We start from the raw sequence: 113,028 nt of genomic DNA, 5'->3' as shown, positions 1-113,028 counted from the left end.
GCGGTTTGTTCAATTGCATCAAACAACGAGCGTATCTCTTCTTTCAGCGTGTTGTTGTGAGGAGCGTCCAACGTGCCACGACTAAACGAGCGAAAGTTAAGGATGGCAGGGTGCTTTTCAAGTGTGTAGCGACATTGAGATTCGCGCGTCCATTGCGAAAGACCCTGCATGTCTTTGGGGAAGTAGTCTAGTTGCAACTCGTCGTTTTCATCGCAGACGCAACGCCCTTCATCGTTTCTAACCCACGGAATGCCGGTCTCAATCCACAATCTCAGGATGACGAGCTTCGCTTCGATGGCTTCACGGGCCTGCAGTGCAAGCGGTGACTTCGTGTCGTTGCGCTCGCTCATTTTGCGAACTCCTCTCTAATCGTGGTCCAACCGTCGGCGAAACGTTGGAACCGGACACGAGTGCCTTCGGCCATGACCTTCTCAGATTTAATCACGTCCTTGAGTATTTCGATAAGCGCTTGCGCCTGCTTGCGAAGCGCAGCTGGTAGGCGCTTGTCGTTAGCAGTTTTGAGGGCAGATTCCATTTCCTCTGCGAAAATTGAGAGTGATACTTCGGTCGAGATGGCGTGAACGCACCCACTGCACATGCTTGGGCAAGCCAGTTCGATTCTCGGACGCTCGCCGTCAAAACAGTTCGATTGCTCCTTGGTTTTACCGGCGTCTCCCGCCATGCAGATGGTGTTCCCTTCGACTAATCGATAGCCGCGCTGCTCAAGCTCGTCTGCAATCGACTCAGCCTTCTCGGAGAGGGGAGCGTCCTTGAAGTTTTCCGGCAGAGAGAACCTCTTCAGTAGCGCGTTTACCACTCGAGCGAACCCTCCTCCGAAGCGGCGTTGCCCGGCGAGCAGGTCGGTGAGGATTTCGATTAGATAAACCTTCCGTTCCTCTTTCAACATACTTGCGATGTTGCGGGCCTCCGACTCATATTCGGCATAGTGTGCCTTGATACTGTCCTCTGGAAGGCCATTCGCCTTGTCTCGATAGTACGCGAGCAGACTTTCTATCGAAAGGTCCTTCATGTATTGCTGCAACGCAAGTAGTTCTGGGGAGTCGAACCTGTGCACGTAGAGCGTCATAAATGTCCGTCTGAACGGCATCTGCTTACCGAAGAAAATCTGAGGGTCGATGCCTGCCAGCCGAAAGAAAATCGTCGACGCTTGGCGAGCGTCAAAAGTGGGGGGAGCCGAGTTGAACCCTATCTTGGTGAAGAGTGGAAACTGAAAGAGCTTTTCGGTTCGAGCGACTTCTACATCGGTTTTGACAGCTACTGGAGGGGTGAATAGCGGTCGAGCAATCTGAAAAATCTCCTCGAGAAAATCTACTGCGTCAGCAACTAGCTGGTTGCACCAAGAGGTGGCGTATGCCTTGATAGATTTTTGAATGTACGTCTCTATGCGATGAAATGGAATTGTGTCTGAGACTCTGACGCAGCACCCGTGATAGAGTCCGTAGGACTTTTTAGATTTGCCTGCCCCGTGGATTTCTCCAGGCCGACGACCAAGATTCGTCGCAATGTTGAAGAAAAGAGCGAACAGTGTGGTGTTGACAAGTGCAGAAGCAGAGTTGCCGCCGTAAGGGTCATCGCCGAATTTGCTCGCCTTGCTAACCCGAAGAGGAACGCCAGCCGAAGCGAGAATGCTGTTGGATTTATCGACGACCTCCGCCGTAAAGGGGCGCGCAACAGCCCGCTGCTCAGTGATTTTCGACTCCAGCGAATCTCTGAGCAGTCTGAGTACCTCTAAGATTGCATCCTTGTAATCATATTGCCAGCGCAACGCTTCCGTGAAGCCGGCAACGGCAACGTAAAGTGGCATATTGGGTGTCGCATGCTTACTAGATTGCTGCTCATCCTGTTGTGCACTTTCCTTCGCACATGCATCAATTTCATGTGCCAAAGCGTCCAGCGACGCATTTGGAGCGTCGCCCTGATGCATGGGGGTATCGATGTGCTGTTCAGAAGCGCTCTGAACGTCGTCTCCAGTTGCCCCCGTTGGGTGGTCGGAGGAACCCCTTAGAAGCGTCTTCGTTGGGCGCGCGCGGCGCTTTTCACCAGCGGCGACTTCACGCATCGGTCTAAGAAATGGATGGAATCGAATGCTGTCGAATTCGTCGCCCAACAACGCTAGTCTGTTGATAGTAACCAGCGTACGAAAATGCTCTGCCTTGGTAGGCCCGGCGCGGGTCGGCTTGTCGAAGGTTTCAAAAGCGGGTATTTGCTTGGTGACCGTGGCTGCTCGGAACCAACGCGGAATATCGTTACGGTTGATTGGCAGTCCTATCGTGAAAGAAAGGGCCTCGGGAGAAAACGTCCATGTTTCTTTACTACGCTGTGTAGCGATGGAAAAAAGACGGTCTGGATTTTGAAGGATGTTTGCCGCTTCGTTAAGGAGCGCCTGCTGATACTGTAACAATTTCCACCATCCTTGTTCGGAGACTTCGGCGGACAACAGTTGAACGTCTTCACGGCTGAGGTCAGCCAGTCGGGTGAAACCGCGCCGAAACATCCAGCAGTACGTGAGAGTTGTGAGCCTTATGGTGTCGGTGAAAGCTTGTGTGGGGCTGCCTTCATTGTCTTTGAGTGCGGAGTTGGCTGCATTCAGCATGGGTGGAAACAAGTGAGGAAAATCCTCTAACCTGTGGATACCCGTGTGAATGCCTACGCCGCCGGTTGCGTTCACTAGGAATGCGCGCGTATCAAATTCGCGGACCTTGGAGCCTCGAAACTTGATGCTCTCAGACAAGTCAATCCGTAGGATTTCGTCGTCGAAGTCACTGAGGAATCTCCAGCTTTTTTCTTCGGCCGGCAACGTGGTCAGCGAGGTTGTCGCGATGTGTCTAGCTTGATTTCGCATATCCTGCCTCGAAGCGCTTAAGTTCTTGAGAGAGGGGGCCGACGGAAACGAAATGATAAAGGGCGCAGCAGAAGACAATGCGCGGCAGGTGCCTCGCGACAAACCTCTCGTGTCCTGCCTGCACCAGGGCGGGCAAGTTCCTTGTATAGAGTTGATACTGCAATGCGATATGTGCCACTTCCGCCTTGCCGATTCGGAAAGGCATCTTCCCGAAGGAATCGACCCAGCGGTCTGCGATACAGTCGACTCCCTTGTCCTCGAGAGTGCTCGGTGGAAACAGGAGGAGATTATTTTTCTTCACTCTTGCCAGTTGTTTGACATCGAGTTTGTCCTTGCGTCCCGTCGCATAGAAAACACAATCGGATAGCAAAGTCACATACTTCAGCATGTTAGCCTCGCCGAGTAGGCGAATGATTGTGCTGTTCAAGTACACGGTAGTAACGTCTGCCGCGGCATGCCCTAAGAAGAGTTGCGTCTGGATAATATCTCTGCCAGACGCCAAATATCGAATGTGCGCGGCCCGATGTCTCAAGTCTGAAAACGAGAACTCTTCAAGCCCCGTCAATCGACAAAATACTTTCAAATATGTCGGTAGCTTGCCAACATCAAAAACGAAGGTCGAGGAATCGCGCGAGACGAATCGCATTGACACAAAAATCGATTTAGACTCTGGTTTGAAGTGCTTGTCGATGTTTCGTCGGTGCTGCATCAAAAGCTCAAGGGCATGCGTACAGAGGGGCGCGGTTACCCTCTTTGAGGGCAGTATAGAGAATCCATCTTCCGGTTTGTCCTCGTCTTCATCGTCTCCATCGTCAGAATCTGGCAAATTTATATCATCGGCTTCTGGTAAGTCCGTTAGTTCCGCCTTTTGATTCTGGCCGGTTTTATGTTTCACGCCTTGAATCGTGTAACCTGAGTCATCCTCAATAATATTTTCGAGACTGACGGTCTTCAAGGTGGCCCAATTCCAGCCAATATTATCTAAGAGAAGAATGACGCAAGCGGTTACCACTGTTCTCGGTAAGTAGTGCCTAGAGAGCAGCATCGGAAAGGTCTCGCGCGGAAGGCAGTTCGGCAACGACCAAAACTGGTTGAGCTTTTTAGGAAAAATCGCTGAGATTCGATTTCCTTTATGGGATTCCACCTTATCAATGATAGCTGTGTGAAGATGCAGTAAATCTTCTGGGGAAAGTTTCCTCCAGAAGCGTCTCCTTGGCAGACTCCCTCGCGCTACGGCATCTCGGATGCGACTGGAAATCGATTTGGGCAATTTTTTATTACTAAGCCCCTCGAGGTGTTTGACCAGTTCATCGTGCCGCGCGATTATCTTTTCGCATACAGTTGTTGTTTCTGAAGCCGATTTATGAAGAATCGCCTTTGCCTTCTCATCGCGCTCAGCTAGGTCTTTGAAGTCAATTGAACTTAATTCCTTTGCGAGGAAGTTCTCGTCGAAAATGTCGTTAACATAGACATTATGTTCGGGGGTTTGGGTTTTGTGGTCTGCTTTATGTCTGCTCGTAAGCTTAATGTTTTTTATCAGCTCTCCGTCTGCTAGTCGAGCCCGGCACTGCACGAGGAAGTGCTTGATATTAGCGCTGTAGGGTGAAAAAGATACGCCACCAAAGCCGTCTATAACATCGTCAAGATGGGAAATGAGCTTTGAAAGGTCACGCGGGAATAACTTGGCTAGAGCTGTGTTGAAAATATGGGGTCTTCGCGGAAAAGTGTGATGGTTTTTCACGATGAAAACGTCGGAGAGCCAATCTGGGCAAGGGTTTGCGCGTCTTGATGGCCTCGCGAAATCGGGCATGATTTTGCGATGGCTACTTCACGCAAACTCAAGCGTCTTTCCGACGCATACCGGTTCGACGGATTCCGTCCTTGCGAAGCGCTGCGCGGTGTCTTCGGCGATCGCATGGCACGCGTCATCACGCTGGTTCGGCGCTCAAAAAAACGGCCTGCAAGGGATGTGGTCGACGGTGCTCGATCCACGATCGCAGGGTGCGTCGCGTTCGAGATCTGCCGAACGGCGATATACGGATTTACCTGGAACTCGAGGCTCGTCGGGTCCGCTGTCGATGCGATGGCAGCGTGAAAGGCGAACGACTGAGCTTTCTGGCGGACAACCCTCACTACACGAAGCGCTTCGCGTGGTACGTCGGTCGTCGCTGTCGCGACAGCACGATCAAGGACGTGGCTGACGAACTGAAATTGCACTGGCATACGGTCAAGGACCTCGAGATGCAGTACATGCGGGCACAAGTGGAGCGGTTCGGCACGCCCGGGCCGAAGGTCATCGGCATCCACGAGATTTCGATTGGCAAGGGACAGACGTACCGCATTGTTGTGAGCGACCTGATACGGGGCCGTGCGATCTGGTTCGGTGGCAAAGATCGAAAGGAGGCCAGCATGCATCAGTTCTATGACTGGCTGGGCGAGAAAAAGGCCCGCGGCATCCGGCTTGTCGTGATGGACATGTGGCGGCCGTTTTACAACGTCGCGCAGGAACGCGTGCCGCATGCGGCCATCCTGTACGACAAATTCCACGTCATAAAGCAGCTCAACGAAGCCCTGGATGAAGTGCGCAAGAGCGAATACGCTCGCCTGCAAGGCGAGCAGCGGCGCTACATCAAAGGGCAGAAGTACGTTCTGCTCAGTCATCGCGAGAACCTGTCGCTGGAAGGCAGAGACTCCTTGAAGACGCTTCTCGCAGCGAACCGACGTCTGAATACCGCGTACCTGCTCAAGGAGTCGTTCGGGCAGTTGTGGGACTACGAGCGCGAAGGCTGGGCGCGTCGCTTCTTCGAGAACTGGAAATCCAGCCTGAAATGGCAGCGATTGAAGCCCTACGAGAAGTTTGCGGCGATGGTCGAGCGTCATTGGGACGGGATTGCTTCCTATTGCAAGCCAGAAAACAAGGTGCCGCTCGGCTTCGTTGAGGGCCTCAACAACAAGATTCGGGTCATCCACCGACGCGGATACGGATTGCGAGATGAGGAGTATCTGCGCCTGAAGATCCTCACTTGTATGCTGCCTCGAATCTGAAAAATGGCGATTTTTCATCACACTTTTCCGCGAAGACCCAAAATATGTTTGACGTCTGGGTCGTGCGCAGATGCTTTCAGTAGTCGGATGAGCTTATAACCTCGTTGGTCCGACATCGGACACTCCGAACTCGCGACCATCTCTTCAAGGAGTCCGCCTCGTCGATAGCCCGTGTCAACCAAATCTAATGTTTTGATTACTGGGGTTTCGACGTCGCCGCGGGTCCGGATGCACGACAGCTTGAGCGTGCCTTTGGACCATACATGTTTGGCTTGTTCGACGGCTTCCACGACGCTACCCTCCACCGGTTTGGGGCGTGGCGGGCATGAGAGGAGGCTGTACACGCGACGGACAGGTGCCTGTCGTGTGTTACCCGCTATAAGTAGCGTAGGAGATTGAAAATGCTTATAAAATAAGGGTTTACCGTTGGTCGGTCAGTCAGTCGGACGCCGGGCGCCACATAACTTCGGGTACTCGCCGTACGAGTGTCCCTTCAGATAGACGGGCGCCGCCGCTGCGAGCATGCCCGTGCGCGCGTCGGTCAGCGTGACGAATTGCGGCGCCCAACCGGTGTCGGGAACCGCGCATTGCGTCGCGTTGAGCGCGCTCAGAAACTCGTGCCGCAAAAACGGCGTGGGCTGCGCCTGCGCGGCGAGGAGGGCGTTCCACTCGGCGGCGTCCACCTCGGAGGGCGAGGCCAGAATGCCCGTGCGATAATCGATACGTTGCTGGTTCAATCTGAGTGACTGTATGCAATGACCGGCGCGGCGCTGTGAAACTGACGCTGCCACGTCGTTCGTTGAGTTCGTTTATCCGGTTTGTTCAATCCCGTCGAGCCATCGAGCCGCGGTACCGCGAGCCGTGAAGGCTTGCCTGTCGATCCTGCCATGAAGACCCGAATCGCTCTTGCTCAAATCAATGTCACCGTCGGCGACTTCGCCGGCAACGTCGCGAAGATCGTCGCCGCCGCGCGCGCCGCGCACAGCGATGGTGCGAAGCTGCTGGTCGCGCCTGAACTCGCGCTGTCGGGTTATCCGCCCGAAGACCTGCTGCTGCGCCCCGCGTTCTACACCGCGAGCGCGGCCGCGTTGGCCGATCTCGCCGCACAGTTGAAGCCGTTCACCGGTCTGCATGTGATCGTCGGCCATCCGCTGCGCGACGGGTCGGACAACCTCGCGCACCGCCCGGCGAACGGCCATGGTAATGCAAACGCGCCGATCGAGCGCGGCGTGCCGCCAGTCGATACGTTCAATGCGGCATCGCTGATCGTCGACGGCGAAGTGAAGGGCACCTATCGCAAGCAGGATCTGCCGAACACCGAAGTGTTCGACGAGAAACGCTACTTCGCCTCCGACCCGCAGCCGTTCGTGTTCGAACTCGACGGCGTCAAGTACGGTGTCGTGATCTGCGAGGACGCGTGGCATGCGTCGGCCGCGCAGATGGCAAAGGCCGCGGGCGCGCAGGTGCTGCTGATTCCGAACGGCTCGCCGTACCACCTGAACAAGGAAGCGGTGCGCTTCGACATCCTGCGCGCGCGCATTCGCGAGACCGGTATTCCGATGGTCTACGTGAACATGGTCGGCGGCCAGGACGAACTCGTGTTCGATGGCGGTTCGTTCGTGCTCGACGCGCGGGGCGAACTCGTCGCGAAGCTCGCGCAGTTCGAGGAAGCCACGGCTGTCGTGGAGTTCGACGCTGGCACGCCGCTGCCGGCCGCGATCGCGCCGGAGCAGTCGATCGAAGCGCAGGTCTACGCGGCGCTCGTGATGGGCGTGCGCGACTACATCGGCAAGAACGGTTTTCCTGGTGCTTTGATCGGTCTGTCGGGCGGCGTCGATTCGGCGCTCGTGCTGGCCGTTGCATGCGATGCGCTCGGCGCCGACAAGGTACGCGCGGTGATGATGCCGTCGCGCTACACGGCCGATATCTCGACCAGCGACGCCGCCGAGATGGCGCGCCGCGTCGGCGTGCGCTACGACGAGATCGCGATCGCGCCGATGTTCGACGCGTTCCGCGGCTCGCTCGCCGAGGAGTTCGCGGGCCGCGCCGAAGATGCGACCGAAGAGAACATTCAGGCGCGCATTCGCGGCACGCTGCTGATGGCGCTGTCGAACAAGTTCGGCTCGATCGTGCTGACCACCGGCAACAAGAGCGAGATGGCGGTCGGCTATTGCACGCTGTACGGCGACATGGCCGGCGGCTTCGCGGTGATCAAGGACATCGCGAAGACGCTCGTGTACCGGCTGTGCCGCTATCGGAACGCGGCCACCACGTTTGCGACGCGCGACGTGATTCCCGAGCGGATTCTGACGCGCGCGCCGTCCGCTGAGCTGCGCGAGAACCAGACCGACCAGGACAGCCTGCCCGAATACGAAGTACTCGACGCGATCATGCGCATGTATATGGAGGAGGACCGTTCGCTCGCGGAGATCATCGCGGTGGGTTATCAGGTCGACGACGTGAAGCGCGTCACGCGCCTGATCAAGATCAACGAGTACAAGCGCCGTCAGGCGCCGATCGGCATTCGCGTCACGCATCGCGCGTTCGGCCGCGACTGGCGTTATCCGATCACGTCGCGCTACACCGAACCGGTGGAGTGAAAGACGACACCCGCGCGCGGATGCCGCAATGCATCCGGCGCGGCGTAGAATAAAAATCATCCTTTTCCTTTCCACTCTTCCCATCAAGAGACGAGGTTCGCCATGAAGCGCATCACCGCAGTCATCAAACCGTTCAAACTCGACGAAGTGCGCGAGGCCCTCGCGGAAGTCGGCCTCACCGGCCTGACCGTTACCGAGGTCAAGGGGTTCGGCCGCCAGAAAGGGCATACCGAGCTCTATCGTGGTGCGGAATACGTGGTCGACTTTCTGCCGAAAGTGAAGATCGAAGTCGTGGTCGCGGACAGCCAGTGCGATCAGGTCATCGACGCGATCATCGGCGCGGCGCGTACCGGCAAGATCGGCGACGGCAAGATCTTCGTCGCGGACGTCGAGCGCGTCATCCGTATCCGTACCGGCGAAGAGAACGAAGCAGCGGTATAAGCCGACGCAATCACGCACCGGCCCGGTGCGCGCAACGGCAAAAACCGTGCGCCGAATAAAAAACGGTGCAATACCCTTGCGGATATCGCACCGATACGCGCCTCTCGCAGCAGCGTGAAAAAGATTCTCTCGAAGAAACCTGTATTGCACCCCGAGGGATGACCCTCGGGGCGTACCGTTCGATCAGAACGAGTGCTGGATACCTGCGTACACGCCGCTTTGCTGGCGGCCTTGCAGCGGGTTGTCCGTTGCAGCGGCGAAGCCCGCATTGTTCGCGTTCAGACCGAAGTTAGCATTGCGGCTGTTGCGCACCGTCGCTGCCTGCAGGTCGAGCAGCGTGCGCTTCGACAGGTTGTACGAACCGCCGATCGTGTAGATCGTCGCATTGCCCGCGCCGTTGTTGCCGTTCACGTGGTAGACCGCCGCGATCAGTGCTGCAGCCGGCGTTGCCTGCCACGTCACACCGCCCCATTCGTGATCGAGCGTGGTCGGCTGACCGGGCAGAACCCCCGTTGCGCCTGCCGAACGGACTGCCTGGTAAGCAGCCTGAATCTTGAACTGGCCGAGGAACACGTTCAGCAGAGCGGAGTACTCGCGCGATGCAGCGAATACGCCGTTGGCCGTGTTAGCCGTATTGATACCGTTGTTGGCGACCGGGCCACCCCACAACCCACCGGTCGTCGGGTTGCGGATTTCGTCGTACAGACCGCGGACCTGAAAGAGCGAGGTCGTGTAGGTGACCTGCGCGCCAGCTTCGCGACCTTGCGGCGTCGTGCCGTTACCGTTCCAGCTCGTCGCGTTCGACAGCGCGTACTGACCGTAGAAGTCAAAGCCTGCGATCTTCGGCGACTGGTACGCGAAGTTGTTGCTCGACTGCGGCCAGTTGCGGCCACGCACCAGCGATGCCGACGACCAGTCCGACTGACCGAACGGGTCGAAGTCCCACACGCCGTTCGAGATGAAGAGCATGCGGCCCATCGTGAACGTACCGTACTGGTTGTTCGAAATACCGACCGTTGCCCAGCGATTGAAGAGACCGCCGCCGCCGGGACCTGCGCCCGTCATCGTGTTGAACGAGCCTTCCAACTGGAACAGGATCTTGTTGCCGGCGCCGATGTCCTCGACACCCTTCATGCCCCACAGGCTGGTGCCCCAGTCGCCGCTTTCCGCCTTGAAGCGGTTCGAGCTGGTGTTGGCCGCGCCGTTGGCGTTAGCGCCGGTCGGGACGCCCGACATGTACTCGAGACCAGCATCCAAACGGCCATACAGCGTGACGCTACTCTGAGCGTGTGCAACAACGCCGGCCGACATCAGCGCAGCGACGAGCAAAGCTTTCTTCATCTTCTCCTCCATACCCTGTCAAAAAAGAAACCCAGTACTGCGAGTGGTGTTCGGACGCGATAAGCACCGAACAGAAAGCGGTACCAGGGAGAGTGGCGGGTGGATAGGGATTCTCCTGTCATGACATGTAGCGTCGAGCTATCTTTGCGTCATGCCGATCCCACGCCGACCGGTTCTCCTCTGTGTTTTGAAGTGAAACTACTTTTAATCAACTTTGTTTTGCTACTTTGGTTACCAATTTATCAAAAATAACTTTAACTGGAAGAAGAAATTAGTACCGTCCACAAGGGGTGTCGCCAAATTGCAATACGAATGTGGGCCGGCGCCCGAAGCAGTTTCTCGGGAAAAGGCGCAAAGCCTTGTCCGGCAAGGGAATCGCGGCCTGGAAGCGGTCGGATTAAGGATTGCCACTATTGACGAGTCAAAAGTGGCAGTGTAGAGCGAAAACTCGGCCTGAACGGCCCGTTTTGTGGGATTTTCGGCGCTTTTTCGTCGTTCGAATGGCCGGGCGGAAGGGCAGGGTAGAAACGAAAAAGGCGCTCGTAAGCGCCTTGTAAAACTACATGGACTACATTTTCCATGCTATTCGCATCATAAGTCGCGGGTAATTTTATTACTTGAGACTGCCCGACAGGAATTGCTTCAGACGTTCGCTCTTCGTGTTCCTGAACACTTCGTCGGGATGGCCTTCTTCCTCGACGCGGCCCTGGTGCAGAAACATCACGTGGTTCGACACGTTGCGCGCGAAGCCCATTTCGTGCGTGACGACGATCATCGTGCGACCTTCCTCGGCGAGCTTCTGCATTACCTTCAGCACTTCGCCGACGAGCTCCGGGTCGAGCGCGGAGGTCGGCTCGTCGAACAGCATCACATCGGGGTGCATTGCCAGCGCCCGCGCGATCGCGACACGCTGCTGCTGGCCGCCCGACAGATGCGACGGATACTGCTTCTCGAGACGCGGCGCGAGACCGACCTTCTCCAGATATTCGCGCGCGCGGTCCTCGGCTTCCTTGCGCTTCAGACCGAGCACATGCACCGGCGCCTCGATGATGTTCTCGAGCACGTTCATGTGCGACCACAGGTTGAAGTGCTGGAACACCATCGAAAGCTTGGTGCGCACACGCTGCAACTGCTTCGGGTCCGACACACGCAACGCGCCGTCCCTGGCGGTCTGCGTGCGCACTTCCTCGCCGTCGACGAAAATGCGCCCCGCGTTCGGCTGTTCGAGAAAGTTGATGCAGCGGAGCATCGTGCTCTTGCCCGAACCGGACGAACCGATCACGCTGATCACGTCGCCGGCATTGGCTTTCAGCGACACGCCCTTGAGGACTTCGTTGTCGCCGTACTTTTTGTGAAGCTCGTCGACGAAGAGCTTCTGCTTCTTGGAGTTCATCAGGATCCTTAACGAGCTTGCTTGTCCAGGGACGCGCAGTTACTTGCCTTGCGGCCGCAGGTAAGCGAGCCAGCGACGCTCGGCGCGGCGGAACAGCCACACGAGCGCGAAAGAGATACACAGATACAGCAGCGCGGCGATGCCGAACGCATTGAACGACTGATACGTCGCGGAGTTCACGTCGCGCGCGATCTTCAGGATATCCGGCACCGTGGCCGTGAACGCGACGGTGGTCGCGTGCAGCATCAGGATCACTTCGTTGCTGTAGTAGGGCAGTGCGCGGCGCAGCGCCGACGGCAGAATCACGCGCCGGTACAGCGTGAACGACGACATGCCGTACGCGCGCGCTGCTTCGATCTCGCCGTAGGGCGTCGCCTTGATCGCGCCCGCGAAGATTTCGGTCGTGTACGCGCAGGTATTCAGCGTGAACGCGAGCAGCGTGCAGTGCATGCCGTCGCGAAAGAACGCGTTGGTCAGCTCGTTGTTGCGGATGATCTCGAGGCTGTAGAGACCCGTGTAGCACAGCAGCAGCTGCACGTAGAGCGGCGTGCCGCGGAAGATATACGTATAGAGCCACACGAGGCCCGCGAGCCATTTCTTCTTCGACACGCGCGCGACCGCGAGCGGCACCGACAGGCAGAAGCCGAGGCCGATCGACACGACCAGCAGCCATAACGTGATCGCGACGCCGGTGAAGCGATAGCCGTCGGTGAACAGATAGTTGCGCCAGTATTGCTGAATGATCTCGATCATAGATCCGCCTTTCGCACGCCGGTCGAGTAACGCTTTTCGAGGTACATCAGCACGAAGTTCGACACGGTGGTGATGACGAGATAGATCGCCCCCGCGAGCAGGGTAAAGAAGAAGAACCGCAAGGTGCCCTTGCCGGCGTCCTGCGAGGCCTTGACGACGTCGGCGAGACCGATGATCGACACGAGCGCGGTCGCCTTGACCATCACCTGCCAGTTATTGCCGATGCCCGGAAGCGCGAAGCGCATCATTTGCGGGAACATCACGCGCGAGAACACCTGCCAGCTCGTCATGCCGTAGGCGGCGCCCGCTTCGAGCTGGCCGCGCGGCACCGCGATAAACGCTCCGCGGAACGTCTCGGTGAAGTACGCGCCGTAGATGAAGCCGAGCACCGCGACGCCGGCCACGAACGGGTCGATGTCGATCTGCTCCCAGCCGAGCGCGTCGGTCAGGTTGTTCAGCCAGATCTGGATGCTATAGAACAGCAGCAGCATCAGCACTAGATCGGGCACGCCGCGCACGAGCGTCGTATACACCGTGCCGATGCCGTTCGACAGACGGTTCTTCGACAATTTCGCCGCCGCGCCGAGCAGGCCGAGCACGAACGCGAGCGCGAGCGAGAACACCGCCAGCTTGACGGTTTGCCAGGTGCCGCTGAGAAGCAGCGGGCCGTAGCCTTGAAGGAACATAGGTAGTCCACGACGATGCGCTTCTCGCGCACCGCGAAAGACGCGGCCCGCGTAGCGCCGCGTCGGGGACGAGCGCCTGGCTCGCCGTGATCCGCGGCGCACAGCGTGCCGCTGTGCAAATCATGCTGCAGAAACGTTGGTGCTCCTGCAGCGCGCTTGTGGGACTTTCGTCTCGGATTGTTTTGAATCTACTGCCTGGTGTCGCCACCTTCGTTGCCGCTTTCACCGCCACCGGCACGGGCCGGCTTACCACGCAGTATCCTGCCTGTTTCGCTCAACGGCCAGGATAAATGTCGAAATCGAAGTACTGCTTTTCGAGCTTCTTGAACGTGCCGTCCTGATGAACCTCGGCGAGCGCCTGATTGAACTTCGCCTTCAGCTCGGCATCGCCCTTGCGCAGACCGATCGCGGTGCCTTCGCCGATCGTCTGCGGATCCTTCACTTCCGGACCGGCCCAGGCGAACCCTTTGCCGCGCGGCGTCTTCAGAAAGCCGGCGTCGGCCTGCACTTCGTCCTGCAGCGCGGCGTCGAGGCGGCCCGACGCGAGATCCGCGTACACCTGGTCCTGATTCTGGTACGACACGACGAGCACGCCCTTCGGCTCCCACCAGGTCTTCGCGTACTGTTCCTGCGTCGAACCCTGCTCGACGCCGACGTGCTTGCCTTTCAGCGATTCAGGGGTGGGCAGAAGCGGCGAACCGGTTTTCGCAATCATGCGGGCGGGCGCGTCGAACATCCTGTCGGAGAAGTCGATCTGCTCGCGGCGCTTGTCGGTGACGCTCAGCGAGGAAATGATCGCGTCGAACTTGCGAGCTTTCAGCGCCGGGATGATGCCATCGAGATCCTGCGCGACCCACACGCACTTCACGTTCATCTTCGCGCACAGCGCGCGGGTCAGATCGGCATCGAAACCGACGATGTCGCCATCAGGCGACTTCGATTCGAATGGCGGATAACTTGCGTCGACCCCGATGCGCACCGTTTTCCATTCTTTCGCCATCGCGCCGGTGGCCGTGACTGCCAGAGCCACGCACAGTGCGAACTTCTTCATGTTTCTCCTGAATCAAACTGATCGTCGTAATGACACGACTCGACGAGCACCGGCCGAGGGCCGACGGTCGGTATTCTAGGCGGTCAAAATTGACGTGCCGCAGGGATCGTCGCCGCGCTCTGGTCGTCCTTGCGCGGGCGGGTTCGTCCGACGTGGCGCGCCGGTGCGGCGCGTTCGGTGCTTATCGGGCGTGGCTCGCACGGTTTGGTGCCGAGTCGAAGCCCGTCGCGCACCGGTTGCGGCCCGCCCGCCGAGGCTTGCCGGCGCGGCCTGCGCGTCCCGCGGGACGTCCACGCGGCTTGAAAAGCGCGGTATTTTACCCGAAGAGCGGCAAGCTGCCAGCGCAGCGCGGCATCGAGCGGCAAGACGCCGTGCAACGCGTTGTGCGTGCGCGACGCCGGCGCGGTTTTGCGGGCGCCGGGCTGCCGGGCGCCGGGCTGCCGGGCGCGAGGCATCCGGGCGCGGGGCATCCGGGCGCCGGGCTTTCCGCGCGATGGGCTCGCCGGTCGCGCGATTGCATGCAGCGATGGAACGCTGCGGTGCGGTTGCGCACGATTGTTATGGGGGGGCGCAACCCCTACATTCGCAACATCGCTCTGATTGACTACTTACCGGGAGACTTTCCATGATCGAGATTCGCCGCTCCGCAGAACGCGGTCACGCCAACCACGGCTGGCTCGACTCGTATCACAGCTTCTCGTTTGCCGATTACCGCGACCCCGAGCACGTGCACTTCGGGCCGCTGCGCGTGATCAACGAAGACCGCATCGCCGGCGGTCAGGGTTTCGGCGCGCACGGGCATCGCGACATGGAGATCGTCACGTATGTGCTCGAAGGCGCGCTCGCGCATCGCGACAGCATGGGCAATGGCTCGACGATCCGTCCCGGCGACGTGCAGCGCATGAGCGCGGGCACCGGCGTGCAGCATAGCGAGTTCAACGCGTCGCGCGACGAACTCGCGCACTTGCTGCAGATCTGGATCATCCCGCGCCGCGCGGGCGACCAGCCCGGCTACGAGGAAAAGCGCTTCGACGCCGACAGCAAGCGCGGCCGCCTGCGCGTGATCGCGTCGCCCGACGGCCGTGACGGCTCGGTGACGATCCATGCGGACGCGTCGATCTACGCGGGACTGTTCGACGGCGCCGAACACGCGACGTTCGCGCTGCCGGCGGGGCGCCTCGGCTATCTGCACGTCGCGCGCGGCACGCTGAGCGTGAACGGCACGGTGCTCGAGGCGGGCGATGCCGCGAAGCTCAGCGACGTCGACACGGTGACGCTGGAAAAGGGCGGCGACGCGGAAGTGCTGCTGTTCGATCTGGGTCAGTTGAACGGCTGATTCAAGCGGTTGATTCGCGCGGGCCGCCGATCGAGCGGCGAGCAGCGCCAAACAGCAACGCCACGGAAAACCTCTTCCGTGGCGTTTTTCTATTAGCGCGGCGCCCTCCCTGGCCCGCCTCGCGAATGCGCCGCTTATTGATTGGCGGCCGGCGCCGACGCCGCGCCCTTGTGATGCTCCCAGCGCTCGCGCATCTTCTCGTGACGCTGCTCCATCCGCGCGAAGCGCTGCTTCAGCGCCGTGCTGACGGTGGTCTTCTGCTGGTCGTTCAGGCCGTTATAGAACTTCAGCCACGCGTCGGTGGTTTGCTGACGCAGTTGCGCGTCCTTCTGCTCGATCTGCTGATGCGTCGCGGCCATCGCGTTCAGATCCAGGATCGGCTGTTGCTGTGCGGCCTTGAACTGATCTTGAACCTGCTTGTGGTTGGCGCGCATCGCTTCGCGGTTCTGCTTCATCGTATCGAGCGCGTTTTGCCACAGCTTTTCCTGATCCGCGTTCAGCTTCAGCCGGTCGTGGAGTTGGGTCAGTTCCTTCATGAAGTGGCCATGCCAGCCGCCGGGCCCGCCGTGCGCCTGCTCGGCGGGTTGGGCGGCGTAAGCGGCGCCAGCGCCGATGGCGAGAGCGGTGGCAGCAACGGCGAGAACGCGCGACATCTTTTTGGTGGACATATGAGGCTCCTTGTAATGGAATAGCCGACGAAGCAACCGGTCTTTGGACTGCCTGCACTCGGTAAGGCACAGCGTAGAGAACCGCGTGCGCCGCTGTGTTACGCGCCCGGACGCCGCTATTACCAGCAATTACGTGTGGCTTTCACCGTAACACCCGGTAACCCTTCAGACCGTTTGGAAAACGAAATCCCTTTTAGCTGCGCGTTAAACTTCATTCCATGGCTACTCAAATCCTGGTCGTCGACGACGACGTCGAACTGCGCGATCTGTTGCGCGACTATCTCGCCCGTCAGGGCATCGAAGTTTCGGTGCTGCACGACGCGGGCTCGCTCGAACGGCGCCTCGAGCGCGAGCGCCCCGACCTCATCGTGCTGGACCTGATGATGCCCGGCGTGGACGGCCTCACCGCGCTGCGCAAGTTGCGTGCGTCGGGCGACGATATCCCCGTCATCATGCTGACCGCGCGTGCGGACGACGTCGATCGTATCGTCGGGCTCGAACTCGGCGCGGACGATTACCTCGGCAAACCATTCAATCCGCGCGAACTGCTCGCGCGCGTGCAGGCGGTGCTGCGGCGGCGCCGCACGCTGCCGTCGGCGGCCGCGCCCGAGCAGCGCGAGCCGTTCAGCTTCGGCCGCTTCACGCTGGATTTCCAGTCGCGTACGCTGCATCTCGAAGACAAGCCGCTCGCGCTGTCGGGCAGCGAGTTCGCGCTGCTGAAGATTTTCGTCAATCACCCCATGCGCACGCTCACGCGCGAGCGCCTGCTGGAACTGCTGCACGGTCCCGAGTACGACGGCACCGACCGCGGCATCGACGTGCAGGTGTGGCGCCTGCGTCGCATTCTCGAAACCGATCCATCCACGCCGCGCTTCATCCAGACCGTGCGCGGCCGCGGTTACGTGTTCGTGCCGGACGGCGAGCAGCATGCGTCGGCCCATTGATTCGCTGTTCGGGCGGCTCGCGCTGCTCGTCGTCGCGGTGCTGTTGCTGTCGCATTTCGCGTGGTATGCGCTGATGCGACTCGAACGTTCGCAACTGCAAACGCGCTACGCGGTCGAGGAAGCGACCTTCCTCGTCGACGCGGTGCGTCAGCACGTCGCCCGCACACCGGATCAACCGCTGCCGTCGCGTGTGAAGCTGGTCGACCCGGCGAGCCCGGACGTGCCGGCGGCCAGCGCTAACATGCCGCCGCCGCTCGCGCGTTTCGTCGAGGACGTGCGCGACCGCATGCCGGCCGACACCCAGGTGCGCGTCGGTCCGCCCGGCGCTCCGCCCATGCTATGGGTGCGCGCCGTGACCGATCAGAACTGGATCGTCGTGCCGGTGCAGCCGCTGCGCATGCCGCGCTCGCTCGACCGCACGGTCTTGTGGCTCGTTATCATTTTCTCGTTTGCGGTGATGGCGGCGCTGTTCGCTGCGTGGGCGCTGCAGCGGCCGCTGCGCTTGCTCGCGCAGGCGGTGGCGCGCTTCGGTCGCGGGCTGCCGGTGCCGCCGGTGCCCGAGCGCGGGCCGCGCGAGTTGCGGCAACTCACCCATGGCTTCAATCAGATGGTGCAGGAAGTCGCGCGCACCGAGAACGATCGCGCGGTGATGCTTGCCGGTGTCGCGCATGACCTGAAGACGCCGCTCGCGCGTCTGCGACTGCGCGCCGAAATGATGGACGACGCGAAGACGCGCGACGGCGTCGTGCGCGACGTCGATTCGATGACGCATATCGTCGAGCAGTTCCTGCTGTTCGCGCACGACGGCGCGGACCGCAGCGAACCCGTGGAAGTGGATGCGCAGTGCGAGCGTGTCGTGCGCAGCTATCGGGCGGTGGCCAGCAGTGCGTCGACCGTGCACACGGAACTGAACGCCGGGCCGTCATTTCTGCTGCCGGCGGCCACGCTGGACCGGATTCTGTCGAATCTGATCGACAACGCGCATGCGTATGGCGCGCCGCCGGTGGTCGTCGCGACCGCGCGCACACCGCAGAGCTTTACGCTATCAATTAGCGACAGCGGCACGGGCATCGCCGCCCAGGACCTGATCAACGCGAGCCGGCCGTTCGTGCGGCTCGATCCGGCGCGAGGCGGCAACGGCCATAGCGGGCTGGGCCTTGCGATCGTCGAGCGGCTCGTGCGGCGCGCGGGCGGTGAATGGGAAATCGGCAATCATGGCGGCCGCGGTTTGCGGGTGTTGATGAGTTTTCCGTTCGACGTGCTGCCGCGGGTCGCGACCGCCTCGGAAAACGCCTGGTAGAAGCAGGGGTGTTGGCGTCGCGATGCGCGCGCGAGGCGTCGGCATCGCGAGCGGCGAGAGCTCAGTCCGAAAACAGCGTATTCAACGCGTTCGCCGTTTCGCTATCGACGGTATTCCACGTCACCGATTCCGCCTCGAAGATATAGTGCGTCGTATATTTGCCGAGGCGCGCGAGTATTTCCTCCTGAATCAGTTCCGGCGCGACCTCCAGTTTCAGATACCACGCGGTCGACGACAGACGCGTCTGGAACGCGCCGTATTCGGCGAGCAGATGGTCGAAAGCATCAGCGTCGTGATCGCGACAGACGATCACCAGATTTCCCTTCATGCGAATCTCCCGTTAGTGCGGTAGTGACAATCCGATATCAGGATTGATGATACCTGCTTCGTTGCGGGAGGCTCGGCGTCGTTTTCAGCGCGGGGCAGGGTGTCGGCGTGGGTTGGCTGAGCGGAGAGGGCGATACCGTCGCGCGCTGAATCTTTCGGCGAGCGTCAGGCATTCACCTGGCATTCACCAGGCATTCACCGCGGTGCGCGTAGGCGGCGCCGTATCGTCGGGCGGCAGTGCTTCGGTGCGGTCGCGCCCGCCGGTCTTCGCCGCATACAGCGCGGTATCGGCGCGGCTCATGAGACGCTCGGGCAGATCGTCGGGCGACAGTTCGGTGATGCCGATGCTCACGCTCAGCCCCGCCGAGGCCGGCAGCTTCGGCGAGGGCACCGCTTTCAACCGCAGCCGCAGACGCTCGACGACTTCGCGCCCGCCCGTCAGATCGGTGGCCGGCAGCAGCAGGCCGAACTCTTCGCCGCCGAGCCGGCCGACCGCGTCGGAGCCACGCAGCTCGGCGCGACACGTATCGACGAAATGTTCGAGCGCGCGGTCGCCGGCGGCGTGGCCGAAGCGGTCGTTGATCTGCTTGAAGTGGTCGAGATCGGCGATCGCCATGCACAGCGGCTCGCGCCCCGCGTGCGCGCGATCGATCTCGTGGCGTAGCAGGTCGAGGAAATAGCGCCGCGACAGCGCGCCGGTCAACGCATCGTGCCGCGCCTCCGCCGACAGCAGCGTATTGGCCGACTGCAACTGCTCGGCGAGATCGCGTGTCGCGCGATGGTGGCGCCGCTCGCGCACGTAGGACACGGTGATCACCCACGCGAGCGCGACGGTGCCGGCCAGCGTCAGGAACACCAGCAGGTGGTCGCGCTTGTGGTTGCGCAGCAGCTCCGGCCACGCGGCGAGCGGATCGACCAGGTGCGCGGAGAGCCCCGAGTTCAGGCCGCCGCGGTTCTGATAGAGCGCCGGGGCCGGCTGTTCGATCATGCCGAACAGCTGCGCGGCGACCGACGCCGGCACCCACGGCGCCTGCTCACGCACTTGCGTGTCTTCGCGGATCAGCATGTCGGGGAACGTCTCCCGGCGGTAGATGATGCGCCGCTCGGCGGGGCTCATCAGCGTGACGCGCGAGTTCGGCAACGCGTGGCCTTCGAGCGCGCTGTTGTGCGCCATGATGATGACGCCGTTGTCGTCGGACACGAAGGTGCCCGCGTGCGCGACCCAGTGGCGCAACCGCGCGATGCCGACCTTCGCGACCACCGCGCCGACCAGCAGCCCGTCCGCGTACACCGGCGCGGCGATGAAGATGCCCGGCTCGCCGCTCGCGCGACCCACGCCATAGGCTTCGGAGAATGCGCCGAGCAGCGCGTTGGTCAGATAGCCGCGCGCGCGCATGTCCACGCCGACGAACGATTGCTGCGCACCCTCGGGGTTCGACATCGTGCCGCTCGACGCAACACAGATGCCGTTCGCGTTGACGATCCATACCTGATCGAGCCCGGAGAAGCCCTGCGCTTCGTGCAGGAACCTGCTGACCCCGGCCATCTTCGGATCCTTGAGCAAGGCGGCTCGCAAGGCGGGTTCCGCCGCCTCGCTGTTCACGGCATAATTCTGCGATTGCACGAGGGCACGCTGGACCACGTCCATTTCGGCCATGGTTGCGGGGATGGCGCGGGACATCGCGAGGTCGCTGGCAATCACTTCAGCCATGTTGTCGACGATCGACGTGGACATTTGCCGCTGCGTGTGCAACGCCGCGTCCAGCTCTTGCTGTACCATCCGGTCCGCGACCATGCCAGCCACGAACCAGCAGACGAGTACGATCAGCACGAAGCTGACCGGCCCGGCTACCTGGCGCAAGGTTGTCCTGTTCATCGACCCTCTGATCCGTCTGGCTGTGACATGCAACTTGCTCGTTCGTGGGCAGCGCGCTCTCAACGCTGTGTCGTTATCTGCATCAGCTGCGGTTTCGTCCCGTCGCGAGCGAGGTGCGCTGCGCCGTCGCCATGCCCGGGATGATCCGCTGATAAACAGGTACGTCGTTTCCCGATTTTAACCGTCGCGGGGCACGATGCCACCGTTATTGCTGGGATGCCGCCTGCATATGCCGCGCCGATCCGATTCTTAACGGCAGCCGCGCCGCTTTCTTGATAGCTGTGCGGGCCAATGAAGCGATCGAGCGACGACGGCCGGGGCGACGCGCCGATGTGGCTTGCGCGCCACGCCGCGAGACGGCCCCGCGACGTGTCACGCTGAAGCACGCGGCAGCAGAGTACAGTGCGGCGCGGCGACGCGTGCCGGGGCTTGCTGAAGCCTTACGCCACGGCCTCGCGAGGCCGTCTCGCAATTTGCGGCGAAAGGTTGTGCCTGAAACATAGGATGGTGTAGTGTCGTGCCGTCCAAAACGAGGAAAGCCCGCCAGCCCTCGGGCGGCGCCCGCGGCGACAGGAGTTCGGCGTGATGGTTGTGGTCGTGGGCGACGCGTTCACGAACCTGCCCATTGCCGGCCCATGTGTCTCCAACGCTAACGATTTACCACGCACGCGCGTTTTGCCATGCCTGATTTCCGCTTTCCGGACCGACCCATAGACCGCCGCGGAGCAGCCGCGGCCTCCTTCGAGCGTTCGAATGCCTGTTTGAAGAGGGAGGGCATCTGATGGATTTCAGCTTCAACCTGAACCGCACCGCCAATGCGTCGGCATGGCGCGTGTTGCCCAACCGCTGGGACTTCGTCGCGTTCCCGCTGATCATCTGCCTGATTGCGATGGCGTCGATCGGCTTTCACGAGACGCTCGCGCCGATGTCGACGCTAAAGACGCAGGCGATCTCGCTCGATCCGGCCAACCTGCCCGAGTACGCGATGCGCACCACGCTGCGCATGCTCGCGGCGATGGTCGCGTCGCTGATCTTCACGCTGGTCTACGGGACGCTGGCCGCCAAGAGCCGCCGCGCCGGTCTCGTGCTGGTGCCGATTCTCGACATCCTGCAGTCGGTGCCGGTGCTCGGCTACATCTCGTTCACGGTGACGTTCTTCCTCGCGATGTTCCCGGGCCGCGTGCTCGGCGCCGAACTCGCCGCGATTTTCGCGATCTTCACGAGCCAGGCGTGGAACATGACGTTCAGCTTCTATCAGTCGCTGCGCACGGTGCCGCGCGATCTCGACGAAGTCTCGCGCGGCTTTCATCTGACTTCATGGCAGCGCTTCTGGAAACTCGAAGTGCCGTTCTCGATGCCCGGCCTGATCTGGAACATGATGATGTCGATGTCGGGCGGCTGGTTCTTCGTCGTGGCTTCCGAAGCGATCACGGTCGGCAATCATACGGTTACGCTGCCGGGCATCGGCGCCTACCTGGCGCAGGCGATCAGCGACAAGAACCTGCACGCGATCGGCTGGGTCATCCTCGCGATGACGGTCGTGATTCTCGCCTACGACCAGTTGCTGTTCCGTCCGCTCGTCGCGTGGGCCGACAAGTTCCGCATGGAGTTCACGAGTTCGGGCGATGCGCCGGAATCGTGGCTGCTCGACCTGATCCGCCGCACGCGGCTGATTCACCGGTTGCTCGTGCCGCTCGGCTGGATGTTCGCGCGCGCGGCTCGGGTGCGCTTCCAACTGCCGGCGTTCAGCGCGCCGCGCTTTCACATCCCGCAGCGCGAGAAGAACTCGAAGCTCGGCGACTTCATCTGGGCGGCGATCGTGCTGCTCGCCACGGTGTATGTGGTGTACCGCGTGTTCCTGTATGTGCGGACCGGCGTGACGCTCGACGAGATCGGCCACGTGTTGGTGCTGGGCCTGATCACGCTCCTGCGTGTGGTCGTGCTGATCGCGATCGCTTCCGTGATCTGGGTGCCCGTCGGCGTGCTGATTGGCCTGCGCCCCGCGCTCGCGGAAAAGATGCAGCCACTCGCGCAGTTCCTCGCGGCGTTCCCGGCGAATTTGCTGTTCCCGGTGTTCGTGATCGCGATCGTGCGCTTTCACCTGAATCCGGACATCTGGCTGTCGCCGCTGATCGTGCTCGGCACGCAGTGGTATATCCTGTTCAACGTGATTGCAGGTGCAAGCTCGTATCCGAACGACTACCGCGAGGCGGCCAAGAATTTCCACATTCGCGGCTGGCAGTGGTGGCGTCAGGCGATGCTGCCGGGCATTTTTCCGTACTACGTGACCGGTGCGATCACCGCGTCGGGCGGCGCGTGGAACGCGAGCATCGTTGCCGAGTTCGTGCAGTGGGGCGATACCAAGGTCGCCGCGCATGGCCTCGGCGCCTATATCGCGCAGACTACCGCGGCGGGCGACTATCCGAAGATCATCGTGGGCATCGCCGTGATGTCCCTATTCGTGACCCTGTTCAACCGTCTGCTGTGGCGTCCGATGTACGCCTACGCCGAAGGCAAGCTCCGTCTAGATTGAGAAATGAAGGCTTAACGCGATGCAAAATCCTAAAGCTGCTATGACCGCCGCGCCGATCCAGACGCCGCCGAAGCCCCCGCGCCTCGGCGAGGAAATCCTGCGCGTGAAGGACGTGTGCCGCGGCTTCAACAAGACGCAGGGCGAACTGCTCGTCCTCGACGACGCGAATCTGTCGCTGCGCGAGGGCGAGATCGTCGGCTTGCTTGGCCGTTCGGGCTCGGGCAAGTCGACGCTGTTGCGCATCATCGCCGGTCTGATCGAGCCGACCGACGGCGAAGTCACGTACATGGGCAAGCCGCTCGCAGGCCCGGCCAAGGGTGTCGCGATGGTGTTCCAGACCTTCGCGCTGTTTCCGTGGCTGACCGTGCTGCAGAACGTGGAAGCGGGTCTCGAGGCGCAAGGCGTCGGTGCGTCGGAGCGGCGCACGCGCGCGCTCGCCGCGATCGACCTGATCGGCCTCGACGGCTTCGAAAACGCGTATCCGCGCGAGTTGTCGGGTGGCATGCGCCAGCGCGTCGGCTTTGCGCGCGCGCTCGTCGTCGATCCGACGCTGCTGCTGATGGACGAGCCGTTCTCCGCACTCGACGTGCTGACCGCCGAAACGCTGCGTACCGACCTGCTCGATCTGTGGACGCAGGGGCGCATGCCGATCAAGGCGGTGCTGATCGTGACGCACAACATCGAGGAAGCGGTGTTCATGTGTGACCGCATTCTGGTGCTGTCGTCGAACCCGGGCCGCGTGATCGCCGAGATCAAGGTGCCGTTCAAGCATCCGCGCAACCGTCTGGACCCGGCATTCCGCCGCCTCGTCGACGAGATCTACGCGAAGATGACCGCGCGTCAGACCGACGAAAAGACCAAGAAGGGGCTGGAGCTCGGTAGCTGGCTGCCGCACGTGTCGACCAACCTGATGGCCGGTCTGATCGAAACGCTCGCCGCCGCGCCGTATCACGGCCGCGCGGACATGCCGGAAATCGCGCGCTCGCTGCATCTGGAGGTCGACGATCTATTCCCGATCGCTGAAGTGCTGCAGCACCTCGGTTTCGCCGACGTGCGCGAGGGCGACATTTTCCTGACGCCGCCGGCGCGCGTGTTCTCCGAGTTCGGCACGCAGGAACGGAAGATGATGTTCGCCGAGCATCTGCTGCGGCACGTGCCGCTCGCGGCGCGGATCAAGAAGGTGTTGAACGAGCGGCCCGGACATCGCGCGCCGCGCGTGCGTTTCGAGCAGGAGCTCGAGGACTTCCTGTCGGACAGCGCGGCGGAAGAGACGCTCGACGCGGTCATCAACTGGGGCCGTTACGGCGAGATCTTTTCGTATAACGACCAGACCGAAATCTTCAGTCTGGAAGACGTGGAGTCTTAAGCCTGGGTTGCCGCGGAAACGACTGCGGTTCAGACAAAAAAGCGGCGAGGAAAACCTCGCCGCTTTTTTATTGCAGATTGCCCCAGCGTGCAACTGCCGGCTCGGCCGTCGCCCACTTCCAACCCTTGTCCTGCTGGCACGCGCTCGCCGTGAACCACCTCTCGGGCGCGTTCGGGCCGTCACCGTCCTGCACCGAGAACACGAAATCCTTGCACAGCGCGAGCGCCGAGCTGAACGCGCGGGTCACGCGCACCTCGCCATGGCCGTTTTCGATCGGCAAGGTGTGCTTGACCGACCACGGTTTCGTTTCGCCGACCGGCATCGTGCCGACCAGCGCCGCCATCAGATCCTGCTGATCCTTGTGCATGCTGCGCATGTAGCGCGCGACCGCTTCGTCGGTCGCGGCCTGCACGGCCACGCCGACGCCGAGCGCGACGGCCGGATTGCTGGTCACGAGGCCCGATGCGATACCCGCCGCCGCGCCGCTCGCCGCGCCGATCGACGCGCAGCCGCTCGCCAGCAGGCTCGCGCCGACGCATAGCGCGCCGGCCGCGATGAGCCGCATCCGATCACCCATCGGAACGCCAAGCGAACGCAATTTCATTGCAGCGCACCCCAGCGCTCGGTGGCGGGTTCGGCCGACGCCCAACGCCAGTCCTTACCATCACGGCAAACCGATGCGATGTAGAACGCGCTGCTCGCGGGCTTGTCGCGCGTTGCGTTTTGATCGACGGAAAAGACGATTTCCTTGCAGTCGAGCTGGCCGGTGCTGATCAGACGGCTGACGGTCACGCGGCCGTGTTCGTCGTCTTCGATTGGGAAAGAGTGGGTGATGCTCCACGGGGCGACCGCGCCGACCTCGAGCGGACCGGCCGCCTGCGCGATGCTGTTCTGCGTATTCGTGTGAACTACGCGCTCCGAGTACTGCACACCGGCGCGCGCGGCGGCGACCGCGCCAAGACCGATACCGGTCGCGACCGCCGCATTGCTGGTGACCTTGTTGGCGACCGCGGCGCCCGCGACACCGGCGCCCGCGACCGCGCCTTCCGTGTACAACGAACTGCAGCCGCTCAATGCCGACGAAACCGCCAGCGCCAGCGCGATCAGCGCCGTTACGTGGGGGCGTTTGCCAGCGACAACGGACTTCGCGTTGACAGCCCACACCATGTTCTTTTGCATTTCTCCCGTCCCTGCCCGTACAGGTGCCTGCGTTCACGCTTCGCGCGTGTAAACGAAGGACACGTCGTTCATTATGCAGCCGCATTGTGCAGGATGCGTTTTGTAATTGGCAGCGAAAAAATGCAAGAAATTGCAAAACATCGTGCGCTGCGATGTTTTCTGTCGCATGGGCGGGCTTACCTGGCTCTGCCAGGTATTGGGGACATCAGGTGAATTTGCCGTCGGCGTGAGACGTTGAGCAGGTGAATTCGGTGCCGCGAAACGCGCGGCGAAAGGATCATGACGAACAGCGCAACAGCTGGCCGCCGCCATCGGCGGACGGCTCGCGTTGCACCGTGCCTATGAGTCGGCTTCGTCTTCCCCGCTTTCGTCGCCGTATGCGCTCAGCCGGTTGTACAGCGTTTTGAGGCTCACGCCGAGCGCTTTGGCCGCGCGTCGCTTGTCGCCGCCGCAGTACTTGAGGGTGCCGAGAATGATCTGCTTCTGCGCGTCGGCGAGCGGCGTGCCGATCCACACGCTCATCGTGTCGCCTTGAGTGACCGCTTTCTTGACTCGCGACGCAAGATGCGGATGCGGCAATTCAACCGTCTTTTCCGCGAGAATGAACGCGCGATAGACGGCGTTCTTCAACTCGCGCACGTTGCCCGGCCACGACCATGAACGCAGCGTTTCGATCGAGCGTTTGCTGAAGCTCTTGTTGGTGCCTTCCTGCTGATTCAATTGCGCGAGGAAGTGTTGCGCGAGCAGTTCGCGATCGTTTTCGCGCTCGCGCAGCGGCGGCGCGCGCAGCGGAAACACCGCGAGCCGGTACATCAGATCCTCGCGCAAGCCGTTTTCCTTGACGGCTACCGCGGGGTCGCGATTGGTCGCGGCGATCACGCGCACGTTGCCGCTGATCAACTCGTTGCCGCCGACGCGATAGAACGTGCCGGTTTCGAGCGCGCGCAGCAGCTTGACCTGGCGCACCGGCGCCATTTCGGTGATTTCGTCCAGAAACAGCGTGCCGCCGTTCGCATGTTCGAAGTAGCCGACGCGGCCCTGGACCGCGCCGGTGAAGCTGCCTTTTTCGTGGCCGAACAGTTCGGCTTCGATCAGCTCATCGGGAATCGCGCCGCAGTTCACGGCGACGAACGCGCCGTCCTTGCGGCCGCTGCGCTCGTGGATGGTGCGGGCGATCAGCTCCTTGCCGGTGCCCGATTCGCCGATGATCAGCGCGGTCGCGTCGGTATCCGCGACGCGTTCGATCTGTTCGTACAGATCGAGCATTACCGGCGACGAGCCGTACAGCAGCCCGTACGATTTCAGTCCCGCGACGGCGTCCGCGACGCGCTGCTTCGCTTGTGGCGAAGCATTGCCACCGGCGGACACGGTGGGCGAGTCCAGATCGATTGACGCCATAAAAAGGGAAGTCCTGTGCAAATGGAGTTCGTGTTGCGGCGCGCAGGCCTTGAATGCGATAGACCGTACAGCCACTATCTCATAAAAGACGATTTAACCACTTCGACACTGATTCCGGCAATCGAACTGGCAGCCGCTGAAATAGTCGTGCGCGCGATCGGTCGAAAGTGCGCGAAATTGGCTTTATCAGCGCCCTGGAGCGGTAAATATACCGGGCACATGCATTGCATCATTGACCGTTTGATCGAGTCGTGCGAGGTTTGACGGCTACGTCGCAGCGCCGCCGGCCAGCGCAAACCGGCAACCCGCATCGTGCGCCCGAAGCCCGAACTGTTGCACCGGTCGACGCACCGATTCCGCGGCAACGCACGAACGCCGAATCAGACGAGGAGTGAACGATGACTGACACCACACAACAACTTGCACTCGGCGGACAGAAGATCGTCGAGGATCTTCGGGTGCTGCTGAGGGACTCGGAGGAAATGCTGCGGCTCGCCGCCAACGTGCCGGGCGAAGGCGTCGGCGCCTTGCGCGACCGGCTCGGCACGCACGTGGAAACGCTGCAATCGACGCTCGGCGATGCGCAACGCAACGTGCATCGCCGATATCGCGGGGCGGCGGTCAGCGCCGAGCACTATGTGCGCCATAACCCGTGGCGCTCGCTCGCGCTCGCGGCGGGCACCGGTTTTCTGCTCGGCGTGCTGGTCGCGCGTTAGGCGCGGCGCACGCTTGGCACGGCTGCATCCATCCGCATCACGATCCAAGGAGTTCATGATGACACGACCCACAATTGGTTTTTTTGGCGCATTGATGGCAATCGGCGGCTTCCTGGCGGTTCGCTACGTGCAACACAAGCGCATGGGCCAGGTCTCACCGGCGCGCGAGCTGAGCCGCTGGGAAAACGAGGGCGGCGCGGTGGCGGCGCCGGCGACTTTGTCGACCGAGCTGGCGCCTGCCTCGCACAGCGCCAACGGCTCGGGGCAGGTCAACGGCGAACCTCGCGCATGGCCCTTTCCGCGCGGCTGACGCGGTTCGCTCGAATGCAACGCGGCCTGCCGCCGGCGCCTGGAACGGGATTGTTAAATGAATCTTATAAAGCCGTATAATAGGTAAATAGACAACAATGACGCGGAAGTTGGCGCGAATCTGGCCGTTATTGTTGCAATTTTTCATCAAATGGTCGGCGGAACGGAACGCAATCGAGTCCGCGTCATGCAGCCGACCGGACCCAGCCGCATGCCCATTGGCATGTTCCGCATATTTTCTGACCCACGCTTGCAGGCTTTCGAAACGCGATGCCACATGTACTCATTGTCGATGACGACGCAGGTACCCGCGAGGCACTTTCCGCCGTCATCGGGGAAGACGGGCTGACCACCGCCACCGCGGGCGATCTGCGCGAAGCGCGTATTCAACTGATCCGGCAGATGCCGGACGTCGTTTTCACCGACCTGAAGCTGCCCGACGGCAGCGGGGTCGATCTGTTCGAAGATCTCGATCCGCGCTCCGGCGTCGAAGTGATCGTGATCACTGGCCACGCGACGGTCGAGTCGGCGGTCAGCGCACTGAAAATGGGCGCGGCCGACTACCTCGTGAAGCCGATCAACATGCAGCGCGTGAAGTCGATCCTGTCGCGCCTGCCGCGCGCCGGCGACCTGAAGGCGGAAATCGGCACGCTGCGCGGCGAGTTGCGCCGCATGGGCCGCTTCGGTCTGATGCTCGGCAATTCGCCGGCGATGCAGGAGGTCTACGACCAGATCAGCCGCGTCGCGCCGACGGCGGCCTCGGTGATGCTCGTCGGCGAATCGGGCACCGGCAAGGAAGTTGCCGCGCAGACGCTGCACGAGCTGAGCCTGCGCCGCAAGCACGCGTTCCTCGCGGTCAACTGCGGCGCGATTTCGCCGAATCTGATCGAATCGGAAATGTTCGGCCACGAGCGCGGTTCCTTCACCGGCGCGGACCGGCAGCACAAGGGCTATTTCGAGCGCGCGAACGGCGGCACGCTGTTCCTCGACGAAATCACCGAGATGCCGATCGAGCTGCAGGTAAAGCTGCTGCGCGTGCTTGAGACCGGCATGTTCATGCGCGTCGGCACGACCAAGGAAATCGAAACCGACGTGCGTCTGATCGCGGCCACCAATCGCGATCCCGAGCAGGCGGTGCTCGAAGGCAAGCTGCGGCTCGATCTGTACCACCGGCTGAACGTGTTTCCGATCAGCCTGCCGCCGCTGCGCGAGCGCGGCAAGGACGTCGAGCTGCTCGCGCAATCGTTCCTCGATGAGCTCAACGAGCGTCACGGCACGAAGAAGCATTTCCCTGTCGCGGTGAAGGACATGCTGCTGTCGTATCCGTGGCCGGGCAATGTGCGCGAACTGAAGAACTACGTGCAGCGCGCGCACATCATGTCGAGCGGGGATTCGGATAGCACGGCAACGGTGCCGTTGCAAATCACGCTGTCGAAGCCCGCGGCCGGCACCGCGATCACGATCCCATTCGGCACCTCGCTCGCGGAAGCCGACCGTCAGCTGATTCTTGCGACGCTCGAGCAATGCGGCGGCGTGAAGACGCGCGCCGCGGAAATTCTCGGCATCAGCCTGAAGACGCTGTACAACCGGCTCGTCGAGTACGGCAACGATGCGCGCGACGACGGCGATCCCACCGACGAATCACGCGCACTCGGCGGCGCGGACGCCTGATCCGCGCCTCGTTCGCACGTCATCCGGGTTCCCCAGTACCCGCCCGCCCGGGCTTCCGGGCGGGCACCCGAACGGCACAAGCCTTGCTGCGCTCCGGTGGAACGCAAAACGAGGTCACCGACATGCCGCACCTGCCGCCGCACCTGTCGCATTACGCTGCCGTTTCCGCGCCGTCCAGGCCGTTGCACGCTCATCGGCCCGAACCGGTCGAGCCGCCCACTGCACCTCCCATCGCGCCGCCGGACCCGGCCGAACCCGACACGATCCCCGGCCCGACACCCGATCCGATCGAACCCGTCGAACCGGTCACGCCGCCGATCGGCGATCCGCCGCCGCAGCCAACGCAAACGCCTCAGGCCGCCGACCGTCCGTCGCGACCCGCGGCAATGTTGATACGACCGTCGATTGTCGGCGCCCTGTCGCGCACTCGATGGAACCACATCCCGCACTGCAAGGCGTCATGCCCTGGGTCGGTGCAGAGCATTGCTGTACTTGTTACAAAGCCGGCGCATGTTTTACCGGCAATTTACGGTTTCGCCCCCTAGACTGTAGGGATGCCGCGACAAGCGGCAGGCTTCCCCCGGAGGCACGATCATGAGACATCCCGCATTGCGACGTTCCGCGCGGCACCCCAAGCGCGGGCCACGGCCGGCCGAGGTCGAGACTGGGCCGGTGGTGTCGCCGGACCCGGCCGCGCAGAATCGGATCGCCCCGCATACGCCGCCGGACGGCGAGCACAACCAGGGCGGGGTGCGTCAGGAAGGCCTCGAATACCAGCGCGATCTGGGCTCGGAGCAGGATGCCTGAGGCAGCGTAGCACCCGGGCGGGGATATCCCGGCGACCCGGGATACCGGTAAGAAAGACCTCCGCATTCGTCGGATTTAACAGAAAAATTTTCTTCGCCATCCGTGATGATTGCGGGCATTTGCTCGTTTGTCACATTTTCATACAACTTTGTTTCCGATATCTCATATATCGGCACGATGATTGCGTGCACCGTTTTGGCGCAATTCCGCATACAACGAAACAATGGAGCACTAATGAGCAGATTGATCGTGGTATCGAATCGTGTCGCACCGATTCAGGAAGCGCGTCCGGCAGCGGGCGGGCTCGCGATCGGCGTGCTGGACGCACTGAAGGAGACCGGCGGCGTCTGGTTCGGTTGGAGCGGCGAAACGGTCAGCGAGCCATCCGCGCCCGTGATCGAGAAGCAGGGCAACGTCACCTACGCGACTGTGGGCCTCACCAAGCGCGATTACGACGAGTACTACCGCGGTTTTTCGAACACCACGTTGTGGCCGACCTTCCACTATCGCAACGACCTGTCCCGCTACGACCGCGAGGACTACGCGGGCTACCAGCGCGTCAACGCGACGCTCGCGAAGCAGCTCAAGGAACTGCTCAAGCCCAGCGACATCATCTGGGTGCACGACTACCATCTGCTGCCGTTCGCGCGCTGCCTGCGTGAGCTCGGCGTGAAGAACCCGATCGGCTTCTTCCTGCACATTCCGTTTCCGGTGCCCGAAGTGTTGCGCACGATTCCGCCGCATGAAGAACTCGTCAAGGCGATGTGCAGCTACGACGTGATCGGCTTTCAGACCGAAGCGGATCGCCAGTCGTTCGTCGACTATATCGAGCGCGGTCACCATGGCACGTCGAGCGAAGACGGCATGGTGCACGCGTACAACCGCTTCCTGAAGGTTGGCGCGTACCCGATCGGCATCTATCCCGACGCGATCGCGAAGACCGCCGAGCAGTTCACCGACCGCAAGGCGGTGCGCAGCCTGCGCGACGGCATGCGCGGGCGCAAGCTGATCATGAGCGTCGACCGGCTCGATTATTCGAAGGGGCTGGTCGAGCGCTTCCAGGCATTCGAGCGGCTGTTGCAGAACGCGCCCGGCTGGCACGGCCGCGTGTCGCTCGTGCAGATCGCGCCGCCGACCCGCGCCGACGTGCAGACCTATCAGCGCATCCGGCAAACGCTCGAGGGCGAGGCGGGCCGCATCAACGGCCGGTTCGCGCAGCTCGACTGGACGCCGATCCAGTATCTGAACCGCAAGTACGAGCGCAATCTGCTGATGGCGCTCTTCCGCCAGTCGCAGGTCGGCTATGTGACGCCGCTGCGCGACGGCATGAACCTGGTGGCCAAGGAGTACGTCGCGTCGCAGGATCCGGCCGATCCGGGCGTACTCGTGCTGTCGCAATTCGCGGGCGCGGCCGAGCAGTTGCCGGGCGCGCTCGTCGTCAATCCGTTCGATCTGTCGCAGATGGCTGAAGCGCTCGAGCGCGCATTAGCGATGCCGCTCGCCGAACGTCAGGCGCGTCATGCGGACATGATGGAGCCGATGCGCGAGAGCAACCTGTCGGTGTGGCGCGATACGTTGCTCGATGATCTGCGCCACGTCGCGACCGCGTCTTCGGTGACGGCCAAAGCGGTAAAGCTCGCTGACGTGACGGCATCGCCCTGAGCCGACAGGCGCGGCCCGCGCGGGCGGGCGGCGCGTGTGTGCCGCTCACGTCGTGCATGGAGTGACAGGGAAGATCAAAGCAAAAAGGCGTGCATCGCCTCGTGCGATGCGCGCCTTTTTATCGTGCATGTCTTGCACGCATAACGGCCACAGCCCTCAGGCCGGCTGCGCCGCCTTCTGCATGACCCGCATCGTGCTGACGACCGCCGCGACCGCGGAGAACCCCGCGGCCACGTACAGCGCGATGATCGTCCCGCTCTGCGGCGCGACGCCGAAGATCAGCGCGACCAGCGCCGCGCCGAGCGTTTGCCCGGTCAGGCGCGCGGTGCCGAGCATGCCGCTCGCGCCGCCGCTGCGTTCGCGCGGCGCGGACGACAGCATCGTGCGATTGTTCGGCGACTGGAAGATGCCGAAGCCCGCGCCGCACAGCGCCATGCGCCACGAAATCTGCAGCGCGTCCGGGTGAGGCCCGAGCGTCGCGAGCAGCAGCAGGCCGACGGTCATCGCGGCGAGCCCGACGCCGCCGAGCCAGCCGGCCGATATCCTGTCCGACAGCACGCCGGCAATGGGCGCCGCGATGATGATGATCGCGGGCCACGGCGTCATCAAAAGACCCGTTTCGACCTGCGACATGCCGAACGTTTCCTGCAGCAGGAACGGCAGCGACACGAACGCGAGCATCTGCGCGCAGAACGAGCAGACCGACGTGCCGATCGACAGCGCGAACACCGGAATACGCAGCAGGTCGATCGGCAGCAGCGGGGCGGGCCGCGTCAGCTGGCGACGCACGAAGAAGTAGCCGATGACCAGCGCTCCGAGCGCCTCGAGCGTCACGTAGCCGAAACGCTCGCCGTGGCCGAGGCCATCGACCGCGAAAATCAGCAGGCCGAACACGAACGCGTTCATCACCGCGCTCAGATAGTCGTACGGGGATTCGTGGCCGGGGTTCATCGGCAGCGCCTTGAAGCCGCCGACGATCGCCGCGATCCCGATCGGCACGTTGATCGCGAACAGCCACGGCCAGCTCGCGATCGCGAGCACGCCCGAGGCGACCGTCGGCCCGACCGCCGACGACACCGCCACCACCATCGCGTTGATCGAGACGCCGCGCCCGAGCTGGTTGGGCGGATAGATCATGCGCACGATCGCGGTGTTCACGCTCATGATGCCGGCCGCGCCGAAGCCCTGGATCACTCGCGCGAACGCGAGCGTCGCCAGCGAGTTCGACAGCGCGCAACCGAACGACGCGACCGTGAACAGGATCAGGCCCGACAGATAAATGCGCCGGTAGCCGATGCGGTCGCCGAGCGACGCGAGCGGCAGCAGCGAGATCGTGATCGCAAGCTGATACGCGTTGACGACCCAGATCGACGCGGCGGCGCTCGCATTGAGGTTGCGCGCGATCGTCGGCAGCGCGACGTTGGCGATCGCGCTGTCGAGCACCGCGAGCGTCAGCGAGAGCGCGATGACGAGCATCGCCCAGTAGCGTTGTGGGACCGGTAGGCCCAGTTCCTTGCCTTCGAAGCGGGAAGTGGAGGACGTCGAGCCGTCCGTGCGCGGGGAGGGTGCGTGCATCGATTGTTTGATTTGTCGGAGATGTTGGCGCGCCTGTGCGCGGCTCACGCGCTGGCCGCTGCGGGCGTATCGGTCGGCGCGGCGCCGGCGTTACCGGGCGCCGGCGCCGCGCGTGCGTTATTTGAGTTCGTAAAGGCCCGTGTGGGTCGTCGAATCGATTTCGTTCAGGTGCGTCATGAAGCGCGCGACCGCGTTGGTGGTTTCCGCGCTGACCGGCAGATGCGGCACTTTCAGCGCATGCAGCCGGAAGATATAGCGATGCGTGCGATCGCCGCGCGGCGGCGCGGCGCCGCCGAAGCCGACCGTCCCATAGTCGTTGCGCACCTGCATCGCGCCCTGCGGCAACAGCGAGCCGTCGGCCTTGCCGGCGTTGCGCGGCAGCGAGCGCGCGTCGGCCGGAATGTTCACCACGACCCAATGCCAGAAGCCGCTGCCGGTCGGCGCGTCGGGATCGTGAACGGTGAGCGCGAAGCTTTGCGTGTCCGCGGGCGGCGCTTCCCATTGCAGCGACGGCGAGATGTTTTCGCCGTCGCCGCCGAACGCCTTGTCGTTGTACTCGTGGGCTCTCGGCATGAAGCCGTTGGTGGGAAAATCGTCGGACCAGAGACGGAAGTCAGCCATGATGTGCCTCCCTTGTTGATTGGTTCTGGGATCGTCGGAGTTCGCGATGTCGCGGCGGGCGAGGCGCATCTCGTGGCATGCCGAAGCGCGCGAGGACGTGCCGCGAAAGCGCCGGAAAGCACCCGGAAAACGCCGCCGAAGCGTGCCTCGAAGGCATCTCGAAAGCGCGCCGGGTGAGCTTTTCGAGTGTAGCACCAGCGGCCGCGAGACTCGCGCGAGCCGGGCAGGTCGCGCGCGGTTTTCAGCCGCGTTCCTCCAACTCCGGCGCGTCGCTTCCGATCCACGCGACGAGCCGCTCGATCACGCCCGCGATATCGCGATTCGCGCCCCGCAAAGCGCATTCCCACACGACCGCGACGCGCCAGCCGCTCGCGAGCAGCGCGGCGCGCACCTTGTCGTCGTTGCTGCGATTGCGGCCGATCTTGTCGCGCCAGAAGTCGGGCCGCGTCTGGGGCCATTTGAACAGATGACAGTCGTGGCCATGCCAGAAGCAGCCATGCACGAGCACCACCGCGCGATAGCGCGGCAGCACGATGTCGGGGCGGCCGGGCAGATCGCGCGCGTCGAGCCGGAAGCGCAGGCCCCGCCGATGCAGCAGGCTGCGGATCAGGATCTCCGGCTTGGTGTTGCGGCCGCGAATGCCGGACATCATCCGGCTGCGCGTCGCGCTATCGACGATATCGACCATCGTCAGCGGGCCAACGGGTCGCGCGGCCGCTCACGCGTAGAGCGGCAGGGAGTGTTTCGACACATCGCGGGTCGGGTGGGCAAGCAGGGTTTGCACATGCGGCAGCATGATACGCGCCACTTCGCGCATCACCGGCATCACGACGCTATTGCCGAACTGCCGGTAGGCCTGCGTATCGCTGACCGGAATCCTGAAGGTGTCGGGAAAGCCCATCAGTCGCGCGCATTCGCGCGGCGTCAGGCGACGCGGGCGCAGCGCCTCGCCCTGATAGACGAGAATTTCGGAGCCGTCCTTGTGATAGCGCGCCGACAGCGTGCGCGTCACGCTGTCCGGATAGGCCATGCCGAAACCGAAGCCGTTGCCCGCCGCACGATGCTTGGCCGCGTAGTTTTGCAGATACGCCCACAGCTTCGGGGTGAGCGTGTACTTCGGCTGCACGCGGCGCGCGGTGTGGTCGAAGAAGCGGTCATGGTCCCACGGCAGCACCGGTTCCGTGCCGTCCGTGCGATGCAGGATCGCGCCGAGCCGCGGACCCTGTTCGGGCAGGCGCAGGTCGTCCCATGTGAACCCGGTCTTGCCGCGAAAGCCCACCACGATGATGCGCTCGCGATGCTGAGGCGTGAAATGCTGACCATCGATCACGCGGTAGTGCACCTCGTAGCCGAGCTCGTCGCGCAGCGTTTGCAGGATCACGTCGAAGGTGCGGCCCTTGTCGTGCGACAGCAGGTTCTTTACGTTTTCGAGCAGGAACGCGGCGGGGCGCTTCGCGGCGATGATGCGCGCGACGTCGAAAAACAGCGTGCCCTGGGTCGTGCATTCGAAGCCGTGCGGCCGGCCAAGCGCGTTTTTCTTGCTGACGCCGGCGATCGAAAACGGCTGGCACGGAAAGCCGCCGAGCAGCACGTCGTGGCTCGGCACGTCCTCGGCGGGAAACGTGACGATGTCGCCGATCAGTGCGTGCGCGCCGCCGCTCGCGGAGTTGTCGCCGTGGTTCTCGCGATAAGTCCGCGTCGAGAACTCGTTCCACTCGCTGGTGAACACGCATTCGCCGCCGTGCGCCTCGAAGCCCATGCGAATGCCGCCGATACCCGCGAACAGATCGATGAAGCGGAAGCGCGCCGCGTCGCCCGCGTGTTGCGCCTCACGCGCGCCTTGCCGCAGCAGATCGCGCAACGCGGGTTCCAGCATCGCGGGACAAGGCGTTTCACCTTTTTCCCAGCGACGCACTGTCTTGATGTCCTTGCCGACATGGGCTGCGATTTCGCGTTGGGTGAAACGGGCGCGCGCCTGCTTGAGCAGGTCGAACGGGGCGGCGAGGGTCACGTGGCGTCCTTGCTGGGAATTTTTGCGGACATTATGACCTAAGGTCGTCCCCTTTCCCTATTGTCGGCGCCGATTGATCAGGAATTTTTCGCGATACGTCGCGCCGCTGCGTTTGTCTGCGGCGAAACATGCCGGTGACGAATGCGGATAGACGCTTGTCCCGTGACGCTGGTTTCCGGCGTTGCGACGTGTGTTGGCGGCCGCGACCTCGTGCCCGGCCGCTTTTTTTGCGGCGCGCAAGACGAGCCGCGGGCCGGCTTGGCGCCACGCGTGCGGGTGCAGCGGGTGGGGCGGATGCGGATGCGGTCAGGCCGACTTCACCTTCTTCACCGGGCCAGCCGGCTCGAATCGCGAGGTCGGCGCGGGCGCGAAGCGTTCCCATTCGGGCAGCGGCGTCGAGGCCAGCCGATCGAGTTGCAGCAGCAGGCTATCGACTTTGTCCAATTGGGCGGTAGAAAGCTGGCCGCCGTCGACCAGCGCGGTCAGTCGTTTGCGCCAATAGGTGGCTGGCAGGATCGGACCGCCGAAATCGCCGCGCAGCGATACGTGCATCACCCGCGCGATGTGCGCGATGTCGTGATCGATCAACGCAGCTTGCGATGATCCCGAAATCGTAGTCTCCGTGCGGTCCATGACTCCTCCCTGAGCGCATTTACGGCGGTGCGCGGCGAGACTTTAGGCCTTTTGATAAAAAATTTGCCCGATCGCGCGTCGGCGTTCGTCGGTGTCGCGGCCCGGCGCGCGCAGCAGCTCCCGGGAACAGCCGTTGCTGCTTCCCACACACCGGCGCGATACCGCGCCGGCATTTCCGTCGACTACGCATATGGGAGCCGAGCATGAACAAGGATCAAGTGAAGGGCGTTGGCGAGCAGGTCAAGGGCAAGGTCAACGAGGCCGTCGGCAAGGCCACGAAGGACCCTGCGAAGGAACTCAAGGGCGACCTGCAGCAGGGCGCCGGCAAGGTGCAGAAGGCCTATGGCGATGCGAAGGAAGACGCCAGGGACGATGCAAAGCGCGGTCGTCACTGAACCCGTTCGATGCAGGTTGCCGTAACGGCGGAGGCGTCGCGATCGTCGCGGCGCCTTTGTTTTTTGTACGGCGCAGGTCGGACACGACGCGTCCGATTTCACCAGTTGGGTCACGGCTGACGTTGGCGCGGCGGCCGGCCTGGGAGTAACCCGTGATCGCGATGATCGGCATTCCGCGCGCGCTGCGAGCCCTTTAGACTTGGCGCAATCCCATCAGGAGGTCGCGCCAATGACACCCGAAAAGATACTTTCGATGTTTGAACGGCAGTATTTGGAAGGCAAGGCGCCGCCCGATCTCGAAGCGACCTGCGCGAACTTCGCGACGTGGCTCGCGACCGCGTGGGAACTGCTCGACGGCACCGAAAAGACGCTGCTGCTGACGGTCGGCGCGGCGCTGTGGCGCGAGGGCTTCAACGTGCGCGCGGGTACGGCGACGAAGGACTTGTGGTGAACCGCCGATCGCGAACGGCGCTGTTGCCGCAGCGTTTGTAGGGTCTTCACGCGGCCTCGCACGCGTTGTGGCGAGTCGGTTTATATTGGGCGGTCTTGCAATTTCTGTCCCATAGGGCGACCCGAACCCATGACCGATTTATCCGCTTTCGCGATCACGAAGAAATGGCCGGCCGAGCATCCGGACCGGATTCAGCTCTATTCGCTGCCGACGCCCAATGGCGTAAAAATCTCGATCATGCTCGAGGAAACCGGCTTGCCGTACGAGCCACATCTGGTGCGCTTCGATACCAACGATCAGATGACGCCGGCGTTTCTGTCGTTGAACCCGAACAACAAGATTCCGGCGATCCTCGATCCGAACGGTCCCGACGGCAAACCGCTGCCGCTGTTCGAATCGGGCGCGATCCTGATTTATCTCGCCGACAAAAGCGGCCGGCTGATCCCCCGGGACGCCGCCGGGCGCTACGAGACGCTCCAGTGGGTGATGTTCCAGATGGGCGGCATCGGTCCGATGTTCGGCCAGGTCGGCTTCTTCCACAAATTCGCCGGCAGGGAGTACGACGACAAGCGTCCGCGCGATCGCTACATCGCCGAATCGAAGCGGCTGCTCGGCGTGCTGGAGCAGCGCCTGGAAGGACGCACATGGGTGATGGGCGATCAGTATTCGATCGCCGATATCGCGATCTTCCCGTGGGTGCGCAATCTGGTCGGCTTCTATGAGGCGGGAGAACTGGTCGGCATTCAGGACTTCCCGAACGTGCGGCGCGTGCTGGCGGCGTTCGTCGAGCGTCCGGCGGTGGTGCGCGGCCTGAATATTCCGCAGCGGCCGGCTTGATGGCCTGTTGCGCGCGCTCGCCGCGCTGGGCGTCGTCGCGTTTCATACCGACGGCATCGTTGCCGAGCATGGCTGGCTCGTCCATGTTTTTCCGCGTAATACCGCTGAGCGCGTATAACCTTTGAGGTGAGTAAAGTTCTTACCGGCTTATCGGGCGAGAATCGCGCGACAGCGCTGTGACGCGACCGGACGAAAAGGTGAAGCAATGAGCGCCGTTACATTGTTCGCGTGGTCCGTTCCGGCGTATTTCCAGGATTCCGTGGTCGACCATACATGGGTGACGACCTACGACAGCCGCGTGAAGATTTACCCAGCGCTGGCGGACGTCCTGATCGCGGGCGAGCACTATTGGTACAGCTGGGGCAGCTTCCACGCCCGAGGTGGGACGCCGGTCAGTGCGGATGGTTTTTTGGCTTCCGGCGCGGCAAATCTGCTTTATGCTAGTTGTCTATGTAAGCCCGATGTGGACTCGAACATCGATCCGGCCGCTCGTGGAACGATATTCAGCTATGGTCGCGATGGTGTATGCCATCAGTTGTCAAACCAGATTCTTTGGGCGACCGGCAGCGGTGGAGCGGCTCCAGCTACCGTCCGCATGTCCAGGGGCTACTGGTTGAGCATCGCGATCTTCGGACCATACGGCAAGCAGCATGCTGCATGGGCGAGCAAGAAGATTCAGTGCTCGACACCAAGCGGGAGTAACGCGATGAAGCCAGGACATCAGGAATCCGATGTCGACGATTTTCAGGAGCATCTTCAGGCGACTTTGAAGGGTCCCGACGCGGATGCGAAGATCAAGTCGTTGATGAATCATCGACGCGCATTTATGGTGCGGGTCGAGCGCTTGCAACCTGCCCCGCAGGGCAGCGATGTTCCGTCCGCCTCGGAGCTGAACCAGGCCTATTCGTCTTTTCTCCACGACGCTGCTGACATTCTGGGTCCCGAGGACTTCGAGCGAGTTTTTGGTGAACGCCCAAAGGATCAGATGAACGTCGTCGATCCTTCGATATACGAGCAAAGTGTCCGTCGGCCGATGCAAAAATAATGGAGCCGCTGGACTGGCGTCGTCTCAAACGCGTTTCGCGATCACCGTCGTCGAACTCGCAATGTCGAGATTCTTTTTTGCGCTTAGCTGCTTCACAAACGATCGATCCAGCAGCGTCGGCGGCCCTTGCAGAATTTCTTCGACCGTGAGCGCCTTGAATTCCTTCAGCGCATTCTCGTCGAGACCATCGGCCCATTCGCTCATGATCCAGTAAATCGACCAGATGGCCGATGTCGATTCCGGTACGTACACACGTTCGACATTGATCGCAGATCCGAACAGGTTGAGAATCCCCTCGGCTGTCATGTTGTAGTAGTGATGCGGGTAGCCGTGAGTGGGTTGAGTGAGCGGAACCACCACGACCAGATCGCCTCCTGGCTTCAACACGCGAAGAATCTCTTTGGCGGCAGTGAATGGGTCCTTCACATGTTCGAGGACATTCAACGACAGAAGGCCATCGAACGATGCATCTTTGAATGGCAGAACTTCGCCGACACCGCGCACATCGGTGGATGGATAGTTGGTGATGTCGAAATTGATCACGTTTTCGTAGATCGCGGGACGGCTGCCGGCCCCACAATCCAGAATGATCCCCGACGGATGGCGCTCGATCATACTCAGTGCATCCTGATCGTACAGATTGCTGCCGGCCAGTTCCGAGTCGTAAATGTCGAACTGGGAGCGCAGATCGGGCGACAAAAAATCGAAAAATTTTCCGTCGTCACTAAATGGCATATCAGTGCGAAGGACAGACGCTATTCTTTTTCTTCGTTCCTGCCTAGATTGGGCCGCCACCAGTGCATCTTGCCTGCGATGACTTTCGGCGCTTCCGAAAACTTCGAAATGCGATCTTCCCGATCGTAATGCGCCGAGCCTGACAGCCTCAGCGACGTCCGGATTTGCGGCGAGATAGGCCTGCTCACAAAAATTCAACGCGGTAACGCATTCAAGCGCTTGATCCATGTCGGTCCTCGGAAACGTTTCGAAGTCGGCTCGCAGATTATAGCGATCTGAGATTTCCGGGAGCGGCCTGATTTTCCGGGGTTGTCGAACGGGTGGTTCGCCTGGAAGGCGGATCGGCAACGAAAAGCACCGCAGCGAAGGTGTGCGGGGCTTTTAAGAGCACTGGTGGCCGGTTGGTCCCCCTGACAGAATTCATACGTCAAGGCTGGCGATGTTTGCGGGGAGTTTTCGATTTTTGTGCCCCCGACCTGTGCCCCTCGAATCGGTCTCCTGAGGAAAAACGGGTGCGATTTCTGTGTGACCTGGATGCGGCGCAATCGATCGCCGGGGCGATTGATTTGCTTGTATAGCCCCCTAAAGCGGGGCCGCTTCATATCCGGCGTCACATAAGAGAGTAGTTTTTCGCCGCTTCGCCGCCTCAGTGCTGCTCCGCATTCAGCAGCATCTAGACTCGTCTCCTCCTTGCAGGAATCCTTGCAAGTCCGGTTTTTCGTCCGGCCTTTTCGGCGCTTCGGCGCGCGCACGGCCGTGCGTGGTGACGCATGGCGGACCGGCGCAGGGACGAGTGTCAACGATTGTGTCGGATCTGTCGCTCCGTTCCCGGCTTTGTGCTACATAGCCTCTTCAAATCGCTTTTGGAGGAGGCACAAGTTGATGGGATTACAGACAGATGGCGATTGACTTCGACGTCGGAACGCATCGGCGCTGCACGCTCTACACGCGACATGAGTATCACGGAAATGCCCTGAGCAACGAGGCGCGCGCCGGCCGCCAGCTCATTACCTCGGCAGGATTGCGGGAACTCACGCGCGACACACGTCAGCTGGCGCGGCTCGTCGAATTCATGCGCAACGCGCGCAGTGGTGCATACGCGAGTAGCGCTGCTCCAGAGCAGACCGCCCGGGCGCTACAGAACGCCGTCGAACGTGGCGATGTGATCGCAGTCGTGCCACGCCGCGTACGTCGCGCGGAGGCGGTGCGCCTATTGAGCAGAAGGTCTGGCCGTACTACGCGACCGTCACGCCGTCGCAGCTATTCAGGCGCGCTCTGCCTGTGGTGAGTGCCGGGCGTTCATTCCAGCGTCCAGTACTTCCGCGACTGGCCGCCGACGATGATCTCGCCATCTGGTTCGCCCGCCCCGGTGACGTGCTTCCGGATGGAACCATCGCTACGCCGGTATCAACGCCGCTTGGCGATGCGCAGGCGTTCGACTATCAGCCCGACATGCCGGGTGGCGCAGCAGATGAAGTTGCCGGGATGCCGTTCAAAGGCACGCCGGGGACGTGGATCTCCAGTATGCCGGGGACGATGCCGCAGTTGCGTCAGTTCGGGCCGAATGGCACGCCGCTAGCGGACTTTGACCTTGATGCGCACCACGGCAATCCAAATCCGCACGCGCACAGTTGGGACGGCTACATCCGCGACGAGGGCGCGCCGGTCTCCTTGCTCCCTTGGTAAATCGATATGACGGATGAAATATTGAAGGCGTGGGGCTATTTCCACGATTGGTATCTGGACAGCGTGGTCATTGGCCCGAATACCGAGCCCCGGACGCTGACGCTAGGCCTGTACCTTGCCAACAGGCGCGCGTTGGTCACGTTCAACGGCGTGACGTGTGTTTCGGTTGAGCATCTTGGCTTGCTGAATATCGTCTACGGCATTCACATCGTTGCCCCGGACGACACGAAGCACGCGCGGGCCAGTGCTGTGCTCGAAGCTGGAGAGCGACTTACCGACAAGAAAGCCGCACTACTTGCTTTCATCTATTCCACTCTGGGTGCCGAACTCGCGATTGAGTGTGACTCGCTTGAGGTCCATGAGACCGACGGCGGAACATGTGGCCCTCGGCTCCCGTGATCGCAAAACGAAAGCGGGACCGCCTCGCTGGCGAGCGTGGTTGCTTCGTTCAGAAGTACGCGCGTAAGGCGCACGCCCGGCATGATCGGAACAACCGCCGATACGACAGGGAGATCGAGAAAGCGATGCTGGCGGTACGCGCAGACGAGCTTTCCGAACTGCTGTCCGGCGACGGCAACGAGGACGAACTGCCAGAAGCGCTGAGCGGCACGGTGGAGATTGACGAGTACCGCTAGAGCGGGCACGAATGGATGGGCTAGTGGCAATCGAAATCCAGGCGAGAGCCGGCAACCTTTGTGTGGTCTATGCTCGAGCGGAATATTGCGGCGACGCCGGGAGTAGTGAGGTACGCGCTGGCCGCAAACGCATCGTCACTGCCAGCCCGACCACTTTGGCGAGGGACGAACCGCAACAGGTGAAGCTCGCTGAATATCTGCGCGCTGCCTCCGCACCGTCTCACGTTCGCGGCGACTCGTCAGTGCAGATTGGGCCCATGTTCAATACTTTTCTGGGCAACGCCGGGAAGCTATCTGGTCCCCCTGACAGGAATCGAACCTGTATCTAGCGCTTAGGAGGCACTTGTTCTATCCATTGAACTACAGGGAGAGGACCGGGCCGGACAGATCGGCGAGGACTCGGTGAGTCCAGACTGACCACCGAGCGCAGAGTATATCAAACCGGCGCGGGCAAAAGGAGAGCCAAGCCAGCAGCCGCCCGCGCCTCGCACAAATCCCGCAAAAACAAACGGCCCCGCAGACATCGCCTGCCGGGCCGCGCAAACCACCTGAGCATCTGGCGAAGCGCACGCAACCGCGCCTATCGCCCCAAGCTCATCTCACTGTCAAAACTCCACCACCGCGAACTCCGCCTTGCCCACGTCGCACAGCGGGCAGCGCCAGTCTTCCGGAATGTCGGCGAAACGCGTGCCCGGTCCGATGCCTTCTTCGGGCAGACCGTCTTCCTCGTTGTAGATCCAACCGCAAATCAGGCAGACCCAGCTCTTGAATTCCGTCACTTCGATTACTTCGCTCACGACACGCTCTCTCGTTCAATGCAATGGCCGGCTTGCTCTGCCCCTTTATGGGGCGGCGCGGCGACCCGCAATATTACCGGAATTTGTCAAATCAGCCGCAGACGACCGATGCGGCGCCGCCCCAACGCTCTGCGGCGAGCCCGGATTCGCGCGACGGGCCTCGTCACACAAGCCGTGTACGCTTTGACCTGCAAGCTATTCGATTGGACAGATCTGGCGCTCGCTTCGCACGTATTGCGACGATCGGTCTCGGAGAGGCCGCTGGCGGCGCCGCATCGCCGGGTTTCGTTTCCAAAGGAGAAGACGATGTTTAAAAACAGATGGTTGGTCGGCGTCGCGGCGGCTGGGCTACTCGCCGGGTCAGGTGTGGCGCAGGCGGCGGGCGTGACCTTCGTGCAACCGGCGGACGGCGCCACCGTCACCAATCCGGTGCACGTCGTGTTTGGCCTCGACGGCATGAAGATCGCGCCCGCCGGCACGCTGACGGACGGCACCGGGCATCATCACCTGCTGATCGACGGCAAGCCGCTGCCGAAGGGCGAGGTCGTCCCCGCGACCGACAAGTCGCTGCACTTCGGCAAAGGCCAGACTGAAACCGATCTGACGCTGCCGCCGGGCGACCATACGCTGACGCTGCAATTCGGCGACGGCGCGCATCGCTCGTATGGGCCGGAGATGAGCAAGACGATCACGGTGCACGTCAAGTAAGCAACTGCTTGAAATGCCGGGCCGGCGCGCGCGTCGCCGGCCCGCGCCGATAGCGTTGCACGCTGCGTTGCGCGCTTCATCGCACGGATGTTCCCGCCCGGCATACCTGCGACCGGCCCTGCGCCCGGTACAATGAGCAGTTCCGACTCATCGCTGTCTTCTCCCATTCCCATGTCGCTTTACACCATTACCGGAGCGCAGCTCGCGTTCGGTCACGTCGCGCTGCTCGACCACGCGGATTTCTCGCTCGAAGCGGGCGAGCACGTCGGGCTGATCGGGCGCAACGGCGCGGGCAAGTCGTCGCTGTTGAAAATCGTCGCCGATCTGGCCAAACCCGACGACGGCCTCGTCACGCGTCAGCAGCATCTGAGCACGGTCTACGTGCCGCAGGAGCCCGAGTTCAACGCCGACGACACCGTGTTCGACGCGGTCGCCGCCGGACTCACCGAGGCGCGCGCGCTGCTCGACGAATACGACGCGGTCGCGCATCAGCTCGCCGACACGCCCGAGGGCGCCGAACACGACGCGCTGCTCGCGCGCATGAACACGCTGCAATCGTCGTTGGACGCCGCGGACGCATGGAATTGGAGCACGCGCGTCGCGACCACGCTGCAGCAGGTCGGCCTGAACGGCGAAGCCCGCGTCGGCTCGCTGTCGGGCGGCATGCAGAAGCGCGCCGCGCTCGCGCGCGCGCTCGTCGTGCAGCCCGACGTGCTGCTGCTCGACGAGCCGACCAACCATCTCGACTTCGACGGCATCCGCTGGCTCGAAGATCTGCTGGTGTCGCTGCGCGCTGGGCTGCTGTTCATCACACACGATCGCGCGTTTCTCGACCGCGTCGCGACGCGCATCGTCGAGCTCGATCGCGGGCGGCTGCTGTCGTATCCGGGCAATTTCTCCGCGTACCAGACGCGCAAGGCGCAGCAGCTCGAAGTCGAGCGCATCGAGAACGAGAAGTTCGACAAACTGCTCGCGCAGGAAGAAGTGTGGATTCGCAAGGGCGTCGAGGCACGCCGCACGCGCAGCGTCGGCCGCATCGCGCGCCTCGTGCAGATGCGCAACGAGCGCGCCGAGCGCCGCAACGGGCAGGGCAACGTGAAGCTCGACGTCGGTCAGGGCGAGAAGTCCGGCAAGATCGTGGCGGAACTGACGGACGTGACGAAGCGCTATGGCGAGCGCGCGGTGGTGGACCGCTTCACGGCCACGGTGATGCGCGGCGACAAGATCGGCTTCATCGGTCCGAACGGCGCGGGCAAGACCACGCTGCTGAAGCTGATCCTCGGTGAACTCGCGCCCGACGAGGGCAACGTGCGCGTCGGCACGAATCCGCAGGTCGCGTATTTCGATCAGATGCGCGCGGCGCTCGATCTGGAAAAGAGTCTCGCGGACACGATCAGCCCCGGCAGCGAGTGGGTCGAAATCAACGGCCAGAAGAAGCATGTGATGAGCTATCTCGGCGACTTCCTGTTCGCACCGGAGCGCGCGCGTTCGCCGGTCAAGTCGCTGTCGGGCGGCGAGCGCAACCGGCTGTTGCTCGCGCGCCTGTTCGCGCGCCCGGCCAACGTGCTGGTGCTCGATGAACCGACCAACGACCTCGACATTCCGACGCTCGAACTGCTCGAAGAACTGCTGATCGACTACGACGGCACGGTGCTGCTCGTCAGCCACGACCGCGCGTTTCTCGATAACGTCGTGACGTCGGTGATCGCCTCGGAAGGCGGCGGCAAGTGGCGCGAATACGTCGGCGGCTTCACGGACTGGCAGACGCAGCGCGATCGCTCGGAGCAACTCGCGCTCGAAGCGCAGAAAGAATCGAGCAAGGAAGCGCCGAAAGAAGCGGCGCCGAAGGACAGCGCGTCGGGCCGCAATGCGCAGCGCAGCGCGAAGCTGTCGTTCAAGGAGCAGCGCGAACTGGAGGCGCTACCGAAAATGATTGCCGACCTCGAGGCCGAACAGAAGGCAATCGGCGCGCAGCTCGAAGACGGCTCGGTGTTCGCGAAAGATGCACGCGAAGGCGCGCGTCTGACCGAGCGCTATGCAGAGATCGACGAGGAGTTGATGCTCGCGCTCGAACGTTGGGACGAGCTGGAAAACCGCGTCAAGTAACGCGGCGTGCGCGGCCGGCACAAAAACAACAGAAAGCGCCGCCGCGCACGGCACCGAAATTCAGCCGGCGCGCGCCCGTGCATTTTCCGCCGATACCTATCGCGCCGCCGTCCTGCGAGCCGTCCATCCTCCATTGCATGTCCCCCAACGCCCGCCGTGCCTTATCCAGTCGGCCAATTCAGCGCGGGGTCAATTGCCGCGGTGATCGAAATCAGTACAATACCCCGCGAACAGGCTTCCCCGGCGGGCTGTGCGTCCATCTCCGGCATTCGAGCGCGCCAACGGAAGCCGCGCGACAAAACAGCTTGCCCGCATCGCGGGCGCTCCACCTAACCCCGTTGTTTCGTTTCGCTTTTTTTGAATACTCAACGCATTGTCCACGGCCCTGTCCACAGGACCTGTGGACAACGATGAACCGACGCACCGAGTCAATCATGTCTACGAAAAAGCCAAACGCCGCGTATAGCGAAGCGTCGATCAAGGTGTTGAAGGGTCTGGAGCCGGTCAAGCAACGACCCGGCATGTACACCCGCACCGAGAATCCGCTGCACATCATTCAGGAAGTCATCGACAACGCATCGGACGAAGCCCTCGGCGGCTACGGCCGGCAAATCACGGTCACGCTGCACGCGGACCATTCGGTCTCGGTCGACGACGACGGCCGCGGCATTCCGTTCGGCCTGCACCCCGACGAAGGCGTACCGGTCGTCGAAATCGTTTTCACGCGCTTGCACGCGGGCGGCAAGTTCGACAAGGCCGCCGGCGGCGCCTATACGTTCTCGGGCGGTCTGCACGGCGTCGGCGTGTCGGTCACCAACGCGCTGTCCACGCGGCTCGACGTCACCGTGTGGCGCGACGGCAAGGTCGCCGGACTGAGCTTCGCGCACGGCGACGTCGCGAAGCCGCTCGAAGTGCGTGCCGCCACCAAGGCCGACAAGAAATCCGGCACGCGCGTGACCGCGTGGGCCGATCCGAAGTACTTCGATTCGCCGAACCTGCCGCTCGGTGAATTGCAGCGTCTGTTGCGCTCAAAAGCGGTGCTGCTGCCGGGCGTCGAGGTCACGCTCGTCAACGAGAAAACCGGCGAGCGGCAAAGCTGGAAATACGAAGACGGCCTGCGCGGCTATCTGCTCGAAGGCATGAACGGCAGCGATCTGCTGATTCCGCTGTTCGAGGGCGAGCGCTACGCGGAAAGCTCGCGTTCGAGCGAAGAGACGTTCGCCGAAGGCGAGGGCGCGGCGTGGGTCGTCGCGTGGAGCGAGGAAGGGCCGCTCACGCGCGAGTCGTACGTGAACCTGATTCCTACGCCCGCGGGCGGCACGCACGAGTCGGGCTTGCGCGACGGTCTTTATCAGGCGGTCAAGAGCTTCGTCGAGTTGCACAACCTGCAGCCGAAGGGCGTGAAACTGCTCGCCGAAGACGTGTTCGCGCGGGTGTCGTTCGTGCTGTCGGCGAAGGTGCTCGATCCGCAGTTTCAAGGGCAGATCAAGGAGCGCCTGAATAGCCGCGATGCGGTCAAGCTCGTGTCGTCGTTCGCTCGGCCGGCGCTCGAACTGTGGTTGAACCAGCACGTCGAGCATGGCAAGAAACTCGCGGACCTCGTGATCAAGCAGGCGCAGGCGCGCACGCGCGCGGGGCAGAAGGTCGAGAAGCGCAAGAGCTCGGGCGTTGCCGTGCTGCCCGGCAAGCTGACCGATTGCGAATCGACGGAAATCGGCCGCAACGAGCTGTTCCTCGTCGAGGGCGACTCGGCGGGCGGCTCCGCGAAGATGGGCCGCGACAAGGAATACCAGGCGATCCTGCCGCTGCGCGGCAAGGTGCTGAACACATGGGAAACCGAACGTGATCGCCTGTTCGCGAACAACGAGGTGCACGACATTTCAGTGGCGATCGGCGTCGATCCGCATAATCCGGACGACAAGGTCGATCTGTCGAATCTGCGCTACGGCAAGATCTGCATTCTGTCGGATGCGGACGTCGACGGCTCGCATATCCAGGTGCTGCTGCTCACGCTGTTCTTCAAGCATTTCCCGCAACTGATCGAGCGCGGTCATGTGTGCGTCGCGCGTCCGCCGTTGTTTCGCGTCGATGCGCCCGCGCGCGGCAAGAAGCCCGCGCAGAAGCTCTATGCGCTCGACGAAGGCGAGCTCGAGGCGATTCTCGACAAGCTGCGCAAGGACGGCGTGCGCGACAACCAGTGGTCGATCAGCCGCTTCAAGGGGCTCGGTGAAATGAGCGCCGAGCAGCTGTGGGACACGACGATGAATCCCGACACGCGCCGCCTGCAGCCGGTCGCGCTCGGCGAACTCGACTACGATGCGACCGTCGCGCGCATGACGATGCTGATGGGCAAGGGCGAAGCGGCGTCGCGCCGCAGCTGGCTCGAAGAGAAGGGCAACGAAGTGGAAGCGGACATCTGAGCGCATTGCGCCCCAATGCGGCATACGACACTTCAAGCCAAACACGGACACGGAATCTAGATGGACGACGATAACACTCTCGACCTTTTCAACGAGCCGCCGTCGGACAGCGACGTGCTGACGCTCGGCAACTACGCGGAGCGCGCGTACCTCGAGTATGCGGTCAGCGTGGTCAAGGGCCGCGCGCTGCCCGATGTTTGCGATGGGCAGAAGCCGGTGCAGCGCCGCATCCTGTTCGCGATGAACGAGATGGGCCTCGGCGACAACGCGAAGCCGGTCAAATCGGCGCGCGTGGTCGGCGACGTGCTCGGTAAGTATCACCCGCACGGCGACCAGTCCGCGTACGACGCACTCGTGCGTCTCGCGCAAGACTTTTCGATGCGCTATCCGCTGATCGACGGCCAGGGCAACTTCGGCTCGCGCGACGGCGATGGCGCGGCGGCGATGCGTTACACCGAAGCGCGCCTGACGCCGATCGCAAAGCTGCTGCTCGCCGAAATCGATCAGGGCACGGTCGACTTCATGCCGAACTACGACGGCTCGTTCGAAGAGCCGAAGGTGCTGCCAGCGCGTCTGCCGTTCGTGCTGCTCAATGGCGCATCGGGCATCGCCGTCGGCCTCGCGACGGAAATTCCGTCGCACAACCTGCGCGAAGTCGCAGGAGCGGCGGTCGCGCTGATCCGCAATCCGAAGCTCTCGCATGCGGAGCTGATGCAGCATGTGCCCGGTCCGGACTTCCCCGGCGGCGGCCAGATCATTTCGAGCGAGGCGGAAATCGCCACCGCGTACGAAACCGGCCGCGGCAGCCTGAAGGTGCGCGCGCGCTGGAAGATCGAGGATCTCGCGCGTGGCCAGTGGCAACTCGTGATCACCGAACTGCCGCCGAATACGGCCGCGCAGAAGGTGCTCGAAGAAATCGAAGAACAGACCAACCCGAAAATCAAGCTTGGCAAGAAGACGCTGACGCCCGAGCAGTTGCAGACGCGGCAGACGCTGCTCGGGCTCGTCGACGCGGTGCGCGACGAATCGGGCAAGGACGCGCCGGTGCGTCTCGTGTTCGAGCCGAAGTCGAGCCGCATCGATCAGACCGACTTCGTCAACACGCTGCTCGCGCATACGAGCCTCGAATCGAACGCGCCGCTGAACATGGTGATGGTCGGCGGCGATGGCCGGCCGCGTCAGAAGGGCTTGAGCGAAATCCTGCACGAGTGGATCGCGTTCCGGTTCGCGACGGTGACGCGCCGCACGCGGCATCGTCTGTCGAAGGTCGACGACCGCATCCATATTCTCGAAGGCCGGATGATCGTCTTCCTGAATATCGACGAAGTCATCCGCATCATTCGCGAATCGGACGAACCGAAGGTCGCGCTGATGGCCGCGTTCGGCCTCACGGACCGCCAGGCCGAGGACATCCTCGAAATCCGGCTGCGTCAGTTGGCGCGCCTCGAGAAGATCAAGATCGAGAAGGAACTGGCCGAGCTGCGCGACGAGAAGGCCAGGCTCGAAGAGCTGCTCGGCAGCGAGCCGGCGATGAAGCGCCTGCTGATCAAGGAAATCGAAGCCGACGCGAAACAGTATGGCGACGAGCGCCGCACGCTGATCCAGCAGGAAAAGCGCGCGACGTTCGAAGCGCGCGTGGTCGACGAGCCGGTCACCGTCGTGGTGTCGCAAAAGGGCTGGGTGCGCGCGCTGAAGGGCCACGGGCTCGATACGGCCGGCTTCAGCTTCAAGGCCGGCGACGGCCTCTACGCGGCGTTCCAATGCCGCACGCCCGATACGCTGATCGCGTGGGGTAGCAACGGGCGCGTCTATTCGGTCGCGGTGGCTCAACTGCCGGGCGGACGCGGCGACGGCGTGCCGGTCACGTCGCTGATCGAGCTCGAATCGGGCAGTCATTTGATGCACTACTACGCGGCGTCGGCGGAACAGGCGCTGCTGCTCGCGTCGAGCAACGGCTTCGGCTTCATCGCGAAGGTCGGCGATATGGTGAGCCGCGTGAAGGCCGGCAAGTCGTTCATGACGATCGACGCCGGCGCCGCGCCGCTCGCGCCGATGCCGATGCTGCCGGACGCGGCGCAGGTCGCGTGTCTGTCGTCGGGCGGACGTCTGCTCGTGTTCAGCCTCGACGAGATGAAGACGCTGTCGGGCGGCGGCCGTGGCGTCACGCTGATGGCGCTCGACGACAACGAAACGCTCGTGCAGGCGCTCGCGATCAACAAAGCAGGCGTGATGCTGATCGGCACGCGTCGTGGCGGCCGCGTCGACGAGGAGAAGCTGGCCGGCGCCGAGCTTGCGGCGCATGTCGGCAAGCGTGCGCGCAAGGGACGCGCGCCCGCCAGCAAGCTGAAGCTCGACGGCATGCGTCCGGTGCTGCCGGCCTAGTGGAGTCGATTTAACGAAGTTTGACGCTGCAAAACCGTGAGCGCCTGCTAGCATGCGGGGCGCTCGCGGTCTGTCGCAGCGGAGTCCGTCGCGCGAAGGGCGTGGAAGCAAACGGGGCGCGGCGGCGTCGCGGCCAGATGAACGGGCCGCGATCACAACGACAAAACACGACGCAATAGACGTCGATACCCGGAACTGCCTGCATCACGTATGGTCGAACGCGCTCAGTTGGTGCTGAGCGGGATCGCGTGTCCTAAATGGTGTGGCGTCGTCGGGAGAGGAAAACTACATGAACAAGGCTATCGAAGTCGCGCTTTTTCTGCATCTGCTCGGGGTGGCGGTGTGGGTCGGCGGTATGGTGTTCGCGCATTTCTGCCTGCGCCCTGCGCTCGGCGATCTGTCGCCGCAACTGCGCCTGCCGCTGTGGGAGTCGGTATTTGGCCGCTTCTTCAACTGGGTCGGGGTGTCGGTGCTCGTGATCCTGATCAGCGGCGGCTTCCTGCTGATGCAATTCGGCGGCGCTCATGCTAGCTGGCCGCTGCATGCGATGGCCGGTCTCGGCATCGTGATGATGCTGACCTTCGGGCATATCCGCTTCGCCGTATATCCGCGCATTCGCCGCGCGGTGCAGGCGCAGAAGTGGCCAGATGGCGCGCAGGCGGTCGGCACGGTCCGCCGTCTCGTGCTGATCAATCTCGTGCTGGGCGTCGTGACGATCGGCTTCGCTGTGCTGTCGCGCGGGTTCTGATCGCCGGACCGCCGGATCGCCGGATCGCCGGACCGCCGGATCGCCAACGGCGCAGCAGGCTTCGTGCGGCCCGCGACGCATCACGTCGTGGCGCCGTACGCGAGCCACAAACCGCACGCCACCGCCACCGTTCCATACACGGCATAGACCGGTACCTTCAGCTTCGCGAAGCACATCGCGGAGAACGTCGCGGTCAGCAGATAGATCGGCTCCAGCGGTACGCGCACCGCAATGCGCAGTACCGCGACCGCGAGAAACGCGGTCGTGACCGCGCGCAGAATCCTCATGCCGTGCTCGAAGCGCGGGTTCACCTTCAACTGATGCAGATGCCGCTGCGCGAGCACGACGAGGCAGCCTGACGGCACGAATAGCGCGAGCGTCGCGATCAGCGCGCCGAGCCAGCCATCGACGAGATAACCGAAGAACGGGACCACGTTCAGCAGGGGTCCCGGGGACAACGGCGACAGCGTAAACGCGAGCGTGAAGTCGTTATCGGACACGCCGACCGCCGGCGTGACGAACAGCGTCTTCAGCACCGGCAACGCCGAGAAGCCACCGCCGAACAGCGTCATGCCGGCGCCCGCGAGGCGCGGCCACAGCAGCGCGAGGTCATAGCGATGCGGCAGCGGCAGCGCAAACAGCACGAGCAGCACGCCGAGCGCGGCCAGTAGCCGATAGTCGCCGCGCTGGAGCGACACGGCGAGTCGCGAGTCGCGTTCCCGACTCGCGAACCAGCCGGCGCCGAAGGCCGCGCCGAGCATCACCACATACGCCGCGGCGCTGTGCGCATAGAGCAGCGCGATGCTGCCGAGCAGCGCCGCCGTCGATTCGAGCTTGCCCCGCACGAGCGCGCGGGTTTGCTTGTACCAGGTGAGCGCGATCAGCGTCGCGAGCACGACGCTGAAGTGATGCAGCAGGGTTTGCGACGCGATCGTGTGCACGATGGGCGTGCGATAGAAGATCGCGAACAGCGTCATCAGCGTGAAGAAGGGCAGTACGCTCGCCACCCCGGCGACCCATGCGCCCGCGCGTCCGCGCAGCGCGTGCCCGAGCTGCACGGCGACGTTGCAGCCGACGGGTCCCGGCACCATCCACGCGAGCGCGATCAGGTCCGAGAACGCCACGCGCGAGAGCCGCCCCTCGCGTTCCACGTAATGATGCTCGAGCTGCGCCATCAACGCGAGACCGCCCCACGACAGCGCCGACAGGCCGCACACGACCCGGAACAGCGTCCATAGCGGTTCCCGTTGCCCGCGGCGGGCAGCCTCATCGCTCGTGATGGTCTGCATCGGCGCTGCGCGGGCCCCGCCATGCGGGCGCCCGTCCTTTAATTGTTGCTGGATAGGCTGCTTGCGCTGTGGGCTTCGTGCGCGACGCGGCGGCCGCCGACGCTGTTCATGCCGCATACCCCGAAGCGCTCGAGCAGTGCCGGGATCGCCTCCACTGGCACCGGCCGCGAGAACAGAAAGCCCTGTGCCTCGATATGGCCGAGCGCGGCCAGCCACGCAATCTGCTCTTCGGTCTCCGTGCCTTCGACCACCACCGTGAGCCCGAGCGAGCGCGCGAGGTTGACGATCGCGGTGACCATCACGCAGACGCTGCGGTCGCCCGGAATCGCCTGGACGAACGAGCGGTCCACCTTCAGCGTATCGACGGCAAAGCGGTTGAGATAGGACAGCGAAGAGTAGCCGGTGCCGAAATCGTCGAGCGCGATGCGTACGCCGAGACGCTTCAGCGCGAAGATTTTTTCGGAGACCACTTCCGGAAATTCCATCATCGTCGTTTCGGTGATTTCGAGTTCGAGGCGACGGGCGGAGATGCCGGTTTCCTCGATCGCGCGCGAGACCGTTTCGAGCAGGTCGCCGCGCCAGAACTGCACCGCCGAAATGTTCACCGCGAGCGATAGCGTGTCGTAGCCCTGCTGCTGCCATTGCGCGAGCTGACGGCATGCGGTCTCGATCACGAAGTCGCCGATCGGCACGATCAGGCCGGTCGACTCGGCCACGGGGATGAACTCGTTGGCCGGGATCAGTCCGTGCTGCGGATGGTTCCAGCGCACGAGCGCTTCGAAGCCGGTGATGCAGCGGCGCTTCAGATCGATCTTCGGCTGATAGGCGAGGAACAGTTGCCCCTCGGCCAGCGCGACGCGCAACTGCTGCTCCCACTTCATCAGATGGTCGGCGCGATGCGACAGATGCGGCGAATAGAACTGGTAGCAGTTCTTGCCGGCGTCCTTCGCGCTGTACATCGCGAGGTCGGCTTTCTTCAGCAGGTCGATCTCGCTTTCGTTGGCGACCGAGTACAGCGCGATGCCGATGCTCGCATGCAGCACGAACGCGCTGCCGCGCACCTCGAACGGCTTCGAGAACGCTTCGCCGGCGGCTTCGGCGAGCGCGACCGCGCGCTTTTCGACATCGTCGCCCTTGATCACGACGACGAACTCGTCCCCGCCGATGCGGCTCAGCGCGCCGTCGTCGCCGACCGCGGTGGCGAGGCGCGAGGCTGTCATCTGCAGCACGATGTCGCCGGCGTTGTGGCCGAGCGTGTCGTTGACGGTCTTGAAGTTGTCGAGGTCGATAAAAAGAATCGCGAGGCGACCCAGGTTGAACGGCTGCGCGACGTCATGGCGCAGCGCCTGCAGCGTCGCGTAGCGATTGCGCAGGCCGGTCAACAGATCGTATTCGACGAGTTGCGTCATCTCGCGCTCGCGGCCTAGCAGTTTGCCTATCAGGCCGGTCGCGACCGCGAAGAAGCTGAGCATCGCGAGCGAGATGAAGCCCGCCATCAAGAGATAGACGTTGCGCGTATGGTTGTAATCGGCGAATTCTTCGCCCTGCGAAAGACCGACGAGCACGCCGAGCGGATAGCCGTCGATGTGCCGGTACGACACGATGCGCGTGACGTTGTCGATCGAATCGACGTAGGTGCCCGACACATGCTCCGAGGTCGGATACGTGCCGCTCGCGGTGAACGTGCTGCTCGTCCTGCTGGCGTTGCCGGTGCGGCGCGCGAGCACGGTGCCGCTGTCCGAGATCACCGCGATCACGCCTTCGCGGCCGATCGCCGCGTTGTTGTAGAAGTCCGACGTAAAGTAGCTCGGGTCTTCGGAGACCACGATGACGCCCGCGAACGAGCCGTCCGGATGATTGAGACGCCGCGTCATCTGCAGCGTCCAGTGACCCGACACGCGGCCGAGCACGGGCTTGCTGATGTACAGCTGGTCGTCGTTTTCGTGCTCGTGGACCTTGAAGTGCTCGCGGTCCGACAAGTCGATGTGAGCGGGGTTGAGTTCGGCCGTATTGGCGATCAGTCTGCCGTGCTCGTCGATTATCGACACCTGCACGAGCGTTTCGCTTTGCACGACGCCTTTTTCGACCGTGCTCGCGAGATCGAAATGATTGGGCGTCTTTTCGAACTCGTACTTGACGAAGCGCGTGATCTGATCGACCTGGTGAATCGCCTTGATGGTGTGCTGCTCGAGCGCCGCGGAAAGTATTGCGGAAGACGCCATCGCTTCGCGGTACGTCGCGTCCCTTTCTACCGACAGCCGCGCGAAGATCACGGTCCACAGCAGGATCAGTACGAGTACCCCGAGGGCGGGAATGACGAGCAATGCGCGCCGGCGCGTGACCAATGGATCGCGTCGCGGCCTGGCTTCGCGCGGCTCGGAGAAGCGGGACTGAGTCATCGCGCGGGCCTTGGCTGGGTGCGGGCCGCTTGCAAACGCATGGGCATCGACTGCGCGAAATAGATGGATGGCTGCATGGTGACCAAGATGCCAAAGCTGCTGCGCAGGATGAGAGGGCGTGGCGCCGCGCCGGACCGTCCACAGGTCATCGGATACGGTTCGATATTACTGAATGCCACTGGATTAAGGAAGCTTCCGGGCATGGGGTATACGCTCGCGCGGCGGGGGCCCGGGTGCGGCTGTTCACGTGGCCTGCATCGCCGGTCTTATGACGCGGCCGGTCCGTGATTTGTCGAAGACTTCATCGGCAACGGTGCCTGCCACTCGGCAGTTTCTGGCAGGGCTTTTGCAATCCGGCCACGATGAATTCGGAGAACCAGGTATGGCGACGCCATCGCGCTGCGGCTTTTTGTGGTGTGAAGCGGCGGCATGTGGCGTGTCGCCGTGGCGTGCGCGCGAAGCCGCAGCTCGCTTACGCGAGCCGGCACGTGCCGTCGACGATCGTCACCGAAGGCCCGCCGATCCAGATCTTGCCGCGCGCATCGTCGTAGTGGACCGACACGTGGCCCGCGCGCCCGAGCGCGGTGCCCTGACGCGCCGTGTAGCGCGCGGCGGGACGACGGTGCTGCAGGTTCAGCAGACCCGCGAGCGCGGCATTGGCGCTGCCCGTCACCGGGTCTTCGCCGACACCGAAGCCGCCGCCCGCCATCAGGCAACGGACCTCGAACGTCGCGGGGCCGTCGGCGTCGTGCGGTCCATACACGGCGACGCCGTGCGTGTCGACCGAATGCACGAGCTCGGCGAGCGCCGCCGCGTCGGGTTCGAGCGCGAGGCAGGCGCGTGCCGAATCGACCCGCACGACGAGCCACGGCGCACCGTTGTCGACCGCGCATGGCGGCGCGCTGAAGTCGATCGCCTGACTACGTAAAGCCGTAGACAGCGCTTCGTAACGATGCTCGGCGAGCGGTGTCACGCGCGCGGGCGGCGCGGCGAACGCCCATGCGCCGTGCATGTTGTCTCCGCCGTCGAGCGCTTCGAGTTCGACGAGACCCACGCCGCATTGCTGGATCAGCTTGCCGGCCTGCTTCGGCTGGTAGCCGCTTTCGCGCAAAGCATGCGCGGTGCCCAAGGTCGGATGACCCGCGAACGGCAACTCGCCCCCCGGCGTGAAGATGCGCACGCGATAGTCGGCGGCCGCGTCGGTCGGCTTTAGCAGAAACGTGGTTTCGGACAGATTGGTCCAGCGCGCAATGGCCTGCATTTGCGCGGTATCGAGCGCGTCGGCATCGAACACGACGGCAAGCGGATTGCCCTTGAACGGTGTCGACGTAAACACGTCGACCTGTTTGAAACGAACGGTGTGAGCGGACATCGACAGGCTCCGGCGCAATGGACGTTGAGGGAGTTCGCGGATTCTATCCGCCTGCGCGGCGGCGATCCACCGTCGCCATAAAAGAAAAACGCGCCGCCGGTGCGTGACACCGGTCGGCGCGTTTCAATCGCAATGCGGCGTGAATCAGGTGCCGATCTCGCGCGACACCGCACGCATTGTCACATCGCGTCGATGCTATTGGACCTCGGCGATCAGCTCGATCTCCACGCACGCGCCGAGCGGAATCTGCGCGACGCCGAACGCCGAGCGCGCGTGCTTGCCGCGTTCGCCGAACACGTCGGCGATCAGCTCGGACGCACCGTTGGTGACCAGATGCTGCTCGGTGAACTCGAGCGTCGAGTTGACGAGGCTCATCAGCTTGACGACGCGCGTGACGCGGTTCAGGTCGCCGACGTGCGCATGCAAGGTGGCGAGCAGATCGATCGCGATCGAGCGCGCGGCGGCCTTGCCTTCCTCGGTGGAGAGCGTCGCGCCGAGCTTGCCGACCCACACCTTGCCGTCCTTCCTGGCGATGTGGCCCGACAGGTACACCGTGTTGCCGCTTTGCGCGCTCATCACATAGGCCGCTGCCGGCGCACCCGCCGCCGGCAATTCGATGCCGAGTTCCTTGAGCTTGTCGTACACATTCGATTGAGCCATATCGTGTCCTCGTTTCGGTGAGATTGCATGAATGCAGGCGGGGCGAAGTCCGCACGCAACGCGCGTGCAAGCTTCACCCCGATGGCAGTGCGGCTAACGCCGTTCAGATTTTCGCGCGCACGAGTGCGGCGAGACGCGCCACGCCTTCGTCGATTTTAGCCGGTGGCACCGTGACGAACGACAGACGCAGCGTGTTGTGCTGCGCCTCGCTCGCGAAGAACGGAGCGCCCGGCACGAACGCGACGTTCTGCGCGACCGCTTCCTCGAGCAGCTTCATGGTGTCGATGCCCGCCGGCAGATTGACCCAGATGAACATGCCGCCTTCCGGACGGTTCCAGCTGACGCCTTCGGGCATATAGCGCTCGAGCGCGGTGAGCATCGCGTCGCACTGGTTGCGATACAGCTCGCGGATCGTCGGCACGTGCGTGTCGAGAAAGCCGTCCTTGACCACTTCGTGCACGATGCGCTGCGTGAAGCTCGGCGTGTGCAGGTCGGTGGCCTGCTTGGCCTGCACGAGTTTGAAGATCAGTTCCTCGGGCGCGATGATGAAACCGACGCGCAGACCCGGCGCGAGCACCTTCGAGAACGAGCCGAGATAGACGATGTGATCGGGCGCCATCGACAACATCGTCGGCAGCGGTTCGCCCGCGTAGTCGAGCGCGCCGTAGGGATCGTCCTCGATCACCGGGAACGGCGCGGTCTTCGCGAACTCGGCGAGCGCGCGGCGGCGTTCGACCGGCAGACGGCGGCCCGTCGGATTCTGGAAATTCGGCTGCGCGTACAGCAGACGCGCGCCATTGGTCAGTTCCGGCTTCAGGCCCTCGGGGATCAGGCCCTGCTCGTCGGTTGGCACCTGCACGTAGTGCGGCTCGTACATCGAGAACGATTGCAGCGCGCCGAGGTAGGTCGGCGTTTCGACCAGCACCGGGCTATCGACGCAGATCAGCACCTTGCCGAGCAGGTCGAGCGCCTGTTGCGAGCCGGTCGTGATCAGCACCTGCGACGCACGGATCTGCGCGCCGTTGATCGAGTAGCGTTGTGCGACCCATTCGCGCAGCGGCAGATAACCTTCGGTCGCGCTGTACTGCAGCGCCGCGGCGGGCGTGTCGCGCAGGATGCGGTCGGACGCCTCGCGCATGCGCTCGGCCGGGAAGGTGGCAGGCGAGGGCAGGCCGCCGGCGAAGGAGATGACTTCGGGCCGTTCCGTGACCTTCAGGATCTCGCGGATCGCGGAGCTCGTGAGCTTGCGCGCGCGTTCGGACAATTGCCACGTCGGGGCTTTCAGGTCGCTTTGGTCCATGATCTCCTCTGGTATTTCTGGAACCGGTCAAAATTTCAATTATCGCGCGACTGGCCAACCATTGCCGCTGGGTGCCACCGGGGTTGCCACGGGGGTTGCCCAACCACGCGCTGTTTATCCGAGGGTTCGAGAACCCTCGGGTGTTTCGAATTCGGCGACGAGCGCCGCCGCGCCGTCGGTCGGCTGTACGTCGAGCAGGTGCGCGGCGCCGAGCCAGCGCAGTTGCTCGCTAATCAGCTCTGGCCGCGGATGCACGGCTTTCAACGCTTTCAGCGCGAGGTTCGTCGGCGCCAGCGACTGCGACGGATGCCGCATCGAGTCCCACTGGATCAGCGAGGGCAGCACGCCGTCGCCGGCGCGTTGCCACGCGGGGAACGACCCGTCGTCGGGCACCGTCAGGCCCCACGTGAAATCGCCGCGCGTCATCGGCACGACCGGCGCGATGCGCTGCGGATACTGCGCTTGCCACGTCGCCAGATGCTTCGGCCGCTCGACGCGCGCGACCCAATGCGACAGATACGGCCCGTTTTCCAGTCGCGCCTGCGTCACCGGGTCGTCGAGCGCGAACAGGCGCGGGCGCGGCGCGGTGCCATCGGTTGCCTCGGCCGCGGCGTGCGGATCGATGGCGACCACTTCCAGGTAGACCCCGCCCCACAGGCCGAGCAGGCGATTGTGGGTCCGCATCAGCGGATGCGCGCCACCGCCGGCCGGCGCGACGCCGAGCGTATCGGCGACGTACTGGACGCCTTCGTCCAAGGTGCGCGCGGAGACGACGAGGTGATCGAGACTGAGCGATTGGGCTGTCAGGGTGGTCATGGCGGATCGACGGAAAACGCTGTTCTGTGCAAGGGCCAGTTGCGCGCCACGCTTGTGGGCAGCGCTGCCGGGGCCGTAAGCATAACCGTTTGCCGGATCGGCCGGCCATACGTATGGATTTACATGGTGTCACCAGCCTCGCTGGATTCAAATGTAACGGCCGTGACCTGCACAGTAACGGTACAATCGGCGCGATACTATTCGGTACAGTTGGAGTCCGTCATGTCCGTCCCGCTTACCCAGATTCCCGCCCCGCACGACACCGCGTCGTTGACGCTGGTCGAACAGCTCGTCCAATGGGCGCGGCGCCGCATCGAGGAGCGCGTGTTCCGCCCCGGCATGCGCATGCCGTCGATCCGCAAGCTCGCGCTCGACAAGGGCGTGTCGCGCTTCACGGTGGTCGAAGCGTACGAGCGGCTCGTCGCGCAGGGTTTTCTGGAGTCGCGGCGCGGCTCCGGCTTCTATGTGCGCGAGCGCCAGGGCGGCGCGGCGACGGTCTCCGAGCTGCACCCGCGCGCCGAGACGCTGCCCGCGCCGGCCAATATCGACGTCGTCTGGCTGCTGCGCAACATGCTGCACACCGGCGCGCGGCCCGAGCGCAGCCCGGGCCTCGGCTATCTGCCGGCCCGCTGGCTCGACGGCGACCTGATCACCAACGCGCTGCGCACGCTCGGCCGGCAAAGCGGCATGCAGATGCTCGGCATCGGCACCGCGCAAGGTTTCCTGCCGCTGCGTCAGCAGTTGCAGACGCGGCTCGAGGAGTTGGAGATCGGCGCGTCGCCCGAGCAGATCGTGATGGTGTCGGGCGTCACCCAGGCGATCGACCTCATTTCGCGCATCTACGTGAAGCCGGGTGATGCGGTGATCGTCGGCGATCCGGCGTGGTTCCAGATGTTCGGCTGCTTCGCGTCGCAGGGCGCGCGGCTCGTCGGCATGCCGTACACACCGGACGGCCCCGATCTCGACGCGCTCGAAGCGCTGGTCCAGGAATGGCGCCCCAAAATGCTGGTGATCAACTCGGTGCTGCAGAACCCGACCGGCACCTCGCTGAGCGCCGCGCAGGCGTTCCGCATCCTGCGGCTTGCCGAGGCGTACGACTTCATCGTCGTGGAGGACGACATCTACGGCGACCTGTGCCCGCCCAGCTACGCGGGTACACGGCTCGCGAGCCTCGATCAGCTAAAGCGCGTGATCTACCTCGGCAGTTTCTCGAAGACGCTTGCGCCGAATCTGCGCGTCGGTTTCATCGCGTGCGCGGCAGAGGTCGCAATGGTGGTCGCCAATCAGAAGATGCTGGTCGGCATGACGAGCCCGGAGTTGAACGAGCGCGTGATCTACAAGATCCTGACCGAGGGCCACTACCGGCGGCACGTCGAGCGCATTCGCGCACGGCTCGACGGCGTGCGCGAGAAGGCCGTGCGGATGATCGAGAAGACCGGCATGAAGCTGTTTCTGACGCCGACGGCCGGGATGTTCCTGTGGGCCGACACCGGCGTCGACGCAGGCGCGCTCGCCGCGGCCGGGCACGAAGCCGGCTATCTGCTGACGCCGGGCGGGCTGTTTTCGCCGCAGCAGTCGCCGAGCACGTGGATGCGCTTCAACATCGCCAATTGCGGCGATCCTGAATTACCGGCATTCCTAAGCCGTTATCTCGACGGCGTCGCGCGCCGGGCCTCTTGAAACCGCGCCGGAGCGTCCCCATTTGCGCGGACGATCCGGCGTTCCGGCGCTCCGGCACGGCGAGCCCGAACCGCGGTTGGAATCCGCTTCGGCCGCCGCTCATCCCCCAATTCGCAACAGAGAGGAAGTCCGACCATGGCACAAGAAACCATGAGCTTTCAGGCAGAAGTGAAGCAACTTCTGCAACTGATGATCCATTCGCTGTACAGCAACAAGGAAATCTTTCTGCGCGAGCTGATTTCGAACGCGTCCGACGCGGCCGACAAGCTGCGCTTCGAGGCGATCGAAAACAGCGCGCTGTACGAGAACGATCCGAACCTGCGGATTCGGGTGTCGTTCGACAAGGCCGCGCGCACCATCACGATCGACGACAACGGCATCGGCATGAGCCGCGACGAGACGATCGCGCACCTCGGCACGATCGCGCGTTCGGGCACCAGGGAATTCTTCGGCAAGCTGTCGGGCGACCAGCAGAAGGACGCGGCGCTGATCGGCCAGTTTGGCGTGGGCTTCTACTCGGGCTTCATCGTCGCGGACAAGATCACCGTCGAGACGCGCCGCGCCGGTTTGCCGGCCTCGGAAGGCGTGCGCTGGGAAAGCGCGGGCGAAGGCGATTTCGCGGTCGAGACGATCGAGCGCGCCGCGCGCGGCACGACCATCACGCTGCATCTGCGTGCCGATGAGGACGAACTGCTGTCGTCGTATCGGCTGAAGTCGATCATCCAGAAGTACTCGGACCACGTCGCGCTGCCGATCCTGATGAAGAAGGAAGAGTGGGACGCGGAAAAGAGCGAGATGGTCACGAAGGACGAGGACGAGACCGTCAACCAGGCGAGCGCGCTGTGGACCCGTTCGAAGAACGACATCACCGACGAGCAATACAAGCAGTTCTACCAGCACATCTCGCACGATCATCAAGATCCGCTGACGTGGACGCATAACCGCGTCGAAGGCCGCAGCGAGTACACACAACTGCTGTACGTGCCGGCGCACGCGCCGTTCGATCTGTGGAACCGCGAGCAGCGCGGCGGACTGAAGCTGTACGTGAAGCGCGTGTTCATCATGGACGACGCCGAGCAACTGCTGCCCACGTACCTGCGCTTCGTGAAGGGTGTGGTCGATTCGGCCGATCTGCCGCTCAACGTGTCGCGCGAAATCCTGCAGGAAAGCCGCGACGTGAAGGCGATCCGCGAAGGCGTGACGAAGCGCGCGCTGTCGATGCTGGAAGAACTGGCCAACGCGGACAACGACGCCGAGAAGGAAAAGTACGCGGGCTTCTGGAAGGAATTCGGCCAGGTGCTGAAGGAAGGCATCGGCGAGGACTTCGCCAATCGCGAGCGCGTCGCGAAGCTCGTGCGCTTTGCGACGACGCATACGGGCACGGCCGAGCAGACCGTGTCGCTGGCCGACTACGTCGCTCGCATGAAGCCCGAGCAGACGAAGATCTACTACGTGACCGCCGACACGTGGCAGGCCGCGTCGAACAGCCCGCATCTCGAAGTGTTCCGCAAGAAGGGCGTCGAAGTGCTGTTGCTGACCGATCGCGTCGATGAATGGATGCTGTCGTTCCTCAACGAATTCGACGGCAAGCCGCTGCAAAGCGTCGCGCGCGGCGACCTCGATCTCGGCGCGCTGAACGACGAGGAAAAAGAGGTGCAGGAGAAGATCGGCGAAGCGTTCAAGCCGCTCGTCGAGAAGATGAAGGAAGCGTTGAAGGACAAGGCGAAGGACGTGCGTCTGACGTTCCGCCTGACCGACTCGCCGTCGTGCCTCGTTGCCGACGACGGCGAAATGAGCGGCTACCTGCAGCGCATGCTGAAGGCCGCGGGCCAGCAGGCGCCTGAGTTCCATCCAATTCTCGAAGTGAATCCGGAGCACGCCCTCGTGAAGGGTCTGCATGCCGATAGCGCGAATTTCGATGACTGGTGCCATCTGCTGTTCGATCAGGCACTGCTCGCCGAAGGCGGCGCGCTGGAAGATCCGGCGAGCTTCGTGAAGCGGACCAATGCGTTGCTGCTGTCGCGCGCGGGTTGAGCGTGAGCCGAAAGCGTTGATGTCGTTGCTGGATTGACGCGCGGTAGTTGAGAAATGCGCTGCTTCGGCAGCGCATTTTTTTGCCTTCCGGTTTGCGTCGGCTCCCCTGGCTGAAGCCGCGCGCACGATCGCCGCGGTCGTCGCCGCGAAAAATTACCGTCGGAGCACGCCGCTATAATCCGACACCATGCCTATCCGTTTCGATCCCGCCGACGCCCACTGGCGCGTCGCGCCTTTGGCCACTTTCAGCGCCGCCCAGAAAGACTGGCTGACCCGCGGCGGTTCACTGACCGCGCACCTGCGCGCGCTCGGCGCGGTCGCGGTGCGCGTGACTCGCGAAGCCGTCGCGCTGCCGTGGCCCGACGAAGCCGCCGCGCTCGGACTCGCGCCGCGCGCGCCGGTGTGGGTGCGCGAAGTGGTGCTGTCGGTCGATGGCGTGCCGTTCGTCGCCGCGCATAGCGTGACGCCGCGTGCCGCGAGCGTCGGCGTCTGGCAGGCGACGCGCCGCCTGCGCACCCGGCCGCTCGCGGAGTTGCTGTATAGCGATAGCAGCGTCGCGCGTTCGTCGCTGGTGAGCCGCAGGGTGGGGCAGCGGCATCCGTTGTATCGGTTGGCCGCGCATGAAATCGACGGCGGCGATCGGCATGCGCCGCATGCGCTGGTGGCGCGTCGCTCGGTGTTCGAGCGGCATGGCGCGCCTTTGATGGTGACCGAATGCATGTTGCCGGCACTGTGGGAGCATTTGCGTGCGTTGGACGCGGCCGCTCGCGCGCACGCTGCTGCGTCAGGCACCGGCGCGGCGCATGTCGCGCACGCGCGGGTGCGCGAGCACGGTCGTCCGCTCGATCACACCGCGTCGCGTGCGCACAGCGTGCCGCGAAGCGCCGACGAGCGGAGCCGCTGATGTCGTTCAAGCGTTGCTTTGCGCCTGTCGTCGACGCCGATACGCGGGTCTTGATCCTCGGTAGCTTGCCGGGCGAGGTGTCGTTGGCTCACGGCCAATACTACGCACACCCGCAGAACAAATTCTGGTTACTGGTCGGTGAAGCGATAGAACGGGATCTGGTTGGTATGGACTATTCGACGCGTCTCGAGACGTTGCTCGAACACCATATCGGACTATGGGATGTCGTTGCCGAGGCTCGCCGAGCAGGAAGCCTGGATAGCCGGATTCGCGACCATGCCAGCAACGATCTGATTGCTCTGATCGATACGCTGCCGAAACTGGCTACCATCGCCTTCAACGGGGGGACGGCGGCCAAAATCGGGATGAAAGCGTTGGGCGGGCGGGGCGAGCAATATCGGCTTGTCCGTTTGCCATCGAGCAGTCCCGCCCATGCCTCGGTTTCATACGCTCAAAAGCTGGACATATGGCGACGGCTAACCTGCGTCTGATCGACCGACAGGATGCCATTCGCGCTCATAGATCGAGCGCAAGAAACCGTGTGCCTTCGACTGGATTCTCGTAGTAGGGCGCGGTTTCGACGAACCCTAACCGCTCGTAGATGCGCTGTGCAAAACGGGTTTGGGAACCGTGTCGAGAACCAGCGTCGAGAATCCCAATGTCTTTGCTTTCCCGATCACCGATGTGACCAGCGTTTCGCCAAGCGACAACCCTCTGAATGCTTCACGAACATAGAGCCGTTTGATTTCCGCAGTCTCTGCCGTATGGCGCAGCAGCCCCGCGCAACCGGCGAGCTCGCCGCCGGCGTCGGCGACGAAGAACATGCCGGATGGCAGCGTATAAACGTGTTCGAACGCGTCCATTTCTGCATCGAATCCACGGTACGACAGATCCATATCCAGCCAGCGGACATACTCGCGGATCACGGCGACGAGGTTGTGGGTGTCGGCGGGGAAAACGGCTTCGCGAACGATCGGCCGCGGCGTTTGCATGGCGGCTCTCAGATCCATACGTCGTTTTCGGCCGTTCTTTCGTTGGTCGTATCGCCGGTATTGACGACGCCGCGCGGTTCGATGAGCAGCAGCTTCACCTCGGACTCGGCATACGGCTTGTGCTCGACTCCCTTTGGTACCACCGCCATTTCTCCGGGAAACAGTTCGATCGAGCGGTCGCGGAAGTCGATGCGCAACCGGCCTGCGAGGACGATGAACGTCTCGTCGGTATCGGCATGCCGATGCCAGACGAAATCGCCGGCTATCTTTACGACCTTGAACTGATAGTCATTCATTTCAGCCACGACGCGCGGCTGCCAGTGGTCGTCGATCTGACTGATCTTGTCGAGCAGGTTGATGGTCTTGTATTGGCCGCGTTGCTCGGGTGTCGGCTGGGAATCGCTGTGCATGGTGGCTCCATTCGGGTGATACCTGGAACAGAGCATAGTCCCGCCGCCGGCGAGTGTCTTGAACGATCGTGCAAGCTTGCGTTAGCCGGCGCGCCGATCGCTCGTCATCGCGAGCCAACGTGCGGGAGAGATTCCGTATGCGTGGCGAAAATGTCGGGTCATGTGGCTCTGGTCGGCGAAGCCGGCTGCTGCCGCCGCGTCCACGAGGGAAACGCCGCGCAGCATCATCGCGCGCGCGGCTTCGAGCCGGCGCATGACCAGGTAGTGATAGGGGCTGGTGCCGTAAAAAGTTCGGAAATCGCGCGACAGGCTCCAGCGGTCCTGCCCGCTGACGACGGCAAGTTCATCGAGCGTGACCGTGTGCGAGCACGATGCGTGCAGATATTCGCGTGCTCGCTGCGCTGCCGCGAAATCCGCGGACTTGCGCGTCTGCCGCGCGCCCGAGGCGTTATCCAGCGCGAGCGCGAGACCGGCGAGCGCGTCGTCACGTTCGAGCGGCTCCGCGTCGCCACGCATCTGGCGCAGCGCTGTCTGCGTGGCTTCGAACAGGCGCGGATCGGTCGTGACGCCGCCTTCGACGAACGGCAGGGGGCGGCCGCCGAGGACTTCCTGGATTGCAGCGGGCTGCACGTAAATCATCTGATAACGAAATCCCTCGTTCGTGCCGGCCTGACCGTCGTGCACTTCGTCGGGATGCAGGACCATGGTCTGTCCAGGTAGGCTGGTGCGCAAACCGTGCCGGTAATGGAAGCATTGGACGCCGGCGAGGGTCAGGCCGATCGCGTAGGTGTCGTGCCGATGCATGGAGTACGCGTTGCCGTGGAAAAACGCTTCGATGCGTTCGACTCCGTGGGTGGATTCCGAACGGGAAATCCAGTCGGATTGGGCTTTGCTGATATCGCCGTCCATCACACGCTCCGGCTTGGTTTGGCAGATCTGCGGGAACATCGATATCGGAGGATTGTACCGGTGCGAATGTTCGCACGCTTGGCATGCGTGATAGTGCGACTGACGTCAGTGTCTCGTCGCGGGTCCGCTCCTGAGCAATTGCCTACTCACTCAGTAACCGTTTTACTTCATCAAGGAGGGAAGCCGTCGTGTAGCCCCACAAAACAGGATCGAACTGGCGGCCAAACCGCTCCTTGAACGCAGAGTCCAACGTCTCTGGATAGTCGGCTTTGAATGAATCTATCTCAGATATGAGCGCGTCAATGTCAGTCGTTGACATTTTGTCGGTATAGGAAGAAACGAGTTCTTCTACTCAGTTTCCGAAAAGGTCAAAATCTTCGTGGAAACGAGAGCGAATCAACCCCGTCAGATTGCCATATTCCTCACCGTCAACCATACGATAAGCCTTCACTCCCTGTCTGCGTGTTGAGGGGGCGTGTGCGTGAAAATGCCCGCGACAATGGCGGGCCTTCTTTATAGTCTGTCCCGAGCAATTGCCTACTTATTCAGTAGCCGCTTCAATTCGTCAAGGAAGGAAGCAGTGGTGTAACCCCACAACTCCGGGCCGAACTGGGAGCCATACGCCTCTTCGAATGCATCGTCCAGATTGCTAAAGTTCTCTCTCTCGAAGTTTTCAATTTCAACAAGTATGTTCCTTAAACTCTCTTGTGAACTATCTCTTCTGTAGCAACCTATGATCACTTTGATGGTGTTACCCCAGTACGAAAAATCCTCGTTAAGGTACACACCAAAGAGCTGGTTTAGTTCGGGGTACAGCGGATTTTCATTCATAACTGCGTCTCATAAGTCGATGAACGCCGTCAGGACGTAATAGGGCATTCCATTGTATATCTCCCGCTTAAGTACCACCAAAACCTTGTTTCCTTTCGCAAATTGTCCTGTCTTCCTGACAACCCCGTAACCCACGTCCCCAGATATGTGCCTTGTTAAACGCAACGGAGCACTCGTCGTAGACTGAGACCAGGATCTGATGCGGGTAGTTTCGCCCATCATCACTTCCGAAATGGCTTTCTCGGCAGTCTTCTGGTCTTTAAATGATGTCGCCGCTTTTATCCGCGGCTCATCTTTCAGTCTTTGTCGCAACCAGGCCTCATCCTTTCCCACATGCTTCAAAAGTGTATGCCCGCCAACCCCGCGAAGCGTCTTCGCTTCATGCATGTTCAGGTTGATCTCGCCCATCGTGATACGCGCAGCCCGCACCGCCTTGATTGACCCGGCAAAGCTGAACGGCACGACCATGTCAAGTGACAGGCCGATATTGTTGGCTATGTCAGGACTTGCCTTCATTGCCTCGGCCAGCTTCGTCGTGCCCTGCTGGGTCAATGTGGCCGTATCCTGGCCCGTCCAGACCTGACGCAAACCAGCCGCCGCCGTACCAGAACCATGTACGCCGAACACGACACACCCTGCCTTGGTGAGCATGGTCGGTTCCGGGATCACACACAACGCACTTGCGCCGACCATTTCCAGCACGCCACCGACGATTTGCAACCCGCCCCATAGCCGGTTGGAAAGCATTTCGGTCTGGGTGATTGACTGCCTTGCCAGTACCGCCGCCATTTGCGGCGCGCTGAGCACCACGCGCACGCCGTCCGCATCCTGTTGATACGACATTCCGAACTTCTCCGTAGCTGTCGGGACTGCCACGCTAGCAGGCGACAACAGGGAGAGGAATGGGCGACGCATGAAAATTCGGGTTCTGATTTATTCAGGCGTACTGCAGGACTGTCCGCATTGCAGGAAATGGATCGATCCGTGGCATTCGAACAGGCGATCGTCGGCGAAGCCGGCCTTCTGGAACTGGCCATCGACATTGCTGGTGAATACGAACCCGCCGCTTCTTTTCGCCGATGCCCAGCGGCGCAAGCTCTCGAAACCCGCGTGCGGGACGGCGCGCCGGTCCAGGTTGAGCCGATGGCCGTAGAAACCCCATGCGCGGACCGGATCACGCAGGAAGGCTGTTCCATTGGCAATATCATGGAAATTGATTCCGCCGGTCTTCAACGCCGGATAAGCCGCCCGGAATCCGTGATCGCCTCGAAAGTCGGGTAGTCCGGAATCGACGCCCATGCCTGCGCCTGCCGTGATCAGAATGCCGTCGGCTTCGCGTATCCAGTCAGCCGCGATCGTCATTTGCTCTGCCGTATCGATGCGTGCTCCCGTTGTTCACATTCCGAATTCTCCTGGCAGCCCAAAAATGAGGCAGAATCCAACCGTGCGACCCGCTGCGCGACGCAGTCCGCCGTGTTCGCTTAATCGTTCCGCTTTGGCGTTCCAGGGCCCCGCGTCGCCATCCGCCACGCACAGCGTTTGTGTCCTAGCGTTGTCGTTTTCCTGATCGACGTTTGCGCATCCTGCCCGTATCACGTGCGAGATGCCTCTCAACCGCCCGCCCAGAGCCTAGCAATGACGACCCAGCAACCGACCATCATCTACACCCTCACCGACGAGGCGCCGCTGCTTGCGACGGCCGCGTTCCTGCCGATCATCCGGACCTTCACCAGGCCGGCCGGCATCGAGGTCGAGACCAGCGACATCTCGGTCGCGGGCCGCATCCTCGGTGAGTTTCCCGAGTTTCTGACCGAAGCGCAGCGGGTGCCCGACAACCTCGCGGAACTCGGTCGCCTGACCTCGTTACCCGACACCAACATCATCAAGCTGCCCAACATCAGCGCATCGGTGCCGCAACTGACGAGCGTGATCAGGGAGCTGCAGGCGAAGGGCTACAAGGTGCCCGACTATCCGGAAGATCCGAAGACCGACGAACAGAAGGCGATCCGTCAGCGCTACTCGAAGTGTCTCGGCAGCGCGGTGAATCCGGTGCTGCGCGAGGGCAACTCGGACCGTCGCGCGCCGGCCGCGGTGAAGAACTACGCCCGCAAGCATCCGCACAGCATGGCCGAATGGAGCATGGCGTCGCGCACGCACGTCGCGCACATGCGGCACGGCGACTTCTATCACGGCGAAAAATCGATGACGCTCGATCGCGCGCGCGATGTGAAGATGGAACTCGTCACGAAGAACGGCAAGACGATCGTGCTGAAGCCGAAGGTCGCGCTGCAGGACGGCGAGATCATCGACAGCATGTTCATGAGCAGGAAGGCGCTGCTAGAGTTCTATGAAGACCAGATGGAAGATGCGCGCAAGACCGGCATGATGCTGTCGCTGCACGTGAAGGCGACGATGATGAAGATCTCGCACCCGATCGTCTTCGGCCACGCGGTGAAGGTGTTCTACAAGGACGCGTTCGCGAAGCACGGCAAGCTGTTCGAGGAACTTGGCGTGAACGTCAACAACGGCCTCGTCAATCTGTACGAGAAGCTCGAGACGCTGCCGGAATCGCAGCGCGAGGAGGTGATCCGCGACCTGCACGCATGCCACGAGCATCGTCCGGAACTGGCGATGGTCGATTCGGCGAAGGGCATCTCGAACCTGCACGCGCCGAACGACGTGATCGTCGATGCGTCGATGCCGGCGATGATTCGCCTCGGCGGCAAGATGTGGGGCGCCGACGGTCGTCCGAAAGACACCAAGGCGGTGATCCCGGAGAGCACGTTCGCGCGCATCTACCAGGAGATCATCAACTTCTGCAAGACCAACGGCGCGTTCGATCCGGTCACGATGGGCACCGTGCCCAACGTCGGCCTGATGGCGCAGAAGGCGGAAGAATACGGCTCGCACGACAAGACCTTCGAAGTGCCGGAAGACGGCGAGGCGCGCATCGTCGATCTGGCCAGCGGCGAGGTGCTGCTCACGCAGAACGTCGAGCAGGGCGACATCTGGCGCATGTGCGAGGTGAAGGACGCGGCGATCCGCGATTGGGTCAAGCTCGCGGTCACGCGCGTGCGCAATTCCGGCATGCCCGCGGTGTTCTGGCTCGACCCGTATCGCCCGCACGAAGCGGAGCTGATCAGGAAGGTCGAGGCCTACCTGAAGGATTACGACACCACCGGCCTCGACATCCAGATCATGTCGCAGGTGCGCGCGATGCGTTACACGCTCGAGCGCGTCGTGCGCGGGCTCGATACTATCTCGGTCACCGGCAACATCCTGCGCGATTATCTGACCGACCTGTTCCCGATCATGGAGCTGGGCACGAGCGCGAAGATGCTGTCGATCGTGCCGTTGATGGCGGGCGGCGGCATGTACGAGACCGGCGCGGGTGGTTCGGCGCCGAAGCACGTGAAGCAGCTCGTCGAAGAGAACCATCTGCGTTGGGACTCGCTCGGCGAGTTCCTCGCGCTCGCGGCGTCGCTCGAAGAACTGGGCATCAAGACCGGCAACAACCGGGCGAAGATCCTCGCGAAGACGCTCGACACCGCAACCGGCAAGCTGCTCGACAACAATCGCAGCCCGAGCCCGAAGACGGGCGAGCTCGACAATCGCGGCAGCCAGTTCTATCTGGCGATGTACTGGGCGCAGGAGCTGGCCGCGCAAACGGACGACGCCGCGCTCGCCGCGCAGTTCGCGCCGCTCGCGACGCAGCTCACCGCCAACGAGCAGGTGATCGTGGCGGAGCTCGCGTCGGTGCAGGGCGCGCCGGCGGACATCGGCGGCTATTACAAGCCGGACTTCAACAAGCTCGAAGAGGTGATGCGGCCGAGCCGCACGCTGAACGAGGCGCTTGGGGCGGTACGCGTCGAATGACGTGATGCGTGAAGTGAGGTGATGTGAAGACGAGCCGCCGGCGGGCGGCTCGTAGCAGGGAAGGGCGGCCGATGCTACCGGCGAACGCGTTCAATACTGCACGACGATCGCGACCCGCCGGTTGGCCGCTCTTGCCGCCGCGTCATTGCCGGCAACCAGCGGAAAATTGTCCGCCCGCCCGATCGCGGCCAGCCGATGCGGCTCGATCCCGCGCTCGACCAGATACCTGACCACGGCCCCCGCGCGAGCCGACGACAGCTCCCAGTTGGACACATACTTCGCGGTCGAAATCGGCGCACTGTCGGTATGCCCTTCGACGAGCACATTCCCCGTCGCATCCTTTTGCAGTCCCTGCGCGATCGGGTTGAGTACATCGAACGAATCGACGACCTTCATGTCGTCGCAGCGAGTGGAAAGTTCGACCTTGCCTTCCGTGATCAGAAAGACCACGGGCTCACCCGAGTAGCCCTCGGAATAGATGATCTCGCCGGGCGCTGCACCAGGAGGAAATGCGCTGCAAGCTGCGGCTGGTGACGGAAAACGGCGATAAAGCGCCACGTGAATCGTTTGCGCGTGGCGTAATGGCGCAGGTTGGTCGCGACCCAGCGGCCGCAAAAGTGAGTTCGTTGAAAGCAGTTTGTGAGCGGTCGATTTGAATGAGCGAACCGCAGCGAATGCTATGCTCTCGTTCGACCAAAAATATTGCGCCTGTCGCGCGACATCCCTACATGACGAATCTGATCAAGCGCGCTTCGGCCGAGGCGCGCGCTTTCCGTAACCGCGACGCCCAAGCCATCGGCGGTAAACAGCAAATGGCCCACAAAAAGGCGCCCAAATCCACGCGCAACGCGAGCGGCACCGTCGAGCACGACGCACACGACGCGCCGCAAATCGAAGCGCCGCGCAAGCCGCGCTTCGCACCGGTGACGTTCTCCGAAGAGGGCGGCGTGCGCTACCTGCATTTCGGCACGGAATGGGTGCAAGGCGCGATGCGTCTACGCAAGCCCGATCACATCGAACTCGAATACGCGCAGCAGATGATGGCCTGGCTGCTATTCCTCGAAACGCCGAAGCGCATCGTGCAGCTCGGGCTCGGCGCCGCGTCGCTGACCAAGTTCGCGCACCGCTTCCTGAAGAGCGCGAAGGTCGAGGCCGTCGAACTGAATCCGGCGGTCGTCGTGGCCGCGCGCACGATGTTCGAACTGCCGCCCGACGACGCGCGTCTGAGCGTGCATGAAAGCGACGCGTGGGACTTCGTCAACGAGAGCGCGAACCACGGCACCATCGGCGCGCTGCAGATCGACGTCTACGACGCGACCGCGCGTGGCCCAGTACTCGACAGCGTCGGCTTTTACCGTGCGGCACGTGCGTGTCTGACCGACGCGGGCATCGTCACGGTGAATCTGTTCGGCGATCATCCGAGCTTCGTGCGCAACATGAAGCGTCTGAACGAAGCCTTCGACGGTCGCGTCGTCGCGCTGCCCGAAGTGCACGACGGCAACCGTATCGCGATCGCGTTCTCGGGCCCCGCGCTCGACGTGCCGTTCACCGCGCTAGAGGCGCGCGCGAAGCTGATCGAAGCCGAGCTCGGCTTGCCGGCGCGCAAATGGATCAAGGGCCTGCGCGAATCGACCGGGCAGACGGGCGCATCGTTTGCGATCTGATCAGCGCACGGAGAATGAATCGGCCGTACCGGCGTAGCGGTCGGCACGGCCGCTTTGCTTCCGGTATTTTTTTCACGTCTACGCCGCAACGTCATCCAGCCTGCATCGTTGGCGCTTCCGTCGCGTTGTTGGACCCGACGCGCCTCGGGTCGTCCCTGCTTGACCGGGAGTTCGCCACTCCTATACTCTTTCGAAGCTTTCGGGGAGCCCGTGGCTGACCGCGGGACGACCACCCGCTGAGTCCCACCTCCCGTCGACCGCGGGCAGATAAATTCTAAATAGGAAACAGGAGACGTCATGGCTCACGACGCCGACGTGAAGAAAGCCAGCAAGCACTGGCTCTGGCTATTGCTGCTACCGTGGATCGCGATGATCTGGGTGCCGTCCTACAACCGGATCGAGCCGCAGCTGTTCGATTTCCCGTTCTTCTACTGGTATCAGCTGCTGTGGGTGCTGATCAGCGCGGTCATCACCGCGTTCGTCTATTCGAAGACCAGGTCCCGCTATACGGGTCGCACGAACGGGGGCGCGCAACGATGAACCCCATTGCAACTTTCGTCTTCGTTCTGTTTTTCATCGGCGTCACGATTCTCGGCTTCGTCGCGGCCCACTGGCGGCGCGGCGATCTCGCGCATATCGAAGAGTGGGGTCTCGGCGGCCGGCGCTTCGGCACGATCGTCACGTGGTTCCTGCTCGGCGGCGACCTGTACACCGCCTACACGTTCATCGCGGTGCCGGCGCTCGTGTTCGGTGCGGGCGCAACGGGCTTCTTCGCGCTGCCGTACACGATCCTGATCTATCCGTTCGCGTTCGTCGTGTTCCCGAAGCTGTGGAGCGTCGCGAAGCGGCACGGCTACGTGACCTCGGCGGACTTCGTGTCGGCCCGCTACGGCAGCCGCATGCTCGCGCTCGCCGTCGCGGTCACCGGCATCGTCGCGACGATGCCGTACATCGCGCTGCAACTGGTCGGTATCGAAGTGGTGATCGGCGCGCTCGGTTTCGACACGACCGGCTTCGTCGGCGATCTGCCGCTGATCATCGCATTCGCGATCCTCGCGGCCTACACGTACACGTCGGGCCTGCGCGCGCCGGCCATGATCGCGGTCGTCAAGGACATCCTGATCTACGTGACGATCTTCGCCGCGATCATCGTGATTCCGCCGCAGCTGGGCGGCTTCGGCCATATCTTCGGCGCGGTCCCGCCGGCCAAGCTGCTGCTGAAGTCGCCGGACGTGTCGAGCCTGAACGGCTATAGCGCGTACGCGACGCTCGCGGTGGGTTCGGCGCTCGCGCTGTTCCTGTATCCGCACTCGATCACCGCGGTGCTGTCGTCGAAGTCGGGCAACACGATCCGCCGCAACATGGCGTTGCTGCCGGCGTATTCGCTGGTGCTCGGCCTGCTCGCGCTGCTCGGCTTCATGGCGCTCGCGGCCGGCGTGAAGGACATGCCGGAGTTCGCGCCGTACTTCAAGGCCTTCGGCCCGAACTTCGCAGTGCCGGCGCTGTTCCTGCACTTCTTCCCGTCGTGGTTCGTCGGCGTCGCGTTCGCGGCGATCGGTATCGGCGCGCTGGTGCCGGCGGCGATCATGTCGATCGCGGCGGCGAATCTGTACACGCGCAACGTGCACAAGGAGTTCGTCAACCGCAACATGACGCACGAGCAGGAGACCAACGTCGCGAAGCTGGTGTCGCTGATCGTCAAGGTCGGCGCGGTGGCGTTCATTCTCGGTCTGCCGCTCACGTACGCGATCCAGTTGCAACTGCTCGGCGGGATCTGGATCATCCAGACGCTGCCGGCGATCGTGCTGGGTCTCTACACGCGCGTGCTCGACTACCGGGGTCTGTTGCTCGGCTGGGCGGCAGGTATCGCGACCGGCACGTGGATGGCGATTTCGTTGAACCTCGCGAGCTCGATCTTCACGATCCATCTGTTCGGCATGGCGATTCCGGGCTATGCGGCCGTGTGGTCGCTGGTCGTGAACCTGGTGGTGTCGGTCGTCGTGAGCCTGGTCGTGCGCGCGGTGGGCATGCAGCGCGCCGAGGACCGTACGCATCCGGAGGACTACCTGGACATCGTCGAAGGCTGATTCCAGCTGCGAATCACGTTCTGAAACACGCAACGCCCGCCGACGGAAGTTGGCGGGCGTTTGTGTTTGCGGGGCACTCCAGGGCAGGATAGCGGAACCGTCCTTTCACGCGTTCGCCGCGCGCCGCCATGGCTGCTGCCGATACTCCCACTTTGATTTCCCGCCGCGCGGCGCTCAGCCGGATGGTGCGCGCGGTCACGTCGCCGTACTACCGCTACCGGCACGCCAAGGTGCTGCATAGCCTGCGCGTCGGCCTCGCGATGCTGGTGTCGATTCTCGCGACGACCGGCATCGATATTCCGCACGGCATCTGGTCGTCGGTGACACTGCTGGTCGTGATCGGCGGCTTGCAGCATCACGGCAATATCCGCAAGAAAGCGGCCGAACGCGCGGCCGGCACGCTGCTCGGCGCATCGATCGGGCTCCTGCTGATCGTGCAACAGCACTTCATCGGTTCGCTGCCGCTCACCTATGTGCTGGAGGCGATCATCGCGTCGATCTGCGCGTGGTTCGCGATTGGCTCGTCCGGCTATATCGGGCTCCTGACCGCCATCACGATGTGCATCGTCGCGGGCCACGGGGACAATCTGATCGACGTCGGCCTGTGGCGCACGCTGAACGTGCTGATCGGTATCGTCATCGCGCTGGCGTTTTCGTTCGCGTTTCCGCTGCACGCGACGTATTCGTGGCGCTACGGCCTCGCCGCCAATCTGCGCGAATGCGCGGGCATCTACGCGCGGCTGCTCGACGGCGAAACGATCACCGAGGAGGAGCAGATCAAGCGTTTCCTGCGGATCAACAAGCGGCTCGTGCAACTGCGCTCGCTGATGCCATCGGTCGCGAAGGAAATCGACGTGCCGCAGTCGAGGCTCGAGGAGATCCAGCGGCTGCATCGCTCGGTGCTCAGCTCGCTGGAACTGCTTGCCACGGGGCCGCTGATGAACGCCGATGCCGCCGCGCGCACCGCTTATGCAGCGCATTGCGGCGCCGAGGTGCGCGCCGTGCGGGCGATCCTGTTGTCCACCGCGCGCGGGCTGCGTTTCGGCCGTCCGTCGCGCTTTGGCATTCCGGCCGCGGCGCCGCTCGCAAAGGGGCACGGCGACGTGGCCACCGCGTTGCCGCCCGACTGGCAAGGGCCGTACTGGCTTGGTCAGCGGCTCGCGGAGCAGGTAGACCGGTTGCGCGCGCTATTGCTGGAGACCGAGCCGAACTGGAACATCGAGCGGCACGAGCGGGCGACGCGTGGCAGGTAGGTGCTGGCGCTGGCCTGCCCCTAAGCCTCAAACCTGCGGCGGCAGCGTGACCATCCACATCATGCCGAAGCGGTCCACCACCATTCCGAAGCCCTTGCTCCAGAACGTTTGCTGGAACGGCATCACGACCTGGCCGCCATCGGCGAGCGCGTTGAAGCATTTTTCCGCCGACGCGCCGTCATCGACGGTCAGCGACAGACTGAAGCCATTGAACGGGCCGGCCGCCGGATCGCAGTTGCCGTCGGAAGCCATCCACGTGCTCGAGCCCAGCTGCACGCTCGCGTGCATGATCTTGTCGGCGAGTTCGGGGCGTGGCGGATTGTGCGCGTCCGGCGGCGCTTCCTTGAACAGCATCTTGAAGGTCACCTGGGCGCCGAGCTTGTCGGTGTAGTAATCGAGCGCTTCCTGGCAACGGCCGTTGAAGAACACATAGGGCTGAACGTACATGATCGTCTCCATGGTCAGGCGTTGGGCGGGTGCCGTCGTTCCTCGCCAGCGGCGGTGGGGAGGGGCGTGGAGTCGATTGTAGTCGGTGGCGGCGCGTCGATTGTGACGCTATGTCGCCAGTGGCGATGCAGCGCAAACGAAAAGCGGCGCTGAACCGTGAGGTCCAGCGCCGCCTGTCATGGATGGGACTCGCGCGGAGCCGCGCGGCGAGCGTGAGCGTCACTCAGCCAGCCACGCCCGCGGCCTCCGGCGCCTCAGCGCAGCGTGTCGATCAGCTTTTCCAGCTTCACCGCGTCCGCGGCGAACGTGCGGATGCCTTCGGAGAGCTTCTCGGTCGCCATCGCTTCGTCGTTGAGGAGGAAGCGGAACGACTTCTCGTCGACCGGCACGCGCTCGATGTCCGCGTCGTGCGATGTCTCCGGCGACAGCTTGCGTTCGACCTTGTCGGTGCTCTCGTGCAGTTTCTGCAGCAGGTCGGGGCTGATCGTCAGCAGATCGCAGCCGGCCAGTTCCAGAATCTGCGAGGTCGTTCGGAAGCTCGCGCCCATCACCTCGGTCTTGTAGCCGAACTTCTTGTAGTACGCGTAGATGCGGCGCACCGACTTGACGCCCGGATCGTTGGCGCCGCCGTCTTTCGCTTCGTCCCACGCGCTGCCGGCGTTCTTCTTGTACCAGTCGTAGATGCGGCCGACGAACGGCGAGATCAGCTGCGCGCCAGCTTCCGCGGCGGCGGCGGCCTGCACGAGCGAGAACAGCAGCGTCATGTTGCAGTGGATGCCTTCCTTCTGCAGCACCTCGGCCGCGCGCACGCCTTCCCACGTCGACGCAAGCTTGATCAGCACGCGGTCGCGCTCGATGCCGTGTTCCTTGTACAGCGCGATCAGCTCGCGGCCTTTCGCGATCGAGCCTTCGACGTCGAACGACAGGCGCGCGTCGACTTCGGTCGACACCCGCCCCGGGATGATCTTCAGGATTTCGGTGCCGAAGGCGATCAGCAACTGGTCGATGATCGCGCCGGCCGGCTTCGACGCATGCGCCTTCACGGTCTTTTCGAGCAGCGGCCGGTAGTCGTCTTTCTGCACGGCCTTCAGAATCAGCGACGGATTGGTGGTCGCATCACGCGGCTTGTACTGCGAGAGCTGCTGGAAGTCGCCGGTGTCGGCCACCACGGTGGTGTATTGCTTGAGTTGGTCGAGTGCGGTTGTCATGTTCGGGCCTTCAGGGCGCGTGTGCGCCATGGTTCAGGAGAAGTGAGGACGCCGCCGCGCCGGCAGGAGGAATCAGCCGGCGCCGGCGGCCGCGGGTCAAGCCGCAGCGCGTCCCACGATGGCTTGGGAAACGCTGCCGGATACGTCTATTCTATGGCGGATCGCCGAGGACGGTATGAACACCGCGTATGGACAGCCGGGCGTGGCGATCCGTTCACACGCGGCGCGCGTTCAGCACGACTTGCGTCACCACGCCGGCGACGAGCCCCCAGAACGCCGAGCCGATCGACAGCAGCGTGAGTCCCGAGGCGGTCACCATGAACGTGACGAGCGCCGCCTCGCGCTGCCTCGTATCCTGCATCGCGTTGGCGAGCCCGCTCATGATCGAGCCGAACAGCGCGAGCGCCGCAACCGACACGACCAGCTCCTTCGGGAACGCCGCGAACAGCGCGGCGATCGTCGCGCCGAACACGCCCGCGAGCAGATAGAAAATGCCGCCCCATACGGCCGCTGTGTAGCGCCTGGCGGAGTTTTCGTGCGCTTCAGGGCCGGTGCAGATCGCCGCCGTGATCGCGGCAAGATTGATGCCGTGAGAACCGAACGGCGCGAGTAGCAGCGACGCGACGCCGGTCGTCGCGATCAGCGGCGCGGACGGGGTCGTATAGCCGTCGGCGCGCAGCACCGCGATGCCCGGCACGTTCTGCGAGGCCATCGCGACCACGAACAGCGGAATGCCGATGCTCACGCAAGCCGCCACCGAAAACGACGGCATCGTCAGCACCGGGTGCGCGAGCGCGACGTGAAAGTGGCTGAAGTCGAGCAGCCCGAGGCCGCCGGCGGCTGCGGTGCCTGCCACGAGCGTGGTCGGAATTGCATAACGCGGCACGAACCGTTTGACGATCAGGTAGGTAAAGAACATCGTCAGCACGAGCGCGGTCTGGTACTGCGCGGCACGGAAAATCTCGATGCCGATCTCGAACAGGATGCCCGCGAGCAGCGCTGCCGCAAGGCCGGACGGAATCCGCTTCATCAGCGCGTCGAACCAGCCGGTGACGCCGACCAGCGTCAGCAGCGCCGCGCAGAAGATGAATGCGCCGATCGCCTGCGCATACTCGACATGCGGCAGCGACGACACCAGCAGCGCCGCGCCCGGCGTCGACCACGCGATCACGATCGGCGCGCGAAAGTGCAGCGACAGGCCGATCGTGCACAGGCCCATGCCGATCGACAGCGCCCAGATCCACGACGAAATCTGCGCGTCGCTCAGATGCGCGGCCTGGCCCGCCTGAAACATCAGCACGAGCGAGCTCGTGTAGCCGGTCATCGCCGCGACGAAGCCCGCGACGATCGTCGACAGCGACGTATCGGCGAGCGGATTGAAGCGCCTGGGCGACGTGGCGGCGGGGGACAGCTGGGGCGACGGGGACGAACTCATGCGAAGGCTTTCTTGTTGTGGAAGTTGAAGCGTCGGGACGTGGATTCTGGAACGGCGGGCGTTACTTGCTCAGCACCCGCATGGCCGTCTCGAGGCCCGCGAGCGTCAGCGGATACATGCGGTGGCCCAGCACTTCGCGGATCGCGCTGACCGACTGCCGGTACGGCCACAGCGCTTCCGGTTCCGGATTCAGCCACGCGAAGTGCGGGAAGTGATCGGCGAGCCGGCGCAACCACACCGCGCCGGCCTCGGCGTTGTTGTACTCGACCGAGCCGCCGGGCTGCAACACTTCGTATGGGCTCATCGTCGCGTCGCCGACGAAGATCAGCTTGTAGTCGGGCGTGAACTTGTGCAGCACGTCCAACGTCGGTGTGCGCTCGGCGTGGCGGCGGCGGTTGTGCTTCCACAGGAAGTCGTACACGCAGTTGTGGAAGTAGTAGAACTCGAGGTGCTTGAACTCGGCCTTCGCGGCGGAGAACAGCTCCTCGGTGCGCTTCACGTGATCGTCCATCGAGCCGCCGACGTCGAGCAGCATCAGCACCTTCACGTTGTTGTGCCGCTCGGGCACCATCTTCAGATCGAGCCAGCCGGCGTTCGCGGCGGTGCTGCGGATCGTGTCGGGCAGGTCGAGTTCTTCCGCGGCGCCTTCGCGGGCGAACCGGCGCAACCGTCGCAGCGCGACCTTGATGTTGCGCGTGCCGATTTCGACCTGGTCGTCGTAGTCGCGATACGCGCGCGCTTCCCATACCTTGACGGCCGTGCGATTGCCGGCCGCGTCGCCGCCGATGCGCACGCCTTCGGGGTTATAGCCGCCGTGACCGAACGGCGACGTGCCGCCCGTCCCGATCCACTTGTTGCCGCCCTCGTGGCGCTCTTTCTGCTCGTCGAACAGTTCCTTCAGGCGCTCCATCAGCTTGTCGATGCCGCCCATCGCCTCGATCTGCGCCTTTTCCTCAGGCGATAGATCGCGTTGCAGCTTCTTCTTCAGCCAGTCGGGCGGAATCTCGAACGCGAGCTCCGAGTTCGCCGCGACACCGTTGAAAAAGGCGCCGAACGCCTGGTCGAACTTGTCGAAGTACTGCTCGTCCTTCACGAGCGTGATGCGCGAGAGGTAGTAGAACTCGTCGAGCGACGGCGCGATCACGTTGGCCTTCAGCGCTTCGAGCAACGTCAGGTATTCCTTCACCGAGACCGGCAGGCGGGCGGCGCGCAGCGAGTAGAAAAAGTCGATCAGCATGCTGGATGTCCTGCGGCGCGGCGCCCGCTCAACGGTTGTTGCGGTTCATGAACAGCAGCCGCTCGAACAGGCTTACGTCCTGTTCGTTCTTCAGCAGCGCGCCGTGCAGGGGCGGCACGATCTGCTTCTGATCGGCCGAGCGCAGTGCTTCGGGCGGAATGTCTTCGGCGAGCAGCAGCTTGAGCCAGTCGAGCAGTTCGGAGGTGGACGGCTTCTTCTTCAGCCCCGCGACGTTGCGCAGCTCGAAGAAGCTCTGCAGCGCCGCGGCGAGCAGATCCTTCTTGATGCCGGGGTAATGCACGTCGACGATCTGCTGCATCGTCGTCGCATCCGGAAACCTGATGTAGTGGAAGAAGCAGCGGCGCAGGAACGCGTCGGGCAACTCCTTCTCGTTGTTCGACGTGATGATCACGAGGGGGCGATGTCTGGCGCGCACCAGCTCGCGCGTCTCGTACACGTAGAACTCCATGCGGTCGAGTTCGCGCAGCAGGTCGTTCGGGAATTCGATGTCGGCCTTGTCGATCTCGTCGATCAGCAGCACGCTCTGCTCGTCCGATTCGAACGCCTGCCACAGCACGCCCTTGACGATGTAGTTGCGGATGTCCTTCACGCGCTCGTCGCCGAGCTGCGAATCGCGCAGACGCGACACCGCGTCGTATTCGTACAGCCCCTGCTGTGCCTTGGTGGTCGACTTGATGTGCCATTGCAAGAGCGGCATGCCGAGCGCGGCGGCGACTTCCTCGGCGAGCATGGTCTTGCCGGTGCCGGGTTCGCCCTTGATCAGCAGCGGACGCTTGAGCGTCATCGCGGCGTTGACCGCGAGCTTGAGGTCGTCGGTGGCGACGTACTGCGATGAGCCTTCGAAACGCATGACGAGATGCTCTTGTGCGGGAAAAAACCCAGTATAAGTCAGAAGGCCTGTTGGCCTGAAACCGGCTCACGTATGGTGTCAGCCGCGCAGTGACGCGGCGGCGGTGCCACTGTGGCGTCGTTGCGAAGCCGTCGCGGTCATGGCGTGGCGCCCGTCCCGGCAGGCGTTGCGCGGCCCCCGTGTCTGGTGGACGTTCGGCGCGGCGTCGCGGTACAATGAGCCCGATTTTTTTGGCCTGCGCGGCTACCCTACAAGAAGAACGGCGCGGACCGCTGCCTTTGTGGGCACCCGTTTCCCCTCAAGCCAGGTTACATCTATGAATAAATTCGTCGGCAAACACGTCGTGATCGTAGCGCTGTCGGTGCTCTCGGGGTATGCGGCCAATGCGCAGGCAGCGGATGTCGTAGGCAATGCCAAGGCGGGCCAGGACAAGGTCGCGATGTGTATCGGCTGCCACGGCATCCCTGAATACCGCACGGCTTATCCAGAGGTTTTCCGCGTGCCGAAGCTCGGTGGCCAGAATCAGGCGTACCTCGAAAACGCGCTGCGCGCCTACAAGAAGGGCGACCGCCATTTCGCCACGATGCATGCGATCGCGGTGACGCTGTCGGATCAGGACATTGCCGATGTCGCCGCGTACTACGCAGCGCAAACTGCCGCTTCGAAAAACAATCCCGACAAGTGATCGGCGTCGGTCACCAGCACATCCAATTCGCGGGATAGGAGATTTCATGATCAAGCCCCAACAGGCACTCCACACGGTATTCAAGGCGGTCGGCGCGGCGGCGGTAATCGGTCTGGCCGCAGCGAACGCAGCCCACGCGGCCGACGCCGGCAACGGTAAGGTGCTCGCCGACAGCCACAACTGCGCGGCCTGCCACGGGCCCAACCTGAACAAGCCGGTGAGCCCGGAGTATCCGAAGCTGGCCGGTCAGTACGCCGACTATGTCTACTGGGCGCTGCGTCAGTACCAGATGGGTACTGGCAATCCACACCTCGGCCGCAACAACGCGATCATGCAGGCACAGGTGCAGAGCCTGTCGCTAGGCGACATGAAGGACATCGCCGCTTACATCGAATCGCTAAAAGGCGACCTCGTGCAGAAAAAGTAAGCGTCGGGCGCCGGTTTCGCGCCTAAGCTTCAAAAGCAAAACACCCCGCCTTGGCGGGGTGTTTTGCTTTGAGGGCGTCGTACCTCGGCGTGCTGGCGTCGTGCCGCGCCGGCGTTTCCAGTCGCCTCAGTCGCGCGTCGCGCGCCGTTCGATGCGCTGCAGATACGCGTCCGTGTCCGGCGGCGTGCCGGTGCGCTGCGCTTCCCAGATGGTTTCGCCGAGGCAGTCCATGATCGCGTGCTGGGCCTCGTGCGTCGAGCCGAGGCGCGCGGCGAGCCGCTCATGCGCGGCTCGAATGCCGGGCGGCTGATCGATCGACAACTGCTCGGAGATCGCCAGGTGCATCGACAGGTGCAGGAACGGATTGGTCTGGCCGCGCTCCGGCGAATAGTCCTGCGCCTGGGCGGCGGGACCATCGGCGAGATCGGCGTGATATTCAGGATGCTCGACGATCCAGTCGGCGGCGATCGCCTCGAGCGGCGTCAAAATCTCGCCCTGGCGCTGTTTGCGCCAGGTGTCGGTGAAAAAGAGGCGAACCTCGTCGCGGCTGGGATTGAACATCGTGGAATCGGTGCGTGGGAGTGGGGGCGCGGAGCGCGACGGTGCGGGTCCGCAGTGCGCGCTGCGCGTAACGCACTATTTTACGCGGCGGCCGCGTGGACTGCAGGCGCGCTGCACGGCCTCGGGTTTCGAGCTGGGCCGGCCTTATAGATCGGGTGGCGGGGTCTTCGGCCGGAACTCGCACAGCGGCTCGATCGCGCAATGCCAGCATTCGGGGCGGCGCGCCTTGCACACGTAGCGTCCATGCAGGATCAGCCAGTGGTGCGCATCCTGCCTGAATTCGGCGGGCGTGAATTTTTCGAGTGCCGCTTCGACCGCGCGCACGTCCTTGCCGGGCGCGAGGCCGGTGCGGTTGGCGACGCGGAAAATGTGCGTGTCGACCGCGATGGTCGGATGGCCGAATGCGGTGTTCAGGATCACGTTGGCCGTTTTGCGGCCGACACCGGGCAGCCCTTCGAGTGCCTCGCGATCCTCCGGCACCTCGCCGCCATACTGGTCGAGCAGAATGCGGCAGGTCGCGATCACGTTCTTCGCCTTCGTGCGATACAGACCGATCGTCTTGATATAGCTCGCGACGCCTTCCTCGCCGAGGTCGAACACCTTCTGCGGCGTGTTCGCGAGCGGAAACATACTGCGCATCGCCTTGTTGACCGACACGTCGGTCGCCTGCGCCGACAACAGCACCGCGATCAGCAGTTCGAACGGCGTCGTGTACTCGAGCTCGGTGGTCGGATGCGGATTGAGGCTCTGAAGCGTTTCGTAGATCGCGCGGCGTTTGTTCGCGTTCATGCGGAGCGGGTCCGTGTGAGTGGGCCGGGTTGCGTCGGCGTGGTCAGCGCGCGGTTGGCGGCGAGTTGGACGGTGGATTGGACTCGTTTGACTCATTTGACTCGTCGGACTGCTGCTCCGAGCCGGGCGTGTCGCCACCGCTGGCAAGACCGAGACGACGGCGGCGCGCTTCGGCGGCGTCGATCTGTGCCTGCACGTCGGCGCTGACGTTCTCGGTGTTCAGCGGTCCCTCGCCTTTCGCGGCCAAGTCTTCCTTCTTCTTGCGCGCGCGTTCGAGCGCGGCCTGGATGATCGCGCGTTTCTTCGCTTCCGCGTCGTCCGCAATCGGGGCGGCGGGAGCCTCGGACGGCACTGTCGCGGCGTTTGCCGCAACCGCGTCCGGCGCAGCCGGCGGCGCGCTTGCGGCTCGCCGCGCCGCAGCGCGCGCTTCGGCGGCGTCGCGCTCGCGCGCGAGACGGGTCTCGTGGCGGTTATGACGCGCCCGCGCCGCGTCCGCGTGGCTCTGGCTCCATGCATCCCAGCCGGTGGCCTCGCCGGTCACGGGGAGCATCGTGATGCAGTCGACCGGGCAGGGCGGCACGCACAGGTCGCAGCCGGTGCATAGCTCGGCGACCACGGTGTGCATCTGTTTCGGTGCGCCAACTATCGCGTCGACCGGACAGGCCTGCATGCACAGCGTGCAGCCGATGCACACCTGCTCGTCGATAACCGCCAACGGACGCGGACGTTCGACGCCATTGGCCGAATTGAGCGGAATCACCGGTTTGCCGAGCAGCGCGGCGAGGCGCGCGATGCCCTCGGCGCCGCCGGGCGGGCACTGGTTATAGTTCGCCTCGCCATTGGCGACGGCTTCGGCATACGGACGGCATGCGGGATAACCGCACTTCGTGCATTGCGTTTGGGGCAGCAGATCTTCGATGCGATCCGCGAGTGTTTTGACGTCTGTCACGGTTGCGGCGCGGGGGTTTGCCGTGCGATCGCACGACCTGAACTAAATAGCACATTATCGCCGATTTCCCGGATTGCCATTCGCAATCCATGTGCCATAATCGAAGCGCTTCATTCGAAAGACCGCAGAAAAGGGTGTGTTTCCCAACCATGACGCGCCCGCTAAACGCCGCCACAAAAAGGCTCGAGGAGAGGCCGGCGGCGCGATCCGGAGAACGCGGCTCACGAAGACGATGCCACCATGAATCAGCCGAAAATCAAAAGAGATCCTGAAGGCACGAGGCGCCGCATCTTGCTCGCGGCGGCGGAAGAGTTTGCAAATGGAGGGCTGTTCGGCGCGCGGGTCGATCAGATCGCTCGCCGCGCGGAAACCAATGAACGAATGCTCTATTACTACTTCGGTAGCAAGGAGCAGCTATTCACCGCGGTACTCGAGCACGCGTTCAGCGCGCTCAACGAAGCGGAACGCACGCTCGAACTCAACGGAATCGCGCCGGTCGAGGCGGTTACGCGCCTCGCGCATTTCGTGTGGGACTACTACCGCGATCATCCCGAGTTGTTGAGGCTCATCAACAACGAGAATCTGCATGAAGCACGCTATATGCAGAAGTCCACGCGCATACGCGAAATGATTTCGCCGATCGTCGCCACGCTCGGCGGCATTCTCGAACGTGGGCAGCGCGCGGGGCTGTTTCGCACGAACATCGACCCGCTGCGCTTTTACGTGACGCTCTCGGGCATGGGCTACTACATCGTGTCGAACCGTTTCACGCTCGAGGCGACGCTCGGCCGCGATTTCAGCAGCGCCGCCGAACGCAGCGAGGTGATTCAGATGAATACCGAACTGCTGCTCGCGTATTTGTTGAGAAAGTAACGGGCAGTGCCGCGGTGATCATGGCCGTGGCAAAAAATCAGTATCACGAACAAAGCGCGATAAAAAAGCCAACGGCCTCGAACGGGACCGTTGGCTTTTTATATGCTAGTGCAAGTTTGATGCTCAGGCTTCGACTTTTTCTTTCGCCGTTTTTGCTGCCTTGTTGTGCTCGAGAATGAAGTCGCGCAATTGCGGGTAAATGATCGTGCGCCAGCGGCGGCCCGAGAAAATGCCGTAGTGGCCGCATTTCTCCGCAGTGAAGTGACGCTTGTTCTTCGTCGGAATGCCGCTGCACAAGTCGTGCGCCGCGTAAGTCTGGCCGTCGCCGGAAATGTCGTCGAGTTCACCTTCGATCGTAAACAGCGCGGTCGTCGTGATGTCCTGCGGCCGCACCGGTTCGCCGTTGACGACCCACGTGCCCTCGGCAAGACGGAACTCCTGGAACACGACGCGGATCGTGTCGAGGTAATAATCGGCATCCATGTCGAGCACCGCGTTGTACTCGTCGTAGAAGCGGCGGTGCGCTTCGGCGTCGTCCTCGTCGCCGCGCAGCAGGCTCTGGTAGAAATCCCAGTGCGACGCCGCATGACGCTCCGGATTCATCGCGACGAAACCGGTGTGCTGCAGGAAGCCGGGATAGACCTTGCGGCCCGCGCCGGGATAGTTCGGCGGCACCGTGAAGATCACGTTGTTCTCGAACCACTCGTACGAGTGCTGCGTGGCCAGCGAATTGACCGAGGTCGGGCTCTTTCGTGCGTCGATCGGGCCGCCCATCATCGTCATCGTGCGCGGCGTGTCCTCGCCGCGGCTCGCCATCAGCGAAATGGCGGCGAGCACCGGCACGGTCGGCTGGCACACCGAGATCACGTGCAGATTCTTCGCGCCGATATGGCGAATGAATTCCTGGATATACGCGATGTAGTCGTTCAGACCGAACCAGCCGGCTTCTAGCGGCACCATGCGCGCGTCGAGCCAGTCGGTGATGTAGACCTTGTGGTCTTGCAGCAACGTGCGCACGGTATCGCGTAGCAGTGTGGCGTGGTGTCCTGACAACGGTGCGCAGACGAGCACGACCGGTTCGTCTTTCAATTGGCTGACAGCTTCGCTATCGTCCGCGAAGCGCTTGAAGCGCATCAGGCGGCAGAACGGCTTTTCGATGAACGTCTGCTCGACGATCGGAATGTTATGGCCGTCTTTGACAATCTGGTGAATATTGAACTCGGGCTTTTCGTAGTCCTTGCCGAGCCGGTAAAGCAGTTCGTAGCCGGCGGAAAGGCGCGTGGCGCCCGGAACATAGGCTAGCGGACTGGCCGGATTCGCAAATGATTTCGATGCGGCCTGAGCCCAGGCGGTGAGGGGGCTCAACATCGCCCGCTGGAATTCATGAAATTGATAGAGCATGTTTGCTCCGTTTTAAGCGGTTCGCATGGGGCTTCGCAAACACGCGTGAGGCGTTGCGGCGGGCCATTGTGGTTGTAGGCACATTATTGTCGGCCGACAGTCAGATCGATAATATCGAATAAGGCAAATTTGTGCAATGCAACAATATTCGCATTCAGTGTACGCAAATTGTCACTGCGTCATGCTAATGGCGATGCTGCTTCGCCGCTATCAGGGCTTGCCTGAACCTCGAGCTCCATCGCGCGGATGCCGTCATGCGCCGGATGGCCGGTCGCCTGCGCCATCTCCTGCTCGTGCTTCATCAGGTTCAGTCCGGTGTTCACGAGCGCCACGTGGGAGAACGCCTGCGGAAAATTGCCGACGAGACGTTTATCGACCGGGTCGTACTCCTCGGACAGCAGGCCGACGTCGTTGCACAGCGCGAGCAGCCGCTCGTACATCTCGGTTGCTTCCTGCACGCGTCCCTGCAGCGCAAGGTTATCCACCATCCAGAACGAACACGCAAGAAAGGTGCCTTCCCCCGGTGGCAAGCCGTCGTCGTATTCCGTGGTGCGGTAGCGCAGCACGAAGCCGCCGTGCATCAGGTCCCGCTCGATCGCCTCGACCGTGCCCTTGATGCGCGGATCCTGCGGCGGCAGGAAGGCGACCAGCGGCATCAGAAGCACGCTCGCGTCGAGCTGATCGCTGCCGTAGTACTGCGAGAACGCGTTGAGCTGCGGATTCCACGCCTTCTCGCAGACCTCGGCGTGGATCGTGTCGCGCGTCGCGCGCCATTCGTCGAGGGGGCCGTCGAGCTTGAACATTTCGGCCGAGCGGATCGCGCGGTCGAACGCGACCCACGCCATCACCTTCGAGAACGTGAAATGCTCGGGGCCGCCGCGCGTCTCCCAGATGCCTTCGTCGGGTTCGCGCCAGATCGTGCTCAGGTGCTCGAGCAGCGCGCGCTGGACGCTCCACGCGGTGACGTCCGCCTGCAGGCCGCCGACGCGCGCCAGATGCAGCGCGTTCATCACCTCGCCGTAGACGTCGAGCTGACGCTGCCCGACCGCATTGTTGCCGATGCGCACCGGTTTCGCGCCCTCGTAGCCGGGCAGCCAGTCGATTTCGGATTCGGGCAGGCGCCGCTCGCCGCCGATGCCGTACATGATCTGCAACTGGTCCGGCGCGCCCGCCATCACGCGGCCGAGCCAGCTGCGCCAGGCGCGCGCTTCGTCGTAGTAGCCGCCGCGCATCATCGCGAGCAGCGTGATGGTCGCGTCGCGCAGCCAGCAGTAGCGGTAGTCCCAGTTGCGCGTGCCGCCGAGCCGCTCGGGCAGCGACGTGGTGGGCGCCGCGACGATGCCGCCGGTCGGCTCGTAGGCGAGCGCGCGCAGCGTGATCAGCGAGCGGCGGATCGGCCCGGCCCAGCGTCCTTCGACGGTGCCGCGCGCCGCCCATTCGAGCCAGTGGTTTTCGGTGCGCGCGAGCGACGTGTGCGGATCGCGCGCGGGCGGAATGCGCAGATGCGACGCCGCGTACGCGAGCGAGAACGGCACGCGCTCGCCCTCGGTTACCGTGAATTCCGCGATGGTCTTCATGTCTTCGCCGTGCAGTTCGACCGGCGTGCGCAGCACCGCGTTGTCGGGACCGACGATCGCCTTGATGCCGCTGTCGTGCTTGAGCTTGTCGACCCACGGAATCGAGAAACCGTAGTCGAAGCGCAGCACGAGTTCCATCTTCATGCGCACGGTGCCGCGTTTGCCGACGACGATGCGGATCAGCTCCGACCAGCCGTTGCCGGGCGGCATGAAATCGATCAGCGTGACGGCGCCGTCGGGCGTTTCGAAGTCGGTTTCGAGGATCAGCGTTTCGCCGCGATAGCGCCGCGTGATGGTCGGCGCGCCGTGCTCGCCCTCGGTGGCGGGGGCGATCAGCCAACGGCCGTTGTCGGGCGAGCCGAGCAGCGCGGCGAAGCAGGCGCCCGAGTCGAAGCGCGGCCAGCAGAGCCAGTCGACGGAACCCTCGCGGGAGATGAGCGCGGCGGTATGGCCATCGCCGATGAGTGCGTAGTCTTCGATGTGTGCAGGCATGGAAAGCGTGTCGGAAAACGAGTCGTTATTACGGACGGCCACAGCAGCCGCGCTTCGAGTGGGCGTTATTACCGGACCACGATCGGCAGTGTTTGGTTCACCGCACAGTGCGGCAAAACGCGGGTTGGAAAATTGTCAAATCCATGCATACAATCAAATTTCATGCCGATGTCCAGCGAGCTGCCGGACTGCGAATCGGCCTTGCTCATGGCGGTTGCAGACGCCGTTTCCGAGGACGAAAGCCATGCTGAACCCTTCGAAATCCGATTGCATCACGATTCTCTCGGCCGCCAGCCAGCTTGCCGGCGACTCCATGCTGCCGCTCGATCATGGCCGGCTCGGCCTGAGCCGCAACGGCATGCTGGCTGCCGCCTCCTTCCTGGTCGAGCGGGCCTGCTTCCGGCGCTATCAGCAGGATGCCGATCATTATGCGGTCGGCGCGCTGTCGTTGCAGGGGCGCCTGCGGCTCGAACAGCTGGCGAACGGTTGAGCGGTAGGGCCGAGCGTTCGTAGCGCAGGTTCCTGGCGTATCCGCGCCGGCCATTCGCCGCATCCCTTCGTACCGCGCCTTCGCATTTCCTATCCGTATCTTCACGCCGCGTCACGTCAGGTCGATCGTTCGCGTGGCGCGGGCGGTCGCGCGCGTCCATCTTGCGCGCGATGCCCGCTTCCCGCATATGTCATGGCGTGACATTTACCGCGCTCTCACACGGGCGAGTGGCGCTGGCACCCAGCGAACCTTCCCTTCGTGCGAAACCACCTCGATACCGGACGCAAATCTCGCGCCCGGCGTCGCGGCGCCTGTCGCTCACAGATGTGACGAGCCCACGCCGAAGATCCCGATGATGCCGATGATGATCAGGTAGAGCGCGACGATGTAGTTCAACAGGCGCGGCATGATCAGGATCAGGATGCCGGCGATCAGCGAAACGAGCGGGCCCAGGCTGAGAGTGACGTTCATGGAGACTCCGTGGTTGAGACGCGTGATGCGCGATTGAGAAAACGATTGAAAAACGTCCCGCCGCGCGGGACCCAAGCCGCTGGCGCAGACCGTGCCGCAGCGGTAGATTCACTGCATGATCCGACCTGACGCTCTTATACTGACTTCGACAACAACAACGTGGAACGACGCTCGATTCGCGGCGCGGCAGACCAGACACCGTTACAACCGCTCGTACCCCGGCTCATACGCGAGCCCGTACCAGACAACCGATGTCGAGGAGGTCTCATGCTTCACAGTCGCCGTGCCGTCGGGCGTGTTGCCGTGCGCCCAGTTCCGACTTCCGTTTTTACTTCTGTTCTTGCCAGTGCTGCCTTTCAGGGTTCCCGTCCGCGTGGCGCTGACCGCGCCGCTCCATCTGCCGTGGATTGCACGGCGGAAAGCACCGCCCGGCGCGCAACGCGGCCAACGCCGTTGCGCGCCGCCCGTTCGATAATAAAAGGTTTCGCGCTCATGGTTTCGATTGTTGCTTCGCACGCGTATGCGCAAGATTCTGGCCCGGTCCCCGCGGACGGCGTCTATACGATGCTGGTCGGTACTTACACCAGCGGCAAGAGCGAGGGCATCTACGTCTTTCGCTTCGATACGAAGACGGGCGCGGCGACCCAGGTGTCGGTCGCGCAGACGGTCAATCCGTCGTTTCTGGTCGTGAGCCGCGACCGCCGCTTCGTCTATTCGGTTAACGAATTGCCCGGTGACAACGGCCCGGCCACGCAGCGCGGCGGGATCAGCGCGTTCGGCTTCGATGCCGCGCGCGGGCAGCTGACGTTTCTGAACAAGGTGTCGTCGGACGGCAATGATCCGTGCTATCTGAGCATCTCGGCGGACAGCAAGTATCTGCTGGGCGCGAACTATTCGGTCGCGCCCGATCCGGGCGGCAGTTTCGCGGTGTTTCCGCTGCAGGCGAACGGCCAGGTCGGCACCTCGGTGCAGACCGTGCATCACGAGGGCGGCGGTCCGGTGAAAGGGCGGCAGGACAACTCTCACGTGCATTCGACCGTGTTCTCGCCTGACGGCCGCTATCTGTTCGCGCAGGACCTCGGCGCCGACAAGCTGTACTCGTACCGCTACGCGCCGCAGAGCAGCGCCGGCGCGGGCCCATTCATCGCGACGGACTGGGGCTACACGCAGCAGAAGGCCGGCACGGGTCCGCGCCATCTGATCTTTGGCGCGGACGGCAAGCACGCGTATCTGACGAGCGAACTCGCGGCGACCGTCAGCACGTTCGACTACCACGACGGCAGGCTGAAGCTCGTGCAGACGCTGCCATTGAGCGAGCCTGACTTCAAGGGGAAGGTGGGCGCCGCGGCGATCCATATGTCGCCGGACGGACGCTTCGTGTATGCGTCCAATCGCGGCGACGCGAACGAGATCGTGATCTTCTCGGTCGATCCCGCCACTGGACACCTGAAGCAGATCGGCCGGCAGTCGAGCCTCGGCAAATCGCCGCGCGAGTTCACCATCGATCCGACCGGCAACTGGCTGATCGTCGGCAATCAGCTGAGCGACACGGTCTATGTGTTCAAGCGCGATCCGCAGACGGGGCTGCTCGATCCAAATCCGAAGCAGCATTTCGATCTCGGCTCGCCGGTCGACTTCAAGCTGGTATCACCGTCGTGATGCGCGGCACGCGCGGGTAAATGAAAAACGGACAGCTCACATCGTGAGGCTGTCCGTTTTTTCTTCCAGATCATCGCCGACCCGGTCAGCGATTCACCGGGCGCTCATTCCGCCGGCCCCGGCGCCAGCACTTCGCGGCTGCCGTTGATGCTCATCGCCGACACGAGGCCGGCCGTCTCCATCTGCTCGACGAGCCGCGCCGCGCGGTTATAGCCGATGCGCAACTGCCGCTGCACCGACGAGATCGACGCGCGCCGCGTGCGTACGACGAACGCGACCGCTTCGTCGTACAGCGGATCGGCTTCCGCATCCGGCGCTTCGCCGAACAGGTCCTGGGCCGCGCCGCCATCGGCGGCCGGGCCGTCGAGAATGCCTTCCTCGTATTGTGGCTCGCCGAACTGCTTCAGATATTCGACGATCGCATGCACTTCCTCGTCGGCGACGAACGCGCCGTGCACGCGCTGCGGGTAGCCGGTGCCCGGCGGCAGGAACAGCATGTCGCCCTGGCCGAGCAGCGACTCGGCGCCCATCTGGTCGAGAATCGTGCGCGAGTCGATCTTCGACGACACCTGGAACGCGACGCGCGTCGGAATGTTCGCCTTGATGAGACCGGTGATGACGTCGACGGACGGCCGCTGCGTCGCGAGGATCAGGTGGATGCCGGCCGCGCGCGCCTTCTGCGCGAGCCGCGCGATCAGCTCCTCGATCTTCTTGCCGGCGACCATCATCAGGTCGGCGAGCTCGTCGATGACGACGACGATCAGCGGCAGCGGCGCCAGCGGCTCGGGCGCATCGGGCGTCAGCGAGAACGGGTTGCCGAGCTTCTTGCCCTTCGCCTCGGTGTCGCGGATCTTCTGGTTGAAGCCGGCGAGATTGCGCACGCCGACGGCCGACATCAGCCGGTAGCGCTTTTCCATTTCGCCGACGCACCAGTTCAGCGCGTTGGCCGCGAGCTTCATGTCGGTGACGACCGGCGCGAGCAGATGCGGAATCCCTTCGTAAACCGAAAGTTCGAGCATCTTCGGGTCGATCATGATCAGGCGCACTTCCTCTGGCGTCGCCTTGAACAGCAGCGAGCAGATCATCGCGTTGATCGCGACCGATTTGCCCGAGCCGGTCGTGCCGGCCACCAGCATGTGCGGCGCCTTCGCGAGATCGGCGACGACGGGATGGCCGGTGATGTCCTTGCCCATCGCAAGCGTGAGTCGCGAGTGCGAGTTCTGGTAGACGCTCGCCTCGAGAATTTCCGAGAGGCGGATCGTTTGGCGCTTCGCGTTCGGCAGTTCGAGGCCCATGCAGGTCTTGCCCGGAATCGTTTCGACCACGCGGATCGACGTGAGACCGAGACCGCGCGACAGGTCCTTCATCAGACCGACGATCTGGCTGCCGCGCACGCCGAGCGCCGGTTCGACTTCGAAGCGTGTGATGACCGGACCCGCCGATGCGCCGACCACCGTCACCGGCACCTTGAATTCCTGCAGGCGCTGCTCGATCAGCAGGCCGGTTTCGCGGAGCTTTTCATCCGGGATCGGTTCGATGTCGGCATCGGCGGGGGCGAGCAGATCGAGCGTCGGCAGTTCGACCATCGATGCGGCCGGCGCATGGAACTCGAAGCCGTTGACCGGCGCGTGGCCGGGCAGCGGCGGGCGGGCGGCGGGCTCGGCAGTGGGTTGGTCGGCGGATTGGACCTGCGGTGTTAGCGCTGGCGAAGACGACGGAGCGGGCGACGGAGCGCGCGACGGTTCGGCGGCCGGCGTGTTCGCGACAGGCGTTGCGCTTGCGCCGACCGAAGGCTCGATGCTGGTCGCCGGCGCGGCGAAGCCCGGGAAACGGACTACGTTCGAGACGACGGCCGGTGCGGTTGCCAGCATAGCGAGGTTCGCCGCACTCGTCGAAGTCGACGACGGCGAGTCGTTTGCGGGGGTGTTCGCGGGCTCGTTCGCGGGCTCGTTCACAGCGGGCAGGGCAGGGGCGTGCGACGTCGCGGGCTCACCTGACTGCGCACTTTCGCTGGCGAGCTCCGAGACCGTCGCGCCGGACCCCGGCGGCACGCTTGCGCTCGACGGCGCGGCGGCCTCCGTCTGCGGCGAGTCCGCCGACGCGGCCGCGCGTTGAGCCGCGGCGGGGCCGAGCTTGCTCTCCCAAGGCACGAGCGTCTTGTCGATGACGATTTCGGCTGCCGGAGCCAGCGCTTGCGGAGGCGTCGCGGTGTCGGCGCTGGCCGGTTCGACGGTTCGCGCGGATTCCTCCCTCTGCGATGCCGGGACGCTGGTGTTTGTCGCTGTCTGCGTCGAATCGTTTTGGACCGCCGGTGCGTCTTCTTGCGAAGCATCGTCCCGTAGGCTGGCTGCGAAGCGCTCGAATGGCGTCGCCGTCGGCGACTCATATTGCGGCGCGCTTGCGGCGGGTTCGGTGGCGGCAGGCTCAGCCACAGCGGATGCCGATGGCTCGACAACCGCGGATTCGACAGCCGCAGCAGCCACGTCGGCCACCGACTCGATTGCAGTCGTCGTCTGCGGCGCAGCCGTAAGCGGCGCATGAATGACGGGCGGTTCGGTCGGCCATTGCGCAACTGCTTCGTTGCCGCCCTCGACCGACCTCTCGGACTCGGCCACCGCACGCTCAGCCGGCAACTCGACCGATGCGGTTTCTTGCTGCGACTGCGCCGGCGACACCATCCGCGCCGAACTCTCCACGCTCTGCGCCTGCGGCGCCGCAACCGTCTCGCCGTTTTCGACAGGTAGCACGTCCCGCTGCGCCGGTGGCACATCGAACGTCGTCGACGCACGCTCTGCATCGCCAATCTTCGTGCTATCGGCGCCACGGCTGCGCGCCAGGCTCACACCGGCCATGTCGGTCCAGCGCGCGGCGTTTTCCGCGATGCTGCGCAGCGTTTCCTCGACGCTCGCGGGCGGCGCGACCGTCGACGCGTTCGTCGTCGTTCCAGTGAAGTTCGGTGTAGGCCGGCGCACGGTCGACGGCGAGGTCACGCTGTTGGCGCGCGAAGCGGCCGGGAATGGTTGACGCGGGGTCGCGCCGCGATTGAGCGGCGCGCTGCCGTCGGCCGGACGTGGCAGCGACGACGGGCGGCTTGCGCGGCCCGCGGCATTCATCGATCCCGCTGTGATGCCGATACCGGCGCCCGACGCGGCGGCGCGGCCCGCCATTGCCTGTGCCGCTCGCGCCGACACGCCGGCCGCGTTGGCGGCCGTCGCCGCCAACGCGGCACTGGAGCCGAACGACGCGGCCGCACGCTGATCTCCGACCGAACGCCGCCCGATCTGCGCAGCACCATCACGAGCCGACATGCCCGATGCGGCCGATGCACCCGCCGCACCCAGCGATGCCGCCGCCGTCGCCGCGCGCGGCTCCGTGGTGCGCAGCCACCCGGCCGGCGCGATCGGCTCGGTCGGCACGAATGGTGCGGCGGATCTGTCCGCAGCCTTGTCCGCATGCAGCGCCTGCGTTGCCGTCGACGTTGGCGGGCGCGGCGACGCGCTCGACCCCGTGCGTTGCACCGGCTCGGTCTGCTTGACCGGCCCGCGCGCCGCGTCAGCGGCCGCATCGGCTCGCCCGCTTGCGCCGGCGCCACGGGCGGAAGCGTCCTTGCTAACCGCGATGCCAGCCGCCGCGGTGCCGGCAGCAGCGGCGGAGCCCGCGCCGCGCCCGCTCGCGGGCGGACGCCACACCGTCGGCCGCGCGTAGCGACCCTTGTTATTGCGCGGCGCCATCGTGTTGGTAGCAGGCGACACATGCGACGGCGCGCCGTCGTCGACGCTGCGGTGGCGGCGCGCATCCTCGTCGCGCTTCGCGAGTCCCCGCGATAGACCGAGGCCGAACGCGCCGTCGGCCCAAACGGCGACGTCGCTCCAGCGGAAGTCGACGAGCCACGGCAGGCTGATCACGAGCAGCGCGAGCGCCGCGAGCGGCGTGCCGACATGGCCGAGCAGATGTCCAAGCCCCGCGGCGAGCGCATGACCGAAACCATTGATGCCGGCGATGCCGATCAGCGAGCCCTCGAGCGTGCAACTCGCGATCAGCACGCAGACGAAGCCGAGCCACAGCCGGATCGTGCCGGGGCCGCGCAGACCCGCGCCGCCCGGCAGCATCGACTTCACGAGGCGCCACAAAAGAGGAATGAACCAGACGGCCGACCCGCCGAACCAGCCGAAAACTACCGTGTGCATACCAGACATCTACGAATGACGGAGCGCGCGAGAAGCGCAATCCGTCGAGTTTAAACGGCGCAGCGCGCGGCTTCGAAGGCCGGCGCGAATCACGAACGCGGCGCAAACTCGCATCACTTGTCGCTGCGATCGAACATCAGGGTGTCGCCGTTGTCGAGGATCAGCTGCATCTGCTGCGGCGCTCGCATCTGCACGCCGGTGCGATCGATGCGCTCGAGCGCGTCGAGGAACGGCTTCTCGATGTCGCCGCCCGGCGAGACGCACGCCATGCGTGTGCCGGCGAGGGAACCGAAGCTCAGCTTGCCGTCCTTCAGCGTGTACGAACCCATGAAGCGGTTGCAGCCGGAAAAGCCGCTCGCGTGGCGCCGGCCGCCTTCGGTCGACAACGTCAGCGTGAGCGGCTTCTGATCTTTCGACGGCACCGCGCGCGCCGTGCCGTCGGCGTTCTTCCACGAGCTCAGCACCCAGCTGGTGTCGTCGAGCAGTTGCGCGGCGGCGGGATTGAACGGATCAGGCGGCGGCGCCGACGAGTCCGGATGCTTCGGGATCGCGCACGCACCGAGCAGCGCGGCGATGCTCAACGCGGCGACGGCCGTGCGCAGGCACGGAATGATGCGCGCAAGAGGTCGCGGGCGGGAGCGGATGAGCATGGCGTCGTTCCTGTTCAAACTGGCGAAGGCGTAAGGGTAACGTACTAAGCTTGTCGTGCGCGAGCGATGCTCGCGGTGACGTGATCGCGGCTGCGAACGTCGACGCGGCGGCACGGTTCCGCTCGACCGCCACGGCCTCGCGAGCGCACCCAAAGCGCACCCTGAGCGCCGCGCGGCAAGGGGCCCGCATGTTAACATCGCGGTCTATCCAATCCCACCCTCATCCCGACTTTTATCTGGAGTTCCCATGCAGATCGGCCAACGGATCGGCACGCCCCTTTCTGAATCCGCGACGCGCGTGATGCTGCTCGGCGCCGGCGAACTCGGCAAGGAAGTGATCATCGCGCTGCAACGGCTGGGCGTCGAAGTGATCGCCGTCGACCGTTACCCGAACGCGCCGGGCCATCAGGTCGCGCATCGCGCGCATGTGATCGACATGACCGACCGCGCCGCGCTGCGTGCACTGGTCGAGCAGGAGCGCCCGCATCTGATCGTCCCCGAAATCGAGGCGATCGCCACCGACGAACTCGCCGCGATCGAAACCGAGGCGCTCGCCGAGGTGATCCCGACCGCGCGTGCCACCCAATTGACGATGAACCGCGAAGGCATCCGCCGCCTCGCTGCGGAGGAGCTTGGCCTCGCGACCTCGCCGTACGCATTCGCCGATTCTCTCGACGAGCTGCGCGCGGGCATCGCGAAGGTCGGCTATCCGTGCGTCGTGAAACCGGTGATGTCGTCGTCGGGCAAGGGGCAGTCGGTGCTGCGCGGCGACGCCGACGTCGAAGCCGCCTGGCAGTACGCGATGGCGGGCGGCCGCGTGAATTTCGGGCGCGTGATCGTCGAGGGTTTCATCGACTTCGAATACGAAATCACGCAGCTCACCGTGCGCGCGATCGACCCGGCGAGCGGTGCGGTCGGCACGTATTTCTGCGATCCGATCGGCCACGTGCAGGTCGCGGGCGACTATGTCGAATCGTGGCAGCCGCAGCCGATGAGCCCGCTCGCGCTCGAGCGTTCGCGCGAGATCGCGCACAAGGTGACGGCGGCGCTCGGCGGCCGCGGCCTGTTTGGCGTGGAACTTTTCGTGCGCGGCGACGACGTATGGTTTTCGGAAGTCAGCCCGCGTCCGCACGACACGGGGCTCGTCACGCTGTGCTCGCAGCGCTTCTCGGAGTTCGAACTGCATGCGCGCGCGATCCTCGGCCTGCCGGTCGATACGTCGCTGCGTGCGGCGGGCGCGTCGGCGGTGATCTACGGCGGTCGCGACGAGGCCGGCATCGCGTTCGAAGGCGTCGCGGCCGCACTTGCGGTGCCCAATGCGGATCTGCGCCTGTTCGGAAAGCCGGAAAGCTTCGTCAAACGGCGCATGGGCGTCGCGCTCGCGACCGGCGGGAACATCGGGGAAGCGCGCTCGCGTGCCAGGCAGGCGGCGGCCGCGGTGCGGCCGGTGTCGGCGAAGTAACGGGCAGGCGGCGAGGCGCGGCGCAAAAGTGTGCGGGACGCCCACGAAAGAGCCCACCGCATTCGTTTCTGGCTTATCGAAGCAAAGAGATCGGAGGAGGATCGTATGGCGCTTGAATCTCGCAGCAATCCATGGCGCGGCGCGCTTCGCCGGGTCGGCGCACTCGGCGTGGCGTTCGCGCTGTGCGCCGGCATCAGCGGCTGCGGGCTCGCGGCCGCGCCGTGCCGGATCGCTTCAGCGGGACTGAAGATCGTGCCGGTGGTCGGCCACGTCGCCGCTGCGCCGACCGATGCGTGTGCCGGCGTGATCGATCCTTGAAGCGTCGTTGAGCTGTCCGTGAATCGCCCATGAGCTGCCTGTGACTCGGCCGTGGCTCGGCTGTGACCGGCGTCGCGGCCAGTGTTGCCCTCCCTGCCTGACCCCCGCAACAATCGAGGTGTTCGATGAAGACATGGCGTGTTGCAATCCTCACGACAGCAGCATGGACGGTGGCCTGGCTGGCGGCATCTTCCGGCGGCGCATCGGCCGCGCCATTGCAATTCAAGCACATCGAGGGCAAGAACCATCAAACGCGCAAATACACCTGCGCGACCGGCAAGATCCTGCAAGTCACCTACTGGAACGCGCAGAACGGCCAGAGCTTCGCCGTGCTGCCGGTGAAAGGCGCGTCGATGCTGTTCGTCAACACGATCTCGGCGTCCGGTGCGAAGTACCAGGCCGGCAGCTATACGTGGTGGACCAAGGGTCCGCGCGCCAATCTATATGACCTGACGAGCGGCGAGAACGCGCCGCCGATTCTCTCCGACTGCGTGACCGTGATTCGCTGATTTGCTGATCGGCGGACACGTGCACCGCATGCGGCGGCTTCATTCCCTACCGCCGCCTCTTCTTCTCGCGCCTGGCTTCCTGTCCCGCGCCGCCTCGTGCGCTCGCGCGCATCGTTTCCGTTCGAGTAGTAAGCTGTCCGGCATGGCGTTCGCCATGCCGTTTGCCATGCCGCGCGCGCGGAGCGGTGTTTCGCGCGCAGCCGTCGTTGTCGTCTTCGATTGTCCGTTCCCCGAGTCATCAAGCGAGCCCCTCAATGAAAGCATCGGACCTGTTCGTCAAATCGCTGGAAGCCGAAGGTGTCGAGTATGTGTTTGGCATCCCCGGTGAAGAAAATCTCGATCTGCTGGAGTCGCTGCGCCGCTCGAAAATCCGTCTGATCCTCACGCGCCACGAGCAGGCGGCCGGCTTCATGGCCGCCACCTACGGGCGGCTCACCGGCCGCACGGGAGTATGTCTGGCGACGCTCGGCCCCGGCGCGACCAACTTCGTGACCGCGGCCGCCTACGCGCAGCTGGGCGGCATGCCGATGCTGATGGTCACGGGCCAGAAGCCGATCAAGTCGAGCAAGCAGGGGCACTTCCAGATCGTCGACGTGGTGCGGATGATGGAGCCGCTCACCAAGTACACACGGCAGATCGTGTCGATCGGCAACATTCCTGCGACGGTGCGCGAGGCGGTGCGCCGCGCCGAGGAGGAGCGGCCCGGCGCCACCCACCTCGAATTGCCCGAGGACGTCGCGCACGAAGAGGGCGACGGCAAGCCGATTCCGAAGAGCTACAGCCGCCGTCCGGTCGCCGAGGAGAGAGCGGTCGCGCGCGCGGTCGAGGCGATCACCGCCGCGAAGCATCCGCTGCTGATGATCGGCGCGGGCGGCAACCGCAAAACCACCACGAAGATGCTGCGCGAGTTCGTCGACCAGATCGGCATTCCGTTTTTCACCACGCAGATGGGCAAGGGCGTGATCGACGAATCGCATCCGATGTGGCTCGGCAACGCGACGCTGTCCGACGGCGACTTCGTGCACCGCGCGATCGAGCTCGCGGACTGCATCATCAACGTCGGTCACGACGTGATCGAAAAGCCGCCGTTTTTCATGCGCAGCGGCGAGGCGGGCGAGAAGACCGTGATCCACGTGAACTTCCTCGGCGCCGAAGTCGATCCGGTGTATTTCCCGCAGATCGAAGTGGTCGGCGATATCGCCAACGCGGTGTGGCAGCTCAAGGAGAGCCTGAAGACACGTCAGGAGCATTGGGACTTCACGCGCTTCAAGGAGATCAAGGAGCACTTCGAGGCGCATCTGGTGAAGGGCCAGCACGACGATCGCTTCCCGATGTACCCGGTGCGGATCGTCAACGACGTGTACGAGACCACGCCGGTCGACGGCATCGTGTGTCTGGATAACGGCATGTACAAGATCTGGTTCGCGCGCTACTACCGCGCGCACGAGCCGAATTCGCTGCTGCTCGACAACGCGTTGGCGTCGATGGGCGCGGGGCTGCCGTCTGCGATCGCGAGCAAGATCGTGCATCCGGAGCGCAAGGTGATCGCCGTGTGCGGCGACGGCGGCTTCATGATGAACTCGCAGGAGCTCGAAACGGCGGTGCGGCTGAAGCTCGATCTGGTGATCCTGATTCTGCGCGACGACGCGTTCGGCATGATCCGCTGGAAGCAGGAGAACATGAACTTCCCGGACTACGGCATGACGCTTGCGAACCCGGATTTCGTCGCCTATGCGCAGAGTTATGGTGCGCAGGGGCATAGGATCGAGGCGGCCGAGCAGTTCGCGCCGCTGTTGCGCGAGTGCTTCGCGACGCCCGGCGTGCACGTGATCGACGTGCCGATCGACTATTCGGACAACGAGCGCGTGCTCAATCGCGAGATCAAGCGGCTGTCCGCGCGGCTTTGAGCATCCGTGCATCGAATCAAGGAGAGTGCGACATGTTGCAGAAAACCTATCCGTACTACCTGGCCAACGAGCCGGTGGCCGCCAACACCGACCTCGAAGTCACCGACAAATTCAGCGGCGAAGTCGCCACGCGCGTCGCAATGGCCGACGCGGCCGCGATCGACAAGGCGATCGGCCTGGCGGTCGATGCGATGCCGGCCATGCGAGCGTACCCGCCGTTCAAGCGCCAGGCGGTGCTCGAACATTGCGTGAAGCGCTTTCGCGAGCGCTACGACGAACTCGCCCTCGCGCTGTGCATCGAGGCGGGCAAGCCGATCAACGATTCGAAGGGCGAAGTCACGCGCCTGATCGATACGTTCAAGGTCGCCGCGGAGGAGAGCGTGCGGATCGACGGCGAGATCATCAATCTGCAGATTTCGCCGCGCGCGAACGGGTATCACGGCTATGTGAAGCGCGTGCCGATCGGGCCGTGCTCGTTCATCTCGCCGTTCAATTTTCCGTTGAACCTGACCGCCCACAAGGTCGCGCCGGCGATCGCGGCCGGCGTGCCGTTCGTGCTGAAACCGGCGAGCCGCACACCGGTCGGTGCGCTGATCATGGGCGAAATTCTCGCGGAAACCGATCTGCCGAAGGGCGCGTTCTCGATTTTGCCCGCGCATCGCGACGGCGCCGACCTGTTCACGACCGACGAGCGCTTCAAGCTGCTGTCGTTCACCGGGTCGCCCGCGGTCGGCTGGGAGTTGAAGCGCAAAGCCGGCAAGAAGAAGGTGATTCTGGAGCTGGGCGGCAACGCGGCGGCGATCGTCGACGCTGACCAGGGCGGCAAGCTCGACTACGTGGTCGACCGGCTCGCGTTCGGCGCGTTCTATCAGTCGGGGCAGAGCTGCATCGGCGTGCAGCGGATTCTCGCGCACACGAGCGTCTACGACGCGCTGCGCGAGAAGCTGATCGCGAAGACGAAGTCGCTCGTGATGGGCGATCCGAAGAACGAAAAGACCTTCGTCGGGCCGATGATCTCCGAATCGGAAGCGAAGCGGCTCGCTGGCTGGATGGAGGGGGCGGTGCAGGCGGGCGCGCAGATCGTCGCGGGCGGCAAGGTCGACGGCGCGATGTTCGAGGCGACGCTGCTGGAAGGCGTGAAGCGCGACACCGATCTGTATCGCAAGGAGGCGTTCGGGCCGGTTGCGATACTCGAGCGCTTCGATGATTTCGAGGCGGCGCTCGCGCAGGTCAACGACAGCGACTTCGGCCTGCAGGCCGGCGTGTTCACCGATTCGCTCGCGCATGCGCATCGCGCGTGGGATGCGCTCGAAGTGGGCGGCGTCGTGATCAACGACGTGCCGTCGTTCCGCGTCGACAACATGCCGTATGGCGGCGTCAAGGATTCGGGGCTCGGGCGCGAGGGCGTGCGCTATGCGATCGAGGACATGACCGAGATGCGGCTGATGGTGATGCGCGAGACGTGGTGAGGGGCGATCTGACGTGAGCGGGGGCGGGCGACCGTTCGCAATGGGGCCAGTGCGGGCGCCGGGACGGCTGACGAACGCCGCGCGCCGCCCGCCGAAGGGCCCGGCTGTCACGCCACTGTCGTCTGTGCGCACTACGCTGCGACCGAAGCAACGGCCGCGAGCCGCCGGCCCGCCAGCCGTCACGAGCGTTTTTGCTGAAGTGCTACAATACTCGGCTTTCGGCGGATGCTTCCGCCAGCCGGAGCCGGCCGCATTATCCGAACTCAGACGGGTCTCGCGCGGAACGACGTGGCTCCGCCTTCATCCTGATGCCCTCAGCGGTCCCGACCGCTGCCGCGCGCATCGCGCCACGCGCCTTTTTAGCGAAAGCCACCATGTCCGACACAGCCGTCACGCCCAGTACCGAGACTTTTGATCAATTCGGCCTCGCGCCCGACATCCTGAAGGCCATCAAGGAATCGGGCTACACGTCGCCCACGCCGATCCAGGCGCAGGCGATCCCGGTCGTGCTGGCGGGCCGTGACGTGATGGGCGCCGCGCAGACCGGCACCGGCAAGACCGCGAGCTTCTCGCTGCCGATCATCCAGCGTCTGCTGCCGCAGGCCAGTACGAGCGCGTCGCCGGCGCGCCATCCGGTCCGTGCGCTGATCCTCACGCCGACCCGCGAACTGGCCGACCAGGTCGCCGCGAATGTGCAGGCGTACGCGAAGCACACGGCGCTGCGCAGCGCGGTCGTGTTCGGTGGCGTCGACATGAATCCGCAGTCCGAGCAGTTGCGCCGCGGCGTTGAAATCCTGATCGCGACGCCGGGTCGTCTGCTCGATCACGTGCAGCAGAAAACCGCGAACCTGGGCCAGGTGCAGATGCTCGTGCTCGACGAAGCCGACCGCATGCTCGACATGGGCTTCCTGCCCGACCTGCAGCGCATCCTGAACCTGCTGCCGAAAGAGCGCCAGACGCTGCTCTTTTCCGCGACGTTCTCGGGCGAAATCAAGAAGCTCGCCGCGACGTATCTGCGCAACCCGCAGACCATCGAAGTGGCGCGCAGCAACTCGACCGCGACCAATGTCACGCAGATCGTCTATGAAGTCGCCGAGGGCGACAAGACCGGCGCGGTCGTGCAGCTGATCCGCGAGCGTGGCCTGAAGCAGGTGCTCGTGTTCTGCAACAGCAAGATCGGCGCGAGCCGGCTCGCGCGCAGTCTCGAACGCGACGGCGTGGTCGCGACCGCGATTCACGGCGACCGCACGCAGAGCGAGCGCATGCAGGCGCTCGATGCGTTCAAGCGCGGCGAAGTCGAGGCGCTCGTCGCGACGGATGTCGCCGCGCGCGGTCTCGACATCGTCGAACTGCCGACCGTGATCAACTTCGACCTGCCGTTCAACGCCGAAGACTATGTGCACCGGATCGGCCGCACGGGCCGCGCGGGTGCATCGGGCGACGCGCTGTCGCTGTGCAGCCCGAACGAGCGCAAGCAACTGGCCGACATCGAGAAGCTGATCAAGCGTCCGCTCGACTTGCAGCGCCTGACCGTCGAGGCGCCGGTGCGCCATCATCACGAGGACCGTCCGCCGCGCCGCGAGCGCAGCGAATCGCGCGACGAGCGCAGCCGCCGTCGCACGGGCGGGGCGTCGGGTTCGTATGATCGTGCGCATCATCATCGCGCGCAACCGGTCGACGATTTCTTCCTGAAGCCGTACGAGCCGTCGCCGGCATCGGTGCTCAAGATCGAGGAGACGGCCGCGTCGAACTCCGCGCCGCAAAAGACGGCGCCGAAGCGGCCACTGGCCGCGTTGCTCGGTGGCTTCGGAATGCCGAGGAAGACGCCTTCGTCGTCGTAAGACGGGCTGTCGGGTTCAGAGCTCGGGGTGCAACGCCTCGAGCGTAAAAACGGTGGGGCCGCGCGGTTCGAAGTCTCGGAAAACGCAGCAGGCTTCACGCGTGCGCATCATCGAGATGCGCGAATGTTCATCCGTTTTGCCCAGGCCGCGGTCGCGGCGCAGTAGAACTGCTCCAGCGTCGTGGGCGGCTCGCTTCCCAACTTCAGTCCCAGATGCCGTGCCGCCGCGCCTAGTGCTTCGAGCGGCTTGTCGCTATCGAGCGCGGTCGCGCCGTTCTGCTTGCTCAGTTTCTCGCCGTGCTCGTTGGTGACGACCGGCACATGCAGATACTCGGGCGTTGCCACACCCAGACAACGCTGCAGATAAATCTGCCGCGCCGTCGAATCCATCAGATCCGCGCCGCGCACGATGTGCGTGATGCCCGCGTCCGCATCGTCCACCACCACCGCCAGCTGATATGCCCACTGATCGTCCGCGCGGCGCAGCACGAAATCGCCGACCTCGGTCGCGAGATTTTGCGTCTGCGGACCCTGCCAGCGGTCGTCGAACGTGATCACGGCGGGCTCGCCGTCGGGCACCCGCAGGCGCCACGCGCGCGCCGGCTTGCCATGCAGACCCGTGCGGCAGGTGCCGGGGTAGGCGAGTGTAGTGTTGCGCGCGTGCGCGTGCAGCAGCGAATCGGCGATTTCCTTGCGCGTGCAGCCGCACGGATAGACGAGACCGGTCGATTTCAACTGCTCCAGCGCGTGCTGATAGCGCGCCATGCGCTGGCTTTGCCAGACCGGCGTTTCGTCCGCGCGCATGCCGAAGCGTTCGAGGGTCGCGAGGATGTCCTCGGCGGCACCCGGCACCGTGCGCGGTCCGTCGATATCTTCGACGCGCACGAGCCACGCGCCGCGCTGCGCGCGCGCGTCGAGCCAGCTCGCGAGCGCGCTGACCAGCGAGCCGAAATGCAGCGGGCCGGTCGGCGACGGCGCGAAGCGTCCGCGATAGGTCATGGTTTGGGGACGACAGGTGAGGCGCCCGCGTCACGGAGCCCCCCGGCTGTCATTACGCGGCGCACGCGGCCTTGCTGTCCGGGTGGCACGCCGGACAGGTCTTGCCCGCGACGTACATCGGCGATTGCTGTTGCTCGGGCGTGACCACCGCGCGGCAGCCGAAGCATTGCGCGGTCGCGGTCGGTTCGAGTTGCGGATTCAGCGCGGTGCGGTAGTCGAACACGAAGCAGTCGCCGTGATAATGCGCGCCGCCCACTTCCTCGAAGTATTTGAGGATGCCTCCTTCGAGCTGGTACACGTTCTCGATGCCGACCTCCTTCATATGGATCGCGGCCTTCTCGCAGCGGATGCCGCCCGTGCAGAACGACACCACCGTCTTGTCCTGGAGATCGGCACGGTTGTTCTCGATTACCTCGGGGAATTCGCTGAACTTCGTGATCCGATAGTCGAGCGCGTTGTCGAACGTGCCGACGTCGACTTCGAACGCGTTGCGCGTGTCGAGCATCACGACCGGACGGCCTTCGTCGTCGTGACCGCGGTCGAGCCAGGTCTTCAGCGTCGGCGCGTCGACGAACGGTGCGCGGCCGAGCTCGGGGCGGATCGCCGGCTTTTTCATCGTGATGATTTCGCGCTTGAGCTTGACCAGCATGCGCGTGAAGGGCTGCTTGTCCGACAGGCTTTCCTTGAACTGCAGATTCGCGAACTTGCCTTCGAACAGCGCGTCGTGGCGAATGTAGTCGATGAATGCGTCGGTGCTCTCGCGCGTGCCGGCGATGAACAGGTTGATGCCTTCCGGCGCGAGCAGGATGGTGCCGCGCAGGCCGAGCGCATTGCAGCGTTCGGTGACGAACGGGCGCCAGGCGGCGGTGTCTTCGATGGTCGCGAATTGATACGCGGCGAGATTGACGATACTCATGTGTGTTCTGCGGTAAAGATGGCCGGCGTGGCGAGGGGGCGGCGGGATGTGCCGCCGCTGTTGCGCCCCGTATGAGACCCGGGGTTTGACGCGCGGGTTCGCGCGCGTTTGCCGTGCGTTTGCCGCGCGTTTGCCGCGCGTTTGCCGGTTAAATGGCCCGTCGAGAGAGGCGGAACCCCTATTATCCCTCAACCCGGCATTTTCCCCGACCTGGCCGAATGGCCAACGAGTTGCGCTAGCGCAAACAGCGCTCGCTCCGACCTCGTCCTGGCCGGATGGCCAACGCGCCGTTTTGACCTGAAATCCGCGGAAGGGTGGAGTTACAATGTCGCCCATGTCAGATCCCCGCTTCGTTCATCTCCGCGTTCACTCCGAATTCTCGATTGCCGACGGCATCGTGCGTCTCGACGACATCGTCGCGGCGGCGGCCAAAGACGGTCAGGGCGCGCTCGCGCTTACCGACCTCGGCAACGCGTTCGGCCTCGTCCGTTTCTACCAGGAAGCGCGTGGCAAAGGGATCAAACCCATTGCCGGCTGCGACGTCTGGATCACCAATCCTGACGACCGCGACAAGCCTTCCCGCCTGCTGCTGCTGGTCAAGGACCGCCGCGGTTACCTGAACCTCTGCGAATTGCTCAGCAAGGCCTCGCTGACGAACCAGTATCGCGGCCGCGCGGAAATCGAAGCTGGCTGGCTCGAATCCGGTCTGGGCGAAGGGCTGCTCGCGCTGTCGGGCGCGCAGCAGGGTGACATCGGTCTCGCGCTGGCGGCCGGCAACGAAGAGGCGGCGAAGCGCCACGCGCAGCATTGGGCGAAGGTGTTCCCAGGCGGCTTCTATATCGAGCTGCAGCGCTACGGCCAGCCTGGCGGCGAGCAGTACGTGCAGCAGGTGGTCGCGCTCGCGGCATCGCTGAAACTGCCGGTCGTCGCGACGCACCCGATGCAGTTCATGACGCCGGACGACTTCACCGCGCACGAAGCGCGCGTGTGTATTTCCGAAGGCGACATTCTCGCGAATCCGCGTCGCCAGAAGCGCTTCACGGCCGAGCAGTATTTCCGCACGCAACAGGAAATGGCCACGCTGTTCGCGGACATTCCTTCGGCGCTGGCGAACACGGTGCAGATCGCCAAGCGCTGCAATCTGACGCTCGAACTCGGCAAGCCGAAGCTGCCGCTCTTTCCGACGCCCGACGGCATGTCGCTCGACGACTACCTGGTGCAGCTGTCGAAAGAGGGCCTCGAAAAGCGGCTCGAACAGTTGTATCCGGACGAGGCCGAGCGCGACTCGCAACGCCCGACGTACTACCAGCGCCTCGAATTCGAATGCGGCACGATCATCAAGATGGGCTTTCCGGGCTACTTCCTGATCGTCGCGGACTTCATCAACTGGGCCAAGAACAACGGCGTGCCGGTCGGGCCGGGCCGGGGTTCGGGCGCGGGTTCGCTGGTCGCCTATGCGCTCGGCGTGACCGATCTCGATCCGCTGCGCTACAACCTGCTGTTCGAGCGTTTCCTGAATCCGGAGCGGGTGTCGATGCCCGACTTCGATATCGACTTCTGCCAGCACGGCCGCGATCGCGTGATCCAGTACGTGAAGGAAAAATACGGCGCGAACGCGGTGTCGCAGATCGCGACGTTCGGCACGATGGCGGCGAAGGCGGCGGTGCGCGACATCGGCCGCGTGCTCGATCTCGGCTACATGTTCACGGACGGCATCGCGAAGTTGATCCCGTTCAAGCCGGGCAAGCACGTGACGATCGCCGACGCGATGAAGGAAGAGCCGCTGTTGCAGGAGCGCTTCGACAACGAAGACGAAGTGCACCAGCTGCTCGAACTCGCGCAGCGCGTCGAAGGCTTGACGCGTAACGTCGGCATGCACGCGGGCGGCGTGCTGATCGCGCCGGGCAAGCTGACCGATTTCTGCCCCTTGTACACGCAGGGCGACGAAAGCGGCGTCGTCAGCCAGTACGACAAGGACGACGTCGAAGCAGTCGGCCTCGTGAAGTTCGACTTTCTGGGCCTGACCACGCTGACCATTCTGGATTGGGCCGAGCGCTACATCCGCCGCCTCGATCCGTCGAAGCAGGACTGGTCGCTCGCCCAGGTGCCGCTCGACGACCCGGCGTCGTTCTCGATCCTGAAGAAAGCGAATACGGTCGCCGTGTTCCAGCTGGAAAGCCGCGGCATGCAGGGCATGCTGAAGGACGCGCAGCCCGACCGCTTCGAAGACATCATCGCGCTCGTCGCGTTGTACCGCCCGGGTCCGATGGACCTGATCCCGAGCTTCTGTGCGCGTAAGCACGGCCGCGAGGTGGTGGAATATCCGGACCCGCGCGTCGAACCTGTTCTGAAAGAGACCTACGGCATCATGGTCTACCAGGAGCAGGTGATGCAGATGGCGCAGATCATCGGCGGCTACTCGCTGGGCGGCGCCGACCTGCTGCGTCGCGCGATGGGTAAGAAAAAGCCCGAGGAAATGGCCAAGCACCGCGAAATTTTCGCGGAAGGCGCGGCCACCAACGGCCTCACGCGCGAGAAGTCCGACGAAATCTTCGACCTGATGGAGAAGTTCGCGGGCTACGGCTTCAACAAGTCGCACGCGGCCGCCTACGCGCTGCTTGCGTACTACACCGCGTGGCTGAAGGCGCACCATCCGGCCGAATTCATGGCGGCCAACATGTCGCTCGCGATGGACGACACGGACAAGGTCAAGATCCTGTTCGAAGACTGCCTCGCGAACAAGATGGCCGTGCTGCCGCCGGACGTGAACCTGTCCGCGTATCGCTTCGAGCCGGTCGCCGAAGCCGACGGCAAGCGCTCGCGCACGATCCGCTACGGTCTCGGCGCGATCAAGGGCAGCGGCCAGAACGCGATCGAAGAAATCCTGCGCGCGCGCGAGGAAGGCCGCTTCATCGACATCTTCGATTTCTGCAACCGCGTCGATCGGCGCATCGTCAATCGTCGCACGATCGAGGCGCTGATTCGCGCCGGCGCGTTCGACACGCTGCATCTGAACCGCGCGCAGCTGATCGCGTCGGTGTCGCTCGCGATGGAAGCTGCCGAGCAGGCGGCGGCCAATGCGCTGCAGGCCGGCCTGTTCGACATGGGCGACGCGCCGTCGCAAGGCCACGAACTCGTCGACGAACCGGAGTGGCCGGAAAAGCGCAAGCTGCAGGAAGAAAAGGCCGCGCTCGGTTTCTACCTGTCGGGCCATCTGTTCGATGCATACAAGGACGAAGTGCGTCGCTTCGTGCGCCAGAAGATCGGCGAGCTGAAGGAAGGGCGCGACAAGCTGGTCGCGGGCGTGATCGTGTCGCTGCGCACGCAGATGACCCAGCGCGGCAAGATGCTGATCGCGCTGCTCGACGACGGCACCGGCCAGTGCGAAGTGACGGTGTTCAACGAGGTCTTCGAAGAGCACAAGCAGTTGTTCAAGGAAGACGAGCTGCTGGTCGTGCAGGGCCAGGCGCGCAACGACGCGTTCACCGGCGGCATCCGCTTCACGGTCGAAACGGTGATGGATCTCGGCCGCGCGCGCTGCCGTTACGCGGACTCGCTGAAGGTGCAGATGAACGGCAACGCGGACGCGCAGGCATTGCGCCGGGTGCTCGAAGCGCACACCGCCGGCAAGGACGAGCCGTCCGCCACAGCCGCGCCGGCGGCCGCGCCGCGCGGCAATGGCGGTGGGCGTGGCGGCTTCGGCGGCGACGGCGGCCGTCAGCGTCAAGCGGTGCAGATTCCGAACGGGCTCGCGGTGCAGGTCGTTTATCGCAGCGAGCATGCGCAAGGCGAAATGCGTCTGGGCGACGCGTGGCGCGTGAAGCCGACCGATGAACTGCTCGCCGCGCTGCGCGGCGAGTTTGCGGGAAGCTCGATCGAAATCGTGTATTGAGGGAGATCCGCGGTATCGATGGGCCAGTGCAGCGTGTACCGGCTAGCCTTACCGCCCGCCCGTTTTTTCCAGGCGCGCCAGCTTCAGAAACCGGTAGTACACCGTCTCCGCATTGAACAGCGCGATCATCAGCCCGGTGCGGCCATCCAGAAAACCGCGCCGCAGCAGATAAGTCCGCACGAACGCCCACAGGCCGCGCCCGAGCGCGAGGCGAATGCTGCCTTTCTGCCCGGCCTCGTAACGCTGCCGCGCGCCGGCCGTCGAATACGCGTCGAGCTTGCGCAGCACACCCTCGTAGTCCTCGTACGAGTAGTGCATCAGCTTGCCGGCGAGGCGTTGCGCGGGCGTGTCGAACACGAGGCGCTCGTGCACGAGGTCGTCGGAGAAGCGCGCGGTGCCGCGTTTGAAGAGGCGCGGAATCCAGTCCGGATACCAGCCGCTGTGATGGACCCAGTGGCCGCAGAAACTCGACAGACGGTCCACCGCATAGACGTCGGCGACGGGCGCGGCGAGCGTCGCGCGAATCGATGCGGCGAGTTCCGGTGTGACGATTTCGTCGGCGTCGAGCGACAGGATCCAGCTGGTGGTCAGTGCATCGACCGCGCGGTTCTTTTGCGGGCCGAAGCCCGGCCAGTCCGTCTGTTCGATGACGCGAGCGCCGTGCGCGCGGGCGATGTCGGCGGTGCCGTCGGTGCTGCCGCCGTCGATCACGACGATCTGGTCGGCAAAGGCCACGGCTTGCAGGCATTCGGCCAGCCGCGCCGCCGCGTTCCGGGTGATGATGGCAACGCCAAGAGTGGTTTCTTGCATACCTGAGTTGCGTGGAGGACGAAGTGACGGAGCGGGTCGCGACCCGGCAATCGAGCAGCGAGTATACACATCTCATCCGTCCCCACACCACGGCGCCGATCCGCCAGGCGTTGCGCGCATGCCGTCGCGCGCCGAGCGCCGGCCGTCATCTGCAACCGATTACAATGCTCTTTTTTGATATTTCACGTGGCCGCCCGATCATGCGCCGCGTGCTCGCCGTTCCGCATTTCCAGAGGATTCCTTGAGCGCGAAGCCAACGTTAAGCAAACCCATGGGGGCAGGCGATGCGTCGTCGCCGGCCGTCGTCCTGCGGCGCCTGTGGCCTTTCATCAAGCCGCTGCTGTGGGTCGGGGTCGGCGCGATCATCGCGATGGCGGTGAGCGCCGGCACCGACGCCGCCATTCCCGCGCTGCTCAAGCCGCTGCTCGACAAGGGCTTCGGCTCGCACGCAGTCGACAAGACCAAGTGGCTCGTGCCGATCGCGGTGATCGGCCTCGCGCTGATTCGCGGCGTGTCACAGTACGCGTCCGGCTATCTGCTCGCGTACGTGTCGAACAAGATCCTGCTCGAGCTGCGTCTGAAGATGTTCGACCGCATGATCCACACGAGCGTCGCGTTCTTCCAGCGCGAAACCGCGAGCACGGTGATCAACGCGATCGTCTTCGAGGTCAATCAGATCCTGAACGTGCTGCTGAGCGTGATGGTCACGCTCGTGCGCGACTCGCTGACGGTGATCTTCCTGCTCGGCTATCTGTTCTATCTGAACTGGCGTCTGACGTTGATCGTCGCGGTGCTGCTGCCAGGCATCGGCTGGCTGGTCGGCAAGATCAATCGCCGGCTGCGGCGACTGAACCGCGAGCATCAGCTGCTCACCAACGAGCTGTCGTATATCGTCGAAGAAACGGTGGGCGGCTACAAGGTCGTCAAGGTGCATAACGGCGAGCAATACGAGACGGACCGCTTCACCGCGATGAGCCGGCGCCTGCGCGGCTACGCGATGCGCATGACGGTCTCCGGTGGCCTCGCGCAGCCGTTGACGCAGTTCCTGGCGTCGATCGCGCTCGCGGTCGTGATCACGATCGCGGTGGTGCAGTCGTCGTCGGATCAGACGACGGTCGGCGGCTTCGTCGCGTTCGTCACGTCGATGCTCCTGATCATCTCGCCGCTCAAGCATCTGATGGACGTGAACCAGCCGTTGCAGCGCGGCATGACCGCGGCCGAGCTGATCTTCGGCCTGATCGACGAGCCGGCCGAGCCGGAAGGCGGCGGCAAGCCGCTCGCTCACGCGCGCGGCGAGGTCGAGTTCCGCGACGTGTCGTTCATCTACGGCACGAACTCCACGCACAACCGCCATACGCTCGACCAGGTGTCGTTCAAGATCGCGCCGGGCGAGATGGTCGCGCTCGCGGGGCCGTCGGGCAGCGGCAAGACCACGCTGGTGAATCTGTTGCCGCGCTTCTTCGATCCGACCGGCGGCGCGATTCTGGTCGACGGCGTCGCGCTGCCCGAATACGACCTGCATGCGCTGCGCAGCCAGATCGCGATGGTGAGCCAGGACGTCGTGCTGTTCAACGACACCATCGCGCACAACGTCGCGTACGGTCAGGAAGTCGATGCGGAGAAGGTCAAGGCAGCGTTGCGCGCGGCTAACCTGTGGGACACCGTGCAGGCGATGCCGCAGGGCATCGAGACGCTCGTCGGCGACAACGGCATGATGCTGTCGGGCGGCCAACGCCAGCGTCTCGCGATCGCGCGCGCGATCTACAAGAACGCGCCGATCCTGATTCTCGACGAAGCGACGTCGGCGCTCGATTCCGAGTCCGAGCGCCACGTGCAGGCGGCGCTCGAAACGCTGATGAAAGGCCGCACCACGCTCGTGATCGCGCACCGTCTGTCGACCATCGAGCGCGCCGACCGCATCCTCGTGATGGAGGCGGGGCGGATCGTCGAGCGCGGCAGCCATCGCGAGCT

99 protein-coding genes, 1 tRNA gene and 4 pseudogenes (2 of these 104 only partly in view) are annotated in these 113,028 nt (G+C 63.7%); 49 read left to right on the top strand and 55 right to left on the bottom strand.

The annotated features are described in order from the left end of the window. The 3 genes in view from OKW35_RS04345 to OKW35_RS04335 are tightly spaced (each overlapping or abutting the next) and all read right to left on the bottom strand, a layout consistent with a single transcriptional unit that may run on beyond the window. On the bottom strand, window positions 1–350 hold the 5' portion of the coding sequence (locus tag OKW35_RS04345) for a hypothetical protein (protein ID WP_429551308.1). 313 nt of this gene lie to the left of the window's left edge; only the first 350 of its 663 coding nucleotides appear in the window; it begins with the start codon at window positions 348–350; its stop codon lies off the left edge, out of view. Further along, a complete protein-coding gene (locus OKW35_RS04340) occupies window positions 347–2,863 on the bottom strand; it encodes a hypothetical protein (RefSeq protein WP_429551307.1) in 2,517 nt (838 codons plus the stop codon). Before OKW35_RS04340 ends, OKW35_RS04345 begins: the two co-directional genes overlap by 4 nt. Then, the gene (locus OKW35_RS04335) at window positions 2,847–4,604 is read right to left on the bottom strand and encodes a hypothetical protein (RefSeq protein WP_429551306.1); all 1,758 of its coding nucleotides are present in this window, start codon (window positions 4,602–4,604) and stop codon (window positions 2,847–2,849) included. Before OKW35_RS04335 ends, OKW35_RS04340 begins: the two co-directional genes overlap by 17 nt. A 78-nt stretch (window positions 4,605–4,682) precedes the next feature. On the opposite strand from OKW35_RS04335, the gene OKW35_RS04330 reads away from it, so the two are divergent. Further along, complete coding sequence (locus tag OKW35_RS04330) at window positions 4,683–4,958, top strand: hypothetical protein (protein ID WP_429551237.1); 276 nt, start codon at window positions 4,683–4,685, stop codon at window positions 4,956–4,958. Further along, window positions 4,865–5,908, top strand: a complete 1,044-nt coding sequence (locus OKW35_RS04325; protein ID WP_429551135.1) for an ISL3 family transposase — start codon at window positions 4,865–4,867, stop codon at window positions 5,906–5,908. The genes OKW35_RS04330 and OKW35_RS04325 overlap by 94 nt, the downstream gene beginning before the upstream one ends. A gap of 17 nt (window positions 5,909–5,925) precedes the next feature. On the opposite strand, the gene OKW35_RS04320 is transcribed toward OKW35_RS04325, so the two are convergent. Both OKW35_RS04320 and OKW35_RS04315 read right to left on the bottom strand, forming a co-directional pair. Further along, window positions 5,926–6,198 (bottom strand): hypothetical protein, encoded by a 273-nt coding sequence (locus OKW35_RS04320; RefSeq protein WP_429551305.1) that lies wholly within the window; start codon window positions 6,196–6,198, stop codon window positions 5,926–5,928. Between the two features lie 180 nt (window positions 6,199–6,378). After that, a pseudogene (locus OKW35_RS04315) lies at window positions 6,379–6,645 on the bottom strand (peptidogalycan biosysnthesis protein); the annotation flags it as partial. A gap of 150 nt (window positions 6,646–6,795) precedes the next feature. Between OKW35_RS04315 and OKW35_RS04310 the strand changes: the two are divergent. Together OKW35_RS04310 and glnK are read left to right on the top strand one after the other, a co-directional pair. Continuing rightward, window positions 6,796–8,508 (top strand): NAD+ synthase, encoded by a 1,713-nt coding sequence (locus OKW35_RS04310; protein WP_429551304.1) that lies wholly within the window; start codon window positions 6,796–6,798, stop codon window positions 8,506–8,508. A gap of 102 nt (window positions 8,509–8,610) precedes the next feature. Beyond that, the gene (glnK, locus tag OKW35_RS04305; protein WP_013088783.1) at window positions 8,611–8,949 is read left to right on the top strand and encodes a P-II family nitrogen regulator; all 339 of its coding nucleotides are present in this window, start codon (window positions 8,611–8,613) and stop codon (window positions 8,947–8,949) included. 183 nt (window positions 8,950–9,132) lie between these two features. On the opposite strand, the gene OKW35_RS04300 is transcribed toward glnK, so the two are convergent. The 5 genes from OKW35_RS04300 to OKW35_RS04280 all read right to left on the bottom strand — a co-directional run bounded on the left by OKW35_RS04300 (window position 9,133) and on the right by OKW35_RS04280 (window position 14,173). Continuing rightward, on the bottom strand, window positions 9,133–10,290 hold the full coding sequence (locus tag OKW35_RS04300) for a porin (RefSeq protein ID WP_429509799.1): 1,158 nt from the start codon (window positions 10,288–10,290) through the stop codon (window positions 9,133–9,135). A 613-nt stretch (window positions 10,291–10,903) separates the two neighbouring features. Further along, the gene (locus tag OKW35_RS04295) at window positions 10,904–11,683 is read right to left on the bottom strand and encodes an ABC transporter ATP-binding protein (protein ID WP_184021339.1); all 780 of its coding nucleotides are present in this window, start codon (window positions 11,681–11,683) and stop codon (window positions 10,904–10,906) included. Window positions 11,684–11,722: 39 nt separating this feature from the next. Beyond that, window positions 11,723–12,436: an ABC transporter permease gene (locus OKW35_RS04290; protein WP_018419774.1), complete on the bottom strand. Its 714-nt coding sequence runs from the start codon at window positions 12,434–12,436 to the stop codon at window positions 11,723–11,725. Next, window positions 12,433–13,122, bottom strand: coding sequence for an ABC transporter permease (locus tag OKW35_RS04285; protein WP_184007926.1), 690 nt, complete (start codon window positions 13,120–13,122; stop codon window positions 12,433–12,435). The genes OKW35_RS04290 and OKW35_RS04285 overlap by 4 nt, the downstream gene beginning before the upstream one ends. 274 nt (window positions 13,123–13,396) lie before the next feature. After that, a complete protein-coding gene (locus tag OKW35_RS04280) occupies window positions 13,397–14,173 on the bottom strand; it encodes an ABC transporter substrate-binding protein (protein ID WP_184059535.1) in 777 nt (258 codons plus the stop codon). 625 nt (window positions 14,174–14,798) lie between these two features. On the opposite strand from OKW35_RS04280, the gene OKW35_RS04275 reads away from it, so the two are divergent. Beyond that, complete coding sequence (locus OKW35_RS04275) at window positions 14,799–15,509, top strand: pirin family protein (RefSeq protein ID WP_429551303.1); 711 nt, start codon at window positions 14,799–14,801, stop codon at window positions 15,507–15,509. Between the two features lie 134 nt (window positions 15,510–15,643). On the opposite strand, the gene OKW35_RS04270 is transcribed toward OKW35_RS04275, so the two are convergent. Next, on the bottom strand, window positions 15,644–16,177 hold the full coding sequence (locus OKW35_RS04270) for a periplasmic heavy metal sensor (protein WP_090803559.1): 534 nt from the start codon (window positions 16,175–16,177) through the stop codon (window positions 15,644–15,646). A gap of 218 nt (window positions 16,178–16,395) precedes the next feature. On the opposite strand from OKW35_RS04270, the gene OKW35_RS04265 reads away from it, so the two are divergent. Together OKW35_RS04265 and OKW35_RS04260 are read left to right on the top strand one after the other, a co-directional pair. Further along, window positions 16,396–17,121: a response regulator gene (locus OKW35_RS04265; protein WP_090803560.1), complete on the top strand. Its 726-nt coding sequence runs from the start codon at window positions 16,396–16,398 to the stop codon at window positions 17,119–17,121. Beyond that, window positions 17,105–18,421 carry an ATP-binding protein gene (locus OKW35_RS04260; RefSeq protein ID WP_184059533.1) on the top strand — a complete coding sequence of 439 codons (1,317 nt, stop codon included), beginning with the start codon at window positions 17,105–17,107 and terminating at the stop codon, window positions 18,419–18,421. The genes OKW35_RS04265 and OKW35_RS04260 overlap by 17 nt, the downstream gene beginning before the upstream one ends. Before the next feature lie 61 nt (window positions 18,422–18,482). Here the strand turns inward: OKW35_RS04260 and OKW35_RS04255 are convergent, their stop codons facing one another. Both OKW35_RS04255 and OKW35_RS04250 read right to left on the bottom strand, forming a co-directional pair. After that, window positions 18,483–18,749: a hypothetical protein gene (locus OKW35_RS04255; RefSeq protein ID WP_018419782.1), complete on the bottom strand. Its 267-nt coding sequence runs from the start codon at window positions 18,747–18,749 to the stop codon at window positions 18,483–18,485. A 183-nt stretch (window positions 18,750–18,932) separates the two neighbouring features. Then, a complete protein-coding gene (locus OKW35_RS04250; protein WP_184059531.1) occupies window positions 18,933–20,624 on the bottom strand; it encodes a sensor domain-containing diguanylate cyclase in 1,692 nt (563 codons plus the stop codon). 781 nt (window positions 20,625–21,405) lie between these two features. Here OKW35_RS04250 and OKW35_RS04245 point away from each other — a divergent pair. Both OKW35_RS04245 and OKW35_RS04240 read left to right on the top strand, forming a co-directional pair. Further along, window positions 21,406–23,157 (top strand): ABC transporter permease, encoded by a 1,752-nt coding sequence (locus tag OKW35_RS04245; protein ID WP_184059529.1) that lies wholly within the window; start codon window positions 21,406–21,408, stop codon window positions 23,155–23,157. 19 nt (window positions 23,158–23,176) lie between these two features. Further along, window positions 23,177–24,523 carry an AAA-associated domain-containing protein gene (locus OKW35_RS04240; RefSeq protein ID WP_026225663.1) on the top strand — a complete coding sequence of 449 codons (1,347 nt, stop codon included), beginning with the start codon at window positions 23,177–23,179 and terminating at the stop codon, window positions 24,521–24,523. Window positions 24,524–24,590: 67 nt separating this feature from the next. Here OKW35_RS04240 and OKW35_RS04235 read toward each other — a convergent pair whose 3' ends face one another. The 3 genes from OKW35_RS04235 to OKW35_RS04225 all read right to left on the bottom strand — a co-directional run bounded on the left by OKW35_RS04235 (window position 24,591) and on the right by OKW35_RS04225 (window position 27,100). Beyond that, window positions 24,591–25,127, bottom strand: a complete 537-nt coding sequence (locus tag OKW35_RS04235) for a hypothetical protein (RefSeq protein WP_090803568.1) — start codon at window positions 25,125–25,127, stop codon at window positions 24,591–24,593. Beyond that, complete coding sequence (locus OKW35_RS04230; protein WP_184059527.1) at window positions 25,124–25,702, bottom strand: hypothetical protein; 579 nt, start codon at window positions 25,700–25,702, stop codon at window positions 25,124–25,126. The genes OKW35_RS04235 and OKW35_RS04230 overlap by 4 nt, the downstream gene beginning before the upstream one ends. Window positions 25,703–26,041: 339 nt before the next feature. Next, window positions 26,042–27,100 (bottom strand): sigma-54 interaction domain-containing protein, encoded by a 1,059-nt coding sequence (locus OKW35_RS04225; protein ID WP_429551302.1) that lies wholly within the window; start codon window positions 27,098–27,100, stop codon window positions 26,042–26,044. Window positions 27,101–27,498: 398 nt separating this feature from the next. Here OKW35_RS04225 and OKW35_RS04220 point away from each other — a divergent pair, with 398 nt between their 5' ends. From OKW35_RS04220 to otsA, 6 genes and pseudogenes are all read left to right on the top strand, one after another. Further along, a complete protein-coding gene (locus tag OKW35_RS04220; protein WP_184059523.1) occupies window positions 27,499–27,816 on the top strand; it encodes a DUF883 family protein in 318 nt (105 codons plus the stop codon). A gap of 58 nt (window positions 27,817–27,874) precedes the next feature. Next, window positions 27,875–28,126 carry a hypothetical protein gene (locus OKW35_RS04215; protein WP_090805625.1) on the top strand — a complete coding sequence of 84 codons (252 nt, stop codon included), beginning with the start codon at window positions 27,875–27,877 and terminating at the stop codon, window positions 28,124–28,126. Between the two features lie 269 nt (window positions 28,127–28,395). Further along, on the top strand, window positions 28,396–29,796 hold the full coding sequence (locus OKW35_RS04210) for a sigma-54-dependent transcriptional regulator (RefSeq protein WP_090803573.1): 1,401 nt from the start codon (window positions 28,396–28,398) through the stop codon (window positions 29,794–29,796). Window positions 29,797–29,918: 122 nt separating this feature from the next. Continuing rightward, window positions 29,919–30,176, top strand: a pseudogene (locus OKW35_RS04205) (hypothetical protein); the annotation flags it as partial. A gap of 214 nt (window positions 30,177–30,390) precedes the next feature. Continuing rightward, window positions 30,391–30,603, top strand: a complete 213-nt coding sequence (locus OKW35_RS04200) for a hypothetical protein (protein WP_429335943.1) — start codon at window positions 30,391–30,393, stop codon at window positions 30,601–30,603. A 234-nt stretch (window positions 30,604–30,837) separates the two neighbouring features. Then, a complete protein-coding gene (gene otsA / locus OKW35_RS04195) occupies window positions 30,838–32,265 on the top strand; it encodes an alpha,alpha-trehalose-phosphate synthase (UDP-forming) (protein WP_090803575.1) in 1,428 nt (475 codons plus the stop codon). A gap of 156 nt (window positions 32,266–32,421) precedes the next feature. Here the strand turns inward: otsA and OKW35_RS04190 are convergent, their stop codons facing one another. The 5 genes from OKW35_RS04190 to OKW35_RS04170 all read right to left on the bottom strand — a co-directional run bounded on the left by OKW35_RS04190 (window position 32,422) and on the right by OKW35_RS04170 (window position 37,105). Beyond that, window positions 32,422–33,840, bottom strand: coding sequence for an MFS transporter (locus OKW35_RS04190; RefSeq protein ID WP_429551301.1), 1,419 nt, complete (start codon window positions 33,838–33,840; stop codon window positions 32,422–32,424). A 117-nt stretch (window positions 33,841–33,957) separates the two neighbouring features. Continuing rightward, window positions 33,958–34,461 (bottom strand): YbhB/YbcL family Raf kinase inhibitor-like protein, encoded by a 504-nt coding sequence (locus tag OKW35_RS04185; protein WP_018419796.1) that lies wholly within the window; start codon window positions 34,459–34,461, stop codon window positions 33,958–33,960. A 241-nt stretch (window positions 34,462–34,702) separates the two neighbouring features. Next, window positions 34,703–35,149 carry a very short patch repair endonuclease gene (locus tag OKW35_RS04180; RefSeq protein WP_184045730.1) on the bottom strand — a complete coding sequence of 149 codons (447 nt, stop codon included), beginning with the start codon at window positions 35,147–35,149 and terminating at the stop codon, window positions 34,703–34,705. Window positions 35,150–35,179: 30 nt separating this feature from the next. Further along, the gene (dcm, locus tag OKW35_RS04175) at window positions 35,180–36,472 is read right to left on the bottom strand and encodes a DNA (cytosine-5-)-methyltransferase (protein ID WP_429551300.1); all 1,293 of its coding nucleotides are present in this window, start codon (window positions 36,470–36,472) and stop codon (window positions 35,180–35,182) included. Window positions 36,473–36,778: 306 nt separating this feature from the next. Beyond that, window positions 36,779–37,105 carry a hypothetical protein gene (locus OKW35_RS04170; RefSeq protein ID WP_429551299.1) on the bottom strand — a complete coding sequence of 109 codons (327 nt, stop codon included), beginning with the start codon at window positions 37,103–37,105 and terminating at the stop codon, window positions 36,779–36,781. A 203-nt stretch (window positions 37,106–37,308) separates the two neighbouring features. Between OKW35_RS04170 and OKW35_RS04165 the strand changes: the two genes are divergently transcribed. From OKW35_RS04165 to OKW35_RS04150, 4 genes are all read left to right on the top strand, one after another. Next, window positions 37,309–37,500: a CsbD family protein gene (locus OKW35_RS04165; RefSeq protein ID WP_090803583.1), complete on the top strand. Its 192-nt coding sequence runs from the start codon at window positions 37,309–37,311 to the stop codon at window positions 37,498–37,500. A gap of 229 nt (window positions 37,501–37,729) precedes the next feature. Continuing rightward, a complete protein-coding gene (locus OKW35_RS04160) occupies window positions 37,730–37,951 on the top strand; it encodes a hypothetical protein (RefSeq protein ID WP_090803585.1) in 222 nt (73 codons plus the stop codon). A 129-nt stretch (window positions 37,952–38,080) separates the two neighbouring features. Beyond that, the gene (locus tag OKW35_RS04155; RefSeq protein WP_429551298.1) at window positions 38,081–38,788 is read left to right on the top strand and encodes a glutathione binding-like protein; all 708 of its coding nucleotides are present in this window, start codon (window positions 38,081–38,083) and stop codon (window positions 38,786–38,788) included. 205 nt (window positions 38,789–38,993) lie between these two features. Further along, entirely contained in the window at window positions 38,994–39,833 is an 840-nt protein-coding gene (locus tag OKW35_RS04150; RefSeq protein WP_429551297.1) for a hypothetical protein, read from the top strand. Between the two features lie 24 nt (window positions 39,834–39,857). On the opposite strand, the gene OKW35_RS04145 is transcribed toward OKW35_RS04150, so the two are convergent. Continuing rightward, on the bottom strand, window positions 39,858–40,796 hold the full coding sequence (locus OKW35_RS04145; protein ID WP_429551296.1) for a class I SAM-dependent methyltransferase: 939 nt from the start codon (window positions 40,794–40,796) through the stop codon (window positions 39,858–39,860). A gap of 1,053 nt (window positions 40,797–41,849) precedes the next feature. On the opposite strand from OKW35_RS04145, the gene OKW35_RS04140 reads away from it, so the two are divergent. The 3 genes from OKW35_RS04140 to OKW35_RS04130 are packed head-to-tail and all read left to right on the top strand — an operon-like array spanning window position 41,850 to window position 42,889. Then, window positions 41,850–42,254, top strand: a complete 405-nt coding sequence (locus OKW35_RS04140) for a hypothetical protein (RefSeq protein WP_429551295.1) — start codon at window positions 41,850–41,852, stop codon at window positions 42,252–42,254. Window positions 42,255–42,260: 6 nt separating this feature from the next. Then, a complete protein-coding gene (locus OKW35_RS04135; protein ID WP_429551294.1) occupies window positions 42,261–42,653 on the top strand; it encodes a hypothetical protein in 393 nt (130 codons plus the stop codon). Then, window positions 42,650–42,889, top strand: a complete 240-nt coding sequence (locus OKW35_RS04130; RefSeq protein WP_184059499.1) for a hypothetical protein — start codon at window positions 42,650–42,652, stop codon at window positions 42,887–42,889. The genes OKW35_RS04135 and OKW35_RS04130 overlap by 4 nt, the downstream gene beginning before the upstream one ends. A 295-nt stretch (window positions 42,890–43,184) precedes the next feature. On the opposite strand, the gene OKW35_RS04125 is transcribed toward OKW35_RS04130, so the two are convergent. Beyond that, window positions 43,185–43,259 (bottom strand) — tRNA-Arg (locus OKW35_RS04125). Window positions 43,260–43,494: 235 nt separating this feature from the next. Further along, window positions 43,495–43,686 carry a rubredoxin gene (locus OKW35_RS04120; protein ID WP_090803595.1) on the bottom strand — a complete coding sequence of 64 codons (192 nt, stop codon included), beginning with the start codon at window positions 43,684–43,686 and terminating at the stop codon, window positions 43,495–43,497. Window positions 43,687–43,992: 306 nt separating this feature from the next. Between OKW35_RS04120 and OKW35_RS04115 the strand changes: the two genes are divergently transcribed. From OKW35_RS04115 to OKW35_RS04095, 5 genes are all read left to right on the top strand, one after another. Then, entirely contained in the window at window positions 43,993–44,394 is a 402-nt protein-coding gene (locus OKW35_RS04115; RefSeq protein WP_187618179.1) for a DUF4399 domain-containing protein, read from the top strand. Window positions 44,395–44,565: 171 nt separating this feature from the next. Continuing rightward, entirely contained in the window at window positions 44,566–46,500 is a 1,935-nt protein-coding gene (locus OKW35_RS04110) for an ATP-binding cassette domain-containing protein (protein WP_429551822.1), read from the top strand. 434 nt (window positions 46,501–46,934) lie between these two features. Beyond that, on the top strand, window positions 46,935–48,920 hold the full coding sequence (locus OKW35_RS04105) for a DNA topoisomerase IV subunit B (protein ID WP_184059492.1): 1,986 nt from the start codon (window positions 46,935–46,937) through the stop codon (window positions 48,918–48,920). A 60-nt stretch (window positions 48,921–48,980) separates the two neighbouring features. Next, window positions 48,981–51,302, top strand: a complete 2,322-nt coding sequence (parC, locus tag OKW35_RS04100) for a DNA topoisomerase IV subunit A (RefSeq protein WP_429551293.1) — start codon at window positions 48,981–48,983, stop codon at window positions 51,300–51,302. 289 nt (window positions 51,303–51,591) lie between these two features. After that, entirely contained in the window at window positions 51,592–52,050 is a 459-nt protein-coding gene (locus tag OKW35_RS04095; RefSeq protein WP_187611041.1) for a CopD family protein, read from the top strand. A gap of 80 nt (window positions 52,051–52,130) precedes the next feature. On the opposite strand, the gene OKW35_RS04090 is transcribed toward OKW35_RS04095, so the two are convergent. The 6 genes from OKW35_RS04090 to OKW35_RS04065 all read right to left on the bottom strand — a co-directional run bounded on the left by OKW35_RS04090 (window position 52,131) and on the right by OKW35_RS04065 (window position 59,877). Next, window positions 52,131–53,339, bottom strand: a complete 1,209-nt coding sequence (locus OKW35_RS04090; protein ID WP_429551292.1) for a chromate transporter — start codon at window positions 53,337–53,339, stop codon at window positions 52,131–52,133. Window positions 53,340–53,377: 38 nt separating this feature from the next. After that, on the bottom strand, window positions 53,378–55,738 hold the full coding sequence (locus OKW35_RS04085; RefSeq protein WP_429551291.1) for a bifunctional diguanylate cyclase/phosphodiesterase: 2,361 nt from the start codon (window positions 55,736–55,738) through the stop codon (window positions 53,378–53,380). 472 nt (window positions 55,739–56,210) lie between these two features. After that, complete coding sequence (locus OKW35_RS04080; RefSeq protein WP_184021471.1) at window positions 56,211–57,110, bottom strand: PhzF family phenazine biosynthesis protein; 900 nt, start codon at window positions 57,108–57,110, stop codon at window positions 56,211–56,213. A gap of 195 nt (window positions 57,111–57,305) precedes the next feature. Continuing rightward, window positions 57,306–57,770: a RidA family protein gene (locus OKW35_RS04075; RefSeq protein ID WP_184059485.1), complete on the bottom strand. Its 465-nt coding sequence runs from the start codon at window positions 57,768–57,770 to the stop codon at window positions 57,306–57,308. A 103-nt stretch (window positions 57,771–57,873) separates the two neighbouring features. Further along, window positions 57,874–59,070 (bottom strand): PLP-dependent aminotransferase family protein, encoded by a 1,197-nt coding sequence (locus OKW35_RS04070; RefSeq protein ID WP_090803607.1) that lies wholly within the window; start codon window positions 59,068–59,070, stop codon window positions 57,874–57,876. Window positions 59,071–59,184: 114 nt separating this feature from the next. Next, on the bottom strand, window positions 59,185–59,877 hold the full coding sequence (locus tag OKW35_RS04065) for a VOC family protein (protein WP_429551821.1): 693 nt from the start codon (window positions 59,875–59,877) through the stop codon (window positions 59,185–59,187). Between the two features lie 231 nt (window positions 59,878–60,108). Between OKW35_RS04065 and OKW35_RS04060 the strand changes: the two genes are divergently transcribed. The 4 genes from OKW35_RS04060 to OKW35_RS04045 all read left to right on the top strand — a co-directional run bounded on the left by OKW35_RS04060 (window position 60,109) and on the right by OKW35_RS04045 (window position 64,995). Next, window positions 60,109–61,566, top strand: a complete 1,458-nt coding sequence (locus tag OKW35_RS04060; RefSeq protein ID WP_184059480.1) for a PLP-dependent aminotransferase family protein — start codon at window positions 60,109–60,111, stop codon at window positions 61,564–61,566. A gap of 135 nt (window positions 61,567–61,701) precedes the next feature. After that, entirely contained in the window at window positions 61,702–63,600 is a 1,899-nt protein-coding gene (gene htpG / locus OKW35_RS04055) for a molecular chaperone HtpG (protein WP_429551290.1), read from the top strand. A 187-nt stretch (window positions 63,601–63,787) separates the two neighbouring features. Next, on the top strand, window positions 63,788–64,504 hold the full coding sequence (locus OKW35_RS04050) for a chorismate--pyruvate lyase family protein (RefSeq protein WP_429551289.1): 717 nt from the start codon (window positions 63,788–63,790) through the stop codon (window positions 64,502–64,504). Beyond that, window positions 64,504–64,995, top strand: coding sequence for a DNA-deoxyinosine glycosylase (locus tag OKW35_RS04045; protein ID WP_429551288.1), 492 nt, complete (start codon window positions 64,504–64,506; stop codon window positions 64,993–64,995). Before OKW35_RS04050 ends, OKW35_RS04045 begins: the two co-directional genes overlap by 1 nt. 96 nt (window positions 64,996–65,091) lie before the next feature. On the opposite strand, the gene OKW35_RS04040 is transcribed toward OKW35_RS04045, so the two are convergent. The 7 genes and pseudogenes from OKW35_RS04040 to OKW35_RS04010 form a co-directional block, all read right to left on the bottom strand. After that, window positions 65,092–65,496 (bottom strand): GNAT family N-acetyltransferase, encoded by a 405-nt coding sequence (locus tag OKW35_RS04040; protein WP_429551287.1) that lies wholly within the window; start codon window positions 65,494–65,496, stop codon window positions 65,092–65,094. A gap of 8 nt (window positions 65,497–65,504) precedes the next feature. Continuing rightward, window positions 65,505–65,906 carry a cupin domain-containing protein gene (locus OKW35_RS04035; protein ID WP_184009588.1) on the bottom strand — a complete coding sequence of 134 codons (402 nt, stop codon included), beginning with the start codon at window positions 65,904–65,906 and terminating at the stop codon, window positions 65,505–65,507. An 81-nt stretch (window positions 65,907–65,987) separates the two neighbouring features. After that, the gene (locus OKW35_RS04030) at window positions 65,988–66,815 is read right to left on the bottom strand and encodes an AraC family transcriptional regulator (RefSeq protein ID WP_429551286.1); all 828 of its coding nucleotides are present in this window, start codon (window positions 66,813–66,815) and stop codon (window positions 65,988–65,990) included. 142 nt (window positions 66,816–66,957) lie between these two features. Then, window positions 66,958–67,152, bottom strand: a pseudogene (locus tag OKW35_RS04025) (contact-dependent growth inhibition system immunity protein); the annotation flags it as partial. Between the two features lie 200 nt (window positions 67,153–67,352). After that, window positions 67,353–67,646, bottom strand: coding sequence for a contact-dependent growth inhibition system immunity protein (locus OKW35_RS04020; RefSeq protein WP_429551285.1), 294 nt, complete (start codon window positions 67,644–67,646; stop codon window positions 67,353–67,355). A 9-nt stretch (window positions 67,647–67,655) separates the two neighbouring features. Further along, complete coding sequence (locus tag OKW35_RS04015; RefSeq protein ID WP_429356824.1) at window positions 67,656–68,489, bottom strand: RNase A-like domain-containing protein; 834 nt, start codon at window positions 68,487–68,489, stop codon at window positions 67,656–67,658. Between the two features lie 90 nt (window positions 68,490–68,579). Further along, the gene (locus tag OKW35_RS04010) at window positions 68,580–68,945 is read right to left on the bottom strand and encodes an SIR2 family NAD-dependent protein deacylase (RefSeq protein ID WP_429551284.1); all 366 of its coding nucleotides are present in this window, start codon (window positions 68,943–68,945) and stop codon (window positions 68,580–68,582) included. 336 nt (window positions 68,946–69,281) lie between these two features. On the opposite strand from OKW35_RS04010, the gene OKW35_RS04005 reads away from it, so the two are divergent. Continuing rightward, a complete protein-coding gene (locus tag OKW35_RS04005; protein ID WP_429551283.1) occupies window positions 69,282–71,522 on the top strand; it encodes an NADP-dependent isocitrate dehydrogenase in 2,241 nt (746 codons plus the stop codon). 90 nt (window positions 71,523–71,612) lie between these two features. Here OKW35_RS04005 and OKW35_RS04000 read toward each other — a convergent pair. Further along, window positions 71,613–71,906 (bottom strand): annotated as a pseudogene (locus OKW35_RS04000) (OmpA/MotB family protein); the annotation flags it as partial. Window positions 71,907–72,250: 344 nt separating this feature from the next. On the opposite strand from OKW35_RS04000, the gene OKW35_RS03995 reads away from it, so the two are divergent. The 4 genes from OKW35_RS03995 (at window position 72,251) to OKW35_RS03980 (ending at window position 76,526) form a co-directional block, all read left to right on the top strand. Further along, entirely contained in the window at window positions 72,251–73,186 is a 936-nt protein-coding gene (locus OKW35_RS03995) for a spermidine synthase (protein ID WP_090803626.1), read from the top strand. 297 nt (window positions 73,187–73,483) lie between these two features. Next, complete coding sequence (locus OKW35_RS03990) at window positions 73,484–73,726, top strand: DUF3311 domain-containing protein (RefSeq protein WP_184059463.1); 243 nt, start codon at window positions 73,484–73,486, stop codon at window positions 73,724–73,726. Beyond that, on the top strand, window positions 73,723–75,273 hold the full coding sequence (gene mctP, locus OKW35_RS03985; protein WP_184059461.1) for a monocarboxylate uptake permease MctP: 1,551 nt from the start codon (window positions 73,723–73,725) through the stop codon (window positions 75,271–75,273). Before OKW35_RS03990 ends, mctP begins: the two co-directional genes overlap by 4 nt. Before the next feature lie 128 nt (window positions 75,274–75,401). Then, on the top strand, window positions 75,402–76,526 hold the full coding sequence (locus tag OKW35_RS03980) for an FUSC family protein (protein WP_184059459.1): 1,125 nt from the start codon (window positions 75,402–75,404) through the stop codon (window positions 76,524–76,526). Between the two features lie 27 nt (window positions 76,527–76,553). On the opposite strand, the gene OKW35_RS03975 is transcribed toward OKW35_RS03980, so the two are convergent. From OKW35_RS03975 to OKW35_RS03955, 5 genes are all read right to left on the bottom strand, one after another. Beyond that, window positions 76,554–76,973, bottom strand: a complete 420-nt coding sequence (locus OKW35_RS03975; protein WP_090805641.1) for a VOC family protein — start codon at window positions 76,971–76,973, stop codon at window positions 76,554–76,556. 254 nt (window positions 76,974–77,227) lie between these two features. After that, window positions 77,228–78,181, bottom strand: coding sequence for a transaldolase (gene tal, locus OKW35_RS03970; protein ID WP_184059457.1), 954 nt, complete (start codon window positions 78,179–78,181; stop codon window positions 77,228–77,230). Window positions 78,182–78,395: 214 nt separating this feature from the next. Further along, complete coding sequence (locus OKW35_RS03965; protein WP_429551282.1) at window positions 78,396–79,616, bottom strand: benzoate/H(+) symporter BenE family transporter; 1,221 nt, start codon at window positions 79,614–79,616, stop codon at window positions 78,396–78,398. Between the two features lie 61 nt (window positions 79,617–79,677). Next, window positions 79,678–80,853: a vWA domain-containing protein gene (locus tag OKW35_RS03960; protein ID WP_429551281.1), complete on the bottom strand. Its 1,176-nt coding sequence runs from the start codon at window positions 80,851–80,853 to the stop codon at window positions 79,678–79,680. A gap of 28 nt (window positions 80,854–80,881) precedes the next feature. Further along, window positions 80,882–81,724: an AAA family ATPase gene (locus OKW35_RS03955; protein ID WP_090803635.1), complete on the bottom strand. Its 843-nt coding sequence runs from the start codon at window positions 81,722–81,724 to the stop codon at window positions 80,882–80,884. Window positions 81,725–82,040: 316 nt separating this feature from the next. On the opposite strand from OKW35_RS03955, the gene OKW35_RS03950 reads away from it, so the two are divergent. Together OKW35_RS03950 and OKW35_RS03945 are read left to right on the top strand one after the other, a co-directional pair. After that, entirely contained in the window at window positions 82,041–82,409 is a 369-nt protein-coding gene (locus OKW35_RS03950) for a c-type cytochrome (protein ID WP_429357169.1), read from the top strand. A gap of 46 nt (window positions 82,410–82,455) precedes the next feature. After that, complete coding sequence (locus OKW35_RS03945) at window positions 82,456–82,836, top strand: c-type cytochrome (protein ID WP_429551280.1); 381 nt, start codon at window positions 82,456–82,458, stop codon at window positions 82,834–82,836. A 126-nt stretch (window positions 82,837–82,962) separates the two neighbouring features. Here OKW35_RS03945 and OKW35_RS03940 read toward each other — a convergent pair whose 3' ends face one another. From OKW35_RS03940 to rsxB, 3 genes are all read right to left on the bottom strand, one after another. Next, window positions 82,963–83,397 carry a DUF1841 family protein gene (locus OKW35_RS03940; protein ID WP_018419890.1) on the bottom strand — a complete coding sequence of 145 codons (435 nt, stop codon included), beginning with the start codon at window positions 83,395–83,397 and terminating at the stop codon, window positions 82,963–82,965. A 144-nt stretch (window positions 83,398–83,541) separates the two neighbouring features. Beyond that, the gene (gene nth / locus OKW35_RS03935) at window positions 83,542–84,186 is read right to left on the bottom strand and encodes an endonuclease III (RefSeq protein ID WP_429551279.1); all 645 of its coding nucleotides are present in this window, start codon (window positions 84,184–84,186) and stop codon (window positions 83,542–83,544) included. Between the two features lie 43 nt (window positions 84,187–84,229). Then, window positions 84,230–85,135 (bottom strand): electron transport complex subunit RsxB, encoded by a 906-nt coding sequence (rsxB, locus tag OKW35_RS03930; RefSeq protein ID WP_429551278.1) that lies wholly within the window; start codon window positions 85,133–85,135, stop codon window positions 84,230–84,232. 240 nt (window positions 85,136–85,375) lie between these two features. Between rsxB and OKW35_RS03925 the strand changes: the two genes are divergently transcribed. Continuing rightward, window positions 85,376–86,008, top strand: coding sequence for a TetR family transcriptional regulator (locus OKW35_RS03925; protein WP_013088849.1), 633 nt, complete (start codon window positions 85,376–85,378; stop codon window positions 86,006–86,008). 123 nt (window positions 86,009–86,131) lie between these two features. Here OKW35_RS03925 and OKW35_RS03920 read toward each other — a convergent pair whose 3' ends face one another. From OKW35_RS03920 to OKW35_RS03910, 3 genes are all read right to left on the bottom strand, one after another. Next, window positions 86,132–87,409: a polyhydroxyalkanoate depolymerase gene (locus OKW35_RS03920; protein WP_184059444.1), complete on the bottom strand. Its 1,278-nt coding sequence runs from the start codon at window positions 87,407–87,409 to the stop codon at window positions 86,132–86,134. Window positions 87,410–87,588: 179 nt separating this feature from the next. After that, on the bottom strand, window positions 87,589–89,478 hold the full coding sequence (locus OKW35_RS03915; RefSeq protein ID WP_184045804.1) for a glycoside hydrolase family 15 protein: 1,890 nt from the start codon (window positions 89,476–89,478) through the stop codon (window positions 87,589–87,591). Between the two features lie 68 nt (window positions 89,479–89,546). Next, the gene (locus OKW35_RS03910; RefSeq protein ID WP_184059442.1) at window positions 89,547–89,687 is read right to left on the bottom strand and encodes a hypothetical protein; all 141 of its coding nucleotides are present in this window, start codon (window positions 89,685–89,687) and stop codon (window positions 89,547–89,549) included. A 35-nt stretch (window positions 89,688–89,722) separates the two neighbouring features. Between OKW35_RS03910 and OKW35_RS03905 the strand changes: the two genes are divergently transcribed. Next, complete coding sequence (locus OKW35_RS03905) at window positions 89,723–89,968, top strand: hypothetical protein (protein ID WP_090803648.1); 246 nt, start codon at window positions 89,723–89,725, stop codon at window positions 89,966–89,968. Window positions 89,969–90,286: 318 nt separating this feature from the next. Here the strand turns inward: OKW35_RS03905 and OKW35_RS03900 are convergent, their stop codons facing one another. Further along, a complete protein-coding gene (locus OKW35_RS03900; protein WP_013088853.1) occupies window positions 90,287–90,439 on the bottom strand; it encodes a DUF3096 domain-containing protein in 153 nt (50 codons plus the stop codon). 267 nt (window positions 90,440–90,706) lie between these two features. On the opposite strand from OKW35_RS03900, the gene OKW35_RS03895 reads away from it, so the two are divergent. Further along, the gene (locus OKW35_RS03895; protein ID WP_429551277.1) at window positions 90,707–92,098 is read left to right on the top strand and encodes a lactonase family protein; all 1,392 of its coding nucleotides are present in this window, start codon (window positions 90,707–90,709) and stop codon (window positions 92,096–92,098) included. 104 nt (window positions 92,099–92,202) lie between these two features. On the opposite strand, the gene OKW35_RS03890 is transcribed toward OKW35_RS03895, so the two are convergent. Beyond that, window positions 92,203–96,285: a DNA translocase FtsK gene (locus OKW35_RS03890; RefSeq protein ID WP_429551276.1), complete on the bottom strand. Its 4,083-nt coding sequence runs from the start codon at window positions 96,283–96,285 to the stop codon at window positions 92,203–92,205. Between the two features lie 113 nt (window positions 96,286–96,398). Beyond that, entirely contained in the window at window positions 96,399–96,935 is a 537-nt protein-coding gene (locus OKW35_RS03885; RefSeq protein ID WP_184059436.1) for an META domain-containing protein, read from the bottom strand. A gap of 247 nt (window positions 96,936–97,182) precedes the next feature. Between OKW35_RS03885 and purT the strand changes: the two genes are divergently transcribed. From purT to OKW35_RS03855, 6 genes are all read left to right on the top strand, one after another. Then, the gene (purT, locus tag OKW35_RS03880; RefSeq protein WP_429551275.1) at window positions 97,183–98,397 is read left to right on the top strand and encodes a formate-dependent phosphoribosylglycinamide formyltransferase; all 1,215 of its coding nucleotides are present in this window, start codon (window positions 97,183–97,185) and stop codon (window positions 98,395–98,397) included. 105 nt (window positions 98,398–98,502) lie between these two features. Then, window positions 98,503–98,715: a DUF6726 family protein gene (locus OKW35_RS03875; protein WP_090803657.1), complete on the top strand. Its 213-nt coding sequence runs from the start codon at window positions 98,503–98,505 to the stop codon at window positions 98,713–98,715. Window positions 98,716–98,840: 125 nt separating this feature from the next. Then, window positions 98,841–99,224, top strand: coding sequence for an MliC family protein (locus OKW35_RS03870; protein ID WP_429406887.1), 384 nt, complete (start codon window positions 98,841–98,843; stop codon window positions 99,222–99,224). A gap of 254 nt (window positions 99,225–99,478) precedes the next feature. After that, window positions 99,479–101,131 carry an acetolactate synthase large subunit gene (locus OKW35_RS03865; RefSeq protein ID WP_429491391.1) on the top strand — a complete coding sequence of 551 codons (1,653 nt, stop codon included), beginning with the start codon at window positions 99,479–99,481 and terminating at the stop codon, window positions 101,129–101,131. A 32-nt stretch (window positions 101,132–101,163) separates the two neighbouring features. Further along, complete coding sequence (locus tag OKW35_RS03860; protein ID WP_184021588.1) at window positions 101,164–102,600, top strand: aldehyde dehydrogenase family protein; 1,437 nt, start codon at window positions 101,164–101,166, stop codon at window positions 102,598–102,600. Window positions 102,601–102,974: 374 nt separating this feature from the next. After that, window positions 102,975–104,441 carry a DEAD/DEAH box helicase gene (locus tag OKW35_RS03855; RefSeq protein ID WP_429551274.1) on the top strand — a complete coding sequence of 489 codons (1,467 nt, stop codon included), beginning with the start codon at window positions 102,975–102,977 and terminating at the stop codon, window positions 104,439–104,441. Window positions 104,442–104,548: 107 nt separating this feature from the next. Here the strand turns inward: OKW35_RS03855 and gluQRS are convergent, their stop codons facing one another. Together gluQRS and OKW35_RS03845 are read right to left on the bottom strand one after the other, a co-directional pair. After that, on the bottom strand, window positions 104,549–105,439 hold the full coding sequence (gene gluQRS, locus OKW35_RS03850) for a tRNA glutamyl-Q(34) synthetase GluQRS (protein WP_429406885.1): 891 nt from the start codon (window positions 105,437–105,439) through the stop codon (window positions 104,549–104,551). A 52-nt stretch (window positions 105,440–105,491) separates the two neighbouring features. After that, window positions 105,492–106,355: a sulfurtransferase gene (locus OKW35_RS03845; protein ID WP_184059422.1), complete on the bottom strand. Its 864-nt coding sequence runs from the start codon at window positions 106,353–106,355 to the stop codon at window positions 105,492–105,494. A 325-nt stretch (window positions 106,356–106,680) separates the two neighbouring features. Between OKW35_RS03845 and dnaE the strand changes: the two genes are divergently transcribed. Then, complete coding sequence (gene dnaE / locus OKW35_RS03840; protein WP_184059420.1) at window positions 106,681–110,247, top strand: DNA polymerase III subunit alpha; 3,567 nt, start codon at window positions 106,681–106,683, stop codon at window positions 110,245–110,247. Between the two features lie 48 nt (window positions 110,248–110,295). Here dnaE and OKW35_RS03835 read toward each other — a convergent pair whose 3' ends face one another. After that, window positions 110,296–111,057 carry a glycosyltransferase family 2 protein gene (locus OKW35_RS03835; protein WP_429491397.1) on the bottom strand — a complete coding sequence of 254 codons (762 nt, stop codon included), beginning with the start codon at window positions 111,055–111,057 and terminating at the stop codon, window positions 110,296–110,298. A 241-nt stretch (window positions 111,058–111,298) separates the two neighbouring features. On the opposite strand from OKW35_RS03835, the gene msbA reads away from it, so the two are divergent. Continuing rightward, window positions 111,299–113,028: the 5' portion of a lipid A export permease/ATP-binding protein MsbA gene (gene msbA, locus OKW35_RS03830; RefSeq protein WP_090803670.1), read on the top strand. 64 nt of this gene lie beyond the right edge of the window; the window shows 1,730 of its 1,794 coding nt (coding positions 1–1,730); it begins with the start codon at window positions 111,299–111,301; its stop codon lies beyond the right edge, outside the window.

It is taken from the genome of Paraburkholderia sp. MM5477-R1 (assembly GCF_050436385.1).
Taxonomy (GTDB): domain Bacteria; phylum Pseudomonadota; class Gammaproteobacteria; order Burkholderiales; family Burkholderiaceae; genus Paraburkholderia; species Paraburkholderia tuberum.
This window is presented reverse-complemented; position numbering and strand designations above follow the sequence as displayed.

What these genes read in the sequence shown, in the direction of transcription:
- OKW35_RS04010 (WP_429551284.1), bottom strand. Translation starts at nt 68,945, where the DNA reads ATGGGCGTCGATTCCGGACTACCCGACTTTCGAGGCGATCACGGATTC.
- OKW35_RS04230 (WP_184059527.1), bottom strand. Translation starts at nt 25,702, where the DNA reads ATGCAAAAGAACATGGTGTGGGCTGTCAACGCGAAGTCCGTTGTCGCT.
- nth (WP_429551279.1), bottom strand. Translation starts at nt 84,186, where the DNA reads ATGAACGCGAACAAACGCCGCGCGATCTACGAAACGCTTCAGAGCCTC.
- OKW35_RS04265 (WP_090803560.1), top strand. Translation starts at nt 16,396, where the DNA reads ATGGCTACTCAAATCCTGGTCGTCGACGACGACGTCGAACTGCGCGAT.
- dnaE (WP_184059420.1), top strand. Translation starts at nt 106,681, where the DNA reads ATGTCGCCCATGTCAGATCCCCGCTTCGTTCATCTCCGCGTTCACTCC.
- OKW35_RS04225 (WP_429551302.1), bottom strand. Translation starts at nt 27,100, where the DNA reads ATGGCGTCAATCGATCTGGACTCGCCCACCGTGTCCGCCGGTGGCAAT.
- OKW35_RS03975 (WP_090805641.1), bottom strand. Translation starts at nt 76,973, where the DNA reads ATGTACGTTCAGCCCTATGTGTTCTTCAACGGCCGTTGCCAGGAAGCG.
- OKW35_RS04300 (WP_429509799.1), bottom strand. Translation starts at nt 10,290, where the DNA reads ATGAAGAAAGCTTTGCTCGTCGCTGCGCTGATGTCGGCCGGCGTTGTT.
- OKW35_RS04280 (WP_184059535.1), bottom strand. Translation starts at nt 14,173, where the DNA reads ATGAAGAAGTTCGCACTGTGCGTGGCTCTGGCAGTCACGGCCACCGGC.
- otsA (WP_090803575.1), top strand. Translation starts at nt 30,838, where the DNA reads ATGAGCAGATTGATCGTGGTATCGAATCGTGTCGCACCGATTCAGGAA.
- OKW35_RS04295 (WP_184021339.1), bottom strand. Translation starts at nt 11,683, where the DNA reads ATGAACTCCAAGAAGCAGAAGCTCTTCGTCGACGAGCTTCACAAAAAG.
- OKW35_RS04190 (WP_429551301.1), bottom strand. Translation starts at nt 33,840, where the DNA reads ATGCACGCACCCTCCCCGCGCACGGACGGCTCGACGTCCTCCACTTCC.
- OKW35_RS04030 (WP_429551286.1), bottom strand. Translation starts at nt 66,815, where the DNA reads ATGGACGGCGATATCAGCAAAGCCCAATCCGACTGGATTTCCCGTTCG.
- OKW35_RS04060 (WP_184059480.1), top strand. Translation starts at nt 60,109, where the DNA reads ATGTCCGTCCCGCTTACCCAGATTCCCGCCCCGCACGACACCGCGTCG.
- OKW35_RS03945 (WP_429551280.1), top strand. Translation starts at nt 82,456, where the DNA reads ATGATCAAGCCCCAACAGGCACTCCACACGGTATTCAAGGCGGTCGGC.
- OKW35_RS04115 (WP_187618179.1), top strand. Translation starts at nt 43,993, where the DNA reads ATGTTTAAAAACAGATGGTTGGTCGGCGTCGCGGCGGCTGGGCTACTC.
- OKW35_RS03925 (WP_013088849.1), top strand. Translation starts at nt 85,376, where the DNA reads ATGAATCAGCCGAAAATCAAAAGAGATCCTGAAGGCACGAGGCGCCGC.
- OKW35_RS04005 (WP_429551283.1), top strand. Translation starts at nt 69,282, where the DNA reads ATGACGACCCAGCAACCGACCATCATCTACACCCTCACCGACGAGGCG.
- OKW35_RS04185 (WP_018419796.1), bottom strand. Translation starts at nt 34,461, where the DNA reads ATGGCTGACTTCCGTCTCTGGTCCGACGATTTTCCCACCAACGGCTTC.
- OKW35_RS04135 (WP_429551294.1), top strand. Translation starts at nt 42,261, where the DNA reads ATGACGGATGAAATATTGAAGGCGTGGGGCTATTTCCACGATTGGTAT.
- OKW35_RS04090 (WP_429551292.1), bottom strand. Translation starts at nt 53,339, where the DNA reads ATGCAGACCATCACGAGCGATGAGGCTGCCCGCCGCGGGCAACGGGAA.
- OKW35_RS04340 (WP_429551307.1), bottom strand. Translation starts at nt 2,863, where the DNA reads ATGCGAAATCAAGCTAGACACATCGCGACAACCTCGCTGACCACGTTG.
- OKW35_RS04075 (WP_184059485.1), bottom strand. Translation starts at nt 57,770, where the DNA reads ATGGCTCAATCGAATGTGTACGACAAGCTCAAGGAACTCGGCATCGAA.
- OKW35_RS04035 (WP_184009588.1), bottom strand. Translation starts at nt 65,906, where the DNA reads ATGCACAGCGATTCCCAGCCGACACCCGAGCAACGCGGCCAATACAAG.
- OKW35_RS03855 (WP_429551274.1), top strand. Translation starts at nt 102,975, where the DNA reads ATGTCCGACACAGCCGTCACGCCCAGTACCGAGACTTTTGATCAATTC.
- gluQRS (WP_429406885.1), bottom strand. Translation starts at nt 105,439, where the DNA reads ATGACCTATCGCGGACGCTTCGCGCCGTCGCCGACCGGCCCGCTGCAT.
- OKW35_RS04110 (WP_429551822.1), top strand. Translation starts at nt 44,566, where the DNA reads ATGTCGCTTTACACCATTACCGGAGCGCAGCTCGCGTTCGGTCACGTC.
- OKW35_RS03835 (WP_429491397.1), bottom strand. Translation starts at nt 111,057, where the DNA reads ATGCAAGAAACCACTCTTGGCGTTGCCATCATCACCCGGAACGCGGCG.
- OKW35_RS03995 (WP_090803626.1), top strand. Translation starts at nt 72,251, where the DNA reads ATGACGAATCTGATCAAGCGCGCTTCGGCCGAGGCGCGCGCTTTCCGT.
- OKW35_RS04160 (WP_090803585.1), top strand. Translation starts at nt 37,730, where the DNA reads ATGACACCCGAAAAGATACTTTCGATGTTTGAACGGCAGTATTTGGAA.
- OKW35_RS04165 (WP_090803583.1), top strand. Translation starts at nt 37,309, where the DNA reads ATGAACAAGGATCAAGTGAAGGGCGTTGGCGAGCAGGTCAAGGGCAAG.
- OKW35_RS03905 (WP_090803648.1), top strand. Translation starts at nt 89,723, where the DNA reads ATGCTGAACCCTTCGAAATCCGATTGCATCACGATTCTCTCGGCCGCC.
- OKW35_RS03940 (WP_018419890.1), bottom strand. Translation starts at nt 83,397, where the DNA reads ATGTTCAATCCCAGCCGCGACGAGGTTCGCCTCTTTTTCACCGACACC.
- OKW35_RS04095 (WP_187611041.1), top strand. Translation starts at nt 51,592, where the DNA reads ATGAACAAGGCTATCGAAGTCGCGCTTTTTCTGCATCTGCTCGGGGTG.
- OKW35_RS04045 (WP_429551288.1), top strand. Translation starts at nt 64,504, where the DNA reads ATGTCGTTCAAGCGTTGCTTTGCGCCTGTCGTCGACGCCGATACGCGG.
- OKW35_RS03890 (WP_429551276.1), bottom strand. Translation starts at nt 96,285, where the DNA reads ATGCACACGGTAGTTTTCGGCTGGTTCGGCGGGTCGGCCGTCTGGTTC.
- OKW35_RS03965 (WP_429551282.1), bottom strand. Translation starts at nt 79,616, where the DNA reads ATGAGTTCGTCCCCGTCGCCCCAGCTGTCCCCCGCCGCCACGTCGCCC.
- OKW35_RS04170 (WP_429551299.1), bottom strand. Translation starts at nt 37,105, where the DNA reads ATGGACCGCACGGAGACTACGATTTCGGGATCATCGCAAGCTGCGTTG.
- OKW35_RS04105 (WP_184059492.1), top strand. Translation starts at nt 46,935, where the DNA reads ATGTCTACGAAAAAGCCAAACGCCGCGTATAGCGAAGCGTCGATCAAG.
- OKW35_RS04330 (WP_429551237.1), top strand. Translation starts at nt 4,683, where the DNA reads ATGGCTACTTCACGCAAACTCAAGCGTCTTTCCGACGCATACCGGTTC.
- OKW35_RS04285 (WP_184007926.1), bottom strand. Translation starts at nt 13,122, where the DNA reads ATGTTCCTTCAAGGCTACGGCCCGCTGCTTCTCAGCGGCACCTGGCAA.
- OKW35_RS04080 (WP_184021471.1), bottom strand. Translation starts at nt 57,110, where the DNA reads ATGTCCGCTCACACCGTTCGTTTCAAACAGGTCGACGTGTTTACGTCG.
- OKW35_RS03980 (WP_184059459.1), top strand. Translation starts at nt 75,402, where the DNA reads ATGGCTGCTGCCGATACTCCCACTTTGATTTCCCGCCGCGCGGCGCTC.
- OKW35_RS04275 (WP_429551303.1), top strand. Translation starts at nt 14,799, where the DNA reads ATGATCGAGATTCGCCGCTCCGCAGAACGCGGTCACGCCAACCACGGC.
- OKW35_RS04270 (WP_090803559.1), bottom strand. Translation starts at nt 16,177, where the DNA reads ATGTCCACCAAAAAGATGTCGCGCGTTCTCGCCGTTGCTGCCACCGCT.
- OKW35_RS04050 (WP_429551289.1), top strand. Translation starts at nt 63,788, where the DNA reads ATGCCTATCCGTTTCGATCCCGCCGACGCCCACTGGCGCGTCGCGCCT.
- glnK (WP_013088783.1), top strand. Translation starts at nt 8,611, where the DNA reads ATGAAGCGCATCACCGCAGTCATCAAACCGTTCAAACTCGACGAAGTG.
- OKW35_RS03910 (WP_184059442.1), bottom strand. Translation starts at nt 89,687, where the DNA reads ATGAGCAAGGCCGATTCGCAGTCCGGCAGCTCGCTGGACATCGGCATG.
- OKW35_RS03920 (WP_184059444.1), bottom strand. Translation starts at nt 87,409, where the DNA reads ATGCTCTATCAATTTCATGAATTCCAGCGGGCGATGTTGAGCCCCCTC.
- OKW35_RS04245 (WP_184059529.1), top strand. Translation starts at nt 21,406, where the DNA reads ATGGATTTCAGCTTCAACCTGAACCGCACCGCCAATGCGTCGGCATGG.
- OKW35_RS03990 (WP_184059463.1), top strand. Translation starts at nt 73,484, where the DNA reads ATGGCTCACGACGCCGACGTGAAGAAAGCCAGCAAGCACTGGCTCTGG.
- OKW35_RS04215 (WP_090805625.1), top strand. Translation starts at nt 27,875, where the DNA reads ATGACACGACCCACAATTGGTTTTTTTGGCGCATTGATGGCAATCGGC.
- OKW35_RS04260 (WP_184059533.1), top strand. Translation starts at nt 17,105, where the DNA reads ATGCGTCGGCCCATTGATTCGCTGTTCGGGCGGCTCGCGCTGCTCGTC.
- OKW35_RS03900 (WP_013088853.1), bottom strand. Translation starts at nt 90,439, where the DNA reads ATGAACGTCACTCTCAGCCTGGGCCCGCTCGTTTCGCTGATCGCCGGC.
- OKW35_RS03885 (WP_184059436.1), bottom strand. Translation starts at nt 96,935, where the DNA reads ATGCTCATCCGCTCCCGCCCGCGACCTCTTGCGCGCATCATTCCGTGC.
- OKW35_RS04220 (WP_184059523.1), top strand. Translation starts at nt 27,499, where the DNA reads ATGACTGACACCACACAACAACTTGCACTCGGCGGACAGAAGATCGTC.
- OKW35_RS04085 (WP_429551291.1), bottom strand. Translation starts at nt 55,738, where the DNA reads ATGACTCAGTCCCGCTTCTCCGAGCCGCGCGAAGCCAGGCCGCGACGC.
- OKW35_RS03845 (WP_184059422.1), bottom strand. Translation starts at nt 106,355, where the DNA reads ATGAGTATCGTCAATCTCGCCGCGTATCAATTCGCGACCATCGAAGAC.
- purT (WP_429551275.1), top strand. Translation starts at nt 97,183, where the DNA reads ATGCAGATCGGCCAACGGATCGGCACGCCCCTTTCTGAATCCGCGACG.
- OKW35_RS04310 (WP_429551304.1), top strand. Translation starts at nt 6,796, where the DNA reads ATGAAGACCCGAATCGCTCTTGCTCAAATCAATGTCACCGTCGGCGAC.
- OKW35_RS04200 (WP_429335943.1), top strand. Translation starts at nt 30,391, where the DNA reads ATGAGACATCCCGCATTGCGACGTTCCGCGCGGCACCCCAAGCGCGGG.
- OKW35_RS04020 (WP_429551285.1), bottom strand. Translation starts at nt 67,646, where the DNA reads ATGAATGAAAATCCGCTGTACCCCGAACTAAACCAGCTCTTTGGTGTG.
- OKW35_RS04070 (WP_090803607.1), bottom strand. Translation starts at nt 59,070, where the DNA reads ATGGACCAAAGCGACCTGAAAGCCCCGACGTGGCAATTGTCCGAACGC.
- OKW35_RS04015 (WP_429356824.1), bottom strand. Translation starts at nt 68,489, where the DNA reads ATGTCGTATCAACAGGATGCGGACGGCGTGCGCGTGGTGCTCAGCGCG.
- OKW35_RS03955 (WP_090803635.1), bottom strand. Translation starts at nt 81,724, where the DNA reads ATGCGTTTCGAAGGCTCATCGCAGTACGTCGCCACCGACGACCTCAAG.
- OKW35_RS03895 (WP_429551277.1), top strand. Translation starts at nt 90,707, where the DNA reads ATGCTTCACAGTCGCCGTGCCGTCGGGCGTGTTGCCGTGCGCCCAGTT.
- OKW35_RS04290 (WP_018419774.1), bottom strand. Translation starts at nt 12,436, where the DNA reads ATGATCGAGATCATTCAGCAATACTGGCGCAACTATCTGTTCACCGAC.
- htpG (WP_429551290.1), top strand. Translation starts at nt 61,702, where the DNA reads ATGGCACAAGAAACCATGAGCTTTCAGGCAGAAGTGAAGCAACTTCTG.
- OKW35_RS03960 (WP_429551281.1), bottom strand. Translation starts at nt 80,853, where the DNA reads ATGCTGATCGACTTTTTCTACTCGCTGCGCGCCGCCCGCCTGCCGGTC.
- OKW35_RS04240 (WP_026225663.1), top strand. Translation starts at nt 23,177, where the DNA reads ATGCAAAATCCTAAAGCTGCTATGACCGCCGCGCCGATCCAGACGCCG.
- OKW35_RS04155 (WP_429551298.1), top strand. Translation starts at nt 38,081, where the DNA reads ATGACCGATTTATCCGCTTTCGCGATCACGAAGAAATGGCCGGCCGAG.
- OKW35_RS04250 (WP_184059531.1), bottom strand. Translation starts at nt 20,624, where the DNA reads ATGAACAGGACAACCTTGCGCCAGGTAGCCGGGCCGGTCAGCTTCGTG.
- OKW35_RS03860 (WP_184021588.1), top strand. Translation starts at nt 101,164, where the DNA reads ATGTTGCAGAAAACCTATCCGTACTACCTGGCCAACGAGCCGGTGGCC.
- parC (WP_429551293.1), top strand. Translation starts at nt 48,981, where the DNA reads ATGGACGACGATAACACTCTCGACCTTTTCAACGAGCCGCCGTCGGAC.
- OKW35_RS04255 (WP_018419782.1), bottom strand. Translation starts at nt 18,749, where the DNA reads ATGAAGGGAAATCTGGTGATCGTCTGTCGCGATCACGACGCTGATGCT.
- tal (WP_184059457.1), bottom strand. Translation starts at nt 78,181, where the DNA reads ATGACAACCGCACTCGACCAACTCAAGCAATACACCACCGTGGTGGCC.
- OKW35_RS04210 (WP_090803573.1), top strand. Translation starts at nt 28,396, where the DNA reads ATGCCACATGTACTCATTGTCGATGACGACGCAGGTACCCGCGAGGCA.
- OKW35_RS03915 (WP_184045804.1), bottom strand. Translation starts at nt 89,478, where the DNA reads ATGCCTGCACACATCGAAGACTACGCACTCATCGGCGATGGCCATACC.
- OKW35_RS04145 (WP_429551296.1), bottom strand. Translation starts at nt 40,796, where the DNA reads ATGGATCAAGCGCTTGAATGCGTTACCGCGTTGAATTTTTGTGAGCAG.
- OKW35_RS03950 (WP_429357169.1), top strand. Translation starts at nt 82,041, where the DNA reads ATGAATAAATTCGTCGGCAAACACGTCGTGATCGTAGCGCTGTCGGTG.
- OKW35_RS04235 (WP_090803568.1), bottom strand. Translation starts at nt 25,127, where the DNA reads ATGAAATTGCGTTCGCTTGGCGTTCCGATGGGTGATCGGATGCGGCTC.
- OKW35_RS03865 (WP_429491391.1), top strand. Translation starts at nt 99,479, where the DNA reads ATGAAAGCATCGGACCTGTTCGTCAAATCGCTGGAAGCCGAAGGTGTC.
- mctP (WP_184059461.1), top strand. Translation starts at nt 73,723, where the DNA reads ATGAACCCCATTGCAACTTTCGTCTTCGTTCTGTTTTTCATCGGCGTC.
- OKW35_RS03875 (WP_090803657.1), top strand. Translation starts at nt 98,503, where the DNA reads ATGGCGCTTGAATCTCGCAGCAATCCATGGCGCGGCGCGCTTCGCCGG.
- OKW35_RS04040 (WP_429551287.1), bottom strand. Translation starts at nt 65,496, where the DNA reads ATGCAAACGCCGCGGCCGATCGTTCGCGAAGCCGTTTTCCCCGCCGAC.
- OKW35_RS03870 (WP_429406887.1), top strand. Translation starts at nt 98,841, where the DNA reads ATGAAGACATGGCGTGTTGCAATCCTCACGACAGCAGCATGGACGGTG.
- OKW35_RS04150 (WP_429551297.1), top strand. Translation starts at nt 38,994, where the DNA reads ATGAGCGCCGTTACATTGTTCGCGTGGTCCGTTCCGGCGTATTTCCAG.
- OKW35_RS04180 (WP_184045730.1), bottom strand. Translation starts at nt 35,149, where the DNA reads ATGGTCGATATCGTCGATAGCGCGACGCGCAGCCGGATGATGTCCGGC.